The 112,211-nt window shown below is 71.1% G+C and carries 111 protein-coding genes and 5 pseudogenes (1 of these 116 cut by a window edge); 51 read left to right on the top strand and 65 right to left on the bottom strand.

Annotation, left to right across the window (positions count from 1 at the left end; all coding sequences use genetic code 11):
* On the top strand, positions 1-834 hold the 3' portion of the coding sequence (locus Prum_RS44650) for a zinc-binding dehydrogenase (protein WP_173085207.1). Its footprint begins 150 nt before the window's first position; the window shows 834 of its 984 coding nt (coding positions 151-984); its start codon lies beyond the left edge, outside the window; its stop codon occupies positions 832-834.
* A gap of 105 nt (positions 835-939) precedes the next feature.
* On the opposite strand, the gene Prum_RS54245 is transcribed toward Prum_RS44650, so the two are convergent.
* On the bottom strand, positions 940-1,368 hold the full coding sequence (locus Prum_RS54245; protein ID WP_173085209.1) for a phytanoyl-CoA dioxygenase family protein: 429 nt from the start codon (positions 1,366-1,368) through the stop codon (positions 940-942).
* Positions 1,302-1,760 carry a phytanoyl-CoA dioxygenase family protein gene (locus tag Prum_RS55580; RefSeq protein WP_371871429.1) on the bottom strand — a complete coding sequence of 153 codons (459 nt, stop codon included), beginning with the start codon at positions 1,758-1,760 and terminating at the stop codon, positions 1,302-1,304. Before Prum_RS55580 ends, Prum_RS54245 begins: the two co-directional genes overlap by 67 nt.
* Before the next feature lie 56 nt (positions 1,761-1,816).
* Here Prum_RS55580 and Prum_RS44665 point away from each other — a divergent pair, with 56 nt between their 5' ends.
* Positions 1,817-2,389, top strand: a complete 573-nt coding sequence (locus Prum_RS44665) for an MSMEG_1061 family FMN-dependent PPOX-type flavoprotein (protein ID WP_246278754.1) — start codon at positions 1,817-1,819, stop codon at positions 2,387-2,389.
* 105 nt (positions 2,390-2,494) lie between these two features.
* Here Prum_RS44665 and Prum_RS44670 read toward each other — a convergent pair whose 3' ends face one another.
* The 5 genes and pseudogenes from Prum_RS44670 to Prum_RS44690 form a co-directional block, all read right to left on the bottom strand.
* Positions 2,495-2,764: an RICIN domain-containing protein gene (locus Prum_RS44670; RefSeq protein WP_173085213.1), complete on the bottom strand. Its 270-nt coding sequence runs from the start codon at positions 2,762-2,764 to the stop codon at positions 2,495-2,497.
* Complete coding sequence (locus tag Prum_RS44675) at positions 2,761-3,033, bottom strand: ricin-type beta-trefoil lectin domain protein (RefSeq protein ID WP_173085215.1); 273 nt, start codon at positions 3,031-3,033, stop codon at positions 2,761-2,763. Before Prum_RS44675 ends, Prum_RS44670 begins: the two co-directional genes overlap by 4 nt.
* A 95-nt stretch (positions 3,034-3,128) precedes the next feature.
* A complete protein-coding gene (locus Prum_RS44680) occupies positions 3,129-3,467 on the bottom strand; it encodes a gamma-glutamylcyclotransferase family protein (RefSeq protein ID WP_173085217.1) in 339 nt (112 codons plus the stop codon).
* Positions 3,468-3,542: 75 nt separating this feature from the next.
* Positions 3,543-3,916, bottom strand: a pseudogene (locus Prum_RS44685) (DUF779 domain-containing protein).
* Between the two features lie 19 nt (positions 3,917-3,935).
* Positions 3,936-4,244, bottom strand: a complete 309-nt coding sequence (locus Prum_RS44690; RefSeq protein WP_173084848.1) for a hypothetical protein — start codon at positions 4,242-4,244, stop codon at positions 3,936-3,938.
* A 248-nt stretch (positions 4,245-4,492) separates the two neighbouring features.
* Between Prum_RS44690 and Prum_RS44695 the strand changes: the two genes are divergently transcribed.
* Complete coding sequence (locus Prum_RS44695; protein WP_173085219.1) at positions 4,493-4,828, top strand: hypothetical protein; 336 nt, start codon at positions 4,493-4,495, stop codon at positions 4,826-4,828.
* Complete coding sequence (locus tag Prum_RS44700; protein ID WP_173085221.1) at positions 4,818-7,874, top strand: tetratricopeptide repeat protein; 3,057 nt, start codon at positions 4,818-4,820, stop codon at positions 7,872-7,874. The genes Prum_RS44695 and Prum_RS44700 overlap by 11 nt, the downstream gene beginning before the upstream one ends.
* Here Prum_RS44700 and Prum_RS44705 read toward each other — a convergent pair.
* On the bottom strand, positions 7,807-8,553 hold the full coding sequence (locus Prum_RS44705; protein WP_173085224.1) for an O-methyltransferase: 747 nt from the start codon (positions 8,551-8,553) through the stop codon (positions 7,807-7,809). The genes Prum_RS44700 and Prum_RS44705 overlap by 68 nt on opposite strands.
* A gap of 69 nt (positions 8,554-8,622) precedes the next feature.
* On the opposite strand from Prum_RS44705, the gene Prum_RS44710 reads away from it, so the two are divergent.
* Positions 8,623-9,237, top strand: a complete 615-nt coding sequence (locus tag Prum_RS44710; protein WP_173085226.1) for a TetR/AcrR family transcriptional regulator — start codon at positions 8,623-8,625, stop codon at positions 9,235-9,237.
* On the opposite strand, the gene Prum_RS44715 is transcribed toward Prum_RS44710, so the two are convergent.
* Positions 9,228-9,617, bottom strand: a complete 390-nt coding sequence (locus Prum_RS44715) for a nuclear transport factor 2 family protein (protein ID WP_246278755.1) — start codon at positions 9,615-9,617, stop codon at positions 9,228-9,230. The genes Prum_RS44710 and Prum_RS44715 overlap by 10 nt on opposite strands.
* Positions 9,618-9,709: 92 nt before the next feature.
* Here Prum_RS44715 and Prum_RS44720 point away from each other — a divergent pair, with 92 nt between their 5' ends.
* Positions 9,710-10,465, top strand: a complete 756-nt coding sequence (locus Prum_RS44720) for a helix-turn-helix domain-containing protein (RefSeq protein WP_246278756.1) — start codon at positions 9,710-9,712, stop codon at positions 10,463-10,465.
* A 32-nt stretch (positions 10,466-10,497) separates the two neighbouring features.
* Here the strand turns inward: Prum_RS44720 and Prum_RS44725 are convergent, their stop codons facing one another.
* Entirely contained in the window at positions 10,498-11,016 is a 519-nt protein-coding gene (locus Prum_RS44725) for an AAA family ATPase (protein ID WP_173085232.1), read from the bottom strand.
* 495 nt (positions 11,017-11,511) lie between these two features.
* Between Prum_RS44725 and Prum_RS44730 the strand changes: the two genes are divergently transcribed.
* Positions 11,512-12,639, top strand: a complete 1,128-nt coding sequence (locus Prum_RS44730) for a S1 family peptidase (protein WP_173085234.1) — start codon at positions 11,512-11,514, stop codon at positions 12,637-12,639.
* 51 nt (positions 12,640-12,690) lie between these two features.
* Here Prum_RS44730 and Prum_RS44735 read toward each other — a convergent pair whose 3' ends face one another.
* From Prum_RS44735 to Prum_RS50335, 3 genes are all read right to left on the bottom strand, one after another.
* The gene (locus tag Prum_RS44735) at positions 12,691-14,220 is read right to left on the bottom strand and encodes an Hsp70 family protein (protein ID WP_173085236.1); all 1,530 of its coding nucleotides are present in this window, start codon (positions 14,218-14,220) and stop codon (positions 12,691-12,693) included.
* Positions 14,221-14,407: 187 nt separating this feature from the next.
* Complete coding sequence (locus tag Prum_RS44740) at positions 14,408-15,277, bottom strand: AraC family transcriptional regulator (protein ID WP_173085238.1); 870 nt, start codon at positions 15,275-15,277, stop codon at positions 14,408-14,410.
* Positions 15,278-15,465: 188 nt separating this feature from the next.
* Positions 15,466-15,861, bottom strand: coding sequence for a hypothetical protein (locus Prum_RS50335; protein WP_218577871.1), 396 nt, complete (start codon positions 15,859-15,861; stop codon positions 15,466-15,468).
* A gap of 8 nt (positions 15,862-15,869) precedes the next feature.
* Here Prum_RS50335 and Prum_RS50340 point away from each other — a divergent pair, with 8 nt between their 5' ends.
* Entirely contained in the window at positions 15,870-16,238 is a 369-nt protein-coding gene (locus Prum_RS50340) for a hypothetical protein (protein WP_218577872.1), read from the top strand.
* Between the two features lie 11 nt (positions 16,239-16,249).
* Here the strand turns inward: Prum_RS50340 and Prum_RS44750 are convergent, their stop codons facing one another.
* Positions 16,250-18,463: an MMPL family transporter gene (locus Prum_RS44750; protein WP_246278757.1), complete on the bottom strand. Its 2,214-nt coding sequence runs from the start codon at positions 18,461-18,463 to the stop codon at positions 16,250-16,252.
* A 223-nt stretch (positions 18,464-18,686) separates the two neighbouring features.
* Here Prum_RS44750 and Prum_RS44755 point away from each other — a divergent pair, with 223 nt between their 5' ends.
* Complete coding sequence (locus Prum_RS44755; RefSeq protein ID WP_173085240.1) at positions 18,687-22,139, top strand: PQQ-dependent sugar dehydrogenase; 3,453 nt, start codon at positions 18,687-18,689, stop codon at positions 22,137-22,139.
* A 30-nt stretch (positions 22,140-22,169) separates the two neighbouring features.
* Positions 22,170-22,652, top strand: a complete 483-nt coding sequence (locus tag Prum_RS44760; RefSeq protein ID WP_173085242.1) for a hypothetical protein — start codon at positions 22,170-22,172, stop codon at positions 22,650-22,652.
* 40 nt (positions 22,653-22,692) lie between these two features.
* Here Prum_RS44760 and Prum_RS44765 read toward each other — a convergent pair whose 3' ends face one another.
* Genes Prum_RS44765 through Prum_RS44780 form a run of 4 tightly spaced genes read right to left on the bottom strand, consistent with a single transcriptional unit; the run spans position 22,693 to position 25,495 of the window.
* Complete coding sequence (locus Prum_RS44765; protein WP_173085245.1) at positions 22,693-22,836, bottom strand: hypothetical protein; 144 nt, start codon at positions 22,834-22,836, stop codon at positions 22,693-22,695.
* Between the two features lie 12 nt (positions 22,837-22,848).
* A complete protein-coding gene (locus Prum_RS44770) occupies positions 22,849-23,589 on the bottom strand; it encodes an SMI1/KNR4 family protein (RefSeq protein WP_173085247.1) in 741 nt (246 codons plus the stop codon).
* A 22-nt stretch (positions 23,590-23,611) separates the two neighbouring features.
* Entirely contained in the window at positions 23,612-24,520 is a 909-nt protein-coding gene (locus Prum_RS44775; protein ID WP_173085249.1) for an oxidoreductase, read from the bottom strand.
* A gap of 12 nt (positions 24,521-24,532) precedes the next feature.
* Positions 24,533-25,495, bottom strand: coding sequence for a hypothetical protein (locus tag Prum_RS44780; protein WP_173085251.1), 963 nt, complete (start codon positions 25,493-25,495; stop codon positions 24,533-24,535).
* A 72-nt stretch (positions 25,496-25,567) separates the two neighbouring features.
* Here Prum_RS44780 and Prum_RS50345 point away from each other — a divergent pair, with 72 nt between their 5' ends.
* Entirely contained in the window at positions 25,568-25,867 is a 300-nt protein-coding gene (locus tag Prum_RS50345; protein WP_218577873.1) for a hypothetical protein, read from the top strand.
* A 179-nt stretch (positions 25,868-26,046) separates the two neighbouring features.
* Here the strand turns inward: Prum_RS50345 and Prum_RS44790 are convergent, their stop codons facing one another.
* Positions 26,047-26,667, bottom strand: a complete 621-nt coding sequence (locus tag Prum_RS44790) for an acyl-CoA-like ligand-binding transcription factor (RefSeq protein ID WP_218577874.1) — start codon at positions 26,665-26,667, stop codon at positions 26,047-26,049.
* A gap of 80 nt (positions 26,668-26,747) precedes the next feature.
* Between Prum_RS44790 and Prum_RS44795 the strand changes: the two genes are divergently transcribed.
* The 6 genes from Prum_RS44795 to Prum_RS44815 all read left to right on the top strand — a co-directional run bounded on the left by Prum_RS44795 (position 26,748) and on the right by Prum_RS44815 (position 34,490).
* A complete protein-coding gene (locus tag Prum_RS44795) occupies positions 26,748-27,683 on the top strand; it encodes an oxidoreductase (protein WP_173085253.1) in 936 nt (311 codons plus the stop codon).
* Positions 27,684-27,701: 18 nt separating this feature from the next.
* Positions 27,702-27,827, top strand: a complete 126-nt coding sequence (locus Prum_RS54255) for a hypothetical protein (RefSeq protein WP_281369162.1) — start codon at positions 27,702-27,704, stop codon at positions 27,825-27,827.
* On the top strand, positions 27,824-29,029 hold the full coding sequence (locus Prum_RS44800) for an eCIS core domain-containing protein (protein WP_173085255.1): 1,206 nt from the start codon (positions 27,824-27,826) through the stop codon (positions 29,027-29,029). Before Prum_RS54255 ends, Prum_RS44800 begins: the two co-directional genes overlap by 4 nt.
* A gap of 221 nt (positions 29,030-29,250) precedes the next feature.
* A complete protein-coding gene (locus Prum_RS44805) occupies positions 29,251-32,109 on the top strand; it encodes an alpha-L-rhamnosidase-related protein (protein ID WP_218577875.1) in 2,859 nt (952 codons plus the stop codon).
* A gap of 91 nt (positions 32,110-32,200) precedes the next feature.
* Complete coding sequence (locus Prum_RS44810) at positions 32,201-33,802, top strand: beta-1,3-glucanase family protein (RefSeq protein ID WP_173085260.1); 1,602 nt, start codon at positions 32,201-32,203, stop codon at positions 33,800-33,802.
* Between the two features lie 61 nt (positions 33,803-33,863).
* Positions 33,864-34,490: a GlxA family transcriptional regulator gene (locus tag Prum_RS44815; RefSeq protein ID WP_218577876.1), complete on the top strand. Its 627-nt coding sequence runs from the start codon at positions 33,864-33,866 to the stop codon at positions 34,488-34,490.
* A gap of 5 nt (positions 34,491-34,495) precedes the next feature.
* On the opposite strand, the gene Prum_RS44820 is transcribed toward Prum_RS44815, so the two are convergent.
* Both Prum_RS44820 and Prum_RS44825 read right to left on the bottom strand, forming a co-directional pair.
* Positions 34,496-35,665 (bottom strand): aromatic ring-hydroxylating oxygenase subunit alpha, encoded by a 1,170-nt coding sequence (locus tag Prum_RS44820; RefSeq protein WP_173085262.1) that lies wholly within the window; start codon positions 35,663-35,665, stop codon positions 34,496-34,498.
* Positions 35,666-35,727: 62 nt separating this feature from the next.
* On the bottom strand, positions 35,728-35,994 hold the full coding sequence (locus tag Prum_RS44825; protein ID WP_173085264.1) for a helix-turn-helix domain-containing protein: 267 nt from the start codon (positions 35,992-35,994) through the stop codon (positions 35,728-35,730).
* Between the two features lie 76 nt (positions 35,995-36,070).
* Between Prum_RS44825 and map the strand changes: the two genes are divergently transcribed.
* On the top strand, positions 36,071-36,922 hold the full coding sequence (gene map, locus Prum_RS44830) for a type I methionyl aminopeptidase (protein WP_246278758.1): 852 nt from the start codon (positions 36,071-36,073) through the stop codon (positions 36,920-36,922).
* Here map and Prum_RS44835 read toward each other — a convergent pair.
* Entirely contained in the window at positions 36,908-37,810 is a 903-nt protein-coding gene (locus Prum_RS44835; protein WP_173085266.1) for an alpha/beta hydrolase, read from the bottom strand. The two genes, map and Prum_RS44835, sit on opposite strands and share 15 nt — an antisense overlap.
* 130 nt (positions 37,811-37,940) lie before the next feature.
* On the opposite strand from Prum_RS44835, the gene Prum_RS44840 reads away from it, so the two are divergent.
* Positions 37,941-38,270, top strand: a complete 330-nt coding sequence (locus tag Prum_RS44840) for a winged helix-turn-helix transcriptional regulator (protein WP_173085268.1) — start codon at positions 37,941-37,943, stop codon at positions 38,268-38,270.
* Positions 38,271-38,287: 17 nt separating this feature from the next.
* Here Prum_RS44840 and Prum_RS44845 read toward each other — a convergent pair whose 3' ends face one another.
* Positions 38,288-38,794, bottom strand: a complete 507-nt coding sequence (locus Prum_RS44845) for a DUF4395 domain-containing protein (protein WP_173085270.1) — start codon at positions 38,792-38,794, stop codon at positions 38,288-38,290.
* Between the two features lie 57 nt (positions 38,795-38,851).
* A complete protein-coding gene (locus Prum_RS44850) occupies positions 38,852-39,421 on the bottom strand; it encodes a TetR/AcrR family transcriptional regulator (RefSeq protein WP_173085272.1) in 570 nt (189 codons plus the stop codon).
* An 87-nt stretch (positions 39,422-39,508) separates the two neighbouring features.
* Here Prum_RS44850 and Prum_RS44855 point away from each other — a divergent pair, with 87 nt between their 5' ends.
* Complete coding sequence (locus Prum_RS44855; RefSeq protein WP_173085274.1) at positions 39,509-40,870, top strand: MFS transporter; 1,362 nt, start codon at positions 39,509-39,511, stop codon at positions 40,868-40,870.
* On the opposite strand, the gene Prum_RS44860 is transcribed toward Prum_RS44855, so the two are convergent.
* The gene (locus Prum_RS44860) at positions 40,865-41,209 is read right to left on the bottom strand and encodes an STAS domain-containing protein (RefSeq protein ID WP_173086486.1); all 345 of its coding nucleotides are present in this window, start codon (positions 41,207-41,209) and stop codon (positions 40,865-40,867) included. The two genes, Prum_RS44855 and Prum_RS44860, sit on opposite strands and share 6 nt — an antisense overlap.
* 124 nt (positions 41,210-41,333) lie before the next feature.
* On the opposite strand from Prum_RS44860, the gene Prum_RS44865 reads away from it, so the two are divergent.
* Genes Prum_RS44865 through Prum_RS44875 form a run of 4 tightly spaced genes read left to right on the top strand, consistent with a single transcriptional unit; the run spans position 41,334 to position 43,088 of the window.
* Positions 41,334-41,891 carry a GNAT family N-acetyltransferase gene (locus Prum_RS44865; protein ID WP_246278759.1) on the top strand — a complete coding sequence of 186 codons (558 nt, stop codon included), beginning with the start codon at positions 41,334-41,336 and terminating at the stop codon, positions 41,889-41,891.
* Between the two features lie 10 nt (positions 41,892-41,901).
* On the top strand, positions 41,902-42,399 hold the full coding sequence (locus tag Prum_RS50350; RefSeq protein WP_218577877.1) for a hypothetical protein: 498 nt from the start codon (positions 41,902-41,904) through the stop codon (positions 42,397-42,399).
* Between the two features lie 12 nt (positions 42,400-42,411).
* Positions 42,412-42,510 carry a gas vesicle protein GvpO gene (gvpO, locus tag Prum_RS55585; RefSeq protein WP_218577980.1) on the top strand — a complete coding sequence of 33 codons (99 nt, stop codon included), beginning with the start codon at positions 42,412-42,414 and terminating at the stop codon, positions 42,508-42,510.
* On the top strand, positions 42,507-43,088 hold the full coding sequence (locus Prum_RS44875) for a GvpL/GvpF family gas vesicle protein (protein ID WP_173085276.1): 582 nt from the start codon (positions 42,507-42,509) through the stop codon (positions 43,086-43,088). Before gvpO ends, Prum_RS44875 begins: the two co-directional genes overlap by 4 nt.
* 117 nt (positions 43,089-43,205) lie before the next feature.
* Here the strand turns inward: Prum_RS44875 and Prum_RS44880 are convergent, their stop codons facing one another.
* Positions 43,206-44,045, bottom strand: coding sequence for a helix-turn-helix transcriptional regulator (locus Prum_RS44880; protein ID WP_173085278.1), 840 nt, complete (start codon positions 44,043-44,045; stop codon positions 43,206-43,208).
* Positions 44,046-44,194: 149 nt separating this feature from the next.
* On the opposite strand from Prum_RS44880, the gene Prum_RS44885 reads away from it, so the two are divergent.
* The 12 genes and pseudogenes from Prum_RS44885 to Prum_RS44935 all read left to right on the top strand — a co-directional run bounded on the left by Prum_RS44885 (position 44,195) and on the right by Prum_RS44935 (position 55,945).
* Entirely contained in the window at positions 44,195-44,944 is a 750-nt protein-coding gene (locus tag Prum_RS44885) for an SDR family oxidoreductase (RefSeq protein WP_173085280.1), read from the top strand.
* Positions 44,945-45,085: 141 nt separating this feature from the next.
* Complete coding sequence (locus Prum_RS44890) at positions 45,086-46,117, top strand: ABC transporter substrate-binding protein (protein ID WP_218577879.1); 1,032 nt, start codon at positions 45,086-45,088, stop codon at positions 46,115-46,117.
* On the top strand, positions 46,110-46,904 hold the full coding sequence (locus Prum_RS44895; protein WP_173085282.1) for an ABC transporter permease: 795 nt from the start codon (positions 46,110-46,112) through the stop codon (positions 46,902-46,904). The genes Prum_RS44890 and Prum_RS44895 overlap by 8 nt, the downstream gene beginning before the upstream one ends.
* Positions 46,897-47,364 (top strand): annotated as a pseudogene (locus Prum_RS55590) (ABC transporter ATP-binding protein); the annotation flags it as partial. The gene Prum_RS44895 and the pseudogene Prum_RS55590, both read left to right, overlap by 8 nt.
* Before the next feature lie 298 nt (positions 47,365-47,662).
* Positions 47,663-48,571: an ABC transporter substrate-binding protein gene (locus tag Prum_RS44905; RefSeq protein WP_173085284.1), complete on the top strand. Its 909-nt coding sequence runs from the start codon at positions 47,663-47,665 to the stop codon at positions 48,569-48,571.
* A gap of 53 nt (positions 48,572-48,624) precedes the next feature.
* Positions 48,625-49,794 (top strand): TIGR03618 family F420-dependent PPOX class oxidoreductase, encoded by a 1,170-nt coding sequence (locus Prum_RS53120; protein ID WP_503826950.1) that lies wholly within the window; start codon positions 48,625-48,627, stop codon positions 49,792-49,794.
* Positions 49,795-49,802: 8 nt separating this feature from the next.
* Positions 49,803-50,414 carry a nucleoside/nucleotide kinase family protein gene (locus Prum_RS44915; RefSeq protein WP_246278760.1) on the top strand — a complete coding sequence of 204 codons (612 nt, stop codon included), beginning with the start codon at positions 49,803-49,805 and terminating at the stop codon, positions 50,412-50,414.
* Positions 50,411-52,072 carry an NtaA/DmoA family FMN-dependent monooxygenase gene (locus tag Prum_RS44920; RefSeq protein ID WP_218577880.1) on the top strand — a complete coding sequence of 554 codons (1,662 nt, stop codon included), beginning with the start codon at positions 50,411-50,413 and terminating at the stop codon, positions 52,070-52,072. Before Prum_RS44915 ends, Prum_RS44920 begins: the two co-directional genes overlap by 4 nt.
* Positions 52,024-53,379 carry a flavin monoamine oxidase family protein gene (locus tag Prum_RS44925; protein WP_246278761.1) on the top strand — a complete coding sequence of 452 codons (1,356 nt, stop codon included), beginning with the start codon at positions 52,024-52,026 and terminating at the stop codon, positions 53,377-53,379. Before Prum_RS44920 ends, Prum_RS44925 begins: the two co-directional genes overlap by 49 nt.
* Entirely contained in the window at positions 53,376-53,636 is a 261-nt protein-coding gene (locus Prum_RS53125) for an FAD-dependent oxidoreductase (RefSeq protein WP_246278762.1), read from the top strand. Before Prum_RS44925 ends, Prum_RS53125 begins: the two co-directional genes overlap by 4 nt.
* Positions 53,637-53,647: 11 nt before the next feature.
* Positions 53,648-54,316 (top strand): Rid family hydrolase, encoded by a 669-nt coding sequence (locus tag Prum_RS44930; RefSeq protein WP_173085286.1) that lies wholly within the window; start codon positions 53,648-53,650, stop codon positions 54,314-54,316.
* Positions 54,317-54,637: 321 nt separating this feature from the next.
* Positions 54,638-55,945 (top strand): MFS transporter, encoded by a 1,308-nt coding sequence (locus Prum_RS44935; RefSeq protein WP_246278763.1) that lies wholly within the window; start codon positions 54,638-54,640, stop codon positions 55,943-55,945.
* 52 nt (positions 55,946-55,997) lie between these two features.
* Here Prum_RS44935 and Prum_RS44940 read toward each other — a convergent pair whose 3' ends face one another.
* The 12 genes from Prum_RS44940 to Prum_RS44990 all read right to left on the bottom strand — a co-directional run bounded on the left by Prum_RS44940 (position 55,998) and on the right by Prum_RS44990 (position 69,499).
* Positions 55,998-56,858: an alpha/beta fold hydrolase gene (locus Prum_RS44940; RefSeq protein ID WP_246278764.1), complete on the bottom strand. Its 861-nt coding sequence runs from the start codon at positions 56,856-56,858 to the stop codon at positions 55,998-56,000.
* A 2-nt stretch (positions 56,859-56,860) separates the two neighbouring features.
* Complete coding sequence (locus Prum_RS44945; RefSeq protein ID WP_173085290.1) at positions 56,861-57,694, bottom strand: alpha/beta fold hydrolase; 834 nt, start codon at positions 57,692-57,694, stop codon at positions 56,861-56,863.
* 18 nt (positions 57,695-57,712) lie between these two features.
* Positions 57,713-58,540 carry an alpha/beta fold hydrolase gene (locus Prum_RS44950; protein ID WP_173085292.1) on the bottom strand — a complete coding sequence of 276 codons (828 nt, stop codon included), beginning with the start codon at positions 58,538-58,540 and terminating at the stop codon, positions 57,713-57,715.
* 172 nt (positions 58,541-58,712) lie between these two features.
* On the bottom strand, positions 58,713-61,427 hold the full coding sequence (locus Prum_RS44955) for a helix-turn-helix transcriptional regulator (protein ID WP_173085294.1): 2,715 nt from the start codon (positions 61,425-61,427) through the stop codon (positions 58,713-58,715).
* Positions 61,428-62,282: 855 nt separating this feature from the next.
* Positions 62,283-63,035, bottom strand: a complete 753-nt coding sequence (locus Prum_RS44960; protein ID WP_173085296.1) for an alpha/beta hydrolase — start codon at positions 63,033-63,035, stop codon at positions 62,283-62,285.
* A gap of 173 nt (positions 63,036-63,208) precedes the next feature.
* Positions 63,209-64,042: an ABC transporter ATP-binding protein gene (locus Prum_RS44965; RefSeq protein ID WP_173085298.1), complete on the bottom strand. Its 834-nt coding sequence runs from the start codon at positions 64,040-64,042 to the stop codon at positions 63,209-63,211.
* The gene (locus Prum_RS44970) at positions 64,032-64,853 is read right to left on the bottom strand and encodes an ABC transporter ATP-binding protein (protein WP_173085300.1); all 822 of its coding nucleotides are present in this window, start codon (positions 64,851-64,853) and stop codon (positions 64,032-64,034) included. The genes Prum_RS44965 and Prum_RS44970 overlap by 11 nt, the downstream gene beginning before the upstream one ends.
* Positions 64,831-65,694, bottom strand: a complete 864-nt coding sequence (locus Prum_RS44975) for an ABC transporter permease (RefSeq protein WP_173085302.1) — start codon at positions 65,692-65,694, stop codon at positions 64,831-64,833. The genes Prum_RS44970 and Prum_RS44975 overlap by 23 nt, the downstream gene beginning before the upstream one ends.
* A 1-nt stretch (position 65,695) precedes the next feature.
* Complete coding sequence (locus Prum_RS50375; RefSeq protein ID WP_246278841.1) at positions 65,696-66,163, bottom strand: ABC transporter permease subunit; 468 nt, start codon at positions 66,161-66,163, stop codon at positions 65,696-65,698.
* On the bottom strand, positions 66,079-66,651 hold the full coding sequence (locus Prum_RS50380) for an ABC transporter permease (protein WP_218577881.1): 573 nt from the start codon (positions 66,649-66,651) through the stop codon (positions 66,079-66,081). The genes Prum_RS50375 and Prum_RS50380 overlap by 85 nt, the downstream gene beginning before the upstream one ends.
* Positions 66,648-68,153 (bottom strand): ABC transporter substrate-binding protein, encoded by a 1,506-nt coding sequence (locus Prum_RS44985; RefSeq protein ID WP_173085305.1) that lies wholly within the window; start codon positions 68,151-68,153, stop codon positions 66,648-66,650. Before Prum_RS44985 ends, Prum_RS50380 begins: the two co-directional genes overlap by 4 nt.
* On the bottom strand, positions 68,150-69,499 hold the full coding sequence (locus Prum_RS44990) for an LLM class flavin-dependent oxidoreductase (protein WP_173085307.1): 1,350 nt from the start codon (positions 69,497-69,499) through the stop codon (positions 68,150-68,152). Before Prum_RS44990 ends, Prum_RS44985 begins: the two co-directional genes overlap by 4 nt.
* 160 nt (positions 69,500-69,659) lie before the next feature.
* Between Prum_RS44990 and Prum_RS44995 the strand changes: the two genes are divergently transcribed.
* The gene (locus Prum_RS44995) at positions 69,660-70,487 is read left to right on the top strand and encodes a LysR substrate-binding domain-containing protein (RefSeq protein ID WP_218577882.1); all 828 of its coding nucleotides are present in this window, start codon (positions 69,660-69,662) and stop codon (positions 70,485-70,487) included.
* 253 nt (positions 70,488-70,740) lie between these two features.
* On the top strand, positions 70,741-71,316 hold the full coding sequence (locus Prum_RS53135; RefSeq protein ID WP_246278842.1) for a cupin domain-containing protein: 576 nt from the start codon (positions 70,741-70,743) through the stop codon (positions 71,314-71,316).
* 242 nt (positions 71,317-71,558) lie between these two features.
* Here Prum_RS53135 and Prum_RS45000 read toward each other — a convergent pair.
* The 10 genes and pseudogenes from Prum_RS45000 to Prum_RS53145 form a co-directional block, all read right to left on the bottom strand.
* Positions 71,559-74,306 (bottom strand): annotated as a pseudogene (locus Prum_RS45000) (AfsR/SARP family transcriptional regulator); the annotation flags it as partial.
* Between the two features lie 250 nt (positions 74,307-74,556).
* Complete coding sequence (locus Prum_RS50385) at positions 74,557-75,192, bottom strand: carbohydrate-binding protein (protein ID WP_218577883.1); 636 nt, start codon at positions 75,190-75,192, stop codon at positions 74,557-74,559.
* A complete protein-coding gene (locus tag Prum_RS45005) occupies positions 75,189-77,237 on the bottom strand; it encodes a carbohydrate-binding protein (RefSeq protein ID WP_218577884.1) in 2,049 nt (682 codons plus the stop codon). Before Prum_RS45005 ends, Prum_RS50385 begins: the two co-directional genes overlap by 4 nt.
* 10 nt (positions 77,238-77,247) lie before the next feature.
* On the bottom strand, positions 77,248-78,081 hold the full coding sequence (locus tag Prum_RS45010; protein WP_173085311.1) for a carbohydrate ABC transporter permease: 834 nt from the start codon (positions 78,079-78,081) through the stop codon (positions 77,248-77,250).
* Positions 78,078-78,971 (bottom strand): carbohydrate ABC transporter permease, encoded by an 894-nt coding sequence (locus Prum_RS45015; protein ID WP_173085313.1) that lies wholly within the window; start codon positions 78,969-78,971, stop codon positions 78,078-78,080. Before Prum_RS45015 ends, Prum_RS45010 begins: the two co-directional genes overlap by 4 nt.
* Entirely contained in the window at positions 78,971-80,281 is a 1,311-nt protein-coding gene (locus Prum_RS45020; protein WP_173085315.1) for an ABC transporter substrate-binding protein, read from the bottom strand. The genes Prum_RS45015 and Prum_RS45020 overlap by 1 nt, the downstream gene beginning before the upstream one ends.
* A 14-nt stretch (positions 80,282-80,295) precedes the next feature.
* On the bottom strand, positions 80,296-81,615 hold the full coding sequence (locus tag Prum_RS45025; protein ID WP_308785461.1) for a glycoside hydrolase family 36 protein: 1,320 nt from the start codon (positions 81,613-81,615) through the stop codon (positions 80,296-80,298).
* Entirely contained in the window at positions 81,564-82,412 is an 849-nt protein-coding gene (locus Prum_RS53140) for a glycoside hydrolase family 36 N-terminal domain-containing protein (protein WP_246278765.1), read from the bottom strand. The genes Prum_RS45025 and Prum_RS53140 overlap by 52 nt, the downstream gene beginning before the upstream one ends.
* Before the next feature lie 28 nt (positions 82,413-82,440).
* Positions 82,441-84,477, bottom strand: a complete 2,037-nt coding sequence (locus Prum_RS45030) for a carbohydrate-binding protein (RefSeq protein ID WP_218577886.1) — start codon at positions 84,475-84,477, stop codon at positions 82,441-82,443.
* A gap of 283 nt (positions 84,478-84,760) precedes the next feature.
* Positions 84,761-85,141 carry a substrate-binding domain-containing protein gene (locus tag Prum_RS53145; protein ID WP_246278766.1) on the bottom strand — a complete coding sequence of 127 codons (381 nt, stop codon included), beginning with the start codon at positions 85,139-85,141 and terminating at the stop codon, positions 84,761-84,763.
* A 53-nt stretch (positions 85,142-85,194) separates the two neighbouring features.
* Between Prum_RS53145 and Prum_RS53150 the strand changes: the two genes are divergently transcribed.
* Entirely contained in the window at positions 85,195-85,533 is a 339-nt protein-coding gene (locus tag Prum_RS53150) for a hypothetical protein (protein WP_246278767.1), read from the top strand.
* A 128-nt stretch (positions 85,534-85,661) separates the two neighbouring features.
* Here the strand turns inward: Prum_RS53150 and Prum_RS54760 are convergent.
* A pseudogene (locus Prum_RS54760) lies at positions 85,662-85,781 on the bottom strand (LacI family DNA-binding transcriptional regulator); the annotation flags it as partial.
* Positions 85,782-85,798: 17 nt separating this feature from the next.
* On the opposite strand from Prum_RS54760, the gene chrA reads away from it, so the two are divergent.
* Positions 85,799-86,968, top strand: coding sequence for a chromate efflux transporter (chrA, locus tag Prum_RS45040; RefSeq protein WP_173085317.1), 1,170 nt, complete (start codon positions 85,799-85,801; stop codon positions 86,966-86,968).
* Between the two features lie 247 nt (positions 86,969-87,215).
* On the opposite strand, the gene Prum_RS45045 is transcribed toward chrA, so the two are convergent.
* Complete coding sequence (locus Prum_RS45045; RefSeq protein WP_173085319.1) at positions 87,216-87,860, bottom strand: NAD(P)-dependent oxidoreductase; 645 nt, start codon at positions 87,858-87,860, stop codon at positions 87,216-87,218.
* Positions 87,861-88,003: 143 nt separating this feature from the next.
* Here Prum_RS45045 and Prum_RS45050 point away from each other — a divergent pair, with 143 nt between their 5' ends.
* Positions 88,004-88,327, top strand: coding sequence for a winged helix-turn-helix transcriptional regulator (locus Prum_RS45050; protein WP_246278768.1), 324 nt, complete (start codon positions 88,004-88,006; stop codon positions 88,325-88,327).
* On the opposite strand, the gene Prum_RS45055 is transcribed toward Prum_RS45050, so the two are convergent.
* The gene (locus Prum_RS45055) at positions 88,324-89,427 is read right to left on the bottom strand and encodes a DNA polymerase III subunit beta (RefSeq protein WP_218577887.1); all 1,104 of its coding nucleotides are present in this window, start codon (positions 89,425-89,427) and stop codon (positions 88,324-88,326) included. The genes Prum_RS45050 and Prum_RS45055 overlap by 4 nt on opposite strands.
* Positions 89,428-89,540: 113 nt before the next feature.
* Here Prum_RS45055 and Prum_RS45060 point away from each other — a divergent pair, with 113 nt between their 5' ends.
* Positions 89,541-90,569: an LCP family protein gene (locus Prum_RS45060; protein ID WP_371871430.1), complete on the top strand. Its 1,029-nt coding sequence runs from the start codon at positions 89,541-89,543 to the stop codon at positions 90,567-90,569.
* A 7-nt stretch (positions 90,570-90,576) separates the two neighbouring features.
* On the opposite strand, the gene Prum_RS45065 is transcribed toward Prum_RS45060, so the two are convergent.
* Together Prum_RS45065 and Prum_RS45070 are read right to left on the bottom strand one after the other, a co-directional pair.
* Entirely contained in the window at positions 90,577-92,229 is a 1,653-nt protein-coding gene (locus tag Prum_RS45065) for an FAD-dependent oxidoreductase (RefSeq protein ID WP_173085321.1), read from the bottom strand.
* 35 nt (positions 92,230-92,264) lie between these two features.
* Entirely contained in the window at positions 92,265-92,498 is a 234-nt protein-coding gene (locus Prum_RS45070) for a DUF6458 family protein (protein ID WP_173085324.1), read from the bottom strand.
* Between the two features lie 104 nt (positions 92,499-92,602).
* Here Prum_RS45070 and Prum_RS53160 point away from each other — a divergent pair, with 104 nt between their 5' ends.
* Positions 92,603-93,118 (top strand): endonuclease V, encoded by a 516-nt coding sequence (locus tag Prum_RS53160; RefSeq protein WP_173085326.1) that lies wholly within the window; start codon positions 92,603-92,605, stop codon positions 93,116-93,118.
* A 15-nt stretch (positions 93,119-93,133) separates the two neighbouring features.
* On the opposite strand, the pseudogene Prum_RS53165 reads toward Prum_RS53160, so the two are convergent.
* Both Prum_RS53165 and Prum_RS45085 read right to left on the bottom strand, forming a co-directional pair.
* A pseudogene (locus tag Prum_RS53165) lies at positions 93,134-93,514 on the bottom strand (RidA family protein); the annotation flags it as partial.
* Complete coding sequence (locus Prum_RS45085; protein ID WP_173085328.1) at positions 93,511-94,335, bottom strand: NAD(P)-dependent oxidoreductase; 825 nt, start codon at positions 94,333-94,335, stop codon at positions 93,511-93,513. The pseudogene Prum_RS53165 and the gene Prum_RS45085, both read right to left, overlap by 4 nt.
* 80 nt (positions 94,336-94,415) lie before the next feature.
* Between Prum_RS45085 and Prum_RS45090 the strand changes: the two genes are divergently transcribed.
* Together Prum_RS45090 and Prum_RS45095 are read left to right on the top strand one after the other, a co-directional pair.
* Complete coding sequence (locus tag Prum_RS45090; protein WP_173085330.1) at positions 94,416-95,312, top strand: LysR family transcriptional regulator; 897 nt, start codon at positions 94,416-94,418, stop codon at positions 95,310-95,312.
* A 92-nt stretch (positions 95,313-95,404) separates the two neighbouring features.
* Positions 95,405-96,043, top strand: coding sequence for a hypothetical protein (locus Prum_RS45095; RefSeq protein WP_173085332.1), 639 nt, complete (start codon positions 95,405-95,407; stop codon positions 96,041-96,043).
* 236 nt (positions 96,044-96,279) lie between these two features.
* Here the strand turns inward: Prum_RS45095 and Prum_RS45100 are convergent, their stop codons facing one another.
* The 4 genes from Prum_RS45100 to Prum_RS45115 form a co-directional block, all read right to left on the bottom strand.
* Entirely contained in the window at positions 96,280-96,897 is a 618-nt protein-coding gene (locus Prum_RS45100; RefSeq protein ID WP_173085334.1) for a TerB family tellurite resistance protein, read from the bottom strand.
* Positions 96,898-97,068: 171 nt separating this feature from the next.
* Entirely contained in the window at positions 97,069-97,344 is a 276-nt protein-coding gene (locus Prum_RS45105; protein ID WP_173085336.1) for a hypothetical protein, read from the bottom strand.
* 96 nt (positions 97,345-97,440) lie between these two features.
* Positions 97,441-97,725: a hypothetical protein gene (locus Prum_RS45110; protein ID WP_173085338.1), complete on the bottom strand. Its 285-nt coding sequence runs from the start codon at positions 97,723-97,725 to the stop codon at positions 97,441-97,443.
* Between the two features lie 16 nt (positions 97,726-97,741).
* Entirely contained in the window at positions 97,742-99,103 is a 1,362-nt protein-coding gene (locus Prum_RS45115; protein ID WP_218577889.1) for an alginate lyase family protein, read from the bottom strand.
* A gap of 147 nt (positions 99,104-99,250) precedes the next feature.
* Here Prum_RS45115 and Prum_RS45120 point away from each other — a divergent pair, with 147 nt between their 5' ends.
* Complete coding sequence (locus Prum_RS45120) at positions 99,251-100,945, top strand: RNA polymerase sigma factor (protein ID WP_173086500.1); 1,695 nt, start codon at positions 99,251-99,253, stop codon at positions 100,943-100,945.
* Here Prum_RS45120 and Prum_RS45125 read toward each other — a convergent pair.
* Both Prum_RS45125 and Prum_RS45130 read right to left on the bottom strand, forming a co-directional pair.
* Positions 100,942-101,346 carry a YdeI/OmpD-associated family protein gene (locus Prum_RS45125; RefSeq protein ID WP_173085340.1) on the bottom strand — a complete coding sequence of 135 codons (405 nt, stop codon included), beginning with the start codon at positions 101,344-101,346 and terminating at the stop codon, positions 100,942-100,944. The genes Prum_RS45120 and Prum_RS45125 overlap by 4 nt on opposite strands.
* Positions 101,343-102,938 (bottom strand): alpha/beta fold hydrolase, encoded by a 1,596-nt coding sequence (locus Prum_RS45130; RefSeq protein WP_173085343.1) that lies wholly within the window; start codon positions 102,936-102,938, stop codon positions 101,343-101,345. Before Prum_RS45130 ends, Prum_RS45125 begins: the two co-directional genes overlap by 4 nt.
* A gap of 159 nt (positions 102,939-103,097) precedes the next feature.
* On the opposite strand from Prum_RS45130, the gene Prum_RS45135 reads away from it, so the two are divergent.
* On the top strand, positions 103,098-103,715 hold the full coding sequence (locus tag Prum_RS45135; RefSeq protein ID WP_371871431.1) for an alpha/beta fold hydrolase: 618 nt from the start codon (positions 103,098-103,100) through the stop codon (positions 103,713-103,715).
* The gene (locus Prum_RS55595; RefSeq protein ID WP_371871432.1) at positions 103,700-103,930 is read left to right on the top strand and encodes an alpha/beta fold hydrolase; all 231 of its coding nucleotides are present in this window, start codon (positions 103,700-103,702) and stop codon (positions 103,928-103,930) included. Before Prum_RS45135 ends, Prum_RS55595 begins: the two co-directional genes overlap by 16 nt.
* A 6-nt stretch (positions 103,931-103,936) precedes the next feature.
* Here Prum_RS55595 and Prum_RS45140 read toward each other — a convergent pair whose 3' ends face one another.
* Genes Prum_RS45140 through Prum_RS45155 form a run of 4 tightly spaced genes read right to left on the bottom strand, consistent with a single transcriptional unit; the run spans position 103,937 to position 108,125 of the window.
* A complete protein-coding gene (locus Prum_RS45140) occupies positions 103,937-104,761 on the bottom strand; it encodes a carbohydrate ABC transporter permease (RefSeq protein WP_218577890.1) in 825 nt (274 codons plus the stop codon).
* Positions 104,758-105,657 (bottom strand): carbohydrate ABC transporter permease, encoded by a 900-nt coding sequence (locus tag Prum_RS45145; protein WP_173085345.1) that lies wholly within the window; start codon positions 105,655-105,657, stop codon positions 104,758-104,760. Before Prum_RS45145 ends, Prum_RS45140 begins: the two co-directional genes overlap by 4 nt.
* Positions 105,650-106,954 carry an ABC transporter substrate-binding protein gene (locus Prum_RS45150; protein ID WP_173085347.1) on the bottom strand — a complete coding sequence of 435 codons (1,305 nt, stop codon included), beginning with the start codon at positions 106,952-106,954 and terminating at the stop codon, positions 105,650-105,652. Before Prum_RS45150 ends, Prum_RS45145 begins: the two co-directional genes overlap by 8 nt.
* Before the next feature lie 10 nt (positions 106,955-106,964).
* Positions 106,965-108,125 carry an ROK family transcriptional regulator gene (locus Prum_RS45155; RefSeq protein WP_173085349.1) on the bottom strand — a complete coding sequence of 387 codons (1,161 nt, stop codon included), beginning with the start codon at positions 108,123-108,125 and terminating at the stop codon, positions 106,965-106,967.
* 53 nt (positions 108,126-108,178) lie between these two features.
* Between Prum_RS45155 and Prum_RS45160 the strand changes: the two genes are divergently transcribed.
* Genes Prum_RS45160 through Prum_RS45170 form a run of 3 tightly spaced genes read left to right on the top strand, consistent with a single transcriptional unit; the run spans position 108,179 to position 112,164 of the window.
* On the top strand, positions 108,179-110,329 hold the full coding sequence (locus Prum_RS45160) for an alpha-N-acetylglucosaminidase (RefSeq protein ID WP_173085351.1): 2,151 nt from the start codon (positions 108,179-108,181) through the stop codon (positions 110,327-110,329).
* Entirely contained in the window at positions 110,316-111,209 is an 894-nt protein-coding gene (locus tag Prum_RS45165; protein ID WP_246278769.1) for an N-acetylmuramic acid 6-phosphate etherase, read from the top strand. The genes Prum_RS45160 and Prum_RS45165 overlap by 14 nt, the downstream gene beginning before the upstream one ends.
* Complete coding sequence (locus tag Prum_RS45170; RefSeq protein WP_173085353.1) at positions 111,199-112,164, top strand: N-acetylglucosamine kinase; 966 nt, start codon at positions 111,199-111,201, stop codon at positions 112,162-112,164. Before Prum_RS45165 ends, Prum_RS45170 begins: the two co-directional genes overlap by 11 nt.
* The last annotated feature ends 47 nt before the right edge of the window (positions 112,165-112,211 follow it).

Here is a 112,211-nt window from a genome sequence, read left to right on the forward strand (position 1 = left end):
CGTCAAGGCCATTCGCCGAGCGTGCGGTTCCCGCGCGTGCTGGGGATCGAATGCGTGGGCACCATGGCGGTATCGACCGATCCCTCGCTGCCGGAGGGCACGACCGTCGCGGCGGTGATGGGCCAGATGGGCCGGGAGTTCGACGGCGGCTACGCCGAGTACGTGTTGCTGCCGAACACGCTGCTCATGCCGGTGACCACCACGCTGCCCTGGGAGGTGCTGGCCGCGCTGCCGGAGACGTACCTGACCGCGCAGGGCGCCTTCGACGCGCTGGGGATCCGGCCAGGTGAGCGGTTGCTGATCCGCGGCGGTACGTCGTCGGTGGGCATGGCCGCCGCGTCGATCGCGCACGGCCACGGCGTCGAGATCGCGGCCACGACCCGCCGGCCCGAGAAGGCCGGCGCGCTGACCGCGGCGGGCGTCGACCACGTACTCCTCGATGACGGAGCGTCGCCGCGCACGCCGTGGCCGGCCGGGCCGAGCCACGTCCTGGATCTCGTCGGGACGAGCACGGTCGTCGACTCGCTGCGCCTGGTCTGCCGGGGCGGGACCGTCTGCGTGGCGGGCTCCCTCAGCGGATGGCTGATCCGCGACTTCGAGCCGATCGCGATGATCCCCTCCGGGACCCGGCTCACGGCCTTCCACAGCGACGACGCCAAGGGCAGCGCGGGCGCGGCCGTACTCCAGCGGGTCGTCCACAACGTCGAGGCCGGCATCTACCAGCCGAACGTCGACCGGGTCTGCGGCCTGGACGACGTCGCCGCGGCCCACCGGCACATGGAGGACAACCAGGCCACCGGCAAGGTGGTCATACTGCCGCAGAGCCCGTCCTGAGCCTGATTCCTGTTCAATGGAGCGCAACGCTTCGAGCAGCGCGCTCGTACGCTCGTCGCCCTCGAGCAAGGACAGCAAGCAGATATACCGCCCTATGCGCCGTGACTAACTGCGCACATCTCGAGCGCGAACAGTGGCAGACCGCAGCCATTGCTCAGGGTCTTGGCCCGCGACGAATCCAAGGTAATCGCTGGCCAGCGCGACTCCAGCCAGGCGTCGAAGGTTGGGGGCCAGACTGCGTAGCCGGTCGATGCCGGTGGCCAGGATGTGGTTGTCGGCGGGCCGGAGCCAGGGCAAGACGTGTTCGCAGATCAGGGCACGGCGTGTGGTCTCGGCGGTGTTATGTCCGGCGGCGTGCCACAGGCGGCCGCTGTAGACCAGCGCACTACCGGCGGGCATGACCGCCGGAACAAGCTCCTGCGGCTGCGGACGGCGTCCCGCGGCCCAGCGGTGGCTGCCCGGAGCGATCAAGGTAGCACCGTTGCTGGCGGTGAAGTCGTCGAGCGCCCAGATGACGTTGATCTCCGCCTCCACCTCCCGGGGAAGGGGGTAGACCCCGCGTCGAAGTGCAGCTGCTGGGCACCCTGACCCGGATCCACGGCAGACAGGAACAGCATGCCGAACTGGTAGACCTCACCCAGGCAAGCGGTGACGAGGTGGTGCACCTCGGGGTGGAGCAGCAGCGGTTCGAGGGACCCGACGCGTTTCAGCAGGGAGTACACGCGCCGGGTGCGCCGGCCGTCGAAACCGTTGTCGCTCCAGTCGGCCCCGCGCAGAAGGTCGTCCGCGTGGTCGCGGGCCGCGGCGAGCTCCGCGTCGGACAGCAACGCGCGCAGCACCACGAAGCCATGGTCTTGCAGCGCAGCAAGAGCTGAACCGCTTTCGGTGTCACCGATCTCAGCCACAGCCGGAGATCCTAACCGCACATCCAGCTCCGCCTATGGTAGGTCGTCAGCCAGGTCGGTCCATTAGGGTCGGCGGCATGACGCCAGCCCTTGCCGCCAGCGCCTTCGACTCGCTGCGCCTCGACGCCGTGCCCGACCAGGAGGCACTGCGCCGGGCCTACGAACTGCCCAGCGACGCGGCCGTGCGAAAGCAGATGACCGAACTCACCGAGCAGACCCGGCGGTTGATCGGCTGCTCGTCGCTGGTCCTGGTCGCCAGCGTGGACGCCGAGGGCAACTGTGACGTCTCCCCGCGCGGCGGCCCCGCCGGGTTCGTCGCCGTCCTGGACGCACGGACGGTGGCGATACCGGACGCGACCGGCAACAAGCGCCTGGACACCCTGCAGAACGTCATCGCCACCGGGCGGGCCGGGCTGCTGTTCGTCATCCCGGGGCGCACCACGACGCTCAGGGTGAACGGCCGGGCCTGCGTCTCCACTCGCCCCGAGCTGCTGTCGCAGCTGACCGCCGTGGGCAAACCGCCGGCCAGTGCGCTGGTGCTGGGGATCGAGGAGGTCTACCCGCACTGCCCAAGGCGCTGCTGCGCAGCGGGGCCTGGAAGCCCGAGCAGTGGCTGCCCGCGGACGCCCAGCCCACCTCCGCCGAGGTGACGCTGGCCCAGCTGCGGATGCCGGAGCTGACGATCGCTGACATCGAGCAGGCGGAGGCGGACTCGCTGAAGTACCGGTACGAGTGACGGGCCGTACAACGACCGATCAGATGTGGTGCTCTTCCCACCTCTGCTCAAGGCTGTTGGAGTACGGCCACTGAACGATCCATGTGCCGTTGGCCCTGGAGCCGCCTGAGACGGCGAGGACATAGTTGCTGTTGACGTTCCGGAGGAGCCAGCCCTGACCTGCTCCGGCGGAGAGCTTTTCCCAGTGCTGATCGGCCTTGCTGAGGTTGCAGGTCCATTGGACGGCGCGGGCGCCCGGTTCGCGACTGCTGTCACCGATGGCCAGGCACTTGCCGCTGTTCGAGTTCATGATGTTCGTCCCCCGTACCACCTCCAGATCTGTTCGGCGTTGCCGCCGAAGGGCTTGCATCCCCAGCTGACCAGTGGTGCGCCATTCTCCAGGCTGGCACCGCCGACCGAGGCGCACTTGGGGTCGAAGTCGCCGCTGCCGTTGAAGCCCCTCAGCTCGAAGTACTGGCTGGCAGCCTCGGCGCGAACGGGGCCGAGCAGGGTCAGCGCCGTGACCGCGGCCGCGACGACGGACAGGAGGCGGTGGATGCGGGGCCGTGCGATGCTCATATAAGGGACCTCCATTGTCGACAGTCCGCCGTGGACGAACTGACGGTATCGATGCCCGGCCCCGGCGTCCAGCACACCACCGGACAGCGGGGTGGTCACGGTGTGGCGGCGACGTACACCCAGGCGCGGATGCCGGAGGCGAGCGAGACCAGGACGCGGTAGTAGTCGTCGACCTCGTAGCCGTCGGCGGCGACCAACTCGTCGTCGGTCAGCTCGAACACCGCGCCCGGCACGCTGTCCGCCTCGTCGCCGGTCTCGACCAGGATCGGATGGTGGGTCTGGCCGCTGACCGCGAGCACATCCGGGTCGGTGATCTCCAGCATCGTCACGGCGTAGCCCGGCAGATGATCGCCCTGGCCGGTGAGCAGCCGGCCGAACGTTGCCTGCTGCACGGCCGGGTCCCGCAGAGTGCCATAGGAGAACAGCATCGGCATGGCAATGATCTTTGCATCCCGCGGCGATTCGCCTCCACCCGCCCGGCCGGTCACCGCCGGCCGGGCGGGTGCGGTTCAGGCGTCGAGGGCGGCCTGCTCCTGCGGGGTCAGTAGCCGGGAGCGGATGAGGAACCGGACGCCTTCGGGTGCTTCGAGGGAGAATCCGCTGCCGCGGCCGGGGACCACGTCGACGGTGAGGTGCGTGTGGCGCCAGCGCTCGAACTGGGTGGCGGCCATCCAGAAGGTGACCGGTTCGGCGACGCCGTCGACGACCAGTTCGGCGAGCAGGACGTCGGAGGAGCCGGTGCGGAACCCTCCCTCGGGTAGCACATCGGGCTGCTGCCGTCGCAGCAGCCGCCGGACTGGTGAAACATCAACGGTCCGTGGGCGCCGCGCAGTGAGCGGAGTACGTCGGCGGCGGCCGGGGTGATGTCGACGCGGGATGCCATGGCCTGTCCTCAATGGAGCCTAGAAGAAGCCCAGGGCCTTGGGTGAGTAGCTGACCAGCAGATTCTTGGTCTGCTGGTAGTGGTCGCGCAGCACCGGCAGCACCGCCGACAGCGGATGCGCCGACCGGTAGCCGGCCAGGTCGTCGTCCAGCAGCGTGACCGGCGGATCGGCGTCCGGGTCCACGTGCGCCTGCGTCGAGCGCAGCCACGAGCCGGCCACGACGTCCCGGATGGGCATCGACCCGACGTCCAACATGCCGGTGGACAGGAAGGTGGCGTGCGCCTGGGCGATCTCGCGGGCCCGGCCGCGCCGACCGCGGCCAGCCACCCGTTCGCCATCGGCGTCACCACCCCGTGTCGCGGTCCCGGCTACCGCCGGCTGTGCTCCCCCAGGTAACCCACGGCCGCGGCGATCGGCAACGTGCAGCCTCACAGCCGGGATTCAGGAGTCGGGATCGGCGCCATAGCCATCGCCTCGACCTCGACCTCCTCCACGTCGGCCATTGTCGCGGGGATGACACGCGAGGTCCTACGCGCCCGCTTCCGCGTCATCGCGGCCTCGTCCATCATGGGCGGATGAAGCGGCGGTTGTGGGCGTTGGCGGCCTTGCTGGGTGCCGTCCTGGCCGTCGCCGGATGGATCGTCTATCTCGCCACGATCGGGCTGGACCGGGCCGACCAACTGTCCAGTGTGGTCGGCGCGATCTTGGCGGCCGTGGTCGGCGTGGCGGGCTTGGTGGTCGCGTTCCGCACCTGGCCCCGAGGCCGGATTGAGCCGCCGGCCGGGGCCGGTGGCGAGGTCCCGCCGGCCGCCCCTGTCCAGATCAACCAAGCCTCCGGCGCCGCGACCATGTTCAGCGTGCAGGGCGGTGACCTGATCATCGGTGAGCCGGGCCCTTCCGATGAACGATGACGTTCGGCCCGGCCAGCTCAACCTCGCCCGCGACAACGCGACGCTGGTGGCGGTCCAGCACGGTGACGTCTACGTCCACCAGCGGATCGGCACGCACCACATCGACGAACTGTCGTTCGACGCCGGCCCACCGGTGACCGACGAGCAGCCCAGCCGGCTGCTGAACGCCGGGAACCAGGTGGTCCGTTTCACCGGCCGGGAGCGGGAGATCGCCGACCTGGCCGCGTGGCGGGACGAGGCCGCGGCGGTCGCGGTCCGGCTCGTACACGGCGGGGCGGGCCAAGGAAAGACCCGCCTGGCGCACCGGTTCGCGGAGATGTCCCACGCCGCGGGCTGGATCACGCTGCGCGCCCGGCACAGCCGGGACGTCGCCGTCCGCCCGATCGAGGTGCAACACGACGAGGGTGCGCTCGCCGCGTACAGCCGGGTCCTGGTGCTGGTGGACTACGCGGAGCGGTGGCCGACGTCCGACCTGCTGGCGCTCCTGCTCGACCGGCGGCTGCACGGCGGCCCGACGCTGCGCGTACTGCTGCTTGCCCGGCCGATCGGCAACTGGTGGTACGCGCTGACCCACCGCCTGTCGGAGGCGCTCGGCGTGCGGGCGGACACCTCCGAGCTGACCCCGCTCGGCGCCACCCACGACGACTCCCGGCACGTGTACCGCGTGGCCAGCTCGTGCTTCGCCGAGGCCCTCGGCGTGCGCGACCCCGGGCACCCGCCTGCTGAAGTCGAGGGCTCGGTGCTGACCATCCACATGGCTGCGCTCGCCGGCGTACTGGCCACCCGGCAGGGCGACGTCCCGCCGACCGATCCCGGCGCCCTGTCGGCGTACCTGCTGGACCGCGAACGCAGCCACTGGCAGTCCATGTACGACAACGACCGGCGGATCCAGTCCACTCCGCGGGTGATGGGGCGGGCCGTCTACCTGGCCGCGCTCACCCGGTCGCTGGACTACGCGGCGGCCGTGGCCGCGCTCAAGGCGACCGCCGTCGCCGACGACGCCGGAGCCGCCGGGCAGGTGCTGGACGACCACGCCATGTGCTACCCGCCGCACGACTCGACCACGGCGCTCGAACCGCTGTACCCGGATCGGCTGGCCGAAGACTTCGTGGCGCTCCAGACACCGGGGCACGCCGTCGACGGCTTCCGCGCCGACCCGTGGGCCAACGACGCGTTCGCCGCGCTGGTCGCCGCCAGCACGCGCAGCGCGGTCACCGCCCTGCCGCTCCTGGTCGAGACCGCACGGCGCTGGCCGCACCTGACCGAGCGCCAACTCCTGCCGCTGCTGCGCGAACGGCCGGACCTCGCCGTGCACGCCGGCGCACCCGCCCTGTCGGCCATCGCCGCCGCGCCGGCCATGCCGCTGGACGTACTGGAGGCGATCGAGTCCGCCCTGCCCACCGAGCCGAGCGGCGACCTGTACGCCGGCATCGCGGCGATCACCGAACGGCTGGCCACCGACCTGACCGGCCACACCGCGGACCCGCTGCGCGCGGCCCGGCTCTCCCAGAAGTTGGGCTGGCGCCTACTCGACGCCGGGCAGGTGCCCAAAGGCATCGCCCTGCTCACCCTGGCCGTCGACGCCGCCCGCCGCCTGGTCGCCGACGACCGGGCCGGCCACGCCGCGCAGCTGGAGCTCGCGCTGCGCAGCCTCGGCACGGCCCACATACGTGCCGAAGAGTGGGCGTCCGCGGTAACGGTGCTGTCCGAGGCGATCGGCCTCTGGACCGATCCCGGGGTACGGGCCGCGCCCGCGACCGCCGCGGTCGCCGGCTGCCTGGCCGACCTCAGCCTGGCGCTCTGGCACCAGGGCCACAACGCGTCGTCGTTGAAGACCCGCGGCCGGGCAATAACCCAGCTGCGCCAGCTGGTGGCGACCGCACCGCGGCACCGCCTCGCGCTGATCCGCGCGCTCATCCAGCAGGCCGACCAGTTGCGCCAGGGCGACCGCGGCCACGACTCCCTGGACGCGCTGGACGAGGCCGTCACGCTCCTGCGGGCGGTCGCCGCCGACCCCGACGCCGGACTCGAGTCGGACTTCGCCACCACCCTGCTGGGCCGGGCCAAGACACTGCTGTCACTCGGCCGGCTCCCCGAGGCGGAGGCCGCCGTGGCCGGCGCCGTGAAGGTCTTCCGGCGGCTGGCGGCGGTGAACATCGCCTACGACGGCGACCTGGCCCGCGCGCTGCTGGTCGAGGCGGAGGTCCTGGGCCGGCTCGAACGCTGGCCGGACGCCATCGACACGCAGGACCAGGCGGCCGCGATCTACCGGCGGCTCGCCCGGATCAGCATGCCACGGCACGCCGTCGACCTGGCCCGCACGCTGGTCACCTTCGCCCGCCTCTGCCGCGACGCCGGGCATCGCCACGAGGACGCGCTGACCCGCCTCCGCGAGGCGATGACGATCCTGAAGGTCGGCCGGCTCGACCCCGCCGTACAGCAAAGGCTGACGGACGCCGCGCGGTGGATCGGCGCCGACCTGCTCGACGCGACCGGCCGGCACGACGAGGCCGACGACCTGCGGCGCTCGCCCCATCACTACTCGCCGCCGCCCCAGCCCTCGCAACGACGCCCACCGCGTCCGCCCGACACATCGCAGCGAGACCTGGCGCGTTCGATGGCCGGCAGCATTCACTACCTGGCCAGAGCCGAGCTCGAAAGGCTCGAGCCGCTCGACGCCGCCGCGGTGCTGGCCGCCCTCAAGGAGGTGCGGTTCTGGTGGCTCGAGGCGATCCTGCGCGGCTTGCATCGCGACCACGAACTGGAGGTGCTGCGCCTGCTGGTGCGGCACGAGGCGCACGACGTCGACACCGTGACGTGGCGGGTCGTCGCGAAGCGGCTGCTGACCCTCTCGGCGCGTGAGGCCGCCGCGATTCTCAGCGACACCACGCCCGCTACCGCCGCGGCCATCCTGAACTACGACGACTGGAGCTGGAAGGCCCGCGCCGTACTTGCCCACCTGGACCACGCCGTGGAGATCACCCGCCGGCTCGGCTACGACCCGTACGCTGACCAGGCGAAAAAACGCCTCTGGGATCCGGGATAGCCTCCCCCTCGACGGTGGCCGGGCCCTCGGCAGCGGACCGGCAGCTGATCTCCATGCCGTCTTCCACCGGGAAGGTGACGCTGACGTACCCGTTGGCGGGGTCGCGGACGTAGTCGAGGTAGTCGGCCATGGCGGGGAGTTCGATGTCGTCGGCCACGACCAGCGCGCCCGACTCGAGCCGTGGTTCGAGCAGGCGAAGTACCGGTAGGCATTGATCCTTCCAACCATCCAGCAGCACCACGCCAATGGGTCCCGGGATGTCGGCCAGGGTGTCCAGGGCGTCACCGGCCAGGATGGTCACCCGGTCACCCAGGCCGGCCTCGTCGAGGTTGGCTCGCACGGCCGTGACCTTGGCCGGGTTCAACTCGGTGCCGAACACCCGGCCGGCGCCGTTGTCGGCGATCGCGGCGGCGAGGTACACGGTGGAGATCCCGAACGAGGTGCCGAACTCCACCACCGTCGTCGGGCGGCTGGCGCGCACGAGTGTGTAGAGCAGTTCGCCTCCCCGCGCGGAGATCGGTAGGTAGAAGGTCTGCAGCGCGTCGGCCCGCTGCCGTGCGGTGGCAGAGGTGGACGACCCAGAGATCGGCGGAGGTGGCTGCTCGTCGTCATTCGCCGCGGCGGCGAACAGCCGGTCGAGCACGGTACGGACCGATGGACTGTGCAGTGTCGTGGCCATGCCGGCTAGACTAGACGCGACGTTGCGTTGTGTCTAGCGTTCGGTACGCTCGCTCAGCGAAGGAGGGCAATGACCGAGCACCACGGAAACCGGTACGGGCGCAGCGAACGAGCTCGGCAGGCGGTCCTGGAGGCCGCCGATGACCTGCTGGTCGAACGCGGGTTCGCCGGCGTGACGATCGAGGGCATCGCGGCGCGAGCCGGCGTGGCGAAACAGACCATCTACCGCTGGTGGCCCTCCAAGGTCGACATCCTGATGGATGCCTTCATCGACGACATGGCGCAGCATCTGACCCCGCCCGACCACGGCGATCTGGGACTCGACCTGCGCACCCACCTGAGTAAGCTCGCCGATTTCCTGACCCGATCGGACGCGGGTGCCGTCTTCCGGGCACTCGTCGGGCAGGCGCAGCACGACCCGGACCTGGCGATCCGACTACGCGCCGACTACCTCGGCCAGCAGCGCGAGCGCGATCGTCTCCCCCTGTCACGAGCCGTCGAGCGTGGCGAGCTACCCCCGGACACCGACCTCGATCTCGCGATCGACCAACTCGTCGGTCCCATCCACTACCGCGTCCTGGTCACCGGCGAACCCGTGCCCCGCCATGTCACCGACGCTCTCGTGCACCATTTCCTCGTCCAGCATCAGCCGGTCGCACCCTCCCAGCCGTCTCGTCAGCGCTGATCCGATTCCCACCACACCAGGTTGGCGGCAGCGTGGGCAACCGGCTCGATGGTCTCCCATCCCTCGGCGATCAGCTCGTCGTGGATCCGCCAGATGTCGACGACCACAATCTCCGGTCCCGCGTCGGGAAGCCAGCGCCGCGAGTGCACCACGACGTGATCACCGTCGGCCAGCATGTGAAGGATCTCAACCTGCATGCCGGCGATCGGTGCCAAGGCGGCGCTGACGGCGGCGAGCCATTGCGCCTTGGTTGATGTGGTCGAATCTGGCCGGTGGTGGACGAAGTCATCGCTGAGGAACTGGGCGAGCACCTCGACGTCGCCCGTCTCGATCAGTCCTGCCAGCGCCCGTTGAACGATGCTCTTGTTCTCGGTGGTCATGGACGCAGTGTTTCCGGGACCGCTTGGATTGTCGATGAAATGCGATTTCATGGCGACCCGCGCGGCGCTGAGTACGCTTCATGATCGTGTACATGATCGGGGAACTCTTGCGCCAGTGGCGGCAGCGCCGGGGGCTCAGCCAACTGGACCTGGCGATTGCGGCGGATGTCTCGGCTCGTCACGTCAGCCTGGTCGAAACCGGGAAATCCAAGCCGAGCGCCGAGATGGTCCTCCGACTCGCGGATCAGCTCCATGTGCCGCTGCGTGACCGCAACCGGCTCTTGCTCGCCGCCGGCTTCGCACCGCGATACGCGGAGCGTTCGCTGGACGACGGCGCGCTGTCGGCGGCCCGCGACGCGGTCCGCAGGGTGCTCCACGCGCACGAGCCGTATCCGGCGCTGGTCTTCGATCGCAGGTGGAACATCGTGATGACCAACCGCGCGGTCGACCCGTTCTTCGCACAGGTGGCTCCCGACCTGCTGCAGCCGCCGGTCAACCTGCTGCGGCTCGGACTGGACCCGCGCGGGTTCGCTCGCATGGTCGTCAACCTGGCCGACGTGCGCGCGATGTTCCGCGCCCGGATCACACGCCAACTCGCGACAGCTCCCGACCCTGAGCTCACCGCGATTTACGAGGAACTGCTCATGCCCGAACCCGACCTCGCGGCAAGTCAAAGCGTCGAATCGGACGTCGTGATTCCGATGATCGTTCGCGTCGGCGGGCGAGAACTACGGCTGTTCTCGACCATCACCACCTTCGGCACCCCGATGGACATCACCCTCGACGAGATCGGGATCGAGTCGTACTATCCCGCGGACGCGGAAAGCGCCGCTTACTTCACGCGGTAGCTTGCCTGCGCCGATGATGATTGAGATCAGCGTCAACTCTTGACGGCCTCTGCGATCTGCAGGGCGGCCTGGGCGGGCGTGAGGTGCGTGGTGTCGACGACCTCGGCCTCGCGATGTAGCCACGTGCGAGCCGCCTCGGCGTAGGGCTCAAGGTATTTGAGGCGGAACGGGGAAGGGACGGGGTGTTCCCCCTCGATACGCCCGCGGAGGGTGTCTTGGTCGGCGTGGAGGACGAAGTGCCTTACCGGGATGGCATGTTGGGCGAGGCCCGTGCTGATCTCGCGCCAGTACTGCTCGACCAGGACCGTCATGGGCATCACCAGAGTGCCGCCGGTGTAGTCGAGTACGCGGCGGGCGGTCTCGACGACGAGCTGACGCCACGGCGGCCAGTGCTGGAAGTTGTCCGTCTCGGGCAGCCCCGGTGTGATGTCCATGAGTGTCTCGCCGACCTTCTCGGCGTCGAACACCCGTGAATCCGGGATCAGTTGCTGCACGATGGCACTGGTCGTCGTCTTGCCTGCGCCGTGCGTGCCATTGACCCATACGATCATGGGACCCGACGCTAGCGCGGCGCGGTGTCGGGCCACGGTAGCGCCGCGGCTCCCCCACTGGATTTGGCTTGGGCCGGCGGGGTTCTCGGACTCCGGCACCCGGCGGTAGCGGCGGGCCTGCCCCGCGCGACGCGATAGCGCGCCAGTTGCGGGCGCGGAGCACCGCCCGGACGACCAAACCGAGCCACGCCAGCACGATCACGAAGCTCATCACCACGCCGATCGACGCATGCCCGAACGCGGCGGCGACCACAGTGGGAGCCACCACAACGGTGATCCACACGGTGAGCACCATCCACCCCGTACGGTCCCGGCGAACGGTACGGCGGCGCATCCCACCATGGTGCGCCCGTCGACGACGCCCCGACAAGGCGGCGCGGCTGGCGGATGGCAAGGAAACGGCATACCGGACGGGGGAGGCTACGACGTCCTCGGTACACCAACGTCCACGACGAAGGAGAGCCGGTCGGTGCCAGCTTGTTCAGGGAGTGTTCAATGCGAAGTCTGATCACCAGACGTGCCGTCATCGCGTCGACTGCCGCCGCCTTACTTGGCGGCGCGTTGGCCATGCCGCAGGTCGTACACGCCGCCCCCACCCCGCTCACCGAGGCGTCCGCCGTGCGCGCGCTGGCCGCCGAGTTCGGCGACGACCGCACCGCCGGCGTCTACCGGAACGAGACCGGCCGGCTGGTCATCGCCGTCACCGACCAGGCGACAGCTCAGGCCGTCCGCGCCGCGGGCGGCGTCGCGGAGGTCGTGAAGTACAGCACGGCCGCCCTGGCCTCGATTCACACGACCTTCGACGAGCGGGTCGCCGACGTCGGGCCGATCCCCAACACGTCGTGGGGTGTCGACCCGAGCAGCAACCAGGTCGTCATCGACATCTTCGACGGGGTGTCCGCCGCCGACGAGAAGCGGCTCAGGGAACTCGCCGCGGGCTACGGCGACGCGGCGCGCATCGAGGAGCTTCCTGGCACCCTCCAGGCGGCGGCCGATATCGAGACCCGAGGCGGCATCGGTATCTACCCGAAGGACGGTGTCGGTTACTGCACTCTCGGGTTCAACGTCCGGAACTCCGCCGGGCAGAAGTACTTCGTCACCGCCGGGCACTGCGCGAACACCGCCGACGACCGGTGGTGGAACAGATTGAACGGGGAACACTACCTCGGCAAGCGCATTTGGTGGGACTACGGCGGCATCGACAAGGACTACGCCGTCATGGAGTACAAGGGCCCGGAAGCCGTCGGTCCGCCCGTTGTCGCCTACGGGGCCGTCACCGCCTTCGGCAAGGACTACGAGATCATCGATTCCCGCTATCCCACCGACACGGATTCCGTGATGCGTGCCGGCGCGCATAGCGGCGATCTGGTCGGAGAAGTGCTTTCGCCGAGCGTTACCGTGACCTACATCGACGGCACCACGCTGAAGAACATGATCAAGACCTCGCTTTGTGTCATGGACGGTGACAGCGGCGGTCCTATGTGGAACGGCGTCGAAGCCCTCGGCATCACGTCCGGTGGCAACCGGATCGATGAGGAGTGCCGCAGTTCGACAAACGACCGTGTGTCCTACTACCAGCCGGTGCACTGGGTGCTGGTCCACCATGGCCTGCACGCCTTCTAGGTGACTGACGGCCTCCGCCGGGTCGCCTTGGCCGACCCGGCGGAGGTCCTCTCAGTCGTCGGCGGGTCGGGCGGGCAGTAGAGCGCCGACAGCGATCGTGATGGCCACCGTGACGGCTACTGCCGACGGGATCGTGCTGTTGCCGAATTCTCGGTACATCAGCACGGCAGCGGCAACCGCGGGCACCGCGGTCAGAACCGTGAGCACGACGTGTCCCCAGCCCGGTCGTGGGATACGGCGTGTGCGGATCCATGCCCAGCCGAGGGCCGTGACGATCTGCACGCCGAGCAGGGACACCACGCTCGCCGGGCCCTGGTCCACCAGGATCCGGGAGGCGAGCATGATGTCGCTCGGCAGCAACACGACCAGGGCTACTGCCGCGGTGGCGGTCGCCGGGCTCGTCCGGCGGGGTCCGGCCGGTTCGGGCGGTTGGCGTTCGGTGGTGGGTGACCGGGGCGCGGGACTCGGCGCTGCCGCCTGCTCCGGCGTGGTGGGCCCGGGGTGGTCGAGGTGGAGACTGCCGGTGGCTACGGCCAGTTCCGGTTGTTCGATCACGGTTGGGGCCAGCCCGAGGGTACGGTGCAGCAGGCTGGCCACGAGCGGGACGCGGCTGGAACCGCCAACGAGGAACAGCCCCGCCAACGCCTCGCGGGGCACGCCGGCCTGGCGCAGGGTCGTCAGCGTCACCTCGACACTGTGCTGCAGCAGTGGGCGGGCAGCCCGTTCGAGCTCGTCGCGGGTCAGCCGCACGGTCGCGTCGGCCAAGGGGACGTACAGGTCGGCAGCGGCATGGCGGGACAGTTGCTCCTTGACCGCGCGTGCACCGTCCCACAAGGTTCTGCGGGCCCGCTGGTCATCGGTGGTCCGTGGCCAGTCCAACCGCCCCCACGCGTCGGCGGCCGCGTCCCTGGTCAGGAGCCGGGCGTGGTCGACCACGAGCGCGTCGAGATCGATCCCGCCGAGGTCGGCAAGACCGGCCGCGGCGAGCGTGTCGAACCCGCTTCCGTCGCGGCTGACCACACTGGCGTCGAAGGTGCCGGCGCCCAGGTCGTAGACCGCCACCGCACGACCCGCCCGCAGTTCATGACCGAGCACGGTGGTGAAATAGGCGGCGGCCGCCACCGGCTCGGGCACCAAACGCACATCGCCCAGGCCGGCCTGCCGTGCCGCATCGCTCAGCACATCCGTGCGGACGCCGCCCCACGTGGCCGGATGCGTCAACACCACCGTCGCCGGGATCGCACCGGCGACCCGGCACGCCTCCCGCCCCACCCGGGCCAGCACCGCCGCGACCGCATCGACCACCGCGATCTCCCGATCGCCCAGCCACACAGTGCCCTCGTCGATGCGCCGTTTCGGGTGCGGCTCAAACCCGCCCGGGTGCGCCAGCCCTGCCCGATAGGCGTCCGCACCGGTCAGCAACTCGAGGTCCGGGCCGGCGAACACCCCGGAACCCAGCAACGGCGATGAGTCGAACAGCAGCGGCGTCACCACCCCGCCCCCGTGCCGCAACACCGCCACGGTGCTCGTGGTGCCGAAGTCAACCCCAAGCCAGACACCCACGCGGTCTGAGATCGGCACGGTGCGACCGTAGCAGGGAGAGCGTTCGGAGTTGGGGTGGCGTACCACCGGGCGGGCTTGTCTCACGGACCCGGCAGCGCGGGTCGGGGATCTCGGCTCGCTCCGCGAGCCGCCGACCTGCGCGGTGCCCGCGGGAGCATGCGGCCCGCAGGTGACGCGGGCCGGGGTAAATCTGCCTGAGAATCCGTCACGTCGGTTCGACGGGCAGCCACAGTTCGCAGGTCGCGGTGCTGAAGTCGTCCGCGCGCTCCAGGACCGCAACGATGGAGGGGCCTGGCCGCAGACGCCACGGGTTGGCGGGGAACCACTCGGTCGCGGTCGCGGCCCAGGTCTGCTGCAGAGCCTGCGGGTAGGGCCCGGCGGTGCGGAAGACCGCCCACGTGCTGGCCGGTACCTCGATGGCGTGGAGGTCGTCGGGGGCCGGCGTGTCCCGGGAGACAGCGACCCCGTGCAGGTAGGTCAGTGCGCTGCCCTCGGTGGCGTCGGGGTCGAGGTCGTCGCTGACTTGCAGCAGGCCCGCCGGCTCGGTATCGCTGAGGGTCTTCAGCCGGACATGCTCCTCCTGCGGCAGTGCGGTGATGAGGCGCTGGATGTGCGGGTTGATGCCTTGGTGGATCAGCGGAACCCGGGCTGCGTGTCCGACGAGCCGGAATGCGGGGCGGTCGACGATGCGGGTGTCCATGGGGATGCTCCCTTCGACGGTCAGGCGGAACCTGATGTGCGGTTGTGTGCGAAGAGGGCCTCCGTCGCGGCGTACGTCGCCAGGGCTGGCGCCGTGGACCGCCCGGAACGCACGTCCGAACGCCTCGGTTGAGCCGTATCCGTGCCGGACGGCGATGCTCAGCAGATCGTCCTGACCCCGCACGACGGCGGCGGCGGCGACGGTCATGCGGCGTCGGCGCACGTACTCCGACAGCGGCATGCCGGCCAGCGACGAGAACATCCGGCGCAGGTGGTATTCGGTCGTGCCGAGCGCCCTGGCCAACGCGTCGACGTCGAGCTCCTCTGTGAGGTGCTCCTCGACGAGGTCGACAAGCCGGTTGAGTGCCGAGATCACGAGCCCTCCTTTCAACGTCAACCCTGGCCGAAGGCACCCCGCTCGCGCCCGACCGCTGTGGCCCGATCCGATCAGGTGGCAGCCATGATGCGTCCACTTTGGACGCGGCGAGCGTATACCTTGGTCTGCCCCTGGTAGACCGTGGACCGACGGCCGCACCCACGCTGCTGCCCGAGACTGGGTTCGACTCACATCGAGGAGGACCTTATGGGGATCAGCCGAGGGGATTTTCTGGGCATGGCCGCCGCGGTAGGCGGTGCGGTGCTGCTGCCCGCGTAAGGAGCCGAGGGCTGCACGTGTGGCTCGAGCCGACCCTCGGTGACGTACCGCCGCGGGAGATCCTCGACCACCTCGCCGAGACCGGCCGCTGTGCCGAGCGGCTGCGCCGCCAGGGTGCCGGCGTCCACCTGAGCGTCGGGTGCGAGTTCGTCCTGTTCGTGCCCGGCATCGTGCCCGGTGACAACGTCCTGGAACGGATCGAGAACCTGCTGAGCGGCAACTTCGACCCCGAGCAGATGATCCTGCGCCTGCGCGCGCCGACTACATGCGGGCTCTGCGGCGGCACCAGCGGCCGGGAAAGCCACTGGCCATCATGGAGTTCGGCACCTGCACCTTCGAGGGAGCGCCGGAGCAAGGCGGCATGGGGTGGAACGCCGTCGACTACACCAAGCAGCCACCGGAGATCAGGGGCGACCTCGTGCGCAGCGAACGCACCCAGGCGAGCTACCTGAACACGGTGCTCGAGGTCTTCGAGTCCATGCGCCTCTACGCAGCGCTGGCATTCACCTTCGTCTCACCGGACGCCGAGCATCGCCGCGAGCCGCGCTACGACCTGGACATGGCCAGCTACGCCCTCGTCAAACCCATCAAGCAACGCCCAGGCGACCCGACGTCCGACTGGCACTGGGAGCCCAAGCAGGCATTCCACACCCTGGCCCGCGCATACCGCGCCGCCACATAGGGCAGCGGCATTCAACCGTGAACGCCCGCCCGGACGGCCGGGATCCGTGCGGCCGCCGGCTGCGGGCCGCTGGTGCGCGGCGCGAACCAGCGCTCGTGCAGCCGGCGCAGCGGCGCCGGCGCCCACCAGTTCCACTCGCCGAGCAGGTTCATCAACGCCGGCAGAAGCAGGCCGCGGACGACCGTGACGTCGAGCAGCAGCGCGACCGCCATCGCGAAACCGATCTCCTTGACCGCGATCAGGTCGCCGAGCAGGAAGCCGAGGAACACCACGCCGATGCACAGCGCGGCGGCGGTGACCACCGGCCCGGACTTCTCGATGCCGGCGCGGACGGCGTGGTCGCTGGCCAGCGTGCGGCGTTGGGTGCGGCGGCGGGTGAGGTCACGCCCGTCCCACTCCTCCTTGATCCGGGCGAGCAGGAACACCTCGTAGTCCATCGAGAGCCCGAACACGAACACGAACAGCAGGACGGGTGTGGTGACGTCGATCGCGCCCCACGAGTCGAAGCCGAACAACGCGTCGCCGATGCCCCACTGGAACACGACGACCAGCAGGCCGAGCGTGGCGAGCAGGGTGAGCGCGTTCATCAGCAGCGCCTTGACCGGCATCACCAGCGAGCCGGTCAGCACGAACAGCAGCACCGCCGTGGACAGCAGGATGACCAGCAGCGCGATGGGGAACCGGTTGGCCACCGAGTCGCGGTAGTCGACCAGTTCCGCGGCGGCGCCGCCGACGAGCACCGGGAACGGCGGGTCCATCGCCCGGATCGCGCGTACGACGTCGCGGGAGGTCTGGCCGGCGGTCTCGCCCTCCGGCGTGACGTCGATGACGGCCGCCGGGGCGGCGATGTCGGGGCGCGGCTGCATCCGCAGCACGCCGTCCAGCGTGTTGAGCGCGTTCATGAAGTCGCGGACCGGGGCACCGGCCGGGTCGGCGTCGACCACCACGACGATCGGGTCGGCCTGGCCGCCGCTGAAGTCGCGCTGCACCGCCTCCTGCAGCTCGCGGGCCTCGGCCGAGGCGGGCAGCGCGCGGGCGTCGGAGTTCTCGAGGTTGACCGCGAACACGAACGGCAGCGACAGCGCGAGAAGGCCGGCCGCGACGGCGAGCGCGACCGGCGCCGGCCGGCCCTGCGCGAATGCGGCGAGCCGCGCGAGCAGGGCCGGGCCGGGTTCGGCGCGGCGGCGCAGCGCGGCCGCGACCGCGCGGCGGAACGCGAGCACCCGGGTGGAATCGCGGGCCCCGGGGATGCGGCGGTGCGCCACGGCGATGAGCGCGGGTACGGCGGTCAGGCCGGCCAGGGTGGCCAGCAGCACCGCGACCGCGCCGCCCAGCGCCATCGCGCCCAGCAGCGGTTCGGCGAACGCGTACAGACCGGCCATCGCCGTGGCGACGGCGAGCCCGGAGATCAGCACGGTGCGGCCGGCGGTCGCGGTGGTGCGGGCGACCAGGTCCGCGACCGGGGCGTCGGGGTCGGCGTCGCGCTCCTCGCGGAACCGGGCGATGACCAGCAGCGCGTAGTCGACGGCGAGCCCGATACCGAGCAGGGTGACCACGTTGACGGTGAACTCGCTGACCCCGGTGAGCGCGGTCAGTCCGAACAGGCCGAGCAGCGTCACCGACACGGTGGCCAGCGCCGCGGCGAGCGGGATCGCGCCGGCCACGAAACCGCCGAGAATCAGCACCAGCACGACCAGCAGGACGACGATCGCGACCGACTCGCCGAGGGCCGCGTCCGCGATGGCCTGGTCGGCGAACGCGCGCTCCGCGAGCTTCTCGCCGCCGACCAGCACGTCGGGCGCGTCGATGCGGTGCAGTGCGCCGGCGCCCGCGTCCTCCACTCGCTCCCGCCGGTCGTCCGGCATGCCTCGCTCCAGCTCGACGCGGATCAGCGAACTGCGGTTGTCGGCGCCGATCCGCCCGCCCGCGGCGCCGTACAGGTCCTCGACCTCGGTGACGCCGTCCATCTCGCGGATTTCGCCGGTGACCGCCGTGATGTCGTCGACCAGCGCCCGGTCGTACATGTCGCGCCCACCGACGACGGCGATGACCAGCGGACCCTCGGGCTGCAACTGGTCGACCCGCCGGTCGGCGAGCTGCGACCCGGCGTCCGGCCGCAGGCTGCCGGTGGTGGTGAGCCGGTCGAAGACCTGGCCCCCAGGACCAGCCCGGCGGTGAGCAGGACGAGCCAGGCGCCGAGCACCGGCCACCGCCAGCGGGCACACGAACGGCCGAGTGCAGCGCAGATCACCGGGGCATGCAAACACTTTCGCGTTTGCGGCGCCACCCCGCGTCCGGGCAGCTGGAGCCGCCAATCGACGTGCACCGTCCGGACCGACGGTCAGGTTTGACCGATCGGCGGGCGGTCGAGTCGGCCAGCTGACACCGAAGGGATTTCACATCCCGCTACGATGCGCCGATCTTGGGGTTCCGCGAGTGGGGAGGGGAATGCCCGTGATTCGGCGTGCGCTCGGTGGGTTCGTCGCGTTGGCGACCGTGTTCGCGGCTTCATCGTTCGTCGGTCCGCGGCCCGCGTCCGCGGTCGCGCTGCCGAGCGGTTTCCAGGAGCAGATCGTCTTCAGCGGCCTCAGCTCGCCGGTCGACCTGGAGTTCGCGCCGGACGGGCGCGTCTTCGTCGCCGAGAAGGGCGGCCGGATCAAGGTCTTCGACGACCTCGCCGACACGACCCCGACGGTGTTCGCCGACCTGTCGGGCAACGTGCACAACCAGTGGGACCGGGGCCTGCTCGGGATGGCGCTGGCGCCCAACTTCCCGGCCAGCCCGTACGTCTACGTGCTGTACACCTACGACGCGCCGCCCGGCCAGACCGCCCCGGTCTGGAACGACGTGTGCGCCAACGCGAACGACGGGCGCTGCGTGGTCACCGGCCAGCTCTCCCGCCTCCAGGCCAACGGCAACACGATGACCGGCAGCGAGCAGGTGCTGCTGCACGACTGGTGCCAGCAGTTCCCGAGCCACTCCATCGGTGACATCGCCTTCGGCGCCGACGGGATGCTCTACGTCGCCGCCGGTGACGGCGCGAGCTTCAGCGCGGTCGACTACGGCCAGCTGCCCTCCGGGGCGCCGACCAACCCGTGCGCCGACCCGGCCAACGAGGGCGGGGCGCTGCGATCGCAGGACATCCGCACCGCGGGCGACGAGACCCAGCTGGACGGCACGCTGCTGCGGCTCGACCCCGCCACCGGCGCGGCCGCGGCCGGCAACCCGAACATCGGCTCGGCCGACCCGGACACCCGCCGGATCGTCGCCAACGGCCTGCGCAACCCCTTCCGGATCACCATGCGGCCGGGCACCAACGAGGCATGGATCTCCGACACCGGGTGGAACACCTGGGAAGAGGTCAACCGGGTGGTCAACCCCACCGCGGGCGTGACCAACTTCGGCTGGCCGTGCTGGGAGGGCAGCGCCCGGCAGTCCGGATACGACAGCGCCGACCTGCCGATCTGCGAGACCCTCTACGCCGCGCCGGCGGGCACGCACACCCTGCCGTTCGTCGCCTGGAACCACGCCAGCAGGCTCGTCGCGGGCGAGGCATGCCCGACCGGTAGCTCGTCGTCGACCGGCGTGGCGTTCTACCCGACAGCCGGCGGTCCCTACCCGGTCGCGTACCGCGGCGCGGTCTTCTTCGCCGACTACTCGCGCCGGTGTATCTGGGCGTCGCTGCCGTCCACGCCGGGCGGCCTGCCCGACCCGGCCAACCTGCAGACGTTCGTGTCCGACGCCGCCAGCCCGGTCGACCTGGAGGTGGGCCCCGGCGGCGAGCTCTACTACGTCGACCTGGGCGGCACCGTTCGCCGGGTGCGCTACTTCCCGGGCAACCAGCCGCCGAACGCGGTCCTCGAGGCGTCGTCGACGCAGGGCCCGGCGCCGCTGACCGTGACGTTCAACGGCACCGGCTCCACCGACCCCGATCCGGCCGACGAGGGTCGCCTGCGGTACGCCTGGGACTTCACCAACGACGGGGTGACCGACTCCACCTCGCCGACGGCGACGTTCACCTACAACACGGCGGGCTCGTACACCGCGCGGCTGACGGTGACCGACACGTTGAACGCGACCGGTACCAGCACGATCACCATCACGCCCGGCAACGAGGCGCCGACGGCCGTGATCGACACGCCGGCCGCGAGCACGACCTGGCAGGTCGGCGACACGATCGCCTTCTCCGGCCACGCCACCGATCCGCAGCAGGGCACCCTTCCCGCGTCCCGCCTCGACTGGGACCTGGTCATGCACCACTGCTCCGCGCCGGACAACTGCCACGAGCACGACATCCGCAGCTGGACCGGCGTGGCGTCCGGGTCGTTCGAGGCGCCCGACCACGAGTACCCGTCCTATCTGGAGCTCAAGCTCGTGGCCACCGACCAGGACGGCCTGACGCACGCCGCAACGCGCCGGCTCGACCCGAAGACGGTCAACCTGACCTTCGCCACCGTGCCGTCCGGACTCCAGCTCACCGTCGGCTCATCGTCGGGCACCACGCCGTTCTCCCGTACGGTGATCCAGGGCTCGACCAACTCGGTGTCCGCGCCGTCGCCGCAGGGCTCCTCGACGTTCGCGTCGTGGTCCGACGGCGGGGCGCAGACCCACGTCATCACCGCGCCCACGGCGGCGACGACGTACACCGCGACCTACGCGGCCGCCCCGCAGCCGATCGGCTACCCCCAGGTCGGCGCGTCGCTGGACACCGGCGACATGAACCACATGAACGGCTCGCGGTTCGTCACCGGGCCTGACCCGACGACGGTCATGTCCATGTCGGTGTACATGAAGGCCGTGCAGCCGGCGCCGAACAACCAGTACCAACTCGCCATCTACGCCGACTCGAACGGCTCGCCCGGTGCGCGGGTGGCCACCAGCACGTCGGGCACGCTGGCAGCCAACTCGTGGAACACCCGGCCGATCACCGCCGCGCTGGCCGCCAACACACCGTACTGGCTCATGTACAACACCAACGGCGACAACAACATGAGCTTCGACGCCGGAACGACCAACCAGGGCGCGTGGAGCGCGTCCACGCCGTTCGGCACCTGGCCGGCGACGTTCGGCACGTCCAGCCGGTGGAACGCGAAGTTCTCCATCTACGCGACCACCGGCGCGGACACCGCCGCCCCGACGGTGACCTCCACGACCCCGGCCGGCGGCGCCACCGGGGTGGCACTGAACGCGCCGATCACCGTGCGGTTCAGCGAGGGCATGGCGGCGGGCACCATCACGCCGGCGAACCTGGAACTACGCGGTCCGGGCGGCACGCTGGTCAACCGGACCGTCACCTATGACGTGGCCAACCAGGCGGCGACGATCACGCCGTCCGCGGCGCTGGCCGCCTCGACCCCGTACACGGTGACCGTCCGGACGGGCGTGACCGACGCCGCGGGCAACGCGCTCGCGGCCAACCACCAGTTCTCGTTCACCACGACCGACCCGAGCGCCCCGCGATTCGGGTACGACCAGGTGGGCGGCTCGCTGGACTCCGGCGACATGAACTACATGAACGGCTCGCGGTTCGTCAACGGCTCCACCGCGCTCACCGTGAGCCAGATCTCCGTCTACCTCAAAACGGTGCAGGCCGCGCCGGCCAACCAGTACCAGGTGGCGATCTACACCGACGTGAACGGCTCGCCGGGCACGCTGGTGGCGTCGAGCACGTCCGGCACACTGGCAGCCAACTCCTGGAACAGCCGGCCGGTCACCGCGACACTGGCGCCGAACACGCCGTACTGGCTCATGTACAACACCAACGGTGACAACAACATGAGCTACGACGCCGGCAGCGCCAACCAGGGCGCCTGGAGCCAGCCACGCCCGTTCGGCTCCTGGCCATCCTCGTTCGGTACGTCCACCCGCTGGACCGGGAAGTACTCGATCTACGCCTCGTAGCGGCGGGAGGAACACCATTATTGTTCTGGCATGGTGATCAAATCGTCAGTTGCCGTCGCTGCCGCCTTCGTCGCGGACGGGCCTGCCGATGGCGTCGACCTCAGCCTGTTCGGACAGTTCGCCGGGTCATGGGTGCTGGACTGTACTGAGTACGACCTCGACGGGTCCTCGACTGTTCGCCGCGGCGAGTGGCACTTCGGTTATGCGTTGGGCGGGCGGGCAACCACCGACGTCTGGATCCTGCCAGGCGTCGAACACGGCGTCAGCGTGCGATTTCCCGATCCTGCGGCCGGTGCGGGGGTCTGGCGCTCGACGTGGGTGGGACCGGGACGGCGCCGGACGCACACCTTCCTGGCATCTCTGATCGAAGAGCAGATCGTGCTCGACGGCGGCGATCTGCGCTGGACCTTCTCCGACATCGAGGCCGACGAATTCCGCTGGCGGAACGAGGCGCAGCAGCCCGATGGCACGTGGCGGCTTCAGCAGACGTTCCGGGTTTGGCGGCTGGCCTGACGGACTCCGGCGGGTTGGACATCGACGCGGCGGTCTACGCCTACTTCGCGGGCGTGCTCGCCGAACGGGACGGACCGCTGTGGGAACGCCTGGCCACGTTGTCGGACCCGGTCAGCCGGAAGGCCCGGCTACAGCTGTGGGCGACCGACCGCAGCAGCGCCCGGACCTCACGAACGGCAAGCATCTCGCGATACGGTCATACGCCGGGGTACAAATCTGGGACCTGTCCACAATCCGGTCCGGTCGGTGAGTAGCGGGGGTTGTCGCCGTACTCGAGGAACGAATAGTGGGCGTTCGGTGTCGGCTCGCCGCCAGCTGCCCGAGCCGACTCGGCGTCCAGCCAGCGCCGGTAGAACGTCCCGAAATCAACCTCCAGGCAGTACAGTCCGGTGCCGCCCGCGACGCTGTCGACCCACACGGTGCCCCGCCGGGGGCCGCGTACGACGAGGAAAAGCCAGTCGCCGCAGCCGTAATCGACGATCGGCAGCCGGCCGTCGACCCACGGATCATCCAGGTACGTCTCGGTCAGCCGACCGTAGTGCGCGGCGTACTCCGGGTCGGAGTCGATCCGAGCGACATGCTGATCCCACGCGTCCGGTTGCCCGGCGATCTCGCCGAAGTCCACGTCGGTCCGTAGCGGGCAGTCCCGTCCCAGGCGATCGAGGGTGCCGAACCGTTCCTGGAGACGATCCAGTGCCTCACCCAGCGGGACGACGCCGTAGTACGGACCGGCACCGCCATCGCCGATCACCGTCACGAAATGGCGGTACGCGGCCGGCAGCGGCCCACCGATCGCCCGTTCCGCCCGAGCCAGCGTCGCCTCGTCCACGGCTGGCCGAAGCTGGTAGCCATGCTCGTCCACACCGTGCCGAGGCCGAACGTTCTGCTCGGCGAGCCGAGCCAGGTGCCGCCGAACGACGATCGGATCCAACTCCACGAGCGGATCCTACGACCGTGAGTTACTTCCACGCGCACGGTGGCAGGGTCGGCCCGTATGCGACGCCGGTCAGCCGTTCCGACTCGTCCCACAACTCTCGAGCCAGGGCCCGGTCGTGCGCCTTGGCGCTGGCCTGGACCGGTTTCGGAGCGCCTCTCAACTCGCCGATCCCGTCCGGACCATAGTACTGGCCGCCCGTGGCCGTAGGGTCCGTCGCGGCGCGCAGAGTCGCCAGCGCACCCCGCTCAGGGGACTGTGTAACCAGACGCCCCAAGGTGTGCACGAGCAACGCCGGATTCGCGCCGCGGAACAGCCCGGTCCAGACGCCACCCGGGTGCGCGGCCAACGACGCGGTCGCCGCGCCGGCTCGCGCCAACCCGCGGTGCAACTCGAACGCAAACAGCAGGTTCGCCAGCTTGGATCGCGCGTACGCCGCGGCGTGCCGGTAGGTCCGCGCCATTGGCAAGTCGGCCATGTCTATGTCGCCACGGCGGTGGCTCACGCTGCTCACCGTGACAATCCGCGAACCCGGGGTGGCAAGCATGGCGCCAAGCACCAAACCGGTGAACGCGAAGTGCCCGAGATGATTCACGCCGAGCTGCAACTCGAATCCATCGCGTGTCACGGCCCGGGTGGCCGACCACGCACCCGCATTGTTGATCAGCAGGTCGATCCTCGGATACTCACCGGTCAGCGCGGTGGCGGCCGACCGGACCGAGTCCAGCGCAGCGAGATCCAACCGGACCACCACGGTCGAACCGCCGATGCGGGCCGCCGCGTCGGCACCCCGGACCGGGTCCCGCACGGCCAACACGACATGGCACCCGCGCTCGGCCAACGCCTTGGCGGTGGCGAACCCGATACCGGCGCTGGCCCCGGTCACCACGGCAACCCGACCGGCCTGACTCGGCATGTCGTCAACGCTCCACATACCGCCCTCCCCTCAGTGACGGCCTGTACGAGGGTGCGGGGGTGCCGCCTCCCACCAGTCGAGCACCCGAAGCGCGCGCAGGGTGTTCCAGCGGCTCAGCTGCCCCACGCCGCCTTCGAGGGCGAAGTGGACGCGGCCGGGATGGATGCGGTCGAGTAACCAACGGCCGTCGAGCTGCCGCTTCGAGCGCACAACCTCGACGGCCTTCGCCATTCGAGGTTCCCGATCGGCGCCCGACCGCCGGAAGTAGTCCAGCGCGCGCAGCACGTCGTAGCGCCAGTAGTACGGGAAGGCGAAGTCGAGATACGCCGAAACGACGACCTCGCCGGTGCTCTTGCGGCGGAACAGGCCGCGTTCGAGCAGATACTCCTCCCCGCTGCGTCGCGCTTCGCGCACCGCGGCGGACCCGCCGGTCACACGCTCGAATTCCAGCAGCCCGTCGAGCACGTTGATCGTCGTGTCAAACGAGGAGCGCACGGATCCGTACTCGACCTCGCAGTTCCATCCGCCGTCGGCGAGCCGCTCGTCGAGGATCCGCTGCACAATCGGCGCGACATCCACCCCGAAGTAGGCGCCAGTCTCGATCGTCCTGCCGTTGATGCAGGGCTCGACCTCGCCGTCGAAGTACCGCTGCCCGGCGTTCTCCCAACACCCGTGCTCGGCGACGAGCGCAATCGCGCGGCGCGCCGTCTCGGACGCCGGGTCGAGCCCGAAGATCTGCAAGGTCTGCAGGGTGTGCATCGTTGTCGTCCAGGGCTGCCCCGGCTCGCCGCCGGTGTACGACGGCGGGAACAAGGCGCCGCCGTCCCATAACCCGTCGGCACCTTCGAGCGCCAGGAGACGGGCGCCCCAGCCCTCGCGCTCCACGCGCGCTCGTTCGGCGGCGACCTGCTCGGGCGGGGCGTCCGTGAGATCGCGCAGCACCTGCCAGCGGATGGCCGGGTCGGAGTCGAGCAGCCAATCGATCACGCCCACCGCGACAGCCTAGCCTTGGCCTGGCGGCGCGGGTCTGAACGGGAGCACGTCGCTACCCGGAAGGAACCTCACATGACCGCTCTGGTCATCCGCCCCCTCATCGCGGGCGAGGAAGCCGCCTTCGGTGACACCTACACCGCCATGGCGGCCGCCGGCGAGTACCGCCCGGAGTGGACCTGGGTGGCCCTGCGCGACGGTGTCGTCGTGGCCCGCGCCGCCTGGTGGGCCGGGCCGAAGGACGACAAGCCGCTGGCCCTGGACAGTCCCCCGCGTCCGGCTGCCCGGTCTACACCAAAAGGTCGACCGGAGAGGCCATCGCCAAGGGCATCATCAGCGGCGGCAGCGCGATCACCAGCGGTGACTGCTGGCTGAACTTCACCGACACGTACCTGGCGGAGAAGGCACTGCCGGGGATCATCAAGCACACCTGACCGAATGGAGACTCAGGATCAGGATCGAGTTCTGGGCTACCGCGACGGACATCGCGGTAGCTCACCATCTTTTGATTTTCCTCACCATCACCACGAGACGTCTCTGGACGAGCGGTGTGATCACCTGCCGGCGTTGAGTGCGTCGGCGACGATCGCGAACGCCTCGTCGGTCACCGCGTCCAGATCCGTTGCCCCGTCGCTGGCCGCCCAGCGGCGCAGGGCGCTGTCGAACGCGGTAAGGGCGACCCCGGCGGCCAGCTCCGGACGCAGGTCGCGGGCGGGATCGAGGCCGAGCCGCCGGCCCAGCTCGGCGGCGAGGTCGTGGCGCCACTGGGCCTGCCGTTCGAGATAGCGGCCGAGCAGGGACGGCGTGTCCAGCACGACCTTGGTGAGGCGCAGCGACTTTTCCGGGTGCTCGCGGCAGTGGGCGATGAACACCGACACCGTCGCGCGCAGGGCGGCAGCGGGGGGCTCGTCGGCTGGCCGGGCGGCGAGTGCGGCGCAGAGCTGGGCGCCGGTCTCGGCGAGGGAATGGACGACCACGTCCTCTTTCGACCCGAAGTATCGGAAAAAGGTCCGCTGCGAAACCCCGGCCGAGGCCACCATCTGGTCGATCGTGGTGTCCTCGAACCCCTGGTAGGCCAGCAGCCTCAACGCGGCCTCGGCCAGCTCGTCGCGGACCAGCTGGCGCTTGCGCTCGGCCAGGCTGCTCGTACGGGCGGGCGGGTTCGCATCGGTCACCCCGTGATGCTACCCCCTGTCGTCGACGACACAAAAAGCCGCCCTTGACGGTAACTGTCACCGAGGGCATGCTCGGCCATATGAGCGAGAACAGGTGGACCGCCGACCGGATCCCCGACCAGACCGGCCGGACCGTCATCGTGACCGGGGCCAACAGCGGCCTCGGTCTGGCCACGACGAGGCAGCTCGCCAAGCGTGGCGCGCACGTCATCATGGCCGTGCGCAACGAGACCAAAGGCCGGCAGGCCCTGGCCAGCCTCGCCGACACCCAGCCCGGCGCCAGCCTCGAGCTGCGCCACCTCGACCTGGCCGACCTCGACTCGGTGCGAGCGTTCGCCGAGCGCCTGCACGCCGACGGCGCGCGGGTCGACGTCCTGGTCAACAACGCCGGCGTCATGATGCCGCCGCGATCGCTGAGCCCGCAGGGCCAGGAGAGCCAGTTCGCCAGCAACCACCTCGGCCACTTCGCCCTCACCGGCCTGCTGCTGGACCTGCTCGAGGCCGGCACCGACCCGCGCGTGGTCACGGTCAGCTCGTCGCTGCACCGGCGCGGCACCATCCACTTCGACGACCTGACCGGCGCGAGGAAGTACTCGCCGTCCGCGTACTACGCGCAGTCCAAGTTCGCCAACGTCCTGTTTGGACTGGAGCTGCACCGCAGGCTCAGCGCGAAGGGCAGCCCGGTGCGCAGCCTCCTGGCCCATCCCGGCTACGCCGCCACCAACTTGCAGACCACCGGACCAACCGGGCTGGCCAAGACACTGGGCGGCATCGGCAACCGCCTCCTTGCCCAGGACGCCGAGATGGGCGCGCTGCCACAGCTCTACGCGGCCACCGCCGCATCCGCCCAGAGCGGCCAGTTCATCGGGCCAGGCGGCATGGCCGAGATGCGCGGCTACCCGAAGGTCGTGCGGCCCGTCCCGTCCGCCGAGGACCCGGCCACCGCGGCCCGGCTGTGGACACTGTCGCAGGAGCTCACCGGCGTGAGCTACCTGGAGCGCGTCCCGGGCAGGTGAGCTGTTAGCGTCGATGGCGTGTTCCGGTCGGCTGCGCGGCAGTCCACGGGCGGCACGCTGCCGCGGGGCCTGCGTGCGGCCCGACAGGTGGCGGCGCAGCCGGACGCCGGGCAGCCCCTGGCCGGGGCAGACCGGCGGCGATGAGCGCTCGCTTCGGGTTCGACTTCAGCCAGGTGCGGATCCATCCAGACAGCGCGGCGGCCCGGGCCGCGGGCGCGCGGGCGTTCACCAGTGGCCGGCACGTCTGGTTCGCGCCGGGGCGCGGACCGGCCGACCGACGGTTGCTCGCGCACGAGCTCACCCACGTGGTGCAGCAGGCCGGCGGGGCGCCCGCCGTCCAGTTCGACTTCGAGGACGACGTGCTGCGGGAGTTGGTCCGGCTGCCCGCGATCGAGGAGGAGGGCATCTCCGAGCCGGAGCGGGTGCGCCGCACCCAGGTCCTCGCGGCCCGGCGGGATCGGCTCCTCACCCTCTTCGCGGCCCAGCCCGCTGGCCGGGCCGACGAGATTTTCGACCGCCTGCGTACCCGGCGGGGCGGCGACGTGTTGTCCGAACGCTTCTACGACATCTTGTCCACGCCCACCCGCAAGCTGTTGCTGGAGGTCCTCGGGTTCAAGGAGCGCACGCGCCTCGTCCCGAACCCTGCTGACTTCTGCCGGCCGTTCAGCCAACGCGAGATCGCGCAGTTCGTTGACTTCGAGATGGCGAACGACATGGAACGCTTCGTCAACGACCTCCTGCGCGACGTGCACGGCGACGAGGTGGCCGACCTCTACATGACCTTCCTGGAGGGCACCGCCCCGAACACCACGCCGAGGGTCTTCGACAATCTCGCCAGCCCGCTGGTCCAGGCGTTCGTCGCGCACGAGGCGACGGCCCGGCGGCAGCGGGAGCTGGCCGCGGTCATCGAGCGGAACCTTCCGGGCAACTGCGGTCATCTTCCCGCTGACACGTGGGTCGACGCCCGCCTCTCGGCGATCGTCGCGCCGGCGGACCTGTCCGCCCCGTTCTCCTTCGGCGGGGTGACCACGATCCCCGGCATCGTCGCCGGTGGGGTCAGCCCGGCGCCGGGCCGGCCGGAGTCCCGCACGTTGTCGGTCAAGCGGATGGAGCTGCGCCGCGGCACCGGACTGCGCATGCGGGTGCAGTTCCGGTTCGTGGTGAAGGATTCGATCGACTTCTGCCCGGGCAACATGGGCGGGATGCTGGCCAGCACGATCACCGTCCCGCTAAGTCGCCTGGAGGCCAGCGGCATGGCGTTCGCGGTGCCGTTCGAAGTGCGCTACGACGGGCCGGTTCTGGAGGTCGACCTCGGCCCTGCCGCGCAGTACGCGTGCGCCCAGTGAGGTCAGCGGCGGTCGGGCATGGTGCGGGGCTCTGCGCTGGCGACGGCGGCGAACCGGCGGCCCGTAGAAGAGATTGAAACGTCTCATTGACACGGCGACGAAGCAGTAGCACCATCGGACCCAACTCTTAATGAAGTTAACTGATTCGTGAGCCCGGCCCGCGGCGACCTCACCCGCGACCGATGCACGTCGATCACCCCTGCCCTACCTTGGAGGCGACATTGCGAACGCCAATCCAACCGCCCCTGCGTCGCCTGAGCGCGCTGCTCGTCGTCGTGCTGGCCGGCGCCGGGGCGATTCCGCCGTTGACCCGCACGGGGGCGGCGGAGGCCGCCGCAGCCGCCACACTCGCCGCAACGAACTACTCCCCGACATCCCGTACGGTGCTGCCGGTGGCGGTCTTCCGGACCACCGGCTCGGTGGCCAACCCGCAGGGCGTGCTCACCAACGAGGCGACCCGGCTGTCGGGCGTCAATGCCGCGATCACGCTGGACTTCGGGAAAGAGACCGGCGGCCTGGTAACGCTCTCGTTCGGTGCCACCTCCGGTGGCCAGCAACTCGGACTGTCCTTCACCGAATCTTCGCTGTACGTCGGAACGGCCAGCGACATCAGCGCCAACTGGGGTCAGCCGGAGGGAGCCCTGACCGCGTCGGCGACGTCCGGCGGCTCGTACACCATGCCTCGCGAACGGCTACGCGGCGGCTTCCGCTACCTGACGATCTTCCTGCGTACCACCGGATGGGTCGACCTCACCGGCGTCTCGCTGGCATTTACCGCGGCACCCGGAAAGGCGAACCCGGCCGACTACGCCAACTACTTCACCTCGAACGACGAACTGCTCAACCGCATCTGGTACGCCGGCGCCTACACCGTGCAGTTGAACACGATCGCCTCGAGCGAGGGCCGGGTGTGGCCGCCGCCGTCAGAACTGTGGAACAACAGCGCCACCGTGGGCGTCGGCGAGAGCGTCCTCGTCGACGGGGCGAAGCGCGACCGCACCGTGTGGCCAGCCGACCTGGGCATCGCGACGCCGAGCGCCTACGCGTCGACCGGCGAGCTGGTTTCCACCCGCAACGCGCTGACCACCATGTTCCAGGCGCAGTCGAGTGCCGGCGAGATCCCCTGGTCCGGGCCGCCGTTCAACCTGACCGGCTCTGACACGTACCACCTCTGGACGCTGCTGATGTCGTCCACCTACTACAGCTACACCGGCGACGGCGCTTGGCTGAGCTCCATCTGGCCACGGTTCACCCTGGCCATGAACTTCATCACCACAAAGATCAACGGCAACAACCTGCTGAACGTGACGCGCACCCAGGACTGGGCACGCAGCGGCCAGGGCGGCGAGAACATCTCGGCCAACGCCTTGATGTACGGCACTCTGGTCGGTGCCAGCCGGCTCGCCGCGGTGCGCGGCGACACCAACCTGGCCGCCACCTGGTCGCAGCGGGCCGCCGCGGTGAAGGCCGCGGTGAACGCCCGGCTCTGGGTTCCGGGCCAGGGCATGTACCGCGACAACCCCGGTAGTGACGTCTACCCGCAGGACGGCAACTCCCTCGCCGTCACCCTCGGCCTGACCGACTCCGACGCCAAGTCCACCAGCATCGTGCGGAAGATGGCCGCCCGCTGGGGTTACCTCGGCGCCACCACTCCGGAGTGGAGCGTCAACGGTTTCCATCCGTTCACCAGCGCGCTCGAGGTCAACGCCCACTTCACCGCCGGTCAGGACAACGCCGGCCTCGCCGAGATCCGCAAGCTCTGGGGATACATGCTCGACAGCCCGATCGGAACGGCGAGCACCTTCTGGGAGGGCCTCAACTCGGACGGCGGCTTCGGCTACAGCGGCGAGTTCACCAGCCTGGCGCACGGTTGGTCCGCTGGCCCCACATCGGCCTTGACCTTCCACGTCCTGGGCACCGCACCGGAACCGGTCGTCGGGCAGTACCGCTTCGTGCCGCACCCGGGTGATCTCACCAGCGTCGCCGGCCGGATCACCATGCCGCAAGGCCGGGTCGAGGCTTCGTGGTCGCGTGATCCCACCGCTGGCACGTACAACGCACAACTGACGGCGCCGCCCGGCACCACCGGAAGGGTCGGCATTCCCAAGCTGGGTGGCAACCCGACGGTCACGGTGGCAGGCGCGACGGTCTGGAGCAACGGAACCTTCACCGCCCGCCCTGGTATCACCGGCGGCAGCCAGGATGCGAACTACGTCTATCTCACCGGGGTCGCTCCGGGCAGCCACAGCATCGCCGCCACGGGCCTCGGCAACCCACCCCCGCCCCCGGCGATGGACGCCGGCCTGCCCGCCGGTTTCACCCGCTGCGCCGGCGAGGGCGGCCAATGCGCGTTGACCGGCAACCGGGTCGTCGCCTACGGCGCCGGCACCTACATATACAAGATCGTCAACTCGGGTACGGCCTGCACGACCGCATCATTCGGCGGGAACGACCCGGCGGCCAACCTGGTCAAGTCCTGCTACGTCGCGCCGGAAGGCGGACCGGTCGGCTGGACCCGATGTGCCGAGGAGAACCAGACCTGCGGCAACCTGTCGAACGGCCGGAACGTCGCCTACGGAACCAACGGCGCCTACTACACGATGGTCGCCAAGACGAGCATCGCCTGTTCGAACGCGGCCTTCGGCGACCCGTTCGACAAGCTCGGCAAGGCGTGCTACACCGCGCCGGCCGGGGCGCCCGCGGGCGGATGGACCCAGTGCGCGACCGAGGGTGGAGCCTGCTCCGCCGCCAGCGGCCAACCCGTGGCGTACGGCGCGTACGGCTCCTTCATCTACAAGACCGTCACGGGCACCGTGAACTGCAACAATGCGAGCTTCGGTGAGCCAGTCTCGGGTGAGGTCAAAGCCTGCTACACCAAGACGGGCGGGCCCAACGGCTTCGCCGCCGGATGCGCCACCGAGGCCGGCACCTGCACCTTTACCGGCATGCAGACCGTCGCCTACGGCGCCCGCGGTGCCTACCTCTTCAAGACCTTCACCGGCGGCGCACCGTGCACCACCGCGGCGTTCGGGTCGGATCCGCTCTACGGCGTGCAGAAGTCCTGCTACCTCACCTCCTGACGCATCGACGGTCTTGACAGACCACCATACTGGAAAGACACTTTACCAATACGCGAGAGAGCGCTCTCTCCGCTGGCGAGGAGTCCCCACTATGGTCAGAAGACGAACACTGCTAGCCGGCACGGCGATCGCTGCGGGCGCTCCCGTACTGGCCCTGGCGGCCCGGGCCGACGCCGCGACGGTGCTGCCCCTGACGATCGTCAACCACACCTACCGGTACGCCAACAGCGCGATCTACGTCTATATTGTCGGGACCGACCTGGCCAGTGGGCAGCAAGTCTACGTCCGGGCCGACGGCACACGGGTGCCGGTCTCCCCCTCGCTCAACGGGCCGGACGGCTTCGCCGACCTGTCCATTCCGCTCGCCGCCGACGGCGACACCCACCTCACCCTGCCGTGGATGTCCGGACGCATCTACGTCTCCATCGGAGCGAAGGTGCGGTTCAAGGTGGTCACCGACGGCAACGGCCGGCCGGCATTGCAGCACCCGGCCGGCTGGGTCAGCAGCGACGCCAACTACAGCGTGCTGCACGACTTCATGGAGTTCACGTTCACCGACGCCGGAATGTTCTGCAACACCACGATGGTCGACATGTTCAGCATCCCCATGGCGCTGCGGCTCGACGGGCAAGCCAGCCAGACCATCGGCACCCTCGTCACGAACGGCCGCGACAACATCTTCGCCGCCATCGCCGCCAACGCCGACTTCCGATCCCTCATCCTCGGCAACAACCTGCGGGTGATCGCTCCGGGACACGGCATCAACGCCGGCCTGTTCCCCGCCGGATACCTCGACTCCTATGTCAACGAGGTGTGGAACAGGTACGCCTCGACCGACCTGCGGGTACGGATCGGCGGCACCACCCACACCGGCCGGGTGTCCGGCGGCCAACTCGCCTTCAACAACGGCATCCGGGCGTTCGCACGACCGACCACCCGGGACGTCTTCTTCTGCGACGGCGCCCTGAACGCCGGCGGCCCCTCAGGCCCGATCGCGGCGATCCTCGGCGCCGCGTTCAACCGCTCGACGCTGCGCGACCACGCCGACCAGCCCACCACCGACCCGGGCACCTTCTACCGCACACCGATCAGCAACCACTACGCACGCGTCCTGCACGAGAACACCGTGGACGGCAAAGCGTACGGGTTCGCCTTCGACGACGTCGTAAGCTTCGCGTCCTATGTGGAGGACCACACGCCGACGTCAATGACACTGCGGCTCACGCCATTCGGCCCGCAGGCCCCGGGCCCGGGACCCAGCCCGACGCCGCCGGGAGGTGCGGTGAACGCGTACGCCACCATCCAGGCCGAGAGCTTCAACGCACAGTCCGGCACCCAGACCGAAGCGTGCCAGGACAGCGGCGGCGGCAGCGATGTCGGATACATCGCGAACGGCGACTGGCTGCGGTACAACCAGGTCGACTTCGGTTCCGCGCCGGCCACCCAGTTCCAGGCCCGGGTCGCCTCGGGCGCGGCAGCCGGGGTCAGCGGCCTGGTCCAGGTGCGCCTCGACAACCCGACCACCGCGCCGGTCGGTTCGTTCGCGATCGCCAACACCGGCGGCTGGCAGAGCTGGCGCACCGTACCGGCCAGCATCGCCGGGGTCACCGGCGTACACACCGTCTACGTCACCTTCGCCAGCGGTCAACCCGCCGACTTCGTCAACCTCAACTGGTTAACCTTCTCGCGCTAGTCCATTATCGTTTGCCGGGTTTGCCGGGTTGCCCGCTGCCGCAATCGTCGTAGCCGACGTCGTGACTCCTCGCACGGCCTACGCGGCCTCGGCCCGTCGTTGGCGCAGCAGTTCGGCAGCGATCGGGGAGGGGAAGGTCGAGGTCGTCCTCAACCGGATGTACGTCGACGACGGCGACATCCTCAGCTCCGCCGGCGTGACCGCGGGGCTCGACCTCTGCCTGCACCTGATCCGCCGCGACCACGGCCCCGCCGCGGCCAACACCCGCGCACGCGCCCTCGTCGCCCCGCCGCGGCGCACCGGCGGGCAGGCACAGTACATCGAACGGCTCCGCCCCCAGGCCACCGGAGACCACCTCGCCCCGCTGCGGAAATGGATGCTCGACAACCCCGCCGACGAACTCACCATCGACGTTCTCGCCACCTACGCTCACGTGTCCCGCCGGACTCTCATCCGCCGATTCCGCCAGGAGACCGGCACCTCACCGATGGCCTGGCTCGCCGACGCCCGCATCGACCGCGCCCGCGAACTGCTGGAGACGACCACCATGCCCGTAGAACACATCGGTCGCCTCACCGGACTCGGCGCACCTTCCTCCGTGCGAGCCGCCTTCCACCGGCACATCGGCACCTCACCCCAGGAATATCGGGCACTGTTCCGGCACAGCACCACGACCGCAAACCCCTGACAGCGTCAACGTTCGCGATCCATCCACGGCGGTATGCCGCGGTACGCCCGGCCGATCATCGTCACCCACTGGTGGACGGCGTCCTCGTTGGGCGCGAACGGACCCGGACGAAAGTGCGGCGAGTTCAGGCCGCGCTGCACCGACTCGCACGCCGCCCAGTCCTGCCGGTTGGTGCGATCCCAAAACTCCACCGCGTACGTCGCGTCGTGCACCGGCTCTGGCATGTACCAGGAACACTCCACCCACGTCACGCCCGGTGCCAACGGCTGGAGCTGGTGCGCCATGACGTAGTCCGGGTGCAGCGACAGCAACAGGTTCGGCGACAACCCGACGTAGCCCACGCTGCGTCGGTCCACACCGGACAGAAACTGTCCGGCCGACCGCCCGGACAACGACATCGTCTCGACGCCGTCGCGCAGCGCCATCGTGCCACCCACCCAGGCACCGGGCAGGTCGTAGTTGTCGCCGCTGGTCGGCGGCGACACCTGGCACAACTCCGGATGGATGAGCGGGCAGTGGTAGCACTCGTGATAGTTCTCCACGATGACCTTCCAATTGGCCGCCACCTCGTACGTGTGCCGGGCGGCGAGCCGCAGCCGTTCCGGGGCGTACGGCTCGACCAGCTGGGCCAATCCGCCGACGTAGTCGGCCAGCGGGGCGGCGTCCCCGGTCGCGTTGACGAGCAGCCAGCCGTGCCAGTCACACGCTGGCAACGTGACCAGGCCGTGCGCCGCCGAATCGAAGCTGGCCACATCGCGGAAGCCGGGCGCGGCACGCAAGGCCCCGTCAAGTTGGTACGTCCACGCGTGGTACGGGCACACGACGCTCTGCCGGTCGGTCGTGGCGCCCTCGGGCAGCAACTCGTGACCGCGATGCCGGCAGGTATTCGCGAACGCGGCCACCGAGCCATCCCCGGACCGGGTCAGCAACACGGACACGTCCCCGACCAGGCGAGCCCGCTGCGCCGCCCCGTCCGCAAAGATGTCCTCGACACGTCCGAGGCAGGCCCAGCCACCGGCGAACAGGTGGCGCCGCTCCCAGGCCAGAACCTCGGCACCGGTGTACGCCTCGGCCGGCAACATGGTGGCCTCCCCGAGCGGCCGCAGCGCCCGGTCCAAACCCGCCGCCGGCACCGGAGCCGGCGGCCACGACGGCGACGCCAACGCGCCGGCCATCCTCGTCGACACCATTCCCCAATGTCTCACAGCTCGCCCGCGCGTCCGCCTTAAGGGATCCGTTAGGACGCCTGGCGGATGGGCATGTCGGCCAGCCAGACGTCGGCCAGGTCGCTGAGGGGGACGTCGAGGGCCTGGCTGAGGCAGACCACAGTGCCGAACGCCGGTGCGGGAAGGCGGCCCGCCTCGATCTTGCGCAGCGTCTCGGGGGAGATGCCGGCGGCCAGCGCCACCTCGACGAGGCTGCGGCCGACCCGCGCGGCCCGCAGGGCGGCTCCGAGGCGCTGGCCCGCGGCGATCTGTTCGGCGGTCAGTGGGTGGCGAACCATGCCAGCAGGATATCCCTGCGGAGCATCCCCCAACCGACGTGGTATAAAAATACCGCAGACGGAGAGGGAGGCTGTCGTGATCGAGCTCAAGTCCGCCGAGGAGATCGGCCGGATGGCGGTGACCGGCCAGTTCGTCGGCGAGCTACTCGCCGAGCTGAGCGGTGTCGCCGCGGTCGGCGTCAACCTGATGGACGTCGAACACCACGCCCGCCGCCGGATCAAGGAACGCGGCGCCGAATCCTGCTACTGGGACTACGCCCCTTCGTTCGGCCGCGGCCCGTTCCGCAACGTGCTGTGCCTGTCGGTCAACGACGCGGTGCTGCACGGCCTGCCACACGACTATGTTCTGCGGGACGGTGACCTGCTCAGCATCGACATGGCCGCCGGCATCGACGGCTGGGTCGCCGACTCCGCGCTGTCCTTCATCGTCGGCTCCCCCGACCCGGCCGACCTGAAGCTGATCGAGGCCACCGAGGTCGCCCTGGAGGCCGGCATCACCGCCGCCCAGCCCGGCGGCCGCCTCGGCGACATCTCCGCCGCGATCGGCGAGGTCGCCCACTCCTACGGCTACCGCGTCAACGCCGAGTTCGGCGGCCACGGCATCGGCCGCACCATGCACGAGGCCCCACACGTCTCCAACAACGGCCGCGCCCACCGCGGCATGAAACTCGACCCCGGCCTCACCATCGCCATCGAGCCCTGGTTCTGCCGCACCACCGACAAGATCAAGTACGACAGCGACGGCTGGACGATCCGCTCCGCCGACGGCTCCCGCACCGCCCACTCCGAACACACGGTCGCCGTCACCGCTTCCGGTCCCCAGGTCCTGACTCGCCGCCCGCCCTTTCGAGCGGGCTCACCCCCTTCCAGCGAGAAGCGTGCCTCGATCGTGTCCATCAACTCGCCGAACAGCTCAGACCATCGCTGACTCCCAGCCGCCGGCGCCGCCGAGGTGACCGTGCAGGAAGGTCGCGGCCGCATCGGCGGCCTGCCCAACGTACGGCTCTACGTCGTAGAGATCGATGTGCCGCTTGGCGTCGAGCCAGCGAATCTCCTTCGGTCCTACCGCGTCGGCGTAGAGCGCCTCGGCGAGTTCCGGCGCGCAGTAGGCGTCGGTCCGGCCGTGCACGACCAGCAGCGGGGTGCCGGCGAGCAACGGCGCCGCGCCGAGCGCGTCGAAAGTCATGAGGGCATGCAGGGAGCCGTAGGTGACCCGGTTCTCCCAGTGTGCCGCTGCCGAGCGCTGCGTGCCGTAGTAGGCGAACGGCTCGTCGCCGCCCATCGCGGCGATCGCGCCGTCGGGGGCGACCGCCGGCACTTCGTCGTCGTAGCGCTCAAGGAAGGAGCCAAGCGCCTGGCGGTAGCCGTCGGGGTCGCCTGCGCTGAAGCGGACGGGACTGTTGTAGGCGCCCGCGATGCCGACGACCGCGCGGATTCTCGGGTCGGTAGCGGCCGCGCGGACCGCGTAGCCGCCGCCGAGACAGATCCCGACAGCCGCTACCCGGGCGGCGTCCACGGCCGGGTGCGCGGCGAGCAGGCTCACGGCCGCGCGAAGGTCGGCGAGCTTGCCCTGGCTGTCCTCGTGCGCACGGCGCCCACCGCTCTCGCCGAAGCCGCGGTGGTCGATGGCGAGTGTGGTCAGACCGCGCTCGTGCAACCGGGCGGCATAGGTGCCGACGACCTGTTCCTTGACACCGGTGAACGGCCCGGTCAGCACGACGGCGGGCGCTCCGTCGGCGGCCACGGCGAGGTTGCCGACCAGTGTGACGCCGTCGGCGGTGAACGTGACGCGGTACTCGGACGTGCGGTCGGACATGTCGGCGGTGTTCCTCTCAGCGTCTATCGTTGGCTCGACGCTAGGTCGCCCGGCGTTCGTCGCACAGAAGGCACTTTGCGGTGCCCTTCGACGAGCCCGGGCGGCGCTGTCCGATCCGCGGGGGGTGCGCATGTCGCTGGTGGTTCCGGACGTACTCGAGGAGGGTTGCACGACACGGCAGGCGCTCGAACGACTCGCCTCGAAGTGGCGGGTCCTGCTCATCTACGCGCTACTGGCCGGTCCCCAACGCCACGCCGAGCTGCGTCGCCGGATCCAAGGGATCACTCAGAAGGTCCTGACCGAGACACTGCGCGACATGGAGCGTGACGGGTTGGTGCAGCGACGCGTGCTCAAGCAGACTCCGCCGCAGCACGTCGAGTACGCGTTGACCGCGCTCGGCAAGACGCTGCAGGAACCACTCGCCGCGATCTGCGCCTGGGCAACGGACCACACAGAGTAGACCCCCGCCGGGGCGCGCTATGTGCTCGCGGTGCCCGCTTGTGCGCGGCTCCAGATGTCGTTGCAGTCGGCACAGACCGTCTCGGGTATCCAGCCGATCCGCATCAGCCCAGCGAAGATCTTGCAGCCCACGCAGAACGCGAACACCGACTCCAGGGTGGCCGCCGCGATGACCAGGCCGAGGACCGCGTACGCGGCGCCCTCCTGCCCGAACCCGAGAGCCAGCACGGCCGCCGTCACGGTCAGCACCGCCCCGATGCCCTGGGCGAACCGCTTGGGCGGCCCAGCCACGAGCTTGGGCCGTGCCGGCAGCCGCGGCGTGATCACGCGGGTGACCAGTTGACCCAGCGGGCTCAGCGTCGGGCCGGTCAGCACCCGGGCGACGAAGCCGTACGCGATGACCGCCGTCAGCCAGGGCTGGTCGAGCACGATCGCGGCCGCGGACAGGATGACGACTCCTCCGGCGACGAGGCGCGCTGACACCTCGTTCACCGGGTTCGGGAAGCTGAACAGCGTTCCGGCCACGGCCGTCCCTCCTCCTCAATTGCCCCTACTACCCATTAAACCCATCGGCTCAATAGACTACCAGGCGGGGGAGGTAGCGGTACGGCGTAGCCCATCGAGCATGAAGGTCAGCAGCCGCTCGGCCTGCTCGTCCGAGACGGTCTCCCGTACCCAGGCTGCCGCTGCTATCAGCGCGAAGAGGTCGGACGCGCTGGCGTCCGGCCGGATGGCCCCGGCCTCGCGCGCCCCCGCGACGAGCCGCTCCCCCGCGGCGGTCATCGCCTGGCACGCGCCGTAGAGCGGGGACGACTCGTCGTCGAAGGAGCTCATCAGCGAAGTGGCCAGCCCGCGAAACGCGGCGGTGTGGGCGGTGACGCTGCGGGCCCAGGCCGCCAGCGCTTCGTCGGCGGGCAGCTCGCCGAGCAGCTCGTCGGCCTTGGCCACCACCACGTCGTTGCGCTCCCGCAGCAGCGACTCGAGCAGCGCCTGCCGGGTCGGGAAGTGCGCGTAGAGCGTGCCGATCGCGACGCCCGCCCGGCGCGCGATGTCTTCCAGGGAGGCGTCGGTGCCGTACGTACGGAACGCCGATTCGGCCTCGGTCAGCAGCCGCTCGTAGTTGCGCCGCGCGTCCGCCCGCATCTTCCGCATGTCACATCCCCTCTTGCTAAGTCGAGGTAGCCTCACTATCTTTTCCTGAGGCAACCTCAGCTTATCGCATCGAAGGGGTACCACCCGATGTCGCTCACCACCGCACCTCCCCACCAGAGCCAACGGCGCTCCGTCGCCGCATTGGCGATCATCGCGGCCTGCCAGCTGATGGTGGTGCTGGACGGGACCGTCGTCTACGTGGCGCTTCCCAAGATCCAGGCCGACCTGGGCTTCTCCACCGCGAACCTGTCCTGGGTGGTCAACGCGTACACGCTGGCGTTCGGCGGGCTGCTCCTGCTGGGCGGCCGCGCCGGCGACATCCTCGGCCACCGGCGGATCTTCGTCGCCGGCATCGCCCTCTTCGGCCTGGCCTCGCTGGCGGGCGGGCTGGCCACCGCGGAGTGGCTGCTGCTCGCGGCCCGCACGGCCCAGGGCGTCGGCGCCGCGCTGGCCGCCCCGACCGCACTGGCCCTGATCCCCGCCAACTTCGACGAAGGGCCGGCCCGCACCCGCGCGATCGGCGTCTACACGGCCGTCGCGGCGGCCGGCGGCGCGGTCGGGCTCATCCTCGGCGGCGTGCTCAGCGACTGGGCGTCCTGGCGGTGGGTGCTGTTCATCAACGTGCCGATCGCGCTCGCCGTCCTGCTCGCCGCCCCGGCGGCGATCAGGGAAACCCCGCGGCGCCCCGGCCACTTCGACCTCGCCGGCGCGCTGGCCTCCACCGGTGGCATGACCGCCCTGGTGTACGGCTTGATTCGCACCTCCGCGCCCGCGCTCGCCGCCGCCGGCGTACTCCTGATCGTTTTCCTCTTGCGCGAGGCCCGCGCCCGGCAGCCGATCCTGCCGCTGCGCCTGCTCGCCGACCGCACCCGAGCCGCCGGGTACGCCACGATGCTGGCGTTTCCGGCGGCGATGTTCGGGATGTTCTTCTTCCTGACGCAGTTCCTGCAGCAGACGCACGAGTACAGCGCACTGCGGACCGGCTTCGCATTCCTGCCGCTGACGCTCCTGGTGCTGGTCTCCTCGGCGCTGGCCGCCAAACTGATACCCCGCTTCGGCGCCAGCCCGCTCGCGGCGACCGGCGCGGCCGTGGTCACCGCCGGCATGCTCTGGGTCGCCCAGATCTCCCCGGACACCGACTACGCGACCGGCGTACTCGGTCCCGTGGTCCTCTTCGGCCTCGGGGCCGGCCTGCTCTTCGCGCCGCTGACCGGCGCGATCCTGTCCGGGGTCGAGCCGGCCGACTCCGGCGCCGCGGCCAGCCTCCTCAATGCGATGCAGCAGGTGGGCGGCGCCCTGGGCCTGGCCGTTCTGGTGACCGTGGCCGACACCGCCAGCACGCCCATCGACGGCATGTCCCGCGCGTTCTGGGTAGCGGCGGCCTTCACCGCGACGGCCGCGATTCTCGCGCTCATCGCCCGCCGAAGGCAGCCTCGTAACCCGCTATGACCGTTTCGGGCCAGGGTCCGGTGGAACCACCAAGTGCGTGGAGTCCGCCTGGCACGCGGCCTCCACACTGTCGTACACGGACAGCCGGTGGAGCACCCCGACCACGCCCAGCAGCCGCAGCAGGAAAGGTGTCGGGGCCGCCAACCGCAGATATCCGCCCGCCCCGGCGCAAGCAGCGCCGGCAACGGTGAACGTGGACAGCCCGACGGAGTCGCAAAAGCTCAACCCGGCCAGGTCGACCACGATACGGGTGGCATCACGGGCGAGCAGACCGTCGACGGCCGACCGCAACTGCGCCGCCGTATCAAGGTCCAACTCACCACGCAGACTCACGACCATGACCTGGTCTGCGACAGCCTCGAGCGCAACGTCCAACAGCAGGCGTTCTGGCCGCCAATTCACCCGCTGAGTCTATGCGCGAATCGAGGATCAGGCGGCGGTGGTTGCGGCCTACGATTCGGCGGTGGGTTCCTCGCTGACTGTTCGCCCGGCTCGGGTGGAGGACGTCGCGCAGATGGCACACGTGATTGTGCGGTGCTGGCAGGAGACGTATCGGGGAATCATGTCGGACGCGGTGCTCGACGACCCGGGCTTGCCCGCTGCTCGGGAGCGGTTTTGGACTGCCGCGTTGACCGACGAGCGCTATCGCGAGAACCGCGTGGCTGTCGCTGAGCGGGATGGCGAGCTGGTCGGGATCGCCATGTCAGGCCCGCCCTTGGACGCCGCGGCGACGTGGGCGAGGCAGCTGTATGTGCTCTATGTATACGCGGCCGATCACGGCACGGGTGCCGGGCCGGCGCTGCTGGAGGCGGTCGTCGATCCGCAGGAGTCGGCGGCGCTGTGGGTGGCCGACCCGAACCCTCGCGCGCAGGCGTTCTACCGCAAGCATGGCTTCGTCGCCGACGGGACGGCCCAGGTCGAGGGCGGGGTACGGGAGATCCGCATGGTCCGCGGCACACCGGGCAGCATGAAACCAGGCTTTCAACGTCCCACGAATTGTGGACGCCGCGACGCGGGCTGATGATGACGTCATGGCTACCACGACCGCTGCTCCTCCCCGGTTCCGGACCGTGTCGGCCGCCGGCACCATCGTGGCGCTGCTGTTGGTGCTCGCGTTCGGCAACTCCGTCTACCGCAACTGGGTGGATGACCACACCAGCGCCACCGATGCCGGCGGCTTCTTCCTGCGCCAGCTGGCCTGGCCCGGCTGGTCCTTCGACACCGACCAGTCACTACGCGACCTGATCGCCGCCGATCTCAAGGCGATCCTGGTGGTGGTGCTCACCGCCGTGTTCCTCGGCCTGCTGGCCGTCGCACCGGGATGGGGACTGCGGGGCATCCTCAGCGCGGTGGTCACCGGCTGGGCGGGCTTCATGTTCGCCGCCGCCATCGCCGGCCTGCTGGCCGCGTTTGTCGCCACGAACGCGACCGTCGTTTCCGCCTTCTCCCAGGCGGGCGGCGGCGCCGTCTACGGCCTCTTCGTCGGGTGGATTGTCGGCCTGGTGAGCCTCGCCTTCCGTAGTCGCTGACCGTCCTCGAGCATCCTCGCCACGTACGAGGTGGACGCCGACGGCGGCGGTAACGTCACGTCCTACCGGCGGGTTCGGCGCTATCTGCGATCCGAGGCGGGAGAGCTGTGACGCAACCGATCCGTACCGGCGACTCACTGGCCGACATCCTCGAACGGGTGCTGGACAAGGGCGTCGTGATAGGTCCGGCTACTCATCGCGTCCGTCGACACCGCGCGGGAGATGGGCATCGACTGGTGGAGCCGCGACCAGTTCCTGACCGGGGGCACCACCACCGCCCTCGCGCGGGAGAACCGCCGCTGCGGTTCGGTGCGCTGTGCGCGAGCCGCGACGACGTACTGCTGGTGCTGGACTCCCTGCGCCCGCGCCTGCGCGCGGGCCTCGCGCGGGTCGCTGGAGCGGGCGAATGGACGGTCCGGCTCGTCGGCGCCGAGCCCCGTACCGAGGCCGAGGCCGCCGCAACGGCAGCCACATCGGGTACGGCGTGGATGCTGAGCCGCCGCGCGGGCGTACGCGCCCGGGAGCGGTGGTCGAAGGCGGCGACGGCGGTGTGCGGGGCGCTCGCCCAGCACGCCCGGGAGACGTGCGTGGCCAAGGCCGGCATGCGCTACCTGGTCGGGCGCACGCTTGAGGATGAGCGTCCGCGCCGACGGGTCGCCGCCGCTGCCGACGGTCCTGATGGTGGTTGATCATGCGACGCACGTCACCATAGCGACATTCGCTCATTCTGTGGGACAGGTTTCCCGATGATCGGGACAGCCGGCGGCAATTGTCGGCCGGTGGCGGAAGTGATCGGCACTCTCGGGTCAGGGAGTGAGTTGCTGGTGTCCTATGACGGAGAGTAGTTGGAGCTTGGTGTGGCTCTCCGTGCCGGGACGCGTGGTCAGCACGATGAGGGTCTGGGCGCGGTTCTCGGCGTACAGGACCTCGCAGTCGACGTCGATACGGCCGAGTTCGGGATGGACGAGGGTCTTGCGGTCCTCGTAGCGCTGGGCGACCTCCTGCAGTTCCCAGAGGGAGACGAATTCGGGGCTGCGTTCGTGGAGTTCGGCGACGATCCGGGCGGCTCTGTGGGTGTCGCTGCCGGTCGTGAGCGCCGCTCGTAGGCGGGCCGCCTGGGCGCGGCTGTGGCGCGGGTGGTCTTCTTCGGGGTAGCACAGGCGTTCGGCCGGGTCGGTGAACCAGCGGTGGTAGGCGCTGCGCGCCAGGCCGTCGTGGCGGGTCTGGTCGCCCATCAGCACGGTGGCGAGGGGGTTCTGCGCCAGGGTGTCAGCCAGGTCGGACAACACCAGAGCCGGGCAGTCGTTGAGCCGGTCGAGGACTCGCATCAGGGTGGGGCTGACGTGCTCGGCGTGGTGGAAACGGGCGGGGGCGTTGTGGCCGATGAGGGCGAAGAGGTGGTCCCGTTCGTCAAGCGTCAGACGCAGCGCCCGGGCGAGGGCGGCGGCGATTTGTACGGAGGGCTGCGGGCCGCGCTGCTGTTCGAGCCGGGTGTAGTAGTCGGTGGACATGCCGGCGAGCCCGGCGATCTCTTCGCGGCGTAGCCCTTCGGTACGCCGTCGCGGGCCCTGCAGCAGCCCGACGTCGCCGGGTTGCAGCGTCTCGCGCCGCCGGCGTAGGAATTCCGCCAGCTCTTTCCTGTGCATGATCTCCATGGTGCCCTCCCGCCGGCGCTTCTAGCCAGGGATCACCGCTCCATGGATAAGCCGTCCTCTCCCGCCCCCGCCGAGGCGTCCGCATAGTCGGGGCTGCCGGGCCCACACCGGCCCGCTGCGGCAAAGGAGAGAACACCCCTATGAAGACCACCGGCAACACGATCCTGATCACGGGCGGCACCTCGGGCATCGGGCACGGTCTGGCCGTGCGGTTCCACGAGGCCGGCAACAAGGTGATCATCGCCGGTCGGCGTAAGGAACTGCTCGATCAGATCGCCACCGAGCACCCAGGCATCGAGTCGATCGTGCTGGACGTCGCGGACCCGGCGTCGATCACCCGCGCCGCCGACACCCTGGCGGCTACGCACCCCCGGCTTAACGTCCTGGTCAACAACGCCGGCATCATGCTGCCGGAGAACCTGCTCGACCCGGCCTCGCTGCCGGTCGCCGAGGACCACGTCACGACGAACCTGCTCGGCACGATCCGGATGACGTACGCCTTCCTGCCGCACCTGGTGACCAGGGACGACGCGGTTGTCATGAACATCACCTCGGCGCTGGCGTTCGTGCCGCTGCCGATCACCCCGACCTACAACGCGACCAAGGCCGCCCTGCGCTCGTTCTCCGAGAGCCTGCGCGTCCAACTCGCCGGCACACCCGTCCAGGTCATCGAGGTGGCCCCACCGGGCGTGCGGACCACCCTGATGGGCCAGCAGGACGCCGAGAACGCCATGCCACTCGATGAGTTCCTGACCGAGACCCTGACGCTGCTGAGCACCCAGCCCGACGCCAAGGAAATCGTCGTCGAACGCGCCAAGTTCGTCCGCTACGCCGAGGCCAACGGCACCTACGACCAGGTCCTGGCCATGCTCAGCGGCGTCGGCGCCTGAAATCCGCAACCCGGCCTGGCCGTGCCCTTAGGGCCGGTGGCCGGCTTCGCGGGCGCATGCCCGACAAAACATATCGGGTTAGTAGGTAAGCTTGATCACAATGACGGGATCGACGCGGCCCTGACCGATACGTTTCAGTGCGTGAACAGGAAGAACGGCAGCCCGCTCCGGCTGCGCCACATAGCCGCCATCACGTCCGCCGTGCTCGTCCTGGCCGCGTGCGGCGACGGCGGCGGCACAGACGACGCCAGCGACGCCCCGTCGTCGACGCAGAAGGTCAAGGTCGCGCTCGACTGGACGCCGAACACCAACCACACCGGGCTCTACGTGGCCCAGGCCAAGGGCTTCTTCGCCCAGCACGGCCTGGACGTGGAGATCGTCCAGCCGGGCGACGCGGACGCCGCGTCGCTGCTCGCCGCCGGCAAGGTGCAGTTCGCGATCAGCGCCCAGGAGTCGCTGACCCAGGCCCGCGCGCAGAACGTCCCGCTCGTCTCGGTGGCCGCGATCGTCCAGCACAACACCTCCGGCTTCGCCTCACCGAAGGCCAAGGACATCACCCGGCCGGCGCAGTACGCCGGCAAGACCTACGGCGGGTACGGCGGGCCGGTCGAGGAGGCGCTGCTGCGTACCCTCGTCGCGGCCGACGGCGGCGACGCCAGCGCGGTGAAGGTGGTGAACGTCGGCAACGCCGACTTCTTCACCGCCACCAAGAAGGACATCGACTTCGAGTGGATCTTCTACGGCTGGACCGGCGTCGAGGCCGAGTTGCGCGGCGAGCCCGTCAACATCCAGTACGTCAAGGACTACGACAAGGCGCTGGATTTCTACACGCCGATCCTCATCACCAGCGAGAACCAGATCTCCAGCAGCCCCGACGTCGTCAAGTCGTTCGTCGCGGCGACCTCCGAGGGGTACACGTACGCGGCCGACCACTCGGCCGAGTCCGCCGACGTCCTGCTGAAGGCGGCCCCGGACCTGGACAAGGACCTGGTCACCAAGAGCCAGGAGTGGCTCGGGCCGAAGTACAAGGACGACGCGCCCCGCTGGGGCGAGCAGTCCGCACAGGTCTGGACCGACTTCACCGCTTGGCTGTACGAGCACAAGGTGATCACCACCCAGGTCGACGCGACCAAGGCGTACACCAACGATTTCCTGCCAACGGCGAATGGCTGACGGCTCTCTCGCGGGCCGGCGGGGACGGCGGGTGCGGCGCTGGGCCGCGCCCGCCGCGGCCATCGTGCTGCTGGTGGCGGCCTGGCAGGTGTTCACGGCGGTGTCCGGGACCGAGCAGTGGCTGCTGCCCAGCCCGACCGACGCGCTCGCGGCCGGCCGCGAGGACCACGCCTCGCTGGCCACCCACACGCTGGCCACCGCCAAGCTGGCGCTGATCGGCTTCGCCGCCGGCGTGGTCACCGGGTTGGCCATCGCGGTTGTGCTGCACCTGGTGCCGCTGCTGCGCGCCGCGCTCTACCCGCTGCTGGTGGTCAGCCAGAACATCCCGACGATCGCGCTCGCGCCGCTGCTCGTGGTGTGGCTCGGCTTCGGCCTCCTGCCCAAGGTGGTGGTCATCGTGCTGGTGTGCTTCTTCCCGCTCACCGTGGCCACATTGGACGGCCTGCGCCGCACCGACCCGGCCATCGAGGACTACCTGCTGATGAGCGGCGCCAACCGCCGGCAGCTGTTCCTCAAGCTGGAGCTGCCGCACGCCCTGCCACCGATGTTCTCCGGCCTGAAGATCGCCGCCACGTACAGCGTCGTGGGCGCCATCATCGCGGAGTGGATGGGCGCCGACGAAGGACTCGGCAAGTACATGATCGTGGCGAAGTCGGCGTTCCGGGCCGACAAGATCTTCGTAGCGATCGCCATCGTGGTGGTGCTGAGCCTGGCCGTGCTGGGCGCCGTGCTGCTGCTCGAACGCCTGCTGATCCGCGGCCGTACACCGAGGGACGCCGATGTCTGAACCGGCTCTGGAGGTATCGGGCCTGCACAAGTCGTTCGGCGCCCTCGACGTGCTGGACGGGGTCTCGTTGCGCGTCGACGACGGCGAGTTCGTGTCCATTGTGGGCCCGTCCGGCAGTGGCAAGAGCACGCTGTTCCACATCGTCGGCGGCCTGATCGCGCCCGACCGCGGTTCGGTGCGGGTCAACGGCCGCCAGGCGAACGGCCGGCGCGGGCTCATCGGGTACATGCCGCAGCAACCGGCGCTGCTGCCGTGGCGCACCGTCGAGGACAACGTCGTGCTCGCGCGGGAACTCGCCGGCACGCCCCGCCGCAAATCCCGTGCGCTGGCCCGGCAGTGGCTGGGCAACGTCGGGCTCGGCGACTTCGCGCGGGCGTACCCGGACGCGCTGTCCGGCGGGATGCGGCAGCGCGTGGCGTTCCTGCGGGCCCTGCTCAGCGACCGCGACCTGCTCTGCCTGGACGAGCCGTTCAGCGCGCTGGACGCGATGTTGCGCGCCGAGATGCACCGCTGGCTGCTGGACATGTGGGAGGAGCACCGCCGCTCCGTGCTGTTCGTGACCCACAACATCGAGGAGGCGCTGCTGCTCTCCTCCACCGTGTACGTCTTCACCCGCCGCCCAGCCCGCGTGCTGGAACGCGTCGAGGTGCCCTTCCCCGCCCGCGCCGCGACGAGGTCGTCGACGACCCCGAGTTCGTCCGGCTCCGGCGCCGCCTCACCAACCTGCTCAAGACAGCAACGCTCAAGGACCGTGCGACATGACCCACCTGCGCCTGATGCTCGAGTACTACCACCCGTGGCCCAACGCGGCCGGCTTCCACCTCGCCAGCAGCGAGGGCTGGTACCGCGACGCCGGCCTCGACGTCGAGATCACCGTCTTCGACCCGCTGCGCGGGGACACGCTGGAACACCTGGTACGCGCCGAGGCCGACCTCGGCGTCTTTCCCACCAACCGCCTGCTGGTACGCCGGCTGGCGGGCCAGCCGCTGGCGGCGGTGGCCGCGGTCAACCACCGCGGCATGGAGACGATCCAGACGGTGGTCGGCCGGGGCATCGAACGTCCCAGGGACCTGGCCGGGCGGCGGATCGCGCTCAACCCGACCCCGCGCGGGGTGGCGATGGTGCGCCACCTCGTCGCGGCCGACGGCGGCGACCCCGACGCCGTGGTGCTGGTCGACAGTGGACACCGCGAGCTGAGCGTGGACGACATCGCCGCGGGCGAGGTGGACGCGACCTTCGGCGGGTACTGGGCGTGGGATGCGCTCATGGGCGACCTGCCGGCCGAGCAGCGTCTCATGTGGCCGGTCGACGAGATCGGCGCACCGCCGTACCACAGCTACCTGCTCGGGATCGGGCCCAGCCTGCTGGACCGGCCCGAGGTGGTACGGACCTTCCTGGAGGTGACCGCCCGCGGCTACCACGCGGTCGTCCAGCGTCCCGAGCACGCGCTCGCCGTCCTGGACCGCGTCATCCCGTACTTCCCGCGCCGCCTGCTGGCCCGGTCGCTGGAGCTGATCGCGTCCACCTGGCTGCACCAGGGCCGGTGGGGTGCGATCCGCGACGACCTGATGCAGCCGTACGCGGACTGGCTGGCCCGGTACGGCGTGCTGGCCAGCGGAGACCGGTGGCGGGACGCGGTCGCCACCGACCTGGCAGGCAGCTGGTGAGCGTGCGCCCGCTCATCGACGCCGACGGGCTCGCGGCTCAGCCCGGCGCGGTGGTGCTGGACGCCACGGTCGCGCTGCCGGCCCCCGCGCACGACGGCGACCACCGGGCCGCCAGCGGCCGGGATGCCTGGGAGCGGGCGCACATCCCCGGCTCGGTGCACGCGGACCTGCTCCACGAACTGAGCGATCAGTCAGCGCCGTACCACTTCGCGCGGCCGGACCCGGACACGCTCGCGCGCCAGCTGGGCGCGCTGGGCGTGACCGACGGCGCCACGGTGGTCGTCTACGACACCGGCGGTGGCATCTGGGCCGCCCGGCTGTGGTGGCTGCTGCGCTGGATAGGTGTGGACGCGGCGGTCCTGGACGGCGGCCTGGCGGCCTGGGCGGCGGCCGGCCACCCGGTCGCGTCCGGCCCGGCCACGCCCGAGCCCGGCACGCTGACCCCACGCGTCCGCGGTGGACTGTGGGTGGACCGGCCGGACCTGGAAGGCTGGATGGCCGGTGACGCGGCCGCGACCGTCGTCTGCGCCCTCTCCCCCGAGGTGTTCCGCGGCGACGTGCCGACCCGGTACGCCCGCCGCGGCCACATCCCAGGCAGCATCAACCTGCCCGCTCGTGCCCTGGCCGAGCTCCTCCTGTCGCCGGCTGAACTCCGATCGGCGTTGGACCCACTGGTGGAGAGCCCGGACCCGGTGTGGGTGTACTGCGGCGGCGGCATCTCCGCGGCCAGCCTCGCGCTCGCGCTCGCCCTCGCCGGCCGCGACGACGTCGCCGTGTACGACGGGTCGTTGGAGGAGTGGGCGGCCGACCCGGAGCTGCCACTCTCGTCCGACAAGCTCTCTCCGGCGGTGCGGGCGCTCCTGGACGCCCCCGAGTTCGCCGTGCTGTCCACACTGGATCCGGACGGCAGCCCGCACGCGACCGTCATGTGGGTCGGGCGCGACGGCGACGCGCTCGTCCTGGCCTCCAAGAACGGGCGCCGGCAGGTGCGCAACCTGCGCCGCGACCCGCGCGCCACCGTCCTGGTCTACGAGCGCGCCAAGCCCACCCGGTACGTCGAGGTCCGCGGCACCGCGACGCTCCACGAGGACGGCGCGAGGGACGTCGTGGACCGGCTCGCCCGCGCCTACATCGGGGCCGACCACGCCGCCGGCCCGGCCGACCAGGAGCGCGACCGGGTGGTCATCCGGATCGCGCCCGAGCGCGTCTACCACCGGGGTTGAGCGCAGAGGTGAGGCAACGGCCGGAGCCACGACGGCGGACGAGCGCCGAGCCTCGGAGCGAACATCAGGCTCTGAGCGACGTTGCCGACCTGCTCAGCGCCCGGCCACCGCGCGCCGGCCGGGTGAAGGTGCTGGCCGTCGAGGGCCGCTCCGGCGCGGGCAAGTCCACCCTGGCCACCGCGCTCGCGGCCGAACTGGACGCGCCGGTGATCCGGATGGACGACCTGTACGCCGGCTGGGACGGCCTGCTCGCCGGCGTCGACGCGCTGGTGGACTGGGTGCTGGCCCCGCTGGGTCGCGGCGAGCCGGCACGCTGGCGGCGGTACGACTGGCACCTGGGCCGGTACGCCGAATGGCACCCGGTGCCCGCCACGGACGTGCTCGTCGTGGAGGGGGTCGGCGCCGGCGCCCGCCCGGTCGCCCCGTACCTGAGCACCCTGGTGTGGCTGGACGCCCCCGACGACGTGCGCCGGGAGCGCGCCCTGGCCCGCGACGGCGACACCTACGCGCCGCACTGGGACCGCTGGGCGCGGCACGAGAACGACTTCTACGCGCAGGACGATGTCCGCTCCCGGGCCGACGTCCTCATCTCCGTCCCGACCCCTGGAGGGCCCGCATGACCGCCAAGCGCATCCGGCTGCACGGGCTGCGGCAGTCCACTGTGGGCCACACCGCCATCGGGCTGTGGCGCCACCCGGACAGCCAGGCGCACCGGTACCGGGAGCTGGACTACTGGCTGGAGACCGCGCGGATCCTCGAACGCGGCCGGTTCGACGCGCTGTTCATCGCCGACGCGCTCGGCCCCTTGGAGGTCTACCAGGGGCGGGTCGACGCGGCTCTGCGCGACGGCATCCAGACCCCCACCGACGACCCGCTGCTGGCCATCTCGGCGATGGCCGCGGTGACCGAGCACCTCGGCTTCGCCGCGACGGTCTCGTCCACGTACGAGCGGCCGTACGCGTTCGCCCGCAAGATGGCCACTTTGGACCACCTGACCGGCGGCCGGATCGGCTGGAACATCGTGACCTCCGCGCTGGACAGCGCCGCCCGCAACCTCGGCCTGGACCGGCAGTTGCCGCACGACGAGCGGTACGCCGTCGCCGAGGAGTTCATGGAGGTGGTCTACAAGCTGTGGGAGGGCAGCTGGGAGGACGGCGCGGTGGTGCGGGACGCCGACGCGGGCGTCTTCGTCGACCCCGCCAAGGTGCACCCGGTGGCCCACGACGGCACCCACTACCGGGTGCCGGGCATCGCCCTGTTCGAGCCGTCGGTCCAGCGCACCCCGGTGCTGTACCAGGCCGGCACGTCGCCGGTCGGCCGGGCCTTCGCGGCCCGCCACGCCGAGGGCGTCTTCCTCAGCACGTACCGGGCGGACATGGCCCGCAAGCTCGTCGACGACGTACGCGAACGGGCCCGCCAAGCCGGGCGGGACCCCGAGTCGCTGAAGTTCTTCGCGATCGCCACGGTCATCGTGGCCGACACCGACGCCGAGGCCCAAGCCAAGCTGGCCGACTACCAGCGATACGCCAGCGTCGAGGGCGGCCTGGCCCGGTGGAGCGCGCTCATGCACATCGACCTGTCCACACTCGACCCCGACCGGCCGCTGGAGTACGTCGACACCGACGGCATCCGCGGCATGGTGGAACTGTTCACCACGCTGGATCCGACCCGGCGCTGGACGCCGCGCGCGATCGCCGAGTTCGTGGGGGTCGGTGGCGGCGGGCCGGTCATCGTCGGCTCCCCCGCACGGTCGCCGACGAGCTCGAACGCTGGGTCGAGGAGTCCGATGTGGACGGCTTCAACATCGCCGACCCGGTGCCGCCGGTCACCTTCCGCGACTTCGCCGACCTCGCCGTACCCGAATTGCAGGCCCGGGGCCGGGTCTGGACCGACTACCCCGGACGGACCCTGCGGGAGAGCTTCTACGGCCCGGGCCGGACGCGGGTCCGGGCCGACCACCCGGCGGCCGCGTACCGTCCACAGCGGGATGGTGATTCATGACCGCGCGACCGTTGCGGAAGCTGGGCTTCATGACGATTGGCCTGTCTTGTCCAGTTGGACGCGGCCTGTCCTGGGCAGGTCCGGCCGACCCGCGCGGAGAGTGTCCGGTCTCGAGCCTGACCGGGGTCGTTACCATCCACTAACGTCACTGAAACACCGCGTTGAAAGCGTTTCCTTGCTGATCTTGATCTCCCCGTTCCGGGGATGTTCGATCGAGAGGAGACACAGGTGGCTACACCAGCAACCCGCCGGCAGTTCCTGCAAGCTGTCGGGGTAACCGGCGGCGCGGGCACCCTCTACAGCACAATGGGTGCGCTCGGCCTCGCGCCCGCGGCACAGGCGGCACCACCGTTCCATGCGCCACGCGAATCCGACTTCACGCTGACCGGGCGGGCGCGTAAATCCGTCCTCATCCTGGGTGGCGGCATCGCCGGGCTCGCGACAGCGTACGAGCTCGGCAAGGCTGGCTACCGCGTGCGGATCCTGGAGGCCCGCCAGCGCCCCGGCGGTCGCAACTGGACGGTGCGCGGCGGCACCACCGAGACCGACCTGGACGGCCACACCCAGCGCGCCGCGTTCGCGCCCGGTCAGTACCTCAACGCCGGACCGGCACGAATCGCGCAGCACATGGTCACCCTCGACTACTGCCGCGAGCTGGGCGTGCCGATCGAGATCTTCGGCAACCAGAACGCGGACGGCTACTACTACAACGAAAACGTCGGCGCGCTGTCCGGTACGGCCATCCGGCACCGCACCGCGAAGGCGGACGTGTACGGCTACGTCTCGGAGCTGCTGGCGAAGGCGACCGACCAGGGCGCGCTCGACGGCTACCTGACCGCCGACGACAAGGAGCGGCTGCTGGCGTTCCTACGCAACTTCGGCGCGATCGGCCCTCGGGTCACCGAGAATCCGGCCGCGAGCTGGAGGTACACCGGCAGCAACCGGCGCGGATACCTGGTCGACCCGGGCGCCGGCCTGGAGGCGGGCACGCCGAACCTGCCGCCGTACGCCCTCTCCGACGTCATCGCCAGCGGCGTCGGGCAGTACCTCTCCTTCGAGTTCGGCTGGGACCAGGCGATGCTGATGTTCCAGCCGGTCGGCGGCATGGACCGCATCCCGTACGCGCTGGAACGCGCCGTCGGCCGCGGCTCCATCACGTACGGCGCCCAGGTCAGCTCCATCACCAACACGACGGCCGGGGTGGAGGTGGTCTACACCGGACCGGACGGCTCCTCGAAGGTCGCCACCGCGGACTTCTGCGTGTGCACCATCCCGCCCCAGGTACTCGTCAACATCCCGTCCAACCTCACCCAGGCGGTCAAAGACGCCCTCGCGTACGCGGTCCCGGTGAGCACCGGGAAGATCGGGCTCCAGTACGGCCGGCGGTGGTGGGAGCGGGAGGAGAACATCTACGCCGGCATCACGAACACCAACATGGACCTGTCGACGATCTGGTACCCGTCGTACGGCTACCACGGCGCCAAGGGCGTACTCGTCGGCTACTACAACTTCGGCGCCAACGCGGACCTGTACGCCGCGCTCACCCCGCCGAGCGGCAGGCGCGGGCCATCGCGCAGGGCGTGAAGATCCACGGGGAGAGGTACCGGACCGAGCTGGAGAACGCGTTCTCGGTCGCCTGGCGGCGCACCCGCTACAGCGAGGGCGGCTGGGTCTCCTGGCCGTCGCGAACGAGCGGCCAGTACGCACGGCTTCTGGAGCCGGACCGCAACGTGTACTTCGCCGGCGACCACCTCAGCTACTACATCGCCTGGCAGGCAGGCGCTTTCGAGTCGGCCCGGAAGGTCGTCACCGACCTGCACGCCCGCGTCATGGCCAGTTAGGAGACGACACCATGTCCGCACGCCTCACCCGCCGCCGCATCGCGAGGGCGCTCGCCGTCGCACTGCCGGGCGCCGCCGTTTCGGCGGCCGCCGCAGCGCCGGCCAGCGCCACTGGCGGTACGCACCGCCTGCACCCGACCGCGGTCAAACCGAACCTACCCGCCGGGCAGAGCAACCCGCTCATCGCCAGCGGTGTGAGCGTCGGCGGGCTCGTCGCGCTCTACCGCAGCAGCGGCACCGGACCCGCCGCGCGCAACACCGGTGCGCCCGCCGGCAGCCCGGAGCTCTACATCGACCCGGCCCAGTTCCCCGGAGCCGCGCTGCCCGCTGGAGTGACGCTGACCGAGGCGCAGGCGATGAACGCCCTGGCCCGCATCGGCGAGAACCTCGCGTCGGTCGGCCTCGGGTACGACGACGTCATCTCGATGCGCGTCTTCCTCGACAACCCACCCGCGGCCGCGAGCGCCGACTACACCGGCTGGAACCGCGCGTACCGGCAGTACTTCGCCAACATCGACCTGGTCAACGGCGCTGTCGTTCCGGTGCCGCTGGGCAGCGCCCCACCCGCGCCGCCGCTCGTGGCCAACCGGGCACGGCCGTCGCGCACCACCATCGAGGTCGCCAGCCTCCCGGTCGCCGGATGGCTCGTCGAGGTCGAGGTGGAGGCGGTCATCCGCTGATCCTTCAGGGCACCAGGGCGGACTCATCCAGGAAAATGGCAGACGGCGACGCAGCCCGCACCGCCGCTCACTGCCAATCCGCCATAGACGGTTCCACGCGTCCCGCCCGTGCTGCGCGGCGCGGCGCCCGGGACTGGCTCCGGCCGGTCGCCGTCCTACACACGTCGCGAACCTGATCTACCGCGGACAAAAGACCTCAGTACACTGCTTGCCCCGCGGGTCGGCTGGATGGCAGGACCTGCGGCACTACAGACAGGACCTCAGGAAGGCACGCGTTTCGTGGGCCGCACACGGCAGGCAGAGCGGAGCTCGTTGAGGCGAGTGGCGATCGCCGGACTTGTTGGTACGACGATTGAGTACTACGACTTCTTCATCTATGGCACGGCCGCCGCGCTGGTCTTCTCCGACGTCTTCTTTCCGGCTCTCGGGGACGTTGCCGGCTCCGTGGCATCTTTCGCCACGTCCGCCGTCGCCTTTGTCGCCCGGCCGCTGGGAGCGATTGTCTTCGGGCACTACGGCGACCGGTGGGGACGCAAACGCACCCTGGTCACAACGCTGCTGATGATGGGCTTATCGACCATTGCGATCGGATTGCTTCCGCCGGCGGAAGCTATCGGTGTCGCCGCTCCGGTCGCCCTCGTAGTTCTGCGCCTTGTGCAGGGTCTGGCCCTCGGCGGTGAGTGGCCGGGCGCCAACCTACTGACAGCAGAGTACGCACCGCAAGGCCGTCGTGGCTTCTACGCCGTCTTCCCGCAGGTGGGCGGCGCGATCGGCTTCGCCCTATCGAGCGCGACGTTCCTGGCGACCGACGTCATCGTCGGAAACAGCGACGATGCCTTCCTCTCCTACGGCTGGCGCATCCCGTTCCTTGCCAGCGCGGTCCTCGTGCTGGTCGGTCTGTGGGCACGGGGCTCAATTGACGAGACTCCGGTCTTCCGCGCCGCGAGTACGAAGGCGCTTTCGACGCCTCGCCGATCGCCGTTTGCCGGTGTTGTTCGCGAACAGTGGCGCGAGGTGCTGCTCTGTGGTGGCGTCACCGGCGTCGTATTTGCGCTTTTCTACATAGGCGCCACCTACTTGACGACCTACGGCACAGCGACCTTGGGCATCGAACGGCAGATCGTTCTCTCGCTCGGGATCGTTGCCGCCGCCGTGGTGGCGCTCTTCGTCTTCCTGGGTGGCAGGCTCTCCGACCGCTACGGCCGGCGCAACATCATCATCGTGACGGGTGTACTCGCGGTCGTCTGGTCGATAGGCGTTTTCCCTTTGCTCAGCACCGGCAGTCCGCTCGCGTTCGGGCTCGGGCTCGCTGGCGCCTTCGCCCTCAACGGCCTGGCATTCGGGCCGGTCGGTGCCTTTCTTCCGGAGCTTTTCGCGACGCGATACCGATACACCGGAGCGGGAGTGAGTTTCAACCTCGGTGGCATCATCGGCGGTGCCGTGCCACCACTGCTCGCCCCTGTTCTGGCGGACTCTTTCGGCGCTATGGCCGTCGGCGCCATGATCGCATTGTTGGCGGTAACCAGCGTTGTCTGTACCTGGGCGCTTACCGAGACGTCAAATCGTAGTAGCCTCCACGACCAGCATCTCCCTCGTGTACGGAGAGCAAGCGAACAGCCCGTGCCGTGAAACCTGTCGCGCCGGTTCACCGGGTGTCTCGCCAGCGAGGTCCCGAGTGGCTCTACTCGCAACTCCCGGCCTCGGCCTCCCCGCCGATGCTTGCCCGGCGGGAAGACAGAGGTTCATCGGGCGTGGCGCAGGGCCCAGTCGAGGGCGATGTCAGCGATCTCCTCCCAGCCCTTCTGCGCCGGGAGCAGATGGGCATAGCCGTCGTACTCGACGTGTTCGGTGATGGTGTTCGACTTGTAGTGCTTGAGGTTGGAGCGTTGCACGGCAGGGGCATGATGTGGTCCTCGCTGCCGGAGATGAACAGCAGCGGTGCCCGGTTGTCGTTGCGGTAGTCGACCCAGGTGTCTTGGTGGCCGGGTTGGAAGTTGGCCAGGACGCTGCCCCACAGGATGCCGCCGTTGGCCGGGATGTGGTACCGCTCGTACAGCGCCTTGGCTTCCTCGTCGCTGAACGTGTTGGTGAAGGCGTACTTCCACTCGTCCAGCGTCAGGCCGATGGCCTTGTGCCGGTTCGCCGGTGATCGCAGCACCGGTAGCGTCGATTTCACCTGGGAGAACGGGACCACGTGGACGCCCTCGGTCGGGGCGGAGTTGAGCGCCACGGCGGAAGCGCCGTAGCCGTGGTCGAGCAGGATCTGGGTGAAGGCGCCGCCGGCGGAGTGGCCGATGATGATCGGCGGTTTCGGCAGCGGCCGGATGATCGCTTCGAGGTGTTCGATGATGGCCGGGACGGTGAGTGCGGTGATGATGTCGGGGTTGGCGTTGAGGGCCTCGACCTCGACCTCGAAGCCGGGGTAGCCGGGGGCGAGGACCCGGAAGCCCTTCTGCTCGTAGTGGGTGATCCAGTGTTCCCAGCTGCGGGGGGTGACCCAGAAGCCGTGGACCAGGACGATGGTGTCAGGGGTGCTGGTCATGGTCAGGCTCCGTGCGTGTTGAGGAAGGCGAGCAGGTCGTCGCCGAGCTGCTGCTTGTGGGTGTCGGTGATGCCGTGCGGCGCGCCCGGGTAGACGATCAGCTCCGCGCCCTTGACGAGGGCGGCGGAGGCCTTGCCGCCGACCTCGAACGGCACGACCTGGTCGTCGTCGCCGTGGATGACGAGGGTCGGGATGTCGAAGGTGGCGAGGTCGTCGCGGAAGTCGGTGGCCGAGAACGCGGCGATCGACTCGTAGGCGTTGCGGTGCCCGGCGGCCATCGACTGCAACCAGAACGCGTCCCGGATGCCCTGCGACACGTTCGCGCCCGGCCGGTTGTTGCCGAAGAACGGCCCGCCGGCGAGGTCCTTGTACAGCTGGGACCGGTCGGCGGCCGACCCGGCGCGGATGCCGTCGAACACCTCGACGGGCACGCCGTGCGGGTTGTCGTCGCGGCGCACCATTAGCGGCGGGACCGCGGAGACGAGGACGGCTTGCGCGACCCGGCTGGTGCCGTGCCGGCCGATGTACCGGGTGATCTCGCCCCCGCCGGTGGAGAACCCGACGAGTGTCACGTCGCGCAGGTCGAGGTGCTCGATCAGGGCGGCGAGGTCGTCGGCGTAGGTGTCCATCTCGTTGCCGTGCCAGGTCTGGGTGGAGCGGCCGTGGCCGCGCCGGTCGTGGGCGATGGCCCGGTAGCCGTTGGCGGCCAGGAACAGCTGCTGGGCCTCCCAGCTGTCGGAGTTGAGCGGCCAGCCGTGGCTGAGCACGACAGGGCGGCCGGCGCCCCAGTCCTTGAAGAAGATGTCGGTGCCGTCGGAGGTGGTGACGAATGGCATGACGGCTCCTTTCTGGTGTCAGTCGCGGGTGGTGCGGGCGGCGAGCGTGATGAGGTCGGCGGTGAGCTGCGGGTGCGACATCATGGCGACGTGCGAGGCACTGGCCTCGACGGTGCGGGAGCCGGCCCGCCGCGCCATGTACCGCTGCGCGGCGGCGGGGATGAGGTTGTCGTCGCGGGCCACCAGGTACCACGACCGGATCTGCTTCCAGGCCGGCGGTCCGGACGGCTGCTGCAGGGTGTGCACGTCGCCGGGCCGCTGGGTGGCGGCCATGACCTGGGTCGTGGAGCGGGGCAGGTCACCGGCGAAGATGTCGCGAAACACGTCCGCCTTGACGTAGCCGTCGGCGCTGGGCTTGCCGTCCGGCAGCAGGTACGGCCGGAGGTCCAGCTGCGGCTCGCCGAGCTTGGTGCCGGGAAACTTCGTCTGCAGGCCGAGCACTGTGTCGCCGGCGTCCGGCGCGAACGCGGCGACGTAGACCAGCGCCTTGACGTTCGGGTTACCGGTGGCGGCGTTGGTGATGATCACGCCGCCGTACGAGTGCCCGACGAGGACGATCGGGCCGGTGATCGTGGCCAGGATGCTGGCCAGGTAGGCGGAGTCGCCGCTGACGCCGCGCAGCGGGTTCGCCGGGGCCAGGACGGGGTACCCGGCGCGGACGAGCCGCCGGATGACGTCGTTCCAGCCGGAGGCGTCCGCGAACGCGCCGTGGACCAGTACGACGGTCGGCCTCGGCCCGGATGTTGGGTGGGCGGCGGCGGGTGCGGCTGTCGCCGTGGTGACGACACCCGCGGCGGCGAGGGCCGCGGATCCGGCCAGGATCGTGCGGCGGGAGACGGCAGGCATGTGGCGCTGGTTCCTTTCGGCGAAACTGCACGGTTCACGGGGCAGGCGGCATCGGCCCACGTACTGGTGGGCGTCGTGGCCTTGACCGTGCCGGCCGCGGTACTCCCTCGCGGCCGTGCCAGGGACGTTACGGCGGTGGCGTCGTCCCGGTCGTGAGTCAAATGACTGAGGATCAGCGGTCGTGTTCGGCGGCCATCCGCTGCAGCTCGCTACGCGAGGTGATGCCGAGCTTGGGGAACATCCGGTACAGGTGGCTGCCAACGGTCCGGTGCGAGACGAACAGCCGCTTGGCGATGTCCCGGTTGGTCAGCCCCTGCGCGACCATGGACGCGATTTGGACCTCTTGGGGCGACAACGTGTCCCAGACGTCCGCCACTGGCGAGTCGCTGCGTTCCCCGGCCGCCCGCAGCTCCGCCCTGACGCGCTCCGCGAGGGGCCGCGCCCCGAGGCTGTCGAACCCGTCCCGGGCCCTGCGCAGGTAGTCGCGTGACTCGCGCACCCGCCGCCGGCGGCGCAACGACTTGCCGAACGCGAAGAGCAGGCGGTAGCGCTCGTACGGCCAGATCGTCATGTCGGCAGCCACAGCCGCGGCGAACCGTGGCTCCGACACGTCGTCGTCGGCAAGCACCGCCGCCGCGAAGCCAAGGTTCATGCGGCCAGTGGGCGAGGTTGTCTCACGCACCTCCACCGGCAGCCGGTCGACGAGCGAGCGGGCGGCGGCGACCTCGCCGCACGCCGCGGCGGCTTCAGCCATGCTCGCCACGGACCACAGGGCATGTGCCGGGTGGTAGGCGCTGTTGGCCGGCTCGTGCAGCTGGGCCAGGCAGGTGAACGCCTGCTCGTAGTTGCCCTGCCCCGAAGCGACCGCCGCCCGCGCGATCAGCGTCACGGCGCCGATCGTGGCGAACCGGCGGGGATTCTTGCGGTCGGCGTCAGCGATGAGATCCTCGGCGGACGGGAAGTCGCCGCGCAACGCCGCCACTACGGCATGCGCCACGAGGGAGGACGCCTCCCAAAACGGCTGGCGGGTCTCGGCGCAAAGCCGGGTGCTCTCCTCGGCGGCGGCCACGGCGTACGACCAATTCCCCCGACGCATGGCCGACCACGCGAGCAGCGACAGCGTCCTGCCGAGGGTGTTGAGGTGACCTTCGGCACGCAGCCGCTCCGCCGCGTCGGTGAGCAGGCCCTGGGAGACGTCGGACGCTCCGGCGCACGCCGCCGCGTGTGCCAGCCGGTAGCTGGTGGTGGTGTCCCGGTTCGCGGCCGGGACCTGGGCTATCAACGCGCGGATCGTGGCGTCGCTGTCGAAGGGTGAGCAGTACGCCAGCAGCTGCGCACGCGTCGGAAGGTCAACAACTGCCAGGCGGTCCGCTGCGGCGATCACCTGCTTGCCCACCGGTCGGCCAGGAGCGAGGTTCCAGCACCGCAGCGCCGACGCCCGCAGGAAGTCGGTCGCCAGTGTGTCGTCGCCGACCACGCTCGCCCGGTCGGCGAGATCGACGAGCGTGTTGATGCGCTGGTCGCCACCGCGGTCTCCGTCGGCCAGCTCATAGAGCCACTCGTACCGCAGACCGTCGTGCTCGCTGTCCACGAGATCCTGGTATTGCCTCCGGAGCCGCTCGCCGTGCTCGGGCTGCCCGACCGCGTACGCGAGGGCGGCCCCCTGATAGGCGCGGGCCGCCTTGTCACGGCCATCGACGGACAGCTGGGCGGCACGTTCCAGCGCCCGCACCGCGTTCGTCGGCGCGCCCCGCTTGATCGCCCGCTCGGCGTGCCGCTCGAGCTCCGCCGCCAGCTCGGAGTCCGGCCGCAACGCCGCGGCGGCCCAGTGCCACACGGACCGCTCGGGCCGGTCGGGCAGGACACGTGCCAGTGCGCCGTGGCAGGCCCGTCGCCGGTCGGGTCCGAGGCGCTGGAGGATCGCTGACCGGATGAGCGGATGCCGGAAGTGGACAGCAGCGCCGTCCACCACAATCAACCCGGCCGACACCGCCGGGTCGAGGGAGGGCACGTCGTCCTGGCCGCACAGCAGCTCGGCGGCTGCGACAATCTCGGCGACGTCGTCGGAGTCGCTGAGCGCGGCCACCTCCAGGACTGTCGTCGTCGCGGCGTCGAACTCGTCAACGCGGGCCAGGAACGAAATCTCCAGGCGTGCGGTCAGCGGCAGGTGGTTGGTGTTGACGCCGGAGTACACGCCCAACGCGCGGGGCAGCTCCAGCAGGGCGAGTGGGTTGCCGCGCGCGGCGTCCAGCAGCAACGACCTCGTGCTCACGTCGAGTGCGCCGGCAACGCGGTCCAGCAGGGCCGCTGCGGACTCCGCGTCGAGCGGGGCGAGGCTCATGGCGGGGACGGCCGCATCGAGGAGCAACCCGGCCTCGTTCTCGCGGTGCGTGGCAAGCAGCACGATGCGGTCGGACGCGACCCTGCGCGCGAGGAAGGCCAGGGCCTGCTGGCTGGCCGGGTCCATCCACTGGGCGTCGTCGGCCAGGAGCAGGACCGGCCGCTCGACCGCCACCTCCGCCAGCAGCTCAAGCGCCGCCATCGCCACCGTGGACACGTCCGGCGCCGCACCCGACGCCCGGCCGAAGGCGACATCCAGGGCTCGCCGATACTGTCCGGTGAGCCGATTACGGTGGCCGAGGACCGGACGCATGACCTGGTGCAGCGCGGCGTACGGCAAGCCGAACTCGGTGACCGAACCGACAGCCCGCAACACCCGCAACTTGTCGCCGGCCGTCGCGGCGGCCCACTCCAGCAGCGCCGACTTGCCCACACCGGGCATGCCCCGGATCACCAGCGCAGCGCCACCCTCAGCGGCACCGTCCAGCAACGTGCCGATGGCCGTCTGCTCCGGCGCACGCCCGACCAGCAAACGTCGTGCATCCACGCCTACCCCCGTCGTACGCCGCGATACCGGGTTCGTGCGGCATCAACGCTATTGGACCGAAGCGGCTAAGCCGATGGGCCATTCGGGCTTGATCAACACTGAGACGGTTCGCCCCTGTGCTAGGCCGGAAGCTTTCTCCGCGCTTCCGGTGAAGCACCCTGTTCACGCACGAGATCACAGAGCCGCCAGCAGGCTGGACCGACGCAGCGCCTGCCTCAGTCGGGCATTCCAAGGGTCTTGATATCCCACGTTGCCCGCGCCCTTGATCGACGGGCAAACCCTTGATCGACGGGCAGCGGGACGGTGCGCGAGCGCCGGGGTCTTGATGTGCGGAGGGTGCGGCCGCGGGAGCAACGGTCGGGACCACGACGCACATCGCGGTAGCTCGCATCTGTCCCTTGAACGTGCCGGCGCCCGGCACGTCGATCAAGGCTTTCTGCGTCGATCAAGGGCATATGGCCGTGGTTCGATCTCCAACCCACGGCCATATGCCCTTGATCGACGGACAAGCCCTTGATCGGCGCGGATCGCGGAGCGTGCGGTGGTTGTCTCTAGGCTTGGGACAGGCTGGGCGGAGGGGTCAACCGAGGGCCGTACCGGCGGGCCAGCTCGTTCGCCCGCGCCACGAAGGCACCGATGCCCCGCCGGTCCAGCGGGGAAAGCCGATACCCCGGATGGAGCCGACGTTGGCGTCCGGCACCGACCGGAGCACTCCCTCGTCGATGCACCGAACGCTGTCGATGACCTCGGTGAAGAGCAGGCGGAGATGGGCTTGCTCCTCACGGATTGGCCTGCTCCGGGCCCTCAAGCCCGGCGACCTGCTCGCGCTGCGCTGAGGCGCCCGGGTCAGGCTGGTCACCATCCGCTCGACTCGACATGGACGACGGTTACCAGGGGCGGCGCCCCGCGCACCGCTTCCAGGAATGCGACGATCTCCGCGGCGACGGCGCGGTGCTGCAGGTCGTTGAGGACGTCGTGGTGGCCCCCGCGGACGACCGACAGCCGCACCGACGGCAGCGACTTGACCAGCCGGGCCAGCTCGGCGCGGCTGGCCAGGGGGTCGGCGTCGCCGATCAGCAACAGGTGGGGTTGCTCGGCCGTGCTGCCGTACGCGGCGTCGAGCAACGCGGGCGGGACGCTCTCAGCGAGCGCACCCGGCCGCACCGAAGGGTCGTCGGTGAGCACGCCTCGGTGCACGGGACAGTGCGTCCGGGCGTCCAGTTCGCCGTCCCAGCCGTCGGTCCGGTGTGCGTCGTACCCGGGCAGGCCGGCGAGCACGACGGCGTCCGGCCACCAGGCGGCCACCGGTTCCGGCCTCGCGACGAGCGCGCCCAGCGCGGCCGCGCCGATGTCGGCGCCCACCAGCACGAGCGGGCGTACCAGCTCCGCGATGCCGGCGACCGCCTCGGTCAGGGTCGCGCCGACGTCGGCAAGCGAGGTCCGCGGATCCGGCGCCGGTAGCACGCGTACGCGGTAGGAGTCGGCGGCCAGCCGTGCGCCGAAGCGCGCGTAGCTCGCCGGCGTCTCGCCGCGACCGGCGACGACGAGGACGGTGCCCCGGGTACGGAGCGCGGGCGGGCCGGTGTGGTCACCGTATTGCGTAGTCATGAGCGGCCCCTTTCGCGGGTGCGGCGATGGTTGGCGTGCCGTGGGGAAGCCACATCGTGAACGCTCATCGCAGCGCCTCCGCGGTCGTCCAGCGGTTCGACGTCCGGGAACGGCGCGTCGAGGTCGTGCCGGGAGAAGTCGTACGCCCCGAAGACCCGGTTGTATTTGACGGGTCATTGTGCTGGTCCTCCGATGGTCTGTAGCAGCTCGCGCAGCGCCTCGCGGTCGGCGCGCGCGGCCGCCGCCGAGCGCAGTGTCGGTGCGGAGCCGACGAGCAGGCGGGTGTACGCGTGCTTCGGCGCGTTCACGATGGCGCGGGCCGGACCGTCCTCGACGATCTCGCCCTGGTAGAGCACGGCGATGCGGTCGGCGACGCCGGCGACCGAACCGAGGTCGTGCGAGATGAACAGCAGGGAGGTGCCGGCGTCGCGCAGCTCCTGGAAGAACCTCAGCGCCCGGACCCGGTTGGCCGCGTCGAGCGCGCTGACCGGCTCGTCCAGGATGAGGACGCGCGGGTCGGTCACGAGCGCGCGGGCGACCGTGACCCGCTGGCGCTGCCCGCCGGACAGCTCGCCGGGCAGCCGGGACAGCAGCGCCTCGTCGAGGTGCACCCGGGCGACGAGTTCCCGCGCCCGGTCGGCCGCCTCGCGCCGCGACCGGCCCCGGATCAGCAGTGGCTCCACAATGGACTCCTCCACGGTGAGGTCGGGGTCGAGGCTGCGCAGCGGGTCCTGGAAGACGTACTGGACGATGCCGCGGCGGCGCAGCTCACGCCATTGCCGGGCCCGATACCTGGTTGTCTCCTCGCCGTCGATGGCGATCCGGCCGGCCGACGGTCGGACCAGGCCGACGATGGCACGGGCCAATGTGGACTTGCCGGACCCGGTCTCGCCGATGACGCCGACGGCCTCGCCCGGACCCACCGACAGCGAGACGCCGCGCAGCGCGTGCGTACGGCCGTAGTGCACGTCCAGGTTGGACACGTTTAGGATGCGCTCAGGCGACATTTTCCAGCTCCTTCTCATCCAGGAAGTGGTCCAGGCCGTACTGCTCGTGCGCCTCGATGAGCAGGCGGGTGTACTCGTGCCGGGGTTCGTAGAGGATCTGTTGCACCGGGCCCTGCTCGACCGTCTCGCCGGCCCGCAGCACCAGCACCTCGTCGCACAGCTGCGCGACGACGGCGAGGTCGTGCGAGACCACGATGAGCGCCAGGCCGGTGCGCTCGCGCAGGTCGGCGAGCAGGTCGAGGATTTCCGCCTGCACCGTGACGTCGAGGGCCGTCGTGGCCTCGTCGGCGATGAGCAGTTGGGGGTCGGCGGCGATGGCCGTGGCGATGAGGACCCGCTGGAGCATGCCCCCGGACAGCTCGTGCGGGTACTGCTGGAAGACCCGCTCGGCGTCGCGCAGCCGGACCGCGTCGAGCAGCTCGATCGCGCGCCGCTTCGCCTCGCGCCGGCCCAGCCCTTTCTTGACCCGGACCACCTCGGCGATCTGCGCGCCCACCTTGAGCGACGGGTTGAGGTACGAGGCTGGGTCCTGGAAGACCGCGCCGACCGTCGTGCCGCGCGTCGCGGTCCACTCCTTCTGGGTCAGCTCGGCGACGTCACGGCCGGCGAGCTCGATGGCGCCGCCGGCCACGGTGAAGTGCTCCGGCAGGATGCCCAGCACCGCCCGGCAGGTGAGGGTCTTGCCGCTGCCCGACTCCCCCACGATGCCGATGGCCTTCCCCTCGGCCAGCTCGAACGAGACCCCGTGCACGAGGTCGCGGCCGCTGACGGCGTCGTGAATCCGTACGTCACGGAGCGACAGGAGAGCCATTGGCCACCTTCCTTCTGTTGAGCAGCGCCTGGCCGGCCTCGCCGGTGACGTCGCGGATCGCGTCGGCGAGCAGGTTGCAGGCCCAGACCGTCGCCATGATCAGCGCGGTCGGTGCGAGCGGCGCCCACGGCTGGAAGCTGAGGTAGCCCAGGTCGGAGGCGAGCACGCCGCCCCAGGTCGGCGCTGGCGGCTGCACGCCGATGCCGAGGAACGTCAGGCTCGACACGATGACGAAGCCGACGCCGGTGGTGTTCGCGAGTGCCACCGCGATGGGTGGCAGCACCTTGACCCAGACGTGCTTGCGCACCACCCAGCCGACCGAGGCGCCGGCCACGATCGCCGCCTCGACGTACGGCGAGCGGGCGACCGAGAGCGTGGCGGCCCGGGCCACCCGGTAGAACAGCGGCGAGACCATGATGCCGACGACAAACATCGCCTGCGGGATGCCGTTGCCGAGCAGCGCGGTCACCGCGACGGCGAACACCAGGAACGGCAGCGCGACCAGCGTGTCCGCGAGCCGCAGCGTGACCCACTCGAACGGCCGGCCCAGGTAGACGGACAGGATCCCGGGCACCACGCCGACGACCAGCGCGATGAGCGCCACCTGGACGGCGCCGAGCACGCTGACCCGGGACCCGTCGAGCAGCCGGCTGAGCACGTCCCGCCCGAGGTAGTCGGTGCCGAGCAGGTGCGCGCCGGACGGCGAGGCGAGGATGTCGGCGGTGCCTTCGAGGGGGTCCTGCGGGGCGAGGAGGGGTCCGAACACCGCGAGCAGCGCGACGGCGGCGAGCAGGCCCAGCGCGATGCGGCCCGAGGTCAGGGCGAGGATCCGGCGGATCACCTCATACTCCTCTCGCCGAGGCCGGCGCGACCCGGCCGAGGACGATGTTGACCAGCAGGTTGAAGACCACGACGAGCACGACCGAGACGACCAGCACGCCCTGGACGGCCGGGACGTCGCCGCGCTGGGCCGAGCCGGCGGCGAACTGCCCGAACCCCGGCATCCCGAAGATCGCCTCGGTGACGACCGCGCCACCGAGGAGGTTCGGGAACTTCAGCCCGAGGACGGCCACGGACGGCCCGATGCCGTTGCGCAGGACATGCCGGAAGAAGATCCGCCGCGGGCTCAGCCCGCGCACGACCGCGCCGGTCACATAGTTCTCCCGGTACGCCGCGACCAGGCCGGCCCGCAGCTGGCGGGCGACGTCGGAGACCGTGTCGAAGCTCAGCGCGATCGCGGGCAGCGTGATGTGCGCCAGCCACGCGCCGATCCCCGCTCCGCCGGCGGGTAGCCGGCGGAGGGGAACCAGCCGAGCCCGACGGCGAAGACGCCGACGAGCGCGATGCCGACCACGAACGGCGGCATCACCGAGACGACCGTCATGAACCCGGTGATCGCGCGGTCGACCCAGGTCGTGCGGCGCAGCGCCGCGAGGATGCCGAACCCGAACCCGAACACCACGCCGATCGCCAGCGCCAGCCCGGCCACGGAGAGGCTGATGACCGCCCCCTCGGCCAGCAGCCGGGAGATGTCCGCGCCGTTGTACCAGCTCTTGCCGAGGTCGCCGGAGAGCATGTCGCCGAACCAGTCGAAGTACTGGGTCAGGAACGGGCGATCCAACCCCCACTGGTGCTCGATCTGCGCGATCGCCTCCGGCGTGGCCGACTCGCCGAGCTGGATGCTCGCCGGGCTCAGCCCGGACAGTGCCCGCAGCGCGAAGGTCACGAACGTGGCGACCAGGAAGACCGGTACGAAGATCGCGATCGAACGGGCGAGGATCGACAGCGCCCGCCTCACGGCTCCACCTTGAGACCCGCCCAGTGGATCTGACCCGGGATCGGCGTGATCGCGGAGACCTTCTTGCTCTTCACGAAGACGTTCGGCTGCGAGTACGTGAACACCAGCGCCCGGCTCTCCAGCCCGGCTCGGGTGGCGGCCCGCAGGTTCTTCTGATAGTCGGGCGAGTCGAGCGGGGTGCTCCGGGCCAGCGCGACCGCCTGCTGGAAGCCCGCCGGTTCGTACGGCGTGCTGAGGTTCAGCGGGCCGTTCGGGCCGAAGTGCGCGGTGAGCGTCTGCACCGGCGACTCGCGGCCGGTCGTGCCGTACAGGGAGAGGGTGAGCTCCTTGGCGAAGAATGGCTTGTCCCAGTTGGGGTCGACCTTGATGGTCACGGTGATGCCCACGGCGCCGAGTTGGGACTGCACGATCTCGGACGCCGTCTGGTAGGTGGCCCCGGCCACGACCAGGTCGATCTTGAGCTGGCCGGGCCCGAAACCGGCCTCCGCCAGCAACTGCTTGGCCTTCACCGGGTCATACGGGTACAGGTTCGCCGACTGCTTGTCGTACGCCAGGTACTCCGGCGGGAACGGCTGGTCGGTCGCCTTGCCGTACCCGAAGGTGACCTTGTCGACGAACTCCTGGCGGTTGACCGCGTGGCGCACGGCGTCGACGACCTTGGGGTTGTCGAACGGCTTCTTGTTGATGTTGATGCTGATGTTCGCCGCGTTGAAGCCGGGTTGGAAGACCACGTCGAGCCCGGCGCCCTCGGCCGCCTTGACCTGGTTGGCGGGGAGGTTCGCGAGGTCGTACACGCCGGTCTTGATGCCCGACACGATCGTGGCGGCGTCGGGCGCCGACTGCAGTTCGACGCGGTCGATGTGGATGTTCGCGGCGTCCCAGTAGTCCGGGTTCTTCTTCAGGTAGGCGTGCGAGCCGGGCACGAGGTCGGTGACGACGAACGGTCCGGCGCCCACCGGTGACTGGTCCAGCTTGGCCGGGTCCTGGGCCGCCTTGGGGCTGGTGATCTGCGCGACGCGCTCGCCGAGCAGCAGCGGAATCTGGTAGTCGACCTGGGTCAGCGCGATGACGACGTCGAGGTCGCCCTGCGTGGTCACCGACTTGATGGAGGTGAGGTCGCCGAAGAGCGCGGAGTTCTTCTGGGTCTTGGCGCGTTCCAGGTACGCCTTGACGGCCGCGGCGTTCAGCGGCTCGCCGTCGCTGAACTTCAGGTTGGGCCGCAGGTGGAACGTCACCTGGTCGCCCTTGTCGTTGTAGTCCCAGCTCTGCGCGAGGCTCGGTACGGCCTTGCCCTGCTCGTCGATCTCGGTCAGCGAGGCGTACGCGAGCGACAGGATGCGGAACTGCGCGCCGCTGCCGCTGACCACCGGGTCCCAGTGGGCGGGCAGGGTCACGGCCCAGCGCAGCGTGGACTCGCCGGCCGCCCCGGCACCGTCGTCCCCGGCGCAGCCGGCCAGGCCCAGCGCGACCGCGGTGACGACGGCCCATGTTTTCAGTCTCATCGTCCTGCCTCCGAGGTGACCAAGCGCGCGGCGGTGTGGACGTTTTCCGGGATGGGGAGGCCGAGGTTGCCGCGCAGCGTGGTCGCCTCGTACTCGCTGCGGACGACGCCGCGCTCGCGCAGGATCGGCAGCACGCCCTCGGTGAAGCGGGCGAACTCGCTGGGCGCGTTGACGGTGACGTTGATGCCGTCGAACGCGCCGGCCTCGAACCACCGCTGGATCTCGTCCGCCACGGTCCGCGGCGAGCCCACGAACGGCGAGCGCCGGGAGCCCAGCGCGTGCTCCACGGTCTGGCGGAGCGTGAACCCGTTGTCCCGGGCCAGTTTCTTGATCCGCTCGGCCTGGGTACGGAAGCTGCGGTCGCCGAGGTCGCCCAGTTCGGGGAAGGGCGCGTCCAGGTCGTACTGGGTGAAGTCGTGCCAGCCGAAGGGGCGGCCGAACTCCTTCAGCGCCCGGTGGAAATCCTTGCCGCCAAGGATCTGGCGCTCCTTCTGGCGCGCCTCCTCGTCGGTGTCGGCGATCACCAGGCCGATCCCGGGGACGATCAGGACGTTCTCCGGATCCCGTCCCTTGGCCGCGGCCCGCGCCCGGATGTCCTTCGCGAACGCCTGACCCTGCTCGATGGTCTGGGCGTGCGTGAAGATCGCGTCGGCGATGCTCGCGCCCAGGTCGCGGCCCTCGTCGGAGTCGCCGGCCTGGAAGATGACCGGCTGCCCCTGCGGCGATCGCTGCAGGTTGAGCGGCCCGACGACGGAGAAGTGCTCGCCGACGTGGCCCAGGGCGTGCTGCTTGGACGGGTCGAAGAACACGCCGCGCTCCTTGTCGCGCGGGAACGCGTCGTCCTCGTACGAGTCCCACAGCCCCTGCACGACCCGTACGTGCTCCAGCGCCCGGCCGTACCGGGTGGCGTAGTCGTAGTGCTCGGCGCGGCCATAGTTGCCGGCCGTGCCGCCGTCGCCGGTCGCCACGACGTTCCAGCCGGCGCGGCCGCCGCTGATGGCGTCGAGCGAGGCGAGCCGCCGGGCGATGTTGAACGGGTCGTTGTACGAGGTGGTGAGCGTGCCGACCAGGCCGATGTGTGTGGTGTGCACCGCGACCGCGGACAGCAGGGTGAGCGGTTCGAGCCGGTTGAGGTAGTGGTGGGGCGAGTCCGGGGTGATGAACTGGCTGTCCACGATGAACACGTGGTCGAACTTGGCGGCCTCGGCCTGCTGGGCGCGGGCGATGTACCAGCGGATGTCGACGCTGGCGTCGCCGGGTATCTCCGGGTCGAGCCAGGTGTGGTGCTGTCCCGGCCCGCCGACCCCGAGGAGGACGGCGCCGAGCTTGAGGTTTCTACGGGTCACTGAGGCCCTCCCATATTTTGGGCACGCTGAAGTGGGCGATGTCGAGCAGGGGATTGGCTGGTTGATCCGAGAGTATGGGCGGCCAACAGGGCATGTCCAACGAAGGATCGTGATACAGATCCATTACCGCCGCTAATCAATTCCTAGTAAACTGCTAGGCGTGGCCAGGAATCTCGACATCGTCACGCTACGGAGCTTCGTGGCCGTCGCGGACTGTGGCGGCTTCCAGCGCGCGGCCACCTCGCTGCACCTCAGCCAGGGTGCGGTCAGCCAGCACGTACGCCGGCTGGAGGAGGCGCTCGGCCGTACCCTGGTCGAGCGGCAGGGCCGCGGCTCCCGGTTCACCGCCGACGGCGAGGCGCTGCTCACCCACGCCCGGCGGATCCTCGGCGTCCACGACGAGACGCTCCGCGACTTCGGCGTGGAGCCGGGACAGACGCTGGTGATCGGGTCGACCGAGCACGCCGCCGCCCAACTGCTGCCCGACCTGGCCGCCGCCCTCAGCGCGACGTTCCCACATTGCCGGATCCGGTTCCGCATCGACCGCGGTACCCAGCTGCGGTCCCGGTTGACCGAGGGCCGCATCGACCTCGCGCTGCTCCTCGGGCCGCCGGATGAGCCCGACGCGCGCGCCGTCGGCGAACTGGACCTCACCTGGTACGCGGCGCCGGGCTGGACCCGGCCCGCGCGAGGCCAGCCGATCTCGCTCGTCGCCTTCGACGCCCCGTGCGCACTGCGTACCCGGGCCCTGGAGACGCTGGCCGCGCACGGCGTCCCGGCCGAGGTCGGCTGCGAGGCGCCGCACCTGGCCGGCGTGCAGGCGGCCGTCCGCGCCGGCCTCGGCATCGGCCTGATGGCCACCCTCGGCAAGCCCCCGAAGGTCTGGTCGCCCGCCAGGACCTCCCCTTCGCGCGGCCGCTGGCCCTGTTCGCGGCCCCGCGGCGCGGGCTGCCCGCCGACCTCGCCGACGGGGCGACCGCGTCCCTGATCCGCCTACTGGAAACGTCCGCGACGCCTCTGTTGGGAGCAGCCTGATGCCCGCGCTACACCTTCCCGCCGACTCCGGCGGCGCCCCTGTCCGTACGCCCAGCGGCGTCGTGCTGCCGGCCGGCATCGACCCGTTCCACCGGCGGCTGCACCGGATCGCACCCGCCTCGCTCGTCGAGCAGACCACGCAGACGTCCGGCATGAAGCGACGCGAGGCCATCAGCGGCAAGACGGTCGGCGCCCGGCACCTGTGGATGGGACAGACCCACGTACCGGGCGCCACGAACTCCGGAAACCACCACCACGGCGCCTCGGAGACCGCGATCTTCGTCGTCTCCGGCACGCCCGTCTTCGTCTTCGTGGACCTCGAGGGCGACGAGCCGGTGGAGACGCGCATCCAGACCGGTCCCGGCGACTACATATTCGTGCCGCCGTACGTGCCGCACCGCGAGGAGAACCCGGACCCCGACACCGAGGCGGTCGTCGTCATCGCCCGGACGACCCAGGAGGCGATCGTGGTCAACCTCGACACGCTCGCCTGGCCCCAGGTCAGTTATGATCCACTAACCCATAGGGCCTGCTCGGATAGTTGCTGTGCCTGGCGCGCGCACGCGTCCGCGGCACGGATCTGTCCAGAATGGTGGTACGCGTGGGCGAGAATGCCGAGCGTGCGGGCTTGGGCGAGCCGCTGGCCAGCGCGCCGCTGGGTACGCAGTGCACGGCGGGCGTGCTCGAAGCATCGATCGATGTCGCCTAGGTGCAGTGCCGCGGCCGCGGTGGCGGCGTGTGCGTGCCCAATGGCCACTATGGATCCCGATCGGTTCGCCTGAGCGAGTGCGTCTGCCGCGTGCCGGTGGGCTAGTGCGTATTCACCACTCAGACGGTGGGTTTCGGACAGTGCGATGAGCGCCTCGACATGTCCGCGGAGAAAGCCGGTGCGGTTGGCGACGCTCAGGGCCGTGTCCAGCTTCGCGATGGCCTCGGCCGGCCGGCCGAGCAGGGTGTCCAGGGTGGCCAGGCCGTTGAGGGCCAGCACCTCGACCCGGGAGTCGGATGTCTGGCACGCGATCTCCAGCGCGGCGGCGAGCACGCGGGCAGCCACCGGTAGCCGGCCGGCGTCGCGGTGGACCGCGCCGAGCGTGGTGAGCACCATCGCCTCCCGGTGGCGCGCACCGATGCTCCGGCATATCGCCAGCGCCGCTTCCAACACCTCGTGTGCCTCGGCGAGCCGCCCCTGCAACAGCCGCAACAAGCCCAGGTTGCCAAGTGCCATCGCCCGGTTCTGCGGCCAGTCGCTGACCGTCGCGAGCACCGCGGTGAGCGCCCGTTCGGCCTGCCTGAGCTCACCGAGTTCCTCGTACGCCGCCGACAGGTTGACCAGGCAAGCGGCCTCGCCGGCCCGATCGTCGACCTCACGGTCTATCGCCAACGCCTGGCGAAAGCGCTCAATCGCCTCCCGCGACCGGCCCAGATAGGCCAGTGCCACGCCCGCGCTGCGCAGCGAGACCGACTGACCCGGCCGCCAACCGACCTGCCGGTACAGGACGATTGCCTGTTCAAGCTGGTCGAGTGCGTCCCGGAACTGGCCGGTGCGCGAGTGCAGCAGACCGTAGCAGTACCGCATCGCCGCCTCGGCGAGAGGATTCGCCTCCCGGTGCGCGATGTCCAGGCCGATCTCGACGACGAGCTGCCATGCCGGCCGTGCCGCGAGATACAGGTTGCTGGTCATCGTGTCGACGAGATACCAGACCATCTCGGCGGGTCCGGTCGCCGCGGCGTGTCGCAGCGCGGCGACCAGGTTGTCCCACTCGGCGTCGAGCCACTCACCCGCCGAGCCGGGCTCGCGGAAGTCCACCTCGGGTACGTCAACCCCCGCCGACCGAGCCGGCAGCCGGGCCATCGGCGCGGCCCGCACCGCGGCGGCGCGCTCCGCCGCGCGAAGGTAGAAGTCGAGCAGCCGGCGGACGGCCGCGTCCCGCTCGGCAGCCGAGTCGTGGGCCGCGGTCAGCTCGGCCGCGTACTCCAGGAGCAGGTCGTGACAGGCGTATCGGCCATCCGCCGTCGCCTTTGCCAGATGGAGGCGAGCGATGGTGTCGAGCGCGCCTGCCGCCTCCGCTGCCGAGACGTTGGCCAGCGCCGCGCCCGCTTGGGTGGATAACCCGCCCGGCGCTGGCACGAGGCTGAGCAGTCGGAACATTCGGCGCGCGGGCGCCGGCAAGGCGCGGTATGACAGCCCGAACGCGTCGCTGGCGTTGGCGCGCTCGTCGCCGTCCACCCGCAGACCGGCCAGCCGTCCGATCGACGCGAGCTCGGTGACGTAACTACGCACCGTCCGGTGCGGTTGATCGGCCAACCGCGCACCCGCGATCCGCAGCACCAGTGGAAGGAACGCGCACAGGCGCGCCAGGTCCTGCGCCGCCTCGGGATCCGCGCGGGTGCGCTCGCTACCGGCGACACGGGCCAAGACGGCGACCGCGTCAGCGGGCGCAAGCACATCAAGCGTCATCCTGTACGCGTCATCCAGCGCGACAAGTCCGCTGAGCCGATCCCTGCTGGTCAGCACGACCAGACAGCCGGCCGAACCGGGAAGCAGCGGACGCACCTGCGCCGCGTCGGCCACGTTGTCCAGCACCACCAGCACGCGCCGGGTGGCCATCAACGAGCGGTACAGCGCCGCCTGCGCGTCCGGGCTGATCGGGATCTGTTCGGCCGGTACCCCGAGCGCGGCCAGGAGCAGTGGCAGTGCCTCCGCGGGCGCCATCTCTGGTCCACTGTGGAAGCCGCGCATGTCCAGGTAGATCTGGCCGTCCGGAAACCGGTCGGCGACACGGTGCGCCCAATGCACGGCCAGGCTCGTCTTGCCCACCCCGGCGGTGCCGACGACCACGCAGACGACCGGAGCGGTGGCCGTGGATCGCTCGGCGAGAAACGCGTCGAGTTGACCCAGGTACGCGGTCCGGCCGACAAACCCCGTCAGATCAGCCGGAAGCTGGGCCGGCACCGGCACCGGCACCGGCACGGTGTCCGGTGCGACATCGGAATCTGCAATGCCCAGGCGCACTCTGGCCAGGGCCGTGCGCGCTGACGGCGAACCGTTCAGGGACGGGTCGTCGCTCAGTACAGCCGCGTGCAACCGTTGCAGCTCGGGGCTGGGCTCGATACCGAGCTCGTCGACCAGGACCTTGCGGGCCCGCTGGTAGGTGTCCAGGGCTTCGCTTCGCCGGCGGGCCAGGTGCAGGGCCAGGATGAGCTGGTCCCAGATACGCTCGCGCAGCGGCTTGGCCTGCGCCGCCACCCGGAGCTCGCCGATCAACCGGTCGTAGTCGCCCAGCGCGAGACGCACCTCCACCCATTCCGTCCACACCTGGTCGAGCCGTTCCTCGACCGCGGTCAGGCGCGGCCGTGCGGCGTCACTGAGCCGAACATCCTCCAGCGGTCGGCCGCGGCACAGCGCCATCGCACGTCCCAGGTACCGCCGGGCGCCGGTCAAGTCTCCGCCGTCGACGCTCTGCCGGCCCCGGCGGGACCACTCGGCAAACGTGAGGAGGTCGACCTGTTCCTGCTCCACGTTCAGCCGGTAACCCCACGTGCGGGTCTCCAGCCGGGTCGGGTTGTCCGGTGCCACCTCCCCGAGGGCGCGCCGCAGTCCCGCGACGTAGGTCTGGAGGTTCGAGACGGCCGAGCGCGGCGGATCGTTCCACAGCGCGTCCACGATCTCGTCCCGCGTGACGGTGGCGTTGGCGGAAAGCAGGAGGACGCCGAGCAGGTCTCGATGCTTGCCGGTCAGCTGGACAAGCTGGCCGTCGCGGCGGACCTCCAGCGGCCCAGAGCGGCGAAACTGACTCCCTGCGCACCATCCACGACGGAACCTCCCGGGTCACGTCCGCTCGCGTCTGTGGTGTCGATATGGCGATCTTGTGGCGCCCGCCTCGATTGTCGCCCCGGAAGGCGTAGAAGGTCGAGAGGATGTGCCATGAGGGCCGAGAACACCAACCCCGAAGCTGCGGGTGCCGACGTCCCGTGATCAAGGCGTCCCTCATGTCGCTGGGACGACATGAGGGACGCCTGGATCACCGGGTGGGGGAGGTCGTGGGCGTACCCACCGTGAGGGGGGCGATGACCACCTTGTCGATGTCGGGGGCGTACGCCGTCGGGTTGCCGAAGACCAGCGACCCGCCCGCCGTGGTCAGCCGCACCGGGATCGTCCGCTCCAGGAAGCTGTTCCATGCGTACGTGTACCGGAAGTAGGCGTACGCGCTGCCGCCGCCGGTCTCGGTGACCTCCAGGCGGCGGTCGACGACCTGGGGGTTGTAGTCGTGCCGGCCACTGAGCTCCGCGTTCGCGTACGTCACGGCGATGTTGTAGTCGCCGGGCTTGTCGAAGCCGGGCCCACGCGGCACCTCGAACGTGTTGCCCGCGCCGTTGCCGACGAAGCCGACTCCCTTGAGGCCCGATGCGTTGCTGCCGGAGCCGTCCGGGTACGTGTTGACCACGGCGGTGCCGTGCCGGATCGTGTCCTCGCCCTGGACGGTGACCGCGGCGGTGTCGGCCTGCGGCGTCCGGGTCGTGGTGAGCTCCCGCAGCAGGATGCCGGTCTTCGAGCGCACCTCGACCTCGTTGATGCCCTGGCTCAGGTGCACCCGCACGGTCGAGCGCCAGGCGCCCGCACCCTTGGCCTTGACCGTGGCGACCGGGCGGCCGTTCACCGTGATCTGGGCGTCCGTCGCGCACAGGCTGCGGTAGTCGAGCGAGAGGTCGTGGTAACCGGTCTCCCACGCCTGGACGTACGCGTCGGCGCGGCCACCACTGCCCGGATCGACGCGTACCCGCGGGCACCCGGCACGTCGTACGTGACGCGCGCGCCGCCGGCGTACCGCAGGGTCGAGGCGGGGTACGCGGTCGGCTCGCCGTCGGTGACGTCGGTGAGCAGGAACTTGTCCAGCGTGATGTCGGAGTTCGGCAGGACGGCGGCACCGTCCACACTCGACCGCAGCGAGAGCGTGTGCTGGCCGGCGGCCAGCGGGATCGTCACCTCGGCGCTACCCCGGTACTGCCACCGCTGGTATGAGGTGAGCGCCAGGTCGGCGGTGTACTGGACGATGGCCGGGTTGGCACCGTCCACGAAAAGGGCGTGCCGGCCCGGGGTGCCGGGCGTGCCGCCGATGACCTGGAAGCGGTACCGGCCGGCGCGCGGCACGGTGACCGTCCACTCCGCCTTCGAGGTCGGCCGGTTGAACGAGCCGACGTCGCGGCTGCCGGAGGCGAGGAACTTCCAGCCGCCGCCGGCCTGCGGGTCCTGGAAGTAGACGGTGGCGTCGGTCAGCGCGGTGTTCTCCGCCTCGACGCTGGCCGTCCACACCGGGCTGACCACGACGGGCCGGTCCTGCGCCGGGGTGACGAGCACCTGGTACGCGGCGTACCGGTCGTAGGTGGGCACGTCGAGACTGAGTGCCCCGCCGGTCGCGGCCACGCCGTCGAGTGCCTTGATGACCCGCGGCGTGCCGGAGACGCCTTCGGCCCCGGAGAGGGTGATCTCCCGCACCTCCACGTCGACCCGTTTACCCAAGAGTCCCAGGCCGGTCAGGCGCAGCGAGACCGGCTTGTCGCCGCCGCCGTACAGCACGGTGGCCCGCTTGTTGCGGGCGTCGACCGCGCCGATGCCCTGCAGGGTGTCCACTGTGTTCAGGGCGGGCGGGGTGAGCCTGACGGTCTGGCTGCCCTCCAGGTCGCCGTACCACTTGTACATCCACCAGCCGGCGTTGGCCGCGTTGGCGCGGGCGCTGTTGTCGTTGAAGTTGCCGGCGTAGTTCCAGTACGCGGTCTGCCCGTCGATCTTCAGGTCCTCCATGATGGACAGCCACTGGATGAGCTGTCCCGGGGTGCCCATGTCGCGCAGCATCCCGTACTCGGTGACGTTGACGTGCAGCGGACCGATGCCGAGGTCCTTCTCCAGCTGCCGGTACGCGGCGTAGTTGGCGCGGAACGTGCCGAGGTTGTTGATGCCCAGCTCGTGCCAGATGAACACGTCGGGCAGGACGTTGTTGGCCTTGGCGTACGTGAGGATGTCGGCGGAGCGGGCCGGCTGCCAGCGGGTGTCGCCGGGGCCGCCGATCCGGGCGTGGCCGAGGCCGTGCCGGGCGTACACCTCCTGGATCTTGTCGTACGTGGCCTTCCAGTCGGCCAGGAACGTGTCCTTCAGCGTGCCCCAGTTGTTGTACCAGTTGCCGCCGTCCGGCTCGTTGAACGGGATGAACACGTAGTCCCGCGGGCGGGCCGAGGTGGTGGCGACGGCCTCGGTGACGAACTCGACGACCTCCAGGTAGTCCCAGATGCCGTTCGGCGTCGACGTGTACGTGCCGTCGGCCTGGTTGTAGGTGCGGTCGTCGCCCGGCCGGCGACCCCCGTTGTACGACCAGTCCGGGTAGTAGTCCTGGACGTAGATGTACATGTCCTTGCCGTGCTTGGCGAAGAAGCCGCCCTCCACCTTGATCGCGTCACCGCTGGGGTGCTGGGTGCCGTACGGCGCCTTCTGCGAGGTGTTGGTGATGTGCGCACCGTTGATCAGCGCCTGGGTGGGAGCCCCGTCGTCGCCGAAGCCGTACAGGGTGCCGGTGGCACCGCCCCGGAACGCGCCGGTCGTCTGTGCGAAGTCGACGCTCAGCACGTCGTTGGTGTCGGCCTGGGCGGGCGTCGACAATGTGCCTCCCAGCACAAGAGCGGCGGCGGTCAGGACGGCTAACTTTCGCTTCAAGTCTTCTCTCCTACTTCACGGCACCGCTGGTGATGCCCGAAATGATCTTGCGTTGGGCGACGGCGAAGACGACAACGAGCGGCAGACTCATCAAGATCACGTACGCGAAGATGAGGTGCCAGTTGTTGAGGTACAGGCCGGCGCTGGCCACCCGGAAGAGGTTGAGCGGCAGCGTGTCCATGCGCCCGCCGATGACGAAGAACGCATAGAAGACGTCGTTCCAGACGTACAGGCAGATCAGGATCGTGGCGGTGGCGAGCACCGGGCGCAGCATCGGCAGCACCACCCGGCGGTAGACCATGAACGGCCCGGCGCCGTCGATCTGCGCGGCCTCCTCCAGTGACGTGGGGATCGTCCGCACGAACCCGGTCACGAAGAAGACCACAGTGGACATGTAGATGCCCATGTAGACGCCGATCATCCCGACCGCGGTGCCGGCGAGGCCGAGCTGGCGCAGCAGCAGCACGACCGTGACCACGGCCGGCGGCAGCACGATGCCGCTGATCGCCAGGGCGTACAGCATCGCGTTGAGGCGGGTGGCCCGGCGGGCCAGCACCCAGGCGGCCATGGAGCCGACGGTGAGCACGCCGGCGACCGTCGGCACGACGATCAGCAGGCTGCCGAAGAACGCGCCCGGCACGTCGCCCTCCGTCCACACCTGGCGCAGGTTGTCCCACAGCTGCCAGTGCGACGGCAGCGAGAGGTCCGGGTTGAGGGCCTCCCCCTGCGACTTGCCGGCGGTCACCACGACCAGCCAGAGCGGGATCCCGATCACCGTCACCACCAGCAGCGTGGCGACGATCGGCTGCAGCCGGGTCCAGATGCGCGCGTCGCTGAGTCTCACAGGATCTCCTCACGCTTGCGCAGGAAGTAGATGACCGGGAACGCCATCAGCGCGACCAGCAGGAAGAGCACCAGGCTCATCGTGGTGGCCTGGGCGAACAGGCCCTGCCCGAAGGTCCGGTAGATGAAGATGTTGAGGATCTCCGTGGTCCGGGCCGGGCCGCCGCCGGTGGTGGCCTGCACGATGTCGAAGCCGTTCATCGAGCCGAGCAGCGCGGTGGCGACGTTGAACGTGACGGCCGGCGCCAGCAGCGGCGACCGGATCCGCCAGAACGTGCGCCAGCGGGACGCCCCGTCGATCGTCGCGGCCTCCATGATGTCCTCGGGGATCGTCTTGAGGCCGGCCAGGTAGATCAGCATGGACAGGCCCATCCACTTCCACCCGTGGATGACGGCGACCACGACGATCGTCCAGGTGGTGTCGCCGAGCCACTCGGGCGGCAGCAAGGCACGGAAGATGTAGCCGACGGCGAGCGCCGACATCAGCACCGGGATCAGGAAGAAGACCCGGGCCAGCCGGTTGAACCAGGTGTCCCGTTCCAGCAGCACCGCCAGGGCGAACCCGAACACGTTCTGGAAGATCGCCACGAGCACCGCGTACACCACGGTGATGCGCAGCGCCCGGAACAGCGTGCCGTTGCCCGCGAGGTCGGTGAAGTTGTCGAACCCGACGGGGTTGATCTGCGCCTTGAACCCGGACCAGTCGGTGAACGCGTAGATGAAGTTGAAGACGGTCGGCAGGAAGAAGAAGACCAGCAGGATCGCGAACGCCGGCGCCAGGAACCACATCGGGTGGGTGCTGCGGTTGATCGCGCCGCGCCGGGCCCGCGGCGGCGCGGGGTGCGCCGCCGCGGGCCGGTCGAGCACCGGCGTGGGTGAGGCCGTGGACATCAGAACCCGGGCGCCCCGGCCGCCTTGGCCAGCTGCGCGAACTGGTCCTGGGTGGCCTTGGCGACCTGCTCCGGGGACATCGTGCCCGTGATCATGTCGGCCAGGTTGATGTACAGGTCGGGGTTGGCGACGGCCAGGGCCTGCATGGACCCGACCGAGGTGGCCAGGGCGGCGTGCACGTCCTGCAGGGCCTGCGGGACGCCGGCCGGGTTCGGCACCGCGGTCTGGAGCGAGACCGTCTTGCGGTCCGTGACGAAGTCCTGGTAGCCGGGGCCCATCCAGTACGCCATCAGCTGCCGGGCGGCGGCCTCCCGCTTGGCGTCACCGGTCTTGAACGCGACCAGCGCGTTGGACTGGTCCGGGATGAACGTGCCGACGTTGCCGGACGGCGAGATCGGGAAGAAGCCGATCTTGGAGTCCAGGGTGGCGGTGTCGGCCTTGGCCTGGAGCTGGCCGAAGAACGAGTTGACCTGGACCACCATGGCGGCCTCGCCGTTCAGCAGCGCGGCGCCCTGGTCCTCGAACTTGGCGGTCTTGATGTTCTTGTTGAACAGGCCCTCGTCGATCAGCGACTTGTAGTTCTTGATCGCGTCGAGCACCACCGGGCTGTTGAACGTCTCCTTACCCGTGTTGATCTTGTCCCAGAGCCCGTCCTTGGCGGCGTCGGCGAGCTGCACCTGCACCCACCACTGGGTCGCCCACCGGTCGGCGGCCATCTCGTAGAACGGCGTGACGCCCTTGCCCTTGAGCTGCCGGGCCAGGGTGACCATCTCGTTGAAGTTCTTCGGCGTCGCGGTGATGCCGTTCTTGGCGAAGACCTCCTTGTTGTAGTAGACGCCCTCCACGGCCGGGCTGGTGATCAGCGCGGCATACCGGGTGCCGTCCAGGATGCCGGTGATGTCCTTCAGGTCCGGCGACAGCTTGGACAGCCACGGCGCGTCGGTCAGCGGCTGCAGGTTGGTCTTCGCGTTGATCGCGGTCAGCATCGACGCGGTCGGCTGCCAGAACGCGATGTCCGGCTTGTCGCCCGTGGCCACCTTCGTCTGGATGCCCTGCTCGTACGGGTCGGGGATGGTGACCACCTCGACGGTGGCGCCGGTGGCCTGCTGGAACCCGGCGATGACCTTGCTGGGCACGGTGTTGCTGTTCTGCGCGGCCCAGATCGTCAGCTTGACGCCGTCCAGCTTGGCGGTCGGGTCGGCCCAGGTGGCGGTGGTGTCGCCGGAGGAGGTCTCCGCGGCGGGGTCGCTGCAGGCCGCGAGCCCGAGCGTGAGCGCCGCCGCGGCGGCGAGGGCGGTCCATCTTTTCATCGGGGTGATCCTTATCAGATGTGGGGACAATACGGAAGAGTCGGGCGGCAGGAGTCTCCGCGCCGGCGGGGGTGGTCAGGGTCAGCGACCCGGTGTCGGGATCCCATGCCCCGCCCAGGCGGGCAGGTGCCGGGGGTACAGGACGTCGATGTCGATCTCGCGCCCACGCAGGTGCGGCAGGGCGAGCGTGCGGGCTGTGCTTGCTGGCTGGGCCGGGGTGGCGCCCCCGCGCCGCCACGCCGCCAGGTAGGTGACGTCCCCGCGCGCAGCGCGAGGGCGAGCCACGGGTCGTCCCATCCGGGCAGGCCGAGCGGCCACAGCGGCACCGCGCCCGCCAGGTCGGCCCGGATGGACTGGTGCGTGCGCACCGCGGTGCGCACCGAGTCCAGCTGGCCGGCGTCCATCTGGTCCAGCCGGCCGGACAGGTACAGGCGGCCCAGCATCCCGGTGCACATCGCGTACGCGATCTGCTCGTCGGTCATGTCCGGTTGCGGGTACGCCCAGCTGGCCGACTGCTCCGGCAGCACCGACATCGGCGCCGCCACGGCGATCGGCGGGTAGCGCAGGAAGTCCTGCTGGTCGCTGGTGGACTGCAGCTGCATCCGGGACAGCAGCGCGTAGTCCATGCGCATCCCGCCGGACGCGCAGTTCTCCAGGACCAGGTCGGGGTGCCGGTCCAGGAGCCGGTCCAGCCACTGCAGGTGCGCGCGGTTGTGGTCGAGCAGCCCGGCGCCCACGCTGCCGGCGGAAAGGTCCGTACCGGGGCCGGGGTCGATGTTGTAGTCGAGCTTGAAGTAGCCGACGCCGAGCTGCTCGACCAGCCGGTCGACCACCTCGTCCAGGTGCGCGACCGCCCGCGGGTGGCGCAGGTCCAGGTGGTACCGGTTGGCCTCGACCAGCCGCTCGCCGCCGCGCTGCAGGAACGCCTCGTCCGGCAGCTTGTCGGCCATCGGGCTGCGGACGCCGATCACCTCCGGCTCCAGCCACAGACCGGGCACCATGCCGCGCTCGCGGATCCGGGCCAGCACCTCCTCGATGCCGCGCGGGAAGCGGGTCTGCGACGGCTGCCACTCCCCGACGCTGTCCCACCAGTCGGAGCCGTTGTCGTACCAGCCGGCGTCGACGCAGAACACCTCCGCGCCGGCCGCGGCCGCGGCGTCGATCAACGGCAGCAGCTTTGCCGTCGTCGGGTCGCCCATCAGCGTGTTCATGTAGTCGTTGAAGACCACCGGCAGCGCGGACCGGTCCGGGTGCGGGCGCCGCAGCGCGCGCCGGTGGGCGGTCAGCGCCGCGACCGCGCCGTCCAGCCCGTCGCCGGACACCGCCACCGACACGGGTACGGAGGTGAAGCTCTCCCCCGGTTCGAGGCGGTGCTGCCACTGGTGGTCGAGGTCGGTCGGACCGAGCAGCGCCAGGTACGCGCCGCCGAGCCGCTCCCCACCTCCCACCGCCACGCGCCGTTGTGCTCGACCTGCCACAGCCAGGCCGCGCCGCCGGCCCGGTCGACGAGCCCGCCGGTCGGCAGGTGCGCCCCGGTCGACCACGTACCCGTGCTGGTGACCGCGACCCGGCCGCGACCGTCCTGATGGTGCACCGGCAGGCTCAGGTCCGGCACCCCGTCGCGCAGCCGCTGCCGGGTCCACCGGCCCTCGCCGAGCCACTCGCTGTCGCCCCGTACCAGGTCGAGGTCGTCGACCCGGTGCCCGGCGAGCCCGGCGGCGAACGACGTCACGCCCAGCAGGACCACCGGCGCCACGCCCTGGTTGGTCACCCGGGTGCGGACCTGGCAGGCCCCCACCCCGTCGGCCGACCGGACGTACACCTGGGCGGCCAGCCCGGTCCGCTCGTCGCGCAGGTCGACGCGCAGCTCGCGCCACGCCCCGTCCCGGGTCTGCTCGCTGCCGGCGTAGGTCAGCCGCCGGCCGACGGTGGTCTCGGAGAAGCGCTGCGAGGTGCGCACCCGGCCCTCGCCGGCGACCAGCAGCTCCACCAGCGGCTGCGCCGCCCGGAGCGGATCCTGCCGGCCGCCGGGGCCGGTCAGTGCCCGCACGGCCACCGGGCCGTCCGGGGACACGTCGACGACGAGCTTGAGCGCCGAGTGTCCCCACACCAGGCTGGTACCGGATTCCATGGTTCTCCTGTCAGTTCTTTACGGGGTGCTAGCCGACGGGTGCGGCGATCTGGATCAGGTCGATGTTCGGCGCGTAGCCGGTGGAGGCGTTGGCGAACGTGATGGTGTTCGCGCCGGCCGCCAGGTCGACGTCGACGACCGTGGTGCGGTAGATCGACCAGCCCAGCGTGTTGCGGAAGTAGTGCCGGCGGGCGGTGCCGCCGTTGACGCTGATGTCGGCGTACCGGTCGACGATGTTGCTGTTGTAGTTCGTGGCGCCGCTGCCGAGCTCGCCGTTGGCGTACCCGATGACCAGCCGGTAGCGGCCGGCGGTGGCCGCGGTGACGCTGTTGAACCGCAGGGTGTTGGCGGCGCCGGCGCCGATCCAGCCGACGTACTGGCCGCCGGAGGCGGCCGAGTCGCTCACCACGACCGCGGTGCCGCCGCGCGTGTTGCCGGACGCCTCGGCCTGGTACGTGGTGACCGTGCCGGTGGTGGCCGCGACGTCCAGGTAGTCGAGGTTGACGGCGTCCCGGTCGTCGGTGGCGTAGGCGTTGGCCTCGACCCGGCTGATGCCGGCGGGCAGGAAGACCTTGGTGGTGACGGTGTTCCAGGTGTTCCAGTTGGCGGTGCCGGGCAGCGCGACGTCGGCCAGGTCCGACCCGTTAAGCCGCAGCCGGACCGACCGGTTGGCGGACGCCCCGGTGTACGGGCCGGCCGAGTAGCGCAGGCCCAGGTTGTAGTAGCCGTCGGACGGCACCGTGACGACGAACTTGGTGCTGGCGGTGGTGCTCGCCCCGTACCCCTCGACGAAGTAGGTGCCCGAGTAGCCGGTGTTGGTGCCGTACGTGACCCGCGCGGTGCCGTCGATGCGGGCGTACTCGGCCTGGTAGCGCGAGGCCGCGCCGGCCACCGACAGGTCGGTGTTCGGCGTGACGATCACCTGGTACGCCGAGGCGCCCTTGAGCGCGGTCAGCGGGATGGTGACCTGCCCGCCGCTGGACACGTAGTCCCCCTCGGCCACCAGGTACGGCCCGGTCGAGGGGTTGAGGCCGGAGTTGTCCACGCCCCACACCGTCGCGTGCACGGTGGTGCCGAGGTACGACGCCGAGCCGAGGCCCTGGACGACGACGTTGGTGTCGTACGTGCCGGAGGCCGGGTTGTTGCCGCCGAAGACGATCCGGGCCTGCTTCTTGGCCGCGTCCAGCGCCGCCACGCCCTGCAACGAGCCGCCCGGCGCCGGCGGGGTGACGGCCACCGTGTTGCCGGTCAGCTCGCCGTACCACTTGTAGAGCCACCAGCCGCCGGTCGCCTGGTTGTTGCGGGTCACCAGGTCGTTGAGCCCGCCCGCGGTCGTCCAGTACGCCAGGCAACCGTCCACCTTGGACGCCTCGAACTTGGCGACGTACTGCACCAGGTTGCCCGGCACGCCCAGGTCGCCGGAGGAGCGGCCGTACTCGTTGATGTTGATCGGTCTGGGGCTGATGCCCAGGCTGGTCTCGATGGCCCGGTAGTCGCTGTAGTGGTTGTGCCAGTCGGTGTAGAAGTCGTTGCCCAGTTCGTGCCAGGTCATGACGTCCGGCAGGACGCCGTTGTCGCGGGCGTAGGTGAGGAACGTGCGCAGGTCGGCCGAGCGGTAGCTGGCGAAGTTGGGGCCGGCGATCCGGGCGGCGGAGTCGATGGAGCGGATCCTCTGGAAGACGGTCCGCCAGTCGGCGAGCAGCCCGCTGAGGTTGCCCGAGTACCACATCAGGTCGGGCTCGTTGAACGGCACGTACACGTACGAGGAGCGGTACGGGTCGGCGACCACCTTGCGGGTCATCGTGTCGACCTTGGCCAGGTAGTCGGCGATGCCGAGGTTCTCGTACGGCCACTGCTGGTAGATGTCCTGCATGTAGATCTGGATCTCGCGGCCGCCGGCCCGCTTGAACATCGGCGCGATCTTCAGCGCGTCGCCGTTCGGGTGCTGCAGGCCGTCCGGCGCCTTCTGCGCGGTCACCTGCGGTCGCAGCGCCGCCAGCATCGTCTCGGTGGGAATGCCCTCGTCCCCCAGCCCGTACAGGAACCCGGTCGCCCCGTACCGCAACGCCCCGTGCCCGCCGCCAAATCGACCAGCAACGTCGAGGGCGCCGCGTGGGCCGGCGAACCCACCAACCCCAGCCCCACCACGAGCCCCGCAACCACCAGGACCGTTCTCGCCCTCATAGCCCTCCCCACTCGTTGATGTGACCGGTCACACTGTGACCGGTCACATCGGTGCTTGAGAAGCCCTCGTTACCAAGTTGTTACGCGCCCTATGCGCCCGCTATCCCCGGTGATCAGGGAGTAACTCGGGTGTGTTGCGGCGTGCCGAGGGAGCGGGTCCCTGATCACCGCGACCTTGGGGGTGCCGTGGACTCGCGGATCACCAGGCGGGGCGGGGCGAGCGGCGCCTGCTCCACCGCCCCGGTCACGGCGGCCAGGCAGGCCCGGCCCAGGGCCACGAAGTCCATCCGCACGGTGGTCAGCGCCGGCGTCCAGTACGCCGCGCCCGGCACGTCGTCGAAGCCCACCAGGCTCACGTCGCCGGGCACGTCCCGGCCCGCCTCGTACAGGGCGCGGCGCACCGCGAGGGCGGTGTCGTCGTTGCCGCACAGGATGGCCGTGGCCCCCGGGTCGGCCGCCAGCCGCTGCCCCGCCCGGTGCGCCGACGCCGGATCCCAACCGCCGTGCACGATCTCCGGCACCGGGGCGCCGGCCTCCGCCAGCACCCCCGCCAGCCCGCCTCGCGCGCGCTCGTCCCGGTCTCCGACGGGATCGCGACGTGGTACACGGTGCGGTGCCCAGCGCGAGCAGGTGCCGGGTCGCGTCGGCAGCCGCCTGCCGCTCGTCCAGGAAGATCATCGTGCGCGGGGTGCCGGGCAGCCCACCGGCCTCCGTCGCCGCCACCGCCGGCACGTCCGCCGGCAGCGCCCGCAGCACCCCGGCGCCGGCCGCGTCGAAGGCGACCACGATCACGTTGCCCGCACTCGGGTCGGTGACGTACTCGACCGCGTGCCGCACGTCGTCGGCCCGGTCCGACTCGACCACCCGGACGCCGACCGCCAGCCCTTTGAGCCGGGCCGCCTCCTCGATGCCCTGCAACGTCGCGGCGTACCCGTAGAGCATCGTGTCCGCCGTGACCACGGTGACCGCCGACGCCCGGCCCGCGCCGAGCGCCCGCGCGGCCCGGTTCGGCCGGTAGTCCAGCCGCCCGATGACCTCCTGCACCAGCTGCCGGGTGTCCGGGCTGACGTTGGGTGAGTCGTTCAGCACCCGCGACACGGTCTGGTACGAGACCCCCGCCGCGGCCGCCACGTCACGGATGCTCGGCGGGGCCTCGCCCCGCCGCCGTCCCGGCGATCTCGTCACAGGTCAGAATGGTAGCGATGACTGATCGCCCGCACGTCAGCGTCGCCACCGTGGTCAAGGAGTGGGGACGGATCGGCTGCATCGGCTTCGGCGGACCACCGACCCACATCGCGCTGCTGCGCCAGCTGTGCGTCGACCGCCGTAAGTGGCTCGACGGCAAGGCGTTCGAGGACGCGGTCGCCGCGTGCAACCTGCTGCCCGGGCCGGCCTCCACCCAGCTGGCCATCTTCTGCGCCTGGCACGTGCGCGGGCGGCTGGGGGCGCTCGCCGGCGGGATCGCGTTCATCGTCCCGGGCCTCGTGGTGATCCTCGCCCTGGCCACGCTCTTCCTCGCCGGCTCCCCGCCGCCGTGGGTGGCCGGCGCCGGCGCCGGGGCGGGCGCCGCGGTGGCGGCGGTCGCCGTCCACGCCGGCGCCGGCCTGATCCCGGCCAGCTGGCAACGCGCCACCAGCCGACCGCGCCGGATGCGTTGGGTTGGGTACCTGCTCGCCGGGCTCGCCGCCGCGGCCACCGTCGGCCCGTGGCTGGTGCTGGTGCTGCTCGGCTGCGGCCTAATCGAGGTCACCACCCAGCGGGTACGCGCCCGCACCGGCACCGCGAACGCCCACGTACCCCTGCCCGTGCTCGCCGCCGCCACCGGCGCGGGCGGCGGCGTCCTGCTCTCGCTCGCGTGGGTGGCCCTGAAGGTCGGCGCCCTCTCGTACGGCGGCGGCTTCGTGATCATCCCGCTGATGCAGGCCGACGCCGTGGACCGCTACCACTGGATGACCGACGGGCAGTTCCTCAACGCCGTCGCCCTCGGCCAGATCACGCCCGGCCCGGTGGTACAGACCGTCGCCGTGGTCGGCTACGCCGCTGCGGGCATCGGCGGCGGCGTGCTCGCCTCGGCGATCGCGTTCAGCCCGTCGTTCGCGTTCGTGCTGCTGGGCGCGCACCGCTTCGACCGCCTGCGCGGCAACCCGGGCGTACGCGCGTTCCTCGACGGCGCGGGCCCGGCCGCGATCGGCGCAATCCTCGGCTCGGCCATCCCGCTCGCCCTCGCCCTCGCCGAGCCCTGGCAGTACGCCGTCCTCGCCGGCGCCGCGGTCCTGCTGCTGGCCCTACGCCGCGGCGTGGTCACGACCCTGCTGGCCGCGGCCGCGGTCGGTATATCACTCGCCTTGGCCGGCGCTCCCCTCCCCACCTAAGCGAGCACCCCCGCCCGCTGTCCGCCGGCGCGGTAGCGCGCCCTTTGGCGCGCCGATCAAGGACTTGCCCGTCGATCAAGGGCATATGGTCGCGCTTCGATCTCCAAACCACGGCCGTATGCCCTTGATCGACGCGGAATCCCTTGATCGACGCGCCAAGGGCGCGCCGCGCGCCACCGCGCCGCGCGCCACCGCGCCGCGCGCCACCGCGCCGCGCATGACCGCGGCGGGCGGCGGGCGGGGGTGGTTACGGTGCGACGGCGACCAGCGCGCGGTGGTGTCTCGGGGTGTCGATTTCGTCGACGAGTGCGGCGGCCAGGTCGGCGTACGAGAACGCCTCCGCGCCCGGCAACACCGCCGCGCCGCCGGTGCGGTACCGGCCGGTGCGTGCGGCCGTGTCGTCGAGCACGACGGGCGGCGGGACCAGGAGGACCCAGTCGAGCCGGGGGTCGGCGGCCTCCAGCACCGCGAACTGGGCCGCGTGGCCGACCGAGAAGTCCCGGTACTCCGCGGGGAAGTCCGGCGCGTCGTGCACCGCCACGCCGGGCGCGGTCTCCAGGGTGCTGCCGACGCCGACGGCCACCAGGCGGCCGACGCCAGCGCGGAGCAGGCCCTCGGTCAGGGCGCGCGCCGCCGCCGGAAAGAACTCCTCCGCCGGTACGTCCATCCGCGCCGCCGTGTTGACCGCCGCGCGGTGGCCGGCGGCGAGCTCCGCGACCGCGACGGCGTCGGTGACGTCACCGGTGACCACGGTCACGCCGGGGCCGCGCAGGTCCTCGTGCCTGGCCGGATCGCGGACCACGGCGGTGACCTGGTGACCTCGGGCGACCGCCTCGGCGACGGTACGCCGACCGGCCCGCCCACCGGCGCCAAAGACGACGATTCTGTCCACTGTGCTCGCTCCGTTCCACCCGGGCCGGCGGTGGTCGCCGGCGGCTGTGGCGGACGGTAGCGGGTAAGCCCCTGGTTCCCGCAACGATAGTTACGTACGGTGGGGCCGGTGAGGCAGCCACTCGACCCGGACATGTTCGCCGGGTGCACCACCGACAGCACGCCGATCCGGATCGGCGACAAGTGGACCGCGAAGATCATCACCTGCTTGCGGGACGGCCCCGCCGCTTCTCCGAGCTCCAGGTGCCCCTGGGCAGCGTCACCCCGAAGGTGCTCACCGAGTCCCTGCGAGCCATGTGCCGCGACGGCCTGGTCACCCGCACCGCGTACGACGAGATCCCGCCCCGCGTCGAGTACGAGCTGACCCCGCTCGGCCGCTCGCTGCTGGAGCCGATGGCCGCCGGCTGCGCGTGGAACCGGGAACACCTGGCCGAGCTGCTGGCCGCCCGCACCGCGTCGGCCCGTTAGGCGTCCTCGGCCCGCATCGGCACGACCAGGTAGGTGAGGTCGCCGCCGGCCGCGCTGAACGCCGTGGCGCGCATCCCGGCCTGGATCCGCATCCGGACGGTCTCGCCGGCGAACGGGCGCAGCGCGTCAACCAGGTAGCGCGCCTGGTAGTGGGCGGTGACGTGGTCGCCGCGCACGCTCGCCTTGACCGCCTCCTCCGACTCGCCGTGCAGCGGGTCGCGGCCGCACACCTGGAGCGCGCCGTCACCCGGCCGGACGGTCACCCGCCCGTGCGGCCCCGCGTACGGCGAGGCGCGCTGCACCGCCGCGGTAAGAACGTCGGCGTCCGCCTCGACCGTGCACTGTGGATCGACGGCGAGCAGCTGGTCGAGCTGGCGGTCGGGGAACGGCCCTGCCAGCGAGGCGGTGACGACCGTGCACCCGGCCCAGGACAGCCCGAAGCGGTCGCCGCCGGCGTACACCAGAAGGGTCTCGGCCCGGGCAGCCTGCCGGCAGATCTCGGCGAGCGACGCGGCCGGCACCAGGGCCGCGACGTCGCCGCCGCCCGGCTCCGGCGTCCACGGGACGGCGGCGGCCGCCATCCGGTAGCGGTCGGTCGCCACCAGTGTGAGCCGCCCATCCCGGGACACGATCCGGACGCCGGTGAAGATGGGCAGCGCGCCGTCGCGGGACGCCGCGCCGCACACCGCCCCGGCGGCGGCCAAGGCGGCACCGGGGATCGCGCCGGCCAGCGGAGGCGGCTCCGGTAGCTCCGGCCGGGCGGCGGCCAGCGACGGCAGCGCGAACCGGGCACCGGGAGTGCGCACCGCGAGCCGGGAGCCCTCCACCGCCAGCCGCGCCTCGGGCGCGTCCAGCCCGGCGAGGGTGTCGGCGAGCCCATGCCGGGACACCACCGCCTCGCCGTCGACGTGGACGGTCGCGGGCACCAGCACCCGCACCGACGTCTCGCCGTCGGTGGCGGACAGCGCCAACCCGGCGGCGCCGCCGCGCAGATGGACCGTGGCCATGCCCGGTTGCAGGGAGCGGGCGGGCAGCAGGCGGGCGACCCGCGCGGCGGCCTCGGCCAGCGGCGCGGTCGGCGTGGTCAGCTCCAGCGACATGCCCGGCACGCTATCCGCCACCCCCGACACTTTCCGCCGCCCGGCTGTGGCCCGCGGCACACATGCCCGCGGCACACAGGTGACGTCCAGGAATCCGACCTACCGTGCGAGCCGTGGAGTACCAAGAAGTTCCTGGTAGCGGCGGTTTGTACGGCAGATCGCGGACCCGCCGGCGGCGCCGGCTGCGCCGTACCCTGGTGGTCGCCCTCGCGGCGGTGTTGTTGATCGCGGGCGGCGGCCTGGGCGCCGCGTGGGCCTATGGGCGGTCGCTGAACCACGACCTGGCCCGGACCAACGCGTTCGCCGGGCTGCCCACCGACCGGCCGACGCAGACCGTCACCGGGGCGCTGAACATCCTGGTGCTCGGCAGCGACTCCCGCGATCCGGACAATACCGCTGATTCGCGCACCGACACCATTATGTTGGTGCACGTCGACGCCGACCACCAGCACGCGTACTCGATCTCCATCCCGCGCGACAGCTGGGTGTACGTGCCGGCGTCCGCCGACGGCACGCACGGCGACACCAAGGCGAAGATCAATGCCGCGTACGCCTGGGGCGGCACGCCGCTCGTGGTGCAGACGGTGGAGAAGTTCACCGGGGTGCGCATCGACCACGTCGTGCTCATCGACTTCGCCGGCTTCGCGCGGGTGACCGACGCGCTCGGCGGCGTGGACATGTACGTCGAGCAGACCATCACCTCGATCCACGGGCAGCACCGCACGTTCACCAAGGGCGAGCACCACTTCACCGGCGCGGAGGCGCTGGACTACGTGCGGCAGCGCAAGCAGTTCAAGGACGGCGATTTCGCCCGTGAACGGCACCAGCAGGAGTTCCTGAAGGCGTTGATGACCAAGGCGGCCAGCACCGGTACCCTCACCGACCCCGTGAAGCTCAACGCCTTCCTGCGGGCGGTGACCAGCTCGGTCACCGTGGACGAGAGCTTCAACCTGGTGGACACCGCGTTCGCGCTGCGCGACCTGCGGGCGGACGACGTCACGTTCCTCACCAGCCCCAGCGCGGGCACCCCGACGATCGACGGGCAGAGCGTCGTCGAGCCCAACACGACCAAGGCGGCCGCCCTCTACAAGGCGGTACGGACCGACACCGTCGCCCAGTGGGTGGCCGCGTCGAAGAAGTAGCGGGTGCTCAGCGCCGGCCGGTGCGGGCCAGGTGCTCGTGGACCAGGCGCACGGCCATGGCCCCCTCGCCGACGGCGGACGCGACCCGCTTGATCGAGCCGCCGCGGACGTCGCCGACCGCGAACACCCCGGGCCGGCTCGTCTCCAGCACCTCGGGCCGGCGGTCGCCGCGCGCGGCCGGGGCCGCCGCCGGCCCGGTGTGGACGTAGCCGTGGTCGTCGAGCGCCAGGGTGCCGGCGAGCCAACCGGTGTGCGGCTGCGTCCCGATGAAGACGAACAGCAGGCCCGCCTCCAGCCGCCGGCGCTCGCCGGTGCGGTCGTCCTCGACCTCGACCGCCGCCAGCCGCCCGTCCTGGCCGGCGAGCCCGCGCACCTCGCGGTGCCGCAGCACCTCGACCCGCGGGTCCCGCTCGATCTGGTCCACCAGGTAGCGGGACATGTCCCGGCCCAGGTCGTCGTGGCGGACGACCAGCCGCACGGCGGCCGCGTGCTGGGCCAGGAGGAGGGTCGCCTGGCCGGCCGAGTTGCCGCCGCCCACGACCACGACCGGCTGCCGCGCGCACAGCCGGGCCTCCACGGTCGTGGCGGCGTAGTAGACGCTGGTGCCCTCGAACTCCGCCATCCGCGGCACGTCGAGCCGGCGGTAGCGAGCACCGGTGGCCACGACGACGGTGTGGGCGCGCAGTTCGGTGCCGTCGTCGAGGCGGACGACCTGGTCGCCGTCCCGGTCGGCCAGGGCGGCCGCGGTGGCTGGCACGGTGATGGCCGCCCCGAACCTCTCCGCCTGCACCACCGCCCGGGCGGCCAGCTCGGTCCCGGAGATCCCGGCCGGGAAGCCGAGGTAGTTCTCGATGCGCGCGGACGTGCCCGCCTGGCCGCCGGTCCCGGTCGCGTCCAGCACGACGGTGCTCAGCCCTTCCGAGGCGCCGTACACGGCGGCGGCGAGCCCGGCCGGGCCGGCGCCGACGATGACGAGGTCCAGCACACCCTCGGGCGGGCCGGGCGCCGGCCGGCCGAGCGCGGCGGCCAGGTCGGCACTGGACGGGTTGCGCAGCACCCGCTCGCCGCCCAGGATCACCACCGGGGTGTCCGCGGGCGGGACGCCCATCTGCCGCAGCAGCGCCTCGGCGCCGGCGTCCTCGTCGAGGTCGATCCAGGTGTGCGGGAGGCGGTCGCGGGCGGCGAACTCGCGCAGCCGCCGGGTGTCGGGCGCGTAGCGCGACCCGATGATCCGTACCCCGGCCACCGCGCCGACCAGTAGCTCGCGCCGGCAGATGAAGGCGCGCAGGACCACGTCGCCCAGCCGCGGGTCGCGCGCGACCAGCTCGCACAGGGCCGGCACGGGTACGGCGAGCACCTCGCCCGGCTCGCCGACCACCGCGGTCACGAGCGGCGGCTGGCCGGTCAGCAGCCCCAGCTCGTCCAGGAACCGGCCCGGCCCGTGCACCTTGACCAGGCGCTCCTCGGCCGTGCCGTACCCCTCGACGGCCGCGACCAGGCCGGACAGGACGACGACGAAGTCCCGGTGCGGCTCGCCCTCCCGGACGAGCACGTCCCCGGCGCGGGTGGGACGGCGTTCGCCGTACCGCGCCAGGGCCTCGATCTGCGCGCCGCCCAGCCGGGGAAAGGCGCCGGCGATGTCGGGCGTCTCGGTCGCCATTTAGGAGGAGATACCCGCTGCGACCAGGACAAAACCTACCCGGAGGGCGGTGGCGGTGGTGGTGGCGGCCGGCGTTCCTGGACGATCTGGCGGTGGACCCGGCGCCGGCGCTCCTGCCAGTACCAGATGGTCACCAGCAGCATCGCGCCGCCGGAGAGCATCAGGATGACACCCGCCGCCCGCAGGTCGATCCACCACGGGTCGATCTGCATCGCGAACGTCAGCACCGCGCCCACCGCGATCAGGAAGATCCCTCCGCCGATGCCCACGCGCCAGCACCTCCCCGAAACCGGGTGTATCGCGCACGTGACAGTCTAGGGCTCATCCGGTACGGGCGGTGCCGACTCGCCCCGGCGCGGGGCAGACTGGGCGCGTGATCCGCGCCGCCGCCGTCGACGTGCACTACCCGCCGCCGGGCGGCGCCCACGCCGCGGCCGTCGTGGCGGCGGACCCGCGGTTCGCCGCCATCGTGGACGAACGCGTGTGCTGGCTGCCGCAGGTCGCCCCCTACCAGCCGGGTGCCTTCTTCCGGCGCGAACTGCCGGCGGTCCGCGCGGTCCTGGCCGGCGCCGGCCGCCTCGACCTGGTGGTCATCGACGGGTACGTCGACCTCGACCCGGACGGGCGCCCCGGCCTCGGCGCCCACCTGCACACCGAACTGGACGTCCCGATCGTCGGCGTCGCCAAGACCGCGTTCCGCTCCGCCACGCACGCCATCGCGGTGCACCGCGGCTCAGGAACGAAGCCGTTGTACGTCACCGCCGCCGGCATCCCCGTCGACGAGGCCGCGGCGTTGGTCGAGCGGATGGCCGGGGACCACCGGCTCCCCGACGCACTGCGCCGCGTCGACACCCTCGCCCGCCGAATGCTCTTGTCCCCGCCCGCGTAAAGCGGCGGCGGTCACCTCCACCTCCAGCAGGGCGCCGGCAAGGAAGAGCCGGCTGACCTCCACGGTCGTGCTGGCCGGCGGCGTGCCCGGGAAGAGCCGCCGCCGCGCGGCCCCGTACCCGGGCAGGTCGTCGAGGTCGGTCATGAACGTGCGGATGTGCAGCACGTCGCCGAACCCGGCACCGTGTGCGGCCAGGAGCCCGCCGACGATCTCGAAGATGCGCTCGGTCTGCGCCGCGATGTCTCCCGGCGCGTACACCTCGCCACGATCGTCCACTGAGATCTGTCCGGACAGGACGAGCAACGCACCGCCGCCGACGTCGAGCCTGGCCACGTGGGCGAACCGGTCACCGAACGGCGCGGCGACGGTCACCGGGTTGTCCAGGGTCAGCTTCACGGCGTACTCCTTTGCGGAATGATGGCGCCCAGGTCCGCGTCCTGGTCGACCACAGTGGACAGTGTTTGTGCCGCGGCCCGCAGGGCCGGGGCCGGCGCGGCGCCCAGCTCGGCCAGCGCGAGCCGCGCGTCCTTCGCGGCGAGCGCGACGCGAAACCGCGTGCCGGTGGCGGTGGCGCGGGTGACCGCGCCACCGAGCGGGCCGGCCATGAGCGCGGCCAGCGCGGCGTCGCGGTCGACGCCGGCCGCGTCGGCGACCGCGAGGGTGTCGGCGAGCGCCGCGAAGGCGGTCACCAGGGCGGTGTTGAGCACCAGCTTGAGGGCGGCACCGGCGCCGACCGGCCCGCAGCGCCGGACCGTGCCGAGCGTTGCCAGGACGGGCGCGACCCGGTCCAGCGCGGCCGACTCGCCGCCGGCCAGCACGGTGAGCCCGCCGGCCGCCGCGGCAGCGACGCTGCCGGCCACCGGCGCGTCGATGAGGTCCACACCGGCGGGCAGCCGGGCGGCCAGCGCGCGGACCTGCGCCGGGGCGATCGTGGACATCTGCACCACGCACGTGCCCGGCCGCAGCGCCGGCGCCGCCCCGGCCGCGCCGAACAGGGCCGCGTCGACGGCGTCCGCGTCGGTCAGCATGGTGATCACGACGTCGGCGTCGCGGGCGGCGTCGGCCGGCGAGTCCGCCACGCGGGCACCCGCCCCGGCCAGCTCCGCGGCGCGCGCCGCGGTCCGGTTCCAGACGATGACGGGGTACGGCGCGGCCAGCAGCCGGCGCGCGATCGGCGCGCCCATGTGGCCGGTACCCAGTACGGCGATGGTCTTCACGAACGGCAACGCTAGGGCAGGCTGGGCCATGCTGGGTACGAATGTCTGGCATGGCTGCCATGCGCCGCTAGCATGGGTGCGTGTTGATCGAGTCCCTGGAGGTCTTCCGGACGGTCGCGCGGCACGGGTCCATCACCGCGGCGGCACAGGCGCTGCGCTACACCCAGTCGGCCGTATCCCGCCAGGTGGCCGCGCTTGAGGCGGAGACCGGCGCGCGGCTGTTCGACCGGCTGCCGCGGGGCGTCGCGCTGACCGAGGAGGGCAGTTGCCTGCTCCGGCACGCCGAGGCGGTCCTCGACCGGCTGGCCACCGCCCGCCGCGACCTGGCGGCGCTGCGTGGACTGGGCGCCGGGCGGCTGCGCGTCGGCGCGTTCCCGACCGCGGTGGCCGCGCTCGTGCCGCGCGCGCTGGCCGCCTTCCGCGCGGCGCACCCGGACGTGACCCTGTCCCTTGTGGAGGGTCGGACGCCGGAACTGTTGGAGCGCCTGGTCGCCGGCGACGCGGACGTGGCCGTGGTCAGCGCACCGCCGGACCGCCCGCTGGACGGCGCCCGCTTCGACCTGCACCACCTGCTCGACGAGCGGCTGCTCGTCGCGGTGCCGCGCGGCCACCGGCTGGCCCGCCGCCGGACCGTACGCCTGACCGACCTGACCGAGGAGTCGTTCGTCGTCGGGTCCGCCACCGCCGAGGACACCCTGCTGCGCGCGACGCTCCCGCACGGCTTCCAGCCACGCATCGACATCGTCGCCGCCGAGTGGACCGGCAAGCTCGGCTGCGTGGCCGCCGGACTCGGCGTGGCGCTCGTACCGGCGCTGGCGATCCGCGCCGCGCCCGCCGACATCGCCCTGCTCCGCCTGCACCGCGACGACGCCTCGGTACGCCAGGTGTTCGCCGCCACCCTCGCCTCCCGCACCCCCGCACCCGCGGTGGCGCCCTTCACCGCCCACCTGTCCACGATCGCCCACTCGTCCCGGTGATCATGAAGTTAGCGTCGCCGGGGAGCGCTCTCCCCGGCGACAACTTCATCATCACCGGCGCGGCGGGTAGGAGAGCTGGTAAGAGTGGTGCGATGAACGATCCGCTCGGGGCGACCCGACACAGCCTGCACGCGGTCGCCGAGCTGGTGCTCGCCGGCCCGCAGCACCGGCGTACCGGGACGATCCGCCTCCTGGTCAGCCCCGGCGGCTTCCGCCCGCTCAAGCACCCCGAGCTGCGCGTCGACGGCGTGGACCTGGTCGTGGGCCAGACCCGACTGGCGATCACCGGACGGAGCTGCGCCGAGCTCGCCGCCGCGGCCGGGGTGGACGTGGGCGCACCGCGGGGGCTCTACGACGACGGGTCCGGCGCCGAGCCCGACGAGGTGCTGCACGTCGACCCCGAGCCGGCCCGCTGGCTCGCGGACTGCTGGGCCGCCGGTGACGCCGCCCTGCGCCGGGTGGTCCCGTCCGAGCAGCCGATCCTGTGGCCCGAGCACTTCGACGTCGGCGTCTTCGTCGACGGCATCGGGTACGGCGTCTCCCCCGGCGACGCCTTCCTGCCCGAGCCGTACGCCTACCTCACCCCGCGCTCGCCGCGCACCGGCGCGTACTGGAACGCCCCGTTCGGCGTCGCGCGGCCGATGCGCGAACTGGACCGCGCCGACCCCGACGCGGTGTACGCGTTCTTCACGCAGGCCCGCGACCGCGCCGACACCGACCCAGCCGCCTGACGCGCTCGCGCCCGCCCCGCGCGGGCCGCCGCGATCAAGGGCTTTCACGTATCAAGGGCTTTCACGTCGATCAAGGGCGAATGGTCGTGGAAAAGAGATCCAACCACGGCCGTATGCCCTTGATCGGCGGGCAATCCCTTGATCGACGCAGCGGGCCGCGGGCCACGGCAGGTCGCAGCGGGCCGCGGCGCCGTCGGGAGCGGGACGCAGCGGGGCCGGGCCGGGCGGGGCGGGCGTCAGTCCAGGGTGGCGGAGCTTTCGACGGTGGAAATGACGCCGTGGGCGTGGGCGGGGGTCATGCCGAGGTTGCTGGCGATCCAGCGCAGCCCGTCCAGCTCGGCCGGCGACAACGGGCCGTCGGCGAGGCCGATCCGCACGGCGCTGGCCAGGTAGCGCTCGCACGCGTCGAGCGTCAGGTTCGCGGCCAGGGCGCGCAGCGGGTCGGCGGCGGCCTCGGCGGGCAGGCTCAGGTCGGACTGGAGCTGCGCGACGTCGTACCCGGGTGAGCCGGCCGCGCGCACCGCATCGATGGCGGCGCGGACGGCGGCCTCGGAGCTGCCGCCGGCGCGCAGGACGACGGCCGCGGCGGCCCGCATCCCGGTGGGCAGGGCGCTGGCCAGCTGCGCGCTCGTGGGGCGCTGCAGCACGGCGGGGTCGAAGCGCAGCTTGCAGGTCTGGCACTGCACGACCTCGCCGACCTTGTCCAGCGGGATCACCGGGATAAAGAAGAGCGTGAAGAACCGACGGGCGGTCCGGTGCTGGTACTCCCGGTCGCCGCCACAGTTCGGGCAGGCGAACTGACCGGTGCCGATGAGTCCGAGGAAGTAGAAGACCGAGAAGCCGAAGATAATCACCGGCGCACGGTACCAGCGGGCCGCACGCCCTACCGACTCATGCGTCGATCAAGGACTTTCCCGTCGATCAAGGGCAAATGGTCGCGGAAAAGAGATCAAAGCACGGCCGTATGCCCTTGATCGACGAGCAAAGCGAGCAAAGGGGCGGGGCGGGCGAGGCAAGCAAAGGGGCTAGGCGGCGGGGGCCAGGGCGGTGAGGACCCAGTTGGCGGCGGCCAGGGCGTCGAGGGTGGTGACCGCGTAGCCGTCGTCCAGGAAGGCCGCGACCGCGGTCGTGCCGTACGTGCCGGCGGCCGGGTCCGCGGACGTCACCACCGTCGCCCAGCCGAGGAACTGCAGGTTCTTCGTCTCGTCGCGGCGCACCCGCCGAGGGTGCAGGAAGCTGCCGTACAGCCAGCGCGAATCCGGCACGATGCGCAGGACGCTGCCGGGGACCGGAACGGACACACCCCAGTATCGGGGATGCGGGCACCCCGTGCGCCGTGCAAGGAAGGGCCCCTTGTTATGCAAAAAGCGCTAACAAGGGGCCCTTCCTTGCACCCGTTAGACGTCGCGGACTTCGATCACGCGGGTTGTCGGGGCGGACTCGCCGAGCGTGGCGCGCAGGGCGAGCCGGTCCGGGTCGACCATGAACGAGTCGTACCCGGCCCGGCTCCCGAACCGGATCAGGTGCACCTCGCTCGCCCCGTCCGCGCTGCGGGTACGCCGCTCGATCGCGCCGCCGTGCCGGTCCAGCAGGTCCAGCACCGCGTCCTCGTACTCCTGCCCGGCCGCGGTGTGCCCGGGTGCCATCTCGACGATGGCCACCAGCAACAGGTCTGTCGTCACGAGCAGGAACGTTAGCTCACAGGGTGTACGCCAGCGTGCCGAAGCCCAGGCAGTCGTACCCGCCGCTGTTGGGGCCGTAGTCACCGCCGCCGCCCTCCGGGCCGACCCGCCGGGCGTACGCCTCGATGTTGGGCACGCGCAGGCCCTGGCGTACCCGGTAGTGGTTGTCCAGCAGGGCCCAGACGGGCGTGTTGAGGCCGCGCCCGGCCGGCGACACGGCGGTCTGCTCGCGGGCGGCGCAGTTCTGCCCGGTCCCCCACCGGTACGTGGTGAACGGCACCTCCTGCCCCAGGTTGTACGCGGCGACGTACTCGGCGGCCCGCATGAACCGGTTGTCCGCGTACCCGAACAGGTCGTGCCCCAGGTTCCAGGCCATCTGGCAGAACGCGCCCAGCTGCCCCATGCCCATCAGCGTGTGGCCCTGGTCGCGCCCGCTCTCCTGCCACTGGGCCAGCCCGCCGGGGTGCAGGAACGGCACCGCGTGCAGGATCGAGCCGTTGCCGGCGCCGGTCTTGAAGTACGTGATCGCCTGGTCGATCTTGGCCTGGTCGTCGCAGAAGACGCCGATCGCCAGGACCGAGGTCATGCTGCACAGGTCCCAGTTCGCCCAGTAGTTGGTGATGCACGCGTCGTTGTGCTTGGTGAGGAACTGGTTGTTCATCGGGTAGAAGACGTCCCGCAGCAGAGCCGCGAGCTTGTCCTGCGCGAAGCCGGGGTAGCCGCGCAGCATCTCCCCGGCCTGGGCCAGCTGCCAGCCCTGCAGGCCGGCCAGCAGGAACCGGTCGGCGTTGCCGTGGATGGCCGTGAGCGTGCCGGACCAGGCGTTGAGGATGTCGCGTGCGGTGTCGCCGTGCTCCCGGCTGCCGGCGACCTTCCACCGCAGGGCGTTCTGGTACGCGGCGGCCGCGTCCTTGAACAGCACGGCGTAGTTCTGCCCGGTGCCGCCGCGCACGACCGTCGCCACCGGACGCGGCCGGTACGAGCTCTGCGCGTGCGGGTTCGCGACGAGCCGGTCCCAGCCCGCCTGCCACGGCTGGGCGCCGGCCCGCACCTTGGCCGCCATCCGGTCGTAGTCGGCCTGGGTGTGCAGGATGCCCGGATGCGCGATGCCGGCCTGGGCGGCGGCCGAGGTGGTGGCCGATGCGGCGGGCGAGGGGGTCGGGGACTGCGATGGCCCCGGCGGCGTGGGAGCCCCGCCAAAGCCGCCCAGCCCGCCAGGGGCCGGCGGACGGCGGCGGACGAACGCGCGCGGACCGCCGGACCGGATGCCGGCCAGGGCGGCGGTCGACCCGGCCGCGACGCTCAGCGCGCCGGCGCCCAGCACCGCCGCGGTCAGCAGGCGCCGCCGTGCGACCGACCTGTCACTCTGCGATGACACGTGGTGATCTCCCTCATGCTCTGGTACGTCCACCCGCATAGGAGGCGGCGGCGCGGGCGCCCGGATAACGGATTTGTGTTATCCGGCCTGGCCGGCGAGGGTCTCCATAAGTAAGGGACGAGGGGACGGAGGTGTCACGACGTGCGGATGGACGACCGGGAGGTCGCCGCGCTCGTGGTCGCCGCCCAGTCCGGTGACCAGCGGGCGCTGGACGACCTCGTGGCCGACTGCCTGCCGCTGGTCTACAACATCGTCGGCCGGGCGCTGGACGGCCACGCCGACGTCGACGACGTGGTGCAGGAGACCATGCTGCGGGCGGTCCACGGGCTGCGCCGCCTGCGCGATCCGGCGAGCTTCCGGCCGTGGCTGGTCGCGATCACCATGCGCCAGGTACGCGACCAGGGGCGGGCCCGCCGGGCGGCGCTGGCCCGGCGCGGCGGCACGCTGGACGAGGCGGGCGAGGTGGCCGACCCCGGCGCCGACTTCGCCGACCTGACCGTCGTGCGGCTGGGCCTGTCCGGGCAGCGGCGCGAGGTGGCCGAGGCGACCCGCTGGCTGGACGAGAACGACCGGCACCTGCTGTCGCTGTGGTGGCTGGAGGCGGCCGGCGAGCTGACCCGCACCGAACTGGCCGCCGCGCTGGACATCTCGCCGCAGCACGCCGCGGTCCGGGTCCAGCGGATGAAGGCGCAACTGGACACCGCACGGGCGGTGGTCCGGGCGCTCGCGGTGACGCCGCGCTGCTCCGACCTGGCCGCGCTGACCGACCGGTGGCCCGGGCAGCCGCACCCGTTGTGGCGCAAACGGTTGGGCCGGCACACCCGCGAGTGCCCGGTCTGCGGCCCGGGCCACGCCCCGCTGGTGCCCGCCGAGAACCTGCTCGTCGGCCTCGCGATGGTGCCGGTGCCGCTCGGGTTCGCCCTGAACGGCCTGACCGGGGCCGGTGGCGTGCTGGCCAAGCTGGGCGCGCTGTTCTCCAAGCCGGTCGCCGCCATCGTCGCCGGGGTCACCGTCGCCGCCGGCGGGGCGACCGTGGCGTACACCTGGCAGGACCCGGACCCGCGCGGCACGGCGGTCTTCGCGGCGGCGCCCACGCCGTCCCCCACGCCGCCGGCCCGCCGTGCGACCCCGGCGCAGCGGCGCCCGACCACGCCGGCCGCGCCGGCGTACGGCAGCACCGTCGACGTGGCCGACAAGGCGCCCGCCGACCGGCTCCGGCCGCCCGGCGCGCTGCCCAAGCGGCCCACGTCCGGGCTGGTGGCCGCGGTCGGCGGCGCGTACCAGGAGCCGGAGCCGGGCAACTTCCACATGGTCCGCCGCGGCGAGCGCGTCGTCCTGCGCGGCCGCGGGTACGTGCGGATCCGCTACCAGATCCCGTTCACCCAACGCTCCGGCGGCATGACGATGCCCACCTGGACCGGGCTTTCCGGCAAGCTCTTCCACGTCGCGTCCGGCGGCACCCGCCGGATGGACGACGCCAAGCCCGGCGGCCCCGCGGCGAACACCTGGATGGGCGAGCCCGCCGCCGGCTACACGGTGCTGCCGGCCGGCGCGCAGCAGTTCTGGCAGGCCGAGTACTTCTACCTCGACGGCGAGGTCACCCTGCACAACAACGAGCGGGGCGCCGACTACAACCTCACCGTCCGGGCCGTCACGTGGGACGACGTCGCGGCGGAGATCGCCACCCCGCCGCCGGCCGACCCGGTCGCGGCCGGCTGGGTCCGCTACGGCCTGGTCCGCGACACCGGCACCGACGCCGCGCCCGTGCCGCAGTACCTGACCCGGCAGACCCCGTCCGACCCGGCGACGGTCCCGCAGTCCTCGAAGGTGAGCCCGGACTAACCCTTCGGGCGCTCCTTGACCCCGGCCTTGAGCAGGTCGATCATCTCGGCGATGCGGTCGGCGCGCAGCGCGGGGCTGCGCTTGGTCGCGTCGATCCAGCGCAGGTACGCCCGGCGGTAGAACTGGGTCAGCGCGTCGAAGAACGCGGCCGCCTCCGGCTCGGCGTCCAGGGCGGCGGCGACGTCCTCGGCGAGGTCGCCGCGCTGCGGCCCTTCCGGCACGATCTCCACCCGGATCGTGTCGCCGACCCGCACCGGGCAGCCGCGCAGCCACGCCGCGCCGAGGATGAAGCCGCGCTCCCCGTCGTGCGCCTCGATGACGCCGCGGATGCCCATCCCGTTGACCATGCCGGTGACGTGGTGCCGCGGCTTGCGCCGCCCCCGAGTCTGCCCGGTGATCATGGTCTGCGCAGCGGTTCGGAGACGGTTTCTGCGGCGCAGACCATGATCATCCACGCTAGTACGGGTTGGCGGGGCGGCGGGCCAGGCTGACGCAGTGCGGGCGGTTGCCGGAGGCGACGGCGGCTCGACGCCGGGCAGTGGGTGCCGCGTGCGGGGAGTTGTTGACTGATCAGGTAGCTGTCGATCGCGGCGGTGACGCACTCGCTGCGGCCGTAGACGCCGTGGCCCCACCCGTCGTACGTGAGCAGAACGCCCTCGCTACCGAGCTGCCGGGCCACGCCGAGCGCCCGGTTGTACCCGGTGGCCGGGTCGTGCAGCGCGTTGGTCAGCAGCAGCGGCGTGGCGCTGTCGCGTACCCGCAACCGGTGCTGCGGGTTGGCGATCTTCGCGGGCGAGCCGAGGCAGGCCGCCGTCAGCGAGGTCGCGGGCGGCGGGAAGAGCATGTCCGGCGCGATCCGGCCGACCCGCCGCAGGTGCCCGGCGTACTCCCGGTAGTCGCGGACCGGCAGGCTCCAGTCGTTGCAGAAGATCGCCAGCGGCGGGAACGGGACGACCTCGGGCAGCTCCGGCTCCTCCTCGGGCGGCTCGACCGGGATCGGCGTGTTCGTGTCCAGCGCCGAGAGAACGTCCGCGACCGGTACCCAGTCCGGCCCGTAGAAGGCGCCGAACACCGCGCTGATCAGCTCGTCCGGCCGCAGCGGCCGGCTCGGGTCGGGCGGGAACGGGATCTCGCCGCGGCCGGCGCGGTCGAGCACCCGGTGCCAGACGGCCCGGACGTCCTGGCCGTACAGCGCGCTGGACGGGGTCCGGTCGCTCCACTTGACGAACTCGTCGAAGGAGTCCTGCGCGCTGGCCGCCTCGGTGTCCAGGAACCCGCGGGTGCCCAGGCTGTGGTCCAGGTTGCTGTCCGAGACGATCGCCCGGACCTTGTCGGGGAACATCTCGGCGTACTGCTGGGCGTCCATCGAGCCGTAGGACACGCCGTAGTAGGTCAGCTTGGCGTCGCCGAGGGCCGCCCGCACGTAGTCCATATCCCGGACCACGCTGAGCATGTCCACGTGGTCGAACAGCGGACCGGTCCGCGCCCGGCAGTCCGCCCGCAGCCGCGCGTTGTACGCCAGCCGGGCGTCGAACTCGGCCTGGCTGCCCAGCAGGACCGGCGGCTCCTGGGCCAGCAGGTCGGCGGAGCACAGGATCGGCGTGCTCTGCCCGACGCCGCGCGGGTCGATCCCGACGATGTCGAAGCGGCGCCGGATCTCGGCGCTGAAGTAGTCGGCCCCGAAGATGGCGAAGCCCCGCGCCGAGCCGCCGGGGCCGCCCGGGTTGATCTGCAGGGAGCCGATCCGGGCCGCCGGATCGGTGGCGGGCCGCCGCGCGACGGCCAGGTCGATCTTCGGCCCGCGCGGATGCGCCCAATCCAGGGGTACGCGGACGGTGGCGCACTGCGCGGTGGGGTCCTCGGGGCACGGGCTCCAGGCGATCGGGGCCGGCCGCGTGGCGGAGCCGGCCGCGGCCGCGCCGTCCGCGAGCACGAGGGGTAGGGCGAGAGTCGTGATGGCCAGGACAGTGGTGTACAGGCGTCTTCTCGACATCGCCACATGATTGATGTGGATGCCTCAATATCACGTCCCTCTCACGATTGACATTTCCCCTAACCCCATGGGGGCCATCCCCTAGTTGAAGGGATGTCGCGGAACCGGCACGGGCGCGGCCCGGCGCGGCCATCATGGGATGGGAGAAAAGGAGGAATCATGTCGAAAGTGACCGTCGGTCAGGAGAACGGCGCCGACATCGAGATCTACTACGAGGACCACGGCAGCGGCCAGCCGATCGTGCTGATCCACGGCTACCCGCTCAACGGCGACTCCTGGGAGAAGCAGGAACGCGTGTTGCTGCCGGCCGGCTACCGGGTCGTCCGGTACGACCGGCGCGGCTTCGGCCGGTCCAGCAAGCCCACGACCGGGTACGACTACGACACGTTCGCCAGCGACCTGAAGATCCTGCTCGACCACCTCGGCCTCGACGACGTGGTGCTGTGCGGATTCTCGATGGGCACCGGCGAGGTCACCCGCTACCTGGGCAAGTACGGCTCGGGCCGGGTGCGTAAGGCGGTCCTCATGGGTGCGATCCCGCCGTTCCTGCTCAAGACCGACGACAACCCCGAGGGCGTCGACCGGTCGGTCTTCGAGGGCATCAAGGCGGCGGTGCTGGGGACCGGCCGGCGTACTTCAAGGACTTCCTGGACAACTTCTACAACGTCGACGTGCTCGGCGGCACCCGGATCAGCGACCAGGCGTGGCAGGCCAGCTTCATCGCCGCCGTCGGGGCCTCGCCGCACGCCGCGTACGCCTGCGTGGACACGTGGCTGACCGACTTCCGGGCCGACCTGCCGCTGATCGACGTGCCGACGCTGCTCATCCACGGCGACGCCGACCGCATCCTGCCGTACCCGGCCACCGCCGCCCGGCTGCCGGCCCTGGTCAAGGACCTCACGCTGGTCACGGTCGGGGGCGGCCCGCACAACGTCGCCTGGACACATCCCGAGGTGGTCAACCCCGCGTTGCTGGACTTCCTGGCGAACTGAGCGGGCTCAGCCCTTGACGGCTCCCTGGGTGATCCCGCTGACGAAGTTGCGCTGGAAGATCAGGTAGAGCACCACGATCGGGCCGATCACGATGAGGCTCGCGGCCGACAGCAGCGGGATGTTCGTGGAGTACTGGCCGACGAAGAAGCCCAGCCCGGCCGGGGCGGTCCGCAGGTCGGGGTTCTGCATCAGCACGATGACCAGCAGGAACTGGTTCCAGGACCACATGAAGTAGAGCAGCCCCAGGGTGGTCAGTGCCGGCCACGAGATCGGCAGCAGCACGCGGCCGAGGATCGACAGGCTGCCCGCGCCGTCGACCCGCGCGGCCTCCAGCAGTTCGCGCGGGATCGACGCGAAGTGGTTCTGCATCCAGTAGACGCCGAACGGCATGAACAGCGCCGTCTCGGCCAGGATCACGCCGAGGTACGAGTTGGTCAGTCCCACCTGCCGCAGGTCGAAGTAGAGGGCGACGACGACGAGCTCGATCGGCAGCGTCAGGCCGAGCACGAAGGCCACCGACATGGCGCGGCCGCCGAGCGGGTCCAGCGTCGCCAGGGAGTACGCGGCGAGGGTGGCCAGCACGACCGCGAGCGGCACCACGCCGGCGGCGATGATGACGCTGGAGAGCACGAGGTGGCTGAAGTTGGCCTCGCGCCAGGCGTCGGCGAAGTTGGACCAGGACCACGTCGTCGGGAGGCTCAGCCCGGAGATCTGGGCGCCGGACGGGTGCAGCGCGGCGAGCACGATGCTGACGAACGGCAGCAGGACCGCGACGGCCATCGCGCTGAGCACGAGGTAGCGCGCGACGGTCGCGGTACGGGACGGGTTCACGCCTTTTCCCGGGTGAGTGTGCGGATCGCCGTGACGAAGACGATGACGATGAGGGTGAGGACCACGGCGAGCGCGCTGGCTCGGCCGATGTCGCTCTCGTTGAACGCCAGCCGGTACACCAGCAGGCCGGGCACGGTGGTCCGGTCGACGGGGCCGCCGTTCGTGGTCACGAAGACGAGGTCGAAGCTGGCCAGCGCGGCGATCGTGGTGATGACGCTGGCGATGGTGATCTCGCCGCGCAGGGCGGGCAGCGTCACGGCGAAGAACCGCCGGACCGGGCCGCCGCCGTCGAGTGCCACCGCCTCGTACAGGGCGACGTCGATCTTCTGCGCCCCGGCCAGGAAGAGCACCATGCACAGGCCGCTCATCGCCCACGTACCGATCAGGCCGAGCGCGACCAGCGCGAGGTTGTAGTCGCCGAGCCAGGCCCGGGTGACGCCGCCCAGGCCGATCCAGCGCAGGCCCTGGTTGACCAGGCCGTCGTCGTTGTAGAGCCAGCGCCAGGTGATGCCGACCGCGACGAGCGGCAGCACCTGGGGCAGGAAGAAGATGACCCGGAACGCGGTCATGCCGCGCACGTTGCCCTGTAGCAGCGCGGTCATCAGCAGCCCGAGCGCACACGGGATGACCGCGAAGAACACGATGAGCACGATCGCGTGCCACAGCGCCGGCCCGAGCGTCGGGTCGGTGAACACGTCGGTGTAGTTCGAGAAACCGGCCGAGGTGGCCGGCAGGATCCCGTCCCAGTCCAGAAAGGACAGGTACACCGTGTGGATCGCCGGCCAGATCGCGAAGGCGACGTACACCAGTGCCGCGGGCGCGATGTAGAGGAGGGCGACGACCCGGCGCGCCCGGCGGCGCGGACGCCGCCGGGCGAGTGGTGCCGTGTCAGCCATGGTATTCGGTCCACGACTCCTGCAGCGAGGTGAGGAACGCGTCGGGGGTCGTCTTCTTGCTCAGCAGGCCCTGCACGCCGGAGGTCAGGCGGTCGATCATGTTCGGCGAGGCGAAGTCCGGGAACGGGACGATGCCGTTGTCGGCGACCACCTTCTTGAAGTCGGCGGCGATGTCGGCGCGTACGCCGGTCGCCTGGACCGCGGTCTCGTTGTTCACCGGCATGAACCCGGTGTCGAACTGCACGGTCGCCGCCTTGGCGTCGCGCATGAAGTCCAGGAACGCGGCCGCCTCGTTCGGGTGCTTGGTCTTGGACGAGATGGAGTACGCCACGCTGGCGCCCGAGGCGACCACGGAGTCGCCCGCGGTGGCCTGCGGCAGCAGGAAGAAGCCGACGTTGTCGCCCATCGCCTTCTCGATGGCCGACGCGGCCCAGTTGCCGGTGACGAGGTACGCGCTCTTGCCGTTGGTGAAGTTCGCCTGCGCGTCGCTGTCGGCCGTCGCGTTCGCCGACGCCGGGATGTAGCCGGCGTTGACCCAGTCGATGACCTTCTGGGCGGCCTGCTTCGCGGCGTCGGTCTGGATGGTCGAGCCGGGCTTGCCGTACACCCAGTTGCGGTACTGGCTCTCGTCGCCGAGCGCGTTGGTGAAGGCGTTCCACAGCTGGAACCCGCCGACCTGCAGGCCGCCGAGGCTCAGCGGCGCCTTGCCACCCTTCTTCACCGCGGCCACGTCCTGCTCGAAGTCGGCCAATGTGGACGGTGTGTCGGCGATTCCGGCCGCCGTGACCATCGACTTGTTGTAGTACACGCCGAGCACGGACAGCGCGCCCGGCACCGCGTACAGGCCGCCCGTGCCGTACTCCTTGGCCGCCTGGTTGGAGCGCAGCACCTCCAAACTGGACGCCGGGAACGCCTCGCCCCAGCCGTACAGCTTCTCGTACGGCGTCAGGTCGTAGATGAGCCCGGCCGGCACCAGCGAGCGCATGGCGCCCGGGTTGTACTCGGCGATGTCCGGCGGCGTGTCGGCGGCCATGGACAGCTTGATGGACTTGACGTAGTCACTGAACGGCGTCTGCTGGCCCTTGATGGTGATGTTCGGGTGCAGCGCGTGGAAGGCGTCGATGAGCGCCTGGGTCGGCGGGTCGTCGGTGTACGCCAGGGTCAGCGTGATGTTCTCGGTGGTGAGGTCCTTGGACACGTCGCTCGGCTTGGCCGGCTCGGTGCCCCCGGACTCCGCGCACGCACTGAGCGCCACCACCATCGCCGCCGCGACGGCGGCCAATGATCTCGTACGCATATATGTTCTCCTATACCGGTAGGGAGTACAGACGTTCGCGCTCCACCCAGGACAGACAGTGGCGGACAGCGCCGTGGATGATGGCGTCCGCGCCGAGCGCGGACAGCTCCAGCCGGGGCTGGTTGAGCGGCTCCGCGCGCAGCGCCTCGGCGAGCGCCTCGATCAGCGCCGGACCGAGCACGGCGATGTCGCCGCCGATGACGACCACCTCGGGGTCGAGAAGCGACCGGACGGCCGCGATCCCCTTGGCGAAGCGGGCCGCGACGGTCCGGATCGGGATGAGCGCCCACTCCTCGCCGCGGTGCGCCGCGGCGGCCAACTCGGACAGTGTCGGCCCGCCTGCGACGCGCAGCAGCTCGCGGGTGCCGACCCATGCCTCGAACGGGCCGAGGTCGGGGTCGCCGGATCGCTCGCCGGACGCCACCAGGTCGAGGTAGCCGAGGTCGCCGGCGTCGTTGGACGCGCCGCGGTACAGCTCGCCGCGCAGCACGATGCCGGCACCGATCCGCTCACCCCAGTCGATGAAGACCAGCGAGTCCTCGGCGTGCGGCATGCCGCGCCAGCGCTCCCCCTCGGTGGCGAGCTTGACGTCGTTGTCCACGTACACCGGGGCGTCGACGGCGCCGCGGATGCCGGCGAGGATGGCGCCGCCGACGATCTCGGGCATGCTCGGGCTGAGCGTGACGTGGCCGGAGCCCGGATCGGTGATGCCGGGGGCGGCCGCGGACACGTGCCACACGCAGTCCGGGGCGACCCCGGCGAGGTCGAGCGCCTGGCGGATCGCGGCGGTCAGCGAGGCGGCCAGCTCGGTCGCGCCGGCGCGGCTCAGCGGGAGGGTGGACTCCGCAACGGGGTCGCCGGCCAGGTCGGCGACCAGCAGCCGGACCTGTCCGGGCTGCACGTCGACGCCCAGGACGTGGCCGGCCTCCGCGCGGAAGCGGACCATCTGCGGGGGCCGGCCGGCCGCGGTGGCGTTGCGGTCCGGCGCGGAGATCTCCACGAAGCCCATCGAGTCCAGTACGGCCAGCGAGCGGGTCACCGCCTGCCGGGACAGCCCGGTCTCCTTGGCCAGGGCGGAGACGCTGGCCCGCCGGGCGGCGCGCAGGTGGGTGAGGATGGCCGAGGCGTTGACCTCGAGCATGAACTTCGTACCCACCGCGACGGACCTCATGGGCTGGACGCTAACATAATTACGTACCGTACGGAAGTAATAGAGTGGGTGCCATGACAGCGTGGGCGTCGACCGTGCAGGGCCTATGGAACCGGATCACCGGCGGCGGGCCACCGCCGCGTTTCAGCGCGCTGCCGGGCCGGCGCCGCTACGAGGCGTACGCCGCGGCGGGCACCCTCCACGTCGCCGCCACCGACGCGGTCTCGGCGTGCGTCGGCATCCACCGGTACCTGCGGGACGCCTGCGGTGTCCGGGTCACCTGGGGCGCCGACCTGCCGCTGGCACTCGGCGCGCTGCCCGACTCGACGCCGTTGCGCGGTACGGCCCGGGTGGACGAGTTCTACCACCTCAACTTCTGCACGTACGGCTACTCCACCGCGTTCTGGGGCTGGGACGAGTGGGAGCGGGAGCTGGACTGGATGGCCCTGCACGGGGTCACCATGCCGCTGCACCTGGTCGGGCACGAGGCCGCGCTCGCGCTGGCGTACTCCCGGCTCGGCATGACCGACGAGGAGATCCGCGCGTTCCTCGGCGGCCCCGCGTACCTGCCGTGGCTGTACATGGGCTGCCTGGACAGCTTCGCCGGGCCGCTGCCCGCGGGCTGGATCCGCCAGCAGTTGGCGCTGGGCCGCCGGATCCTGGAACGGGAGCGCGCGTTCGGCATGCGGGTGGTGCTGCCCGCGTTCACCGGTCACCTGCCGCGGGCTTTGGCCCCGGCCGGGGCGCGCACCCGGTACTGGCAGGGCCTGCCGACCACCGTCGTCGCCCCGGACGACCCGCTCTTCCGGCGGCTCACCGCCGAGATCGTCGCCGCGCAGCGGGAACTGTTCGGCACCGACCACCTGTACGCCGCCGACCCGTTCATCGAGATGGTGCCCGCCGAGGTGGACGACGGCGCCGCTTACCCCGCCGCGGTCGCCGCCGCCATCGTGGACGGGCTGCGCGCCGCCGACGCCGAGGCCACCTGGGTCCTGCAGTCGTGGCCATTCTCGTACCAGATCGACTACTGGATCCGGGATCGGGTATCACGGTTCCTGGATGGCATCCCGCCCGGCGGCGTGCTGATCCTCGACCTGTACGGCGAGGCCGATCCCCAGTGGCCCCGCCTGGACGGGTACGCCGGCCGCCCGTGGATCTGGAACGGACTGCTCAACTTCGGCGGCCGTACCGAGCCCGTCGCCGACCTGGGCGCCACCGGCCGGAACCTCGAAGCCGCCCTCGCCGCCGATCATCCGCCGGTCGGGCTCGGCCTCACCATGGAGGCGATCCACAACAACCCGGCGTTCTACGAGCTGATCACCGACCGGGCCTGGAGCCGCGAGCCCGCGGACCTCGGCTCCTGGATCCAGGATTTCGGACGCCAGAGATACGGGAGCGTGGACCCAGCCGTCGATCGTGCCTGGGCGGGCCTGCGCCGCTCCGTCCTGGACGCGGACGCGCGGGCCATCTTCCCCGAGCGGTTCATCTCGATGACGGTCGCCCGCCCCGACTACGTCCGGCTGCTCGACCCCGCCTCGACCGTGCACGACGACGTGCGCGCGGCCCTGTTCTACCGGCCGGACGACCTGCTGGCGGCGATCGAGGCGCTGCTCGCGGTGCCCGCGTCCGGCCCGGCCCGGGACGACCTCGCGCTGGCCGGTGCCGCGCTCCTGCTGCGGATCATCGACCACCGGTTCAGTGCACTCCTGACACAGTCTCAGCGATCCGGGACATTGGATCCGACATCCGCCGTGGGCTTCCTGGCCGCGTTCGACGATCTGGACGCGCTGGTCGCCACCCGGCCGGACCTGCGGCTGGACGCCTGGGTCGCGGCGGCCCGCCGGCGCGCGGACGACGCCGAAGGCCGCCGGGTCCTGGAGGACAACGCCCGCCGCATCCTGACCGTCTGGAACACCACCGCCCACGCGGAGCTGGACGACTATGCCGCGCGGGTCTGGAGCGGGCTGGTCGGCGGGTACTACAAGCGCCGCTGGGAGCTGTGGCTGCGCCTCCTGCCCGGCGCGCTCGACCCGGCTGGGCGCGCCGCCGCCCAGCACGCGCTCGACGCCGAGCTGCGCCGCCTCGCCGACGCGTTCATCGCCATCGGCCCCACCACCACGACCGACGCCGCCACCGTCACCGCCGCGGCCGCCCGCGTGCTGGACCGGTACGGCGACGAGTTCCGCTCGCTGAAGAAAGGAACCGCTGCCCGTGGCGTCCACTGAGGACAGAAACCCGCGCACCGCCGACATCGACCGGTGGCCCAGCGACCGTGTCGTCGAGGCGCTGCTCGACGAGGACACGGCCGCGATCGAGGCCGCCCGCACCGCCACCCCCGCCCTCGCCGACGCCGTCGACCGCGCCCTGGTACGCGTCGCGCGCGGCGGCACCGTGCACTACTTCGGCGCGGGCGCGTCCGGCCGGCTGGCGGTGCTCGACGCGACCGAGGCGACGCCCACCTTCGGCACCGCCCCGGGCTTGTTCACCGCGCACTTCCCCGGCGGCGGCCCGGCCGTCCTGGACTCCACCGTGGACCTGGAGGACGCGGAGCAGGCCGGGCACGCGGACGCCGCCACGCTGACCGGCCTGGACGTGGCGGTCGGGCTCACCGCGTCCGGGACGACCCGGTACGTCGCCGGCGCGCTGGCCCGGGCCCGCCGGGCCGGCGCCCTCACCGTGCTGGTCACCTGCAACGCCGGCTCGCCGCTGGCCGCGTTCGCCGACGTCAACGTGGTCGCCCCGACCGGGCCGGAGGCGGTCACCGGCTCCACCCGGCTCAAGGCCGGCACGGCCACCAAGGTGCTGCTGAACGCGTTCTCCACCGCGCTGATGGTGCGCTCCGGACGGACGTACTCCAACCTGATGGTCAACCTCGTCGCGACCAACGACAAGCTGCACGCCCGCGCCGTACGCGTCATCGAGATGGCCACCGGGCTCGGCGCCGCGCAAAGCGCCCAGGCGCTCGCGGACTGCGGCGGCGACGTCCCGCTGGCGCTGCTGCGCGCGCTGTCCGGGCGTACCGTCGACGAATGCCGCCGCGCCCTCGACGGCGGCCGTGGCGTCCGCGCGGCCCTGGAGCTGATGGCTGTCCACAATGCACAGTGAGACCCACGTCGGGATCGACGTCGGCGGCACCGGCATCCGGGTGCGCGCCCTGATCGGCGGGCGGCCGCGGGCGGCACACGACCGCGGCCCGGTGCCGCGCACCGCGGGGCACATCGACGCGCCCACGCTCGCCGCGCGCATCGGCGGCCTGGTCGCCCGGGTCCACCACGACGGTACGGCGCGACGCGTCGCCGTCGGGCTGACCGGGATGCCGGGGCTGCTGGAGAGCCCCGCGGACCTGGCCGGCCACCTGCACCTGCACATCGCCGCGCGGACCGTCGTCATCGCCAGCGACGCGCTCACCACCCACCTCGGCGCCCTCGGCGGCCGGCCCGGCGCGGTGGTCGCCGCCGGCACCGGCGTCATCGTGCTCGGCACCGACCACGCCACGGTCTGGAACCGCGTCGACGGCTGGGGCCACCTGCTGGGCGACGAGGGCAGCGGCGCCTGGATCGGGGCGCAGGGCCTGCGGGCGGCGCTGCGTCACCACGACGGCCGGGACGGCGGATCGGCCGCGTTGCACGGCCGCCTGCGCGACCGGTTCGGCGACGCGGACGCGGCCCTGGGCGCGGTGTACGGCGCCGAGTCGCCCGCGCACGAGCTGGGCACGTTCGCACCGGACGTGGCCGGCGCGGCCCACGAGGGCGACCCGGTCGCGCGGGACATCTGGCACCGGGCCGCCGCCCACCTCGCCGAGGCCGCCCGCGCCGCCGCACGCGGGCTGCCGGCCGACTTCTCCTGGGGCGGCCGGCTCTTCGACGCCGGGCCGCTGCTGCTCGAACCGTTCCGCGCCGAGCTGGCCCGGCGCGTACCCGATGCGCGGCTGACCGCGCCGCGAGGCCAGGCGGCCGATGGCGCTTTGCTGCTCGCGCGGCGGGGCCTCCCGCCCGAGGGCCACGCGCCGTACGCTTTTCAGTATCCCGCAAGCGATTTCGGTATTCCGCAAACACCGTAGGCCCCCGGCCTGGGCGTGTTCTCGGCCCGAACCGGCGCATGCCGCGA

It is taken from the genome of Phytohabitans rumicis, from assembly GCF_011764445.1.
Lineage (GTDB): Bacteria > Actinomycetota > Actinomycetes > Mycobacteriales > Micromonosporaceae > Phytohabitans > Phytohabitans rumicis.

Excerpts from the sequence above, each read along its gene's own strand:
- Prum_RS44665 (WP_246278754.1), top strand. The coding sequence starts at position 1,817 with ATGACGCCAGCCCTTGCCGCCAGCGCCTTCGACTCGCTGCGCCTCGAC.
- Prum_RS44670 (WP_173085213.1), bottom strand. The coding sequence starts at position 2,764 with ATGAACTCGAACAGCGGCAAGTGCCTGGCCATCGGTGACAGCAGTCGC.
- Prum_RS44675 (WP_173085215.1), bottom strand. The coding sequence starts at position 3,033 with ATGAGCATCGCACGGCCCCGCATCCACCGCCTCCTGTCCGTCGTCGCG.
- Prum_RS44680 (WP_173085217.1), bottom strand. The coding sequence starts at position 3,467 with ATGCCGATGCTGTTCTCCTATGGCACTCTGCGGGACCCGGCCGTGCAG.
- Prum_RS44695 (WP_173085219.1), top strand. The coding sequence starts at position 4,493 with ATGAAGCGGCGGTTGTGGGCGTTGGCGGCCTTGCTGGGTGCCGTCCTG.
- Prum_RS44700 (WP_173085221.1), top strand. The coding sequence starts at position 4,818 with ATGAACGATGACGTTCGGCCCGGCCAGCTCAACCTCGCCCGCGACAAC.
- Prum_RS44705 (WP_173085224.1), bottom strand. The coding sequence starts at position 8,553 with ATGGCCACGACACTGCACAGTCCATCGGTCCGTACCGTGCTCGACCGG.
- Prum_RS44710 (WP_173085226.1), top strand. The coding sequence starts at position 8,623 with ATGACCGAGCACCACGGAAACCGGTACGGGCGCAGCGAACGAGCTCGG.
- Prum_RS44715 (WP_246278755.1), bottom strand. The coding sequence starts at position 9,617 with ATGACCACCGAGAACAAGAGCATCGTTCAACGGGCGCTGGCAGGACTG.
- Prum_RS44720 (WP_246278756.1), top strand. The coding sequence starts at position 9,710 with ATGATCGGGGAACTCTTGCGCCAGTGGCGGCAGCGCCGGGGGCTCAGC.
- Prum_RS44725 (WP_173085232.1), bottom strand. The coding sequence starts at position 11,016 with ATGATCGTATGGGTCAATGGCACGCACGGCGCAGGCAAGACGACGACC.
- Prum_RS44730 (WP_173085234.1), top strand. The coding sequence starts at position 11,512 with ATGCGAAGTCTGATCACCAGACGTGCCGTCATCGCGTCGACTGCCGCC.
- Prum_RS50340 (WP_218577872.1), top strand. The coding sequence starts at position 15,870 with ATGGAGTTCGGCACCTGCACCTTCGAGGGAGCGCCGGAGCAAGGCGGC.
- Prum_RS44755 (WP_173085240.1), top strand. The coding sequence starts at position 18,687 with ATGCCCGTGATTCGGCGTGCGCTCGGTGGGTTCGTCGCGTTGGCGACC.
- Prum_RS44760 (WP_173085242.1), top strand. The coding sequence starts at position 22,170 with ATGGTGATCAAATCGTCAGTTGCCGTCGCTGCCGCCTTCGTCGCGGAC.
- Prum_RS44765 (WP_173085245.1), bottom strand. The coding sequence starts at position 22,836 with ATGCTTGCCGTTCGTGAGGTCCGGGCGCTGCTGCGGTCGGTCGCCCAC.
- Prum_RS44775 (WP_173085249.1), bottom strand. The coding sequence starts at position 24,520 with ATGTGGAGCGTTGACGACATGCCGAGTCAGGCCGGTCGGGTTGCCGTG.
- Prum_RS50345 (WP_218577873.1), top strand. The coding sequence starts at position 25,568 with ATGACCGCTCTGGTCATCCGCCCCCTCATCGCGGGCGAGGAAGCCGCC.
- Prum_RS44795 (WP_173085253.1), top strand. The coding sequence starts at position 26,748 with ATGAGCGAGAACAGGTGGACCGCCGACCGGATCCCCGACCAGACCGGC.
- Prum_RS44800 (WP_173085255.1), top strand. The coding sequence starts at position 27,824 with ATGAGCGCTCGCTTCGGGTTCGACTTCAGCCAGGTGCGGATCCATCCA.
- Prum_RS44810 (WP_173085260.1), top strand. The coding sequence starts at position 32,201 with ATGGTCAGAAGACGAACACTGCTAGCCGGCACGGCGATCGCTGCGGGC.
- Prum_RS44820 (WP_173085262.1), bottom strand. The coding sequence starts at position 35,665 with ATGGCCGGCGCGTTGGCGTCGCCGTCGTGGCCGCCGGCTCCGGTGCCG.
- Prum_RS44825 (WP_173085264.1), bottom strand. The coding sequence starts at position 35,994 with ATGGTTCGCCACCCACTGACCGCCGAACAGATCGCCGCGGGCCAGCGC.
- Prum_RS44835 (WP_173085266.1), bottom strand. The coding sequence starts at position 37,810 with ATGTCCGACCGCACGTCCGAGTACCGCGTCACGTTCACCGCCGACGGC.
- Prum_RS44840 (WP_173085268.1), top strand. The coding sequence starts at position 37,941 with ATGTCGCTGGTGGTTCCGGACGTACTCGAGGAGGGTTGCACGACACGG.
- Prum_RS44850 (WP_173085272.1), bottom strand. The coding sequence starts at position 39,421 with ATGCGGAAGATGCGGGCGGACGCGCGGCGCAACTACGAGCGGCTGCTG.
- Prum_RS44855 (WP_173085274.1), top strand. The coding sequence starts at position 39,509 with ATGTCGCTCACCACCGCACCTCCCCACCAGAGCCAACGGCGCTCCGTC.
- Prum_RS44860 (WP_173086486.1), bottom strand. The coding sequence starts at position 41,209 with ATGGTCGTGAGTCTGCGTGGTGAGTTGGACCTTGATACGGCGGCGCAG.
- Prum_RS50350 (WP_218577877.1), top strand. The coding sequence starts at position 41,902 with ATGGCTACCACGACCGCTGCTCCTCCCCGGTTCCGGACCGTGTCGGCC.
- Prum_RS44880 (WP_173085278.1), bottom strand. The coding sequence starts at position 44,045 with ATGCACAGGAAAGAGCTGGCGGAATTCCTACGCCGGCGGCGCGAGACG.
- Prum_RS44885 (WP_173085280.1), top strand. The coding sequence starts at position 44,195 with ATGAAGACCACCGGCAACACGATCCTGATCACGGGCGGCACCTCGGGC.
- Prum_RS44895 (WP_173085282.1), top strand. The coding sequence starts at position 46,110 with ATGGCTGACGGCTCTCTCGCGGGCCGGCGGGGACGGCGGGTGCGGCGC.
- Prum_RS44905 (WP_173085284.1), top strand. The coding sequence starts at position 47,663 with ATGACCCACCTGCGCCTGATGCTCGAGTACTACCACCCGTGGCCCAAC.
- Prum_RS44920 (WP_218577880.1), top strand. The coding sequence starts at position 50,411 with ATGACCGCCAAGCGCATCCGGCTGCACGGGCTGCGGCAGTCCACTGTG.
- Prum_RS44930 (WP_173085286.1), top strand. The coding sequence starts at position 53,648 with ATGTCCGCACGCCTCACCCGCCGCCGCATCGCGAGGGCGCTCGCCGTC.
- Prum_RS44940 (WP_246278764.1), bottom strand. The coding sequence starts at position 56,858 with ATGACCAGCACCCCTGACACCATCGTCCTGGTCCACGGCTTCTGGGTC.
- Prum_RS44945 (WP_173085290.1), bottom strand. The coding sequence starts at position 57,694 with ATGCCATTCGTCACCACCTCCGACGGCACCGACATCTTCTTCAAGGAC.
- Prum_RS44950 (WP_173085292.1), bottom strand. The coding sequence starts at position 58,540 with ATGCCTGCCGTCTCCCGCCGCACGATCCTGGCCGGATCCGCGGCCCTC.
- Prum_RS44960 (WP_173085296.1), bottom strand. The coding sequence starts at position 63,035 with ATGACTACGCAATACGGTGACCACACCGGCCCGCCCGCGCTCCGTACC.
- Prum_RS44965 (WP_173085298.1), bottom strand. The coding sequence starts at position 64,042 with ATGTCGCCTGAGCGCATCCTAAACGTGTCCAACCTGGACGTGCACTAC.
- Prum_RS44970 (WP_173085300.1), bottom strand. The coding sequence starts at position 64,853 with ATGGCTCTCCTGTCGCTCCGTGACGTACGGATTCACGACGCCGTCAGC.
- Prum_RS44985 (WP_173085305.1), bottom strand. The coding sequence starts at position 68,153 with ATGAGACTGAAAACATGGGCCGTCGTCACCGCGGTCGCGCTGGGCCTG.
- Prum_RS53135 (WP_246278842.1), top strand. The coding sequence starts at position 70,741 with ATGGGACAGACCCACGTACCGGGCGCCACGAACTCCGGAAACCACCAC.
- Prum_RS45015 (WP_173085313.1), bottom strand. The coding sequence starts at position 78,971 with ATGTCCACGGCCTCACCCACGCCGGTGCTCGACCGGCCCGCGGCGGCG.
- Prum_RS45020 (WP_173085315.1), bottom strand. The coding sequence starts at position 80,281 with ATGAAAAGATGGACCGCCCTCGCCGCCGCGGCGGCGCTCACGCTCGGG.
- Prum_RS53140 (WP_246278765.1), bottom strand. The coding sequence starts at position 82,412 with ATGGAATCCGGTACCAGCCTGGTGTGGGGACACTCGGCGCTCAAGCTC.
- chrA (WP_173085317.1), top strand. The coding sequence starts at position 85,799 with ATGACTGATCGCCCGCACGTCAGCGTCGCCACCGTGGTCAAGGAGTGG.
- Prum_RS45055 (WP_218577887.1), bottom strand. The coding sequence starts at position 89,427 with ATGTCGCTGGAGCTGACCACGCCGACCGCGCCGCTGGCCGAGGCCGCC.
- Prum_RS45065 (WP_173085321.1), bottom strand. The coding sequence starts at position 92,229 with ATGGCGACCGAGACGCCCGACATCGCCGGCGCCTTTCCCCGGCTGGGC.
- Prum_RS45095 (WP_173085332.1), top strand. The coding sequence starts at position 95,405 with ATGAACGATCCGCTCGGGGCGACCCGACACAGCCTGCACGCGGTCGCC.
- Prum_RS45120 (WP_173086500.1), top strand. The coding sequence starts at position 99,251 with ATGGACGACCGGGAGGTCGCCGCGCTCGTGGTCGCCGCCCAGTCCGGT.
- Prum_RS45125 (WP_173085340.1), bottom strand. The coding sequence starts at position 101,346 with ATGATCACCGGGCAGACTCGGGGGCGGCGCAAGCCGCGGCACCACGTC.
- Prum_RS45130 (WP_173085343.1), bottom strand. The coding sequence starts at position 102,938 with ATGTCGAGAAGACGCCTGTACACCACTGTCCTGGCCATCACGACTCTC.
- Prum_RS45135 (WP_371871431.1), top strand. The coding sequence starts at position 103,098 with ATGTCGAAAGTGACCGTCGGTCAGGAGAACGGCGCCGACATCGAGATC.
- Prum_RS45145 (WP_173085345.1), bottom strand. The coding sequence starts at position 105,657 with ATGGCTGACACGGCACCACTCGCCCGGCGGCGTCCGCGCCGCCGGGCG.
- Prum_RS45150 (WP_173085347.1), bottom strand. The coding sequence starts at position 106,954 with ATGCGTACGAGATCATTGGCCGCCGTCGCGGCGGCGATGGTGGTGGCG.
- Prum_RS45155 (WP_173085349.1), bottom strand. The coding sequence starts at position 108,125 with ATGAGGTCCGTCGCGGTGGGTACGAAGTTCATGCTCGAGGTCAACGCC.
- Prum_RS45160 (WP_173085351.1), top strand. The coding sequence starts at position 108,179 with ATGACAGCGTGGGCGTCGACCGTGCAGGGCCTATGGAACCGGATCACC.
- Prum_RS45170 (WP_173085353.1), top strand. The coding sequence starts at position 111,199 with ATGCACAGTGAGACCCACGTCGGGATCGACGTCGGCGGCACCGGCATC.